We start from the raw sequence: 91,210 nt of genomic DNA on the forward strand, positions 1-91,210 counted from the left end.
ACGCCGCGCGAGGCGTATCTCGAGCATCGCAACATGCGGCTCGCAGCGTAGCTTTCAAGCACACGGCGGCTGTCCGGAAAACGCGTGGCCCCTCAAGCTGGCCCATTCCTTCGCTCAGCGCCCATGATGGCGGCGGTCTGCGCGCCAGCCGCTGCGGTGTCCAATTCCTGTTGGATGGTCATCCGGAGTACTGGGATGCTCCTGCTGTGACCACCACGACGAACAAAGTGCAGACCGAGGCCGGATGGGACGGCCCCTACTACCGTGCCCGCGCCGAAGGATTCGAGGCACTGTTCCTCCCGAGCCCTGATGAGGTACTCGATGAGGTCTGCAACGTGGATGTCGAGGTTCACCTCCCCGATGGCTCTCGCTGGAGTGCGACGATCTTCACCCTCGCCGAGGTGGACCGGCTGATGAGGAGATGGGAGGGGACCGGGGAGGCGGCAGGGGGTCGGTGCTTCTGGTGCTCGGACGGGCTGATCGTTCGAGGTCCTGGCATCCAGGGCATGGTGGACGTGATCGCCAAGCTGCTTGCGTCGGGCGAGTTCGACGGAGCCTTTCATCGCCTTTCCGCTCCGGAGTGAACTTCGGATTTCATGGCGCTGATGGTCCCCCGAGGACAGACATGTGGCAGGTGTGGTGGGTCCGGCGTCGCACTCGCGCCGCACTCCAACGACCTGGGTCACGACGTAGCGCCGAGTGAGCCAGTTGGTGACGATCGTGTTGAGCTCAACGCCGGTCGACGCCTTCAACATCTCCTCGATCGACAGCCAGACGCGGCGGTTTTGAAAGAGCGTGGTGGTGTCCTGATAGGCGACGTCATATGCCTCGCAGCAGCGTGCCCACCGTGCATCGAGATCCATAGTCATGCGGGGAGAGTAGGGGACTGTAACGGCCCGCGCGGGCAAACTTTGTTACCCAGGAAGCCAGTTGGGCTGCGCTGGGTACCCGATCGGCACATCAGGGTCGTCGTCACAGCTGGCGGCTGTACGACAGGCCGCTGACACCTCTAGGCCCGCCCTGGCCGATGGTCACGGCTCCGCCCAGGCTCGGCCCGGGTCGAGGTGATCATTCCGCATGAGGCAGTCCGCCACGAGCGTGCCGACCTGATTTGCCGCACGCGCACACCTGATTCGGGCCGTCCATGCCGCTCGGGCCCGCAGCATCCGATCCATCGCTCCCGCTCCGTGTGATGGTGGAGCCCGACGGCGATGTCGAGGCCGACGTCCGATGCTGCGCTTCTCACCCACTGGGGCAACGACCGGATCAGTACGCCGCGTTGTCGGTGACGGCAGTTACAGTACTCACGGCGATGCACAGGGGGCACGCGCATACCGTCAAGTCCTGGCACCAGGCGAATTAACGAGTGATCAACCAATCGACCAGTCAATCGACAGGCCGACCAGCCGATGCGGCTCGGGCGGCGCCAGGGCCTGGAGACCTCGCCGTCCGCAGTCTCGCAGAGCACCAACCGCTGACTGTGCACACCGAAGACTAGGGGGCTGAAATGGCTTTTGCCGTCATCCTTGGCACGCTGCTCGCGCTGATCGTGCTGGCGGCGGTGATCGAAGAGAAGATTCCGCCCGACTGGCGTCACAAGTCGCAACGCATTGTGCGCAGCAGAAGCGAACGCGGACTGCGGCGCGAAGTCAGACGGATCATACGAGCCCGGGGTTTCGAGAGACTCTTCCTCGTCGCCACTCCAGAGGGGGCAATCGGTCTGACCGCCGAGGGCAGCAGCCACTCACTCCGGCTTCGGACCGTTCGCCGCCGGGTCCTCGGCACCTGCAGCTACTGCGTCATAGAAGGGGTCATCGAGACGCTGCCCGTGCGATTCAAACCTGACGAGCCCGATCGCTTGGCCGTCATTCAGGAGTACCGCCAGCTGATGACCACGCAGCCCGGCCCCGTCCAGGCATGCGTGCACCACACCCGCTACGGTTGGTCTGCCGACGTGGCGCCGTTCGTCTCTTCCGCGCCGCTGCGGTACCGGGGCAGCTCCTGCACGGTACATGCGCATGTCACCCGGAAGTACTGAGCTCAGTCAGCAGGCGACAGCCGACGGCTCGACAGTGCCCGTAGCGCTCCAGAGGGTCTTCACTGGGTCTGAGCTGGGGATGTTGGTGGGACGTCAGCTGGCTCTGCGGTACTCGTTGATGAGGCCCGTGACGGCCTGGTGGCGTTCGATCCGGATCGGGGGCAACGGGACGATGGGATCGAACCGAGCCGCTGATGCCGACCGAGCCGGTCCGTGGGCGGCGGCGGGCCGACCACCGCCGGACGGTGAAGGGCCATTGCGTGGAAGCGTCGCACTATGGGGCGTTCAATACGAGGACCGTCACGCTGAAGAGTCCTGTCGTTTCAGGGCAGGGACGAGCCTCACCGCACTGAAGCTTCCGTGCCTTCACAGTGGTCTGCCCGACACCGATCGCGCTGTAGCGCATGGTGACCGTCCCGGGGCACGAGGTGATGCGGCACGATCCCGTCGTAGCGGGTCTGCAGCGACCCCTCCGGACGGAGAACCGCAGACGGGCCTGCCGACGGGACGTCGGACAGGCCATCAAACGGGAACACCCAATCAACCGCGGGGAGCGTCACCGCCACGATCTCCCCCACGTGTATGTCCACGGTCCGATTGTCGTCAGAGCTCGTCACCGTCACGTCTGCCGGCGGCGACAGGTGAGGTGGACCGGCGGCGTGCTGCCGGAGCAACCGGACGACACGAGACAGACAAGCAGGGTTATTGCCAACAGACGCACCGTACGTCGCATACCGCTCTGACGTCCTCGTGGGCGAACCGGTTCCCGCTTCACGGCGTCCGCGAGCTTCTCCTCAAATGCGCGCGGTGTCGGGTCTGCCCCGACACTGTTGACCAGCACGGTCAGCGATTCGCCAGAGGCGGCGTGCTCGGCGGTGATCCGGTCGGCGAGCGCGCACACCTGGTCGAGCGAGCCGAGGTCGGCGGGCAGGAACCGCGCGGGGTGTGCCGGATTCATCGCGTTGATCCGGTCGACCGCTTGGGTGCCCCGGTAGCCGTTGCGTCCGACCACGGTGACCCAACCGAAATGGCAGAACGGGCGTCAACTCACTTACCGCCCCCTGACAACACAGCTCACTCATTCCGAGCTACACACAACGTCGATTATTCGTAGTCGCTCAGCCAGTCGCCGTCGATCTGCTCACGGACGCCTTCCAGGGTTTCCGGGGTCCGGGCCCGCACGTGAAGGACGCCACCGACGTCTTCACGCAGAATTGCACCGGGCCCGGAGTACCAGCGGACCGACGGCTCGGCGGTCGGATAGTCGGGGAACGGAAGTCGGACATAGTGCTGTTCCAGTTCGGCGCGGCCCTGGTCGTCCAGGCCGCTGAGGAAGTCGCAGTTCTCCATCGGAGCGAGGACCGACTCCGACAGGACGATCTCCATGAAGGTGGTCGAAAGGCAGTTCAGCCACTGTTCCCAGCGCTCGGCCTGCTTGTCCGCGAGATCGAGCTTGATGACGACCGGGGGGTCGAGCTGGCCGAGGTCGGCGATGAGGACACCCCAGGCCGCGCAGCCCTGGTTCTCGTCCTGGAAGACCAGGGCTTGGCCGAGATCGTCGAGGTAGAGGTCTTGGGGGGCCAGGAGCACGTTGAAGTTGCTGGTCAGATCGTCTCGCCCGCCGAGCAGTCCGTACGCCTCGCGCAACGCCGCCGGGAGCTTGACGCCCAGCCGTGCCTCGGCCGCGTCCAGGTCCGACGCCGGCCAGCCGTCGCCGTCGGCGAGCGGCACCAGCCATTCCCTGGCGTATCCGCAGATGAAGTGCCAGGCCGCGGCGCGGTCTTCCAGGCCGGCAGCGAGAGCCCTGGCGAGATCGAACTCCTGTGTCATGGGGCGACGATAGCGCCTCCGCGCTTCCTCGAACTGACGCTGTCATGTTCGCCCCCGGGCGCGGCGTGGAGCACAACTGCGTCTTCTGGGGCACGTTCTAGCAGGTCCGCTGGTAGCCGAGGCCGGGGAGGTAGGAACTCCAGTCCTGGGCGGGCAGCCCGCCGCTCGCCCGGGTGCAGGCCAGCTCGTGGGCGTGGTTGCGCAACTCGTCGAGTTGGCCGAGGTCGTTGACGTTGACGATCTTGTCCTCGGCGCCGGACAGCAGGGTCTTCCCGTCCGGGGTGATCGCGACGGCGGTGATCGAGCCGGTCCGGGTGCTGGTGCCGCCGAGGTCCTGGGGCTGGACCGGGTTGGTCACGTCCCAGACGATCACCGTCCGGTCGTCGCTCCCGGAGACCAAGGTGCGGCCGTCCGGGCCGAAGGCCACCGTCCGCACCCCGCTGTTGTGGCCGGTCAGCGGCTGGCCGAGGCGGTGCGTCTCAGCCGGGTTACTGGTGTCCCAGAGCATGACGGTGGCGTCCAGGCTGCCGGTCGCGAGGGTGCGTCCGTCCGGGCTGAAGGCCAGCGCGACCACCCAGTTGGTGTGGCCGTCGAGTTGGCGCAGCTGCTGCGGGTGGGCGGGGTCGGCGGTGTTCCAGAGGATCACCGTCCCGTCCCAGCCGCCGGTGGCCAGCGTGTGCCCGTCCGGGGTGAAGGCCACGGCGGCGACGGCGTTGCGGTGGCCGGTGAGCGGCCGGCCGACGGGTCGGGGGTCGGCCGGGCCGGAGGTGTCCCAGAGCTGGGCGGTGCCATCGCCGCCAACGGTGGCGAGGAGGTGGCCCACCGGGGCGAAGGCCAGGCCCTGGACCCCGCCGGTGTTGGCGGTGAACTGCCTTAGCTGCCGGGGGTGGTGGGGATCAGTGGTGTCCCAGAGGATCACGGTGGTGTCGAGGCTGCCGGTAGCCAGCAGGTGTCCGTCCGGGCTGAAGGCCATGGCGTCCACCGAACCCGACTGCCCGGCCAGGGCGGGGGCGAGCTTGCTCGGCTCCTGCCGGTTGCCGAAGTCCCAGAGCACGGTGGAGCCTTCGCTCCCGCCGGTGGCCAGCGTGCGACCGTCCGGGCTGACCGCGAGGGAGGCCACCGCGTCGCTGCGGCCGCCGAGGCGGGCGAGCAGTGTGGTTTGGGCGCCGCTGCCCCTGGCGTCCCAGAGGATCACGGTGCCGTCGGCGCTGCCGGTGGCCAGCAGCTGGGCCTGATGGCCCTGGAGGTTCGGCTGGAAGCTGAAGGCGGCCGCAGGTGAGAAGTTGGTCCGGCCCAGGGTGGTGCCGCCGATCTGGCGGGGGTTGGCAGGGTCGGTGGTGTCCCAGGTGCTGGTGGTGTGGTCGCTCTCGGCGACGTCAACCCGGTCGGCGCCGACGATCAGGGCCAGCACCGCGGTGTTCCGGTCCGGGAGCTGACCGAGCAGGCTGGGGGCGGCCGGGTCGTTGACGTTCCACAGCAGCACCTCGCCCCAGCCGTCGCCGGTGGCCATCGTGTGCCCGTCGGGAGTGAAGCCGAGCGCCGTGACGTCGGCGGTGCGGCCCTTGAGCGGCCCGCCGAGTGCCCGTGGAGCGTTCGGATCGCCCACATCCCAGAGCAGGACGGCGGTGTCCGCCCCGCCGGCGGCCAGCACCCGGCTGTCAGGCCGGAAAGCGAGCGACTCGACCCGCCCGGTGTGCCCGGTCAGCTTGGCCAGCGGCTGCGGGCTGCCCGGGTGGCGCACGTCCCACCGCAGGACCTGGCCGTCCCCGCCACCGGCGGCCAGGGTGCGGCCGTCCGGTGCGAAGGCGAGGCAGGCGACGCCGTTCGGTCCGGCGAGCGGGTCACCCAGCGGCTGGGGGTGGTCGGGCGCGCTGACGTCCCACAGCAGGACCCGGCTGTCCGCCCCGCCCGCAGCCAGGGTGTGCCCGTCCGGGCTGAACGCGACCGCGTACACCCCGTTCGGGCTCACGGTCAGCGGCGCACCGAGCCGTTTCGGACGGTCCGGGGTGCCGGTGTCCCAGAGGGTCACTGTGCCGTCCTCGTCGGCGGCCGCCAGGAGCCGGCCGCCGGGTGCGAACGCCAGGCCGACGACCGTGCCGCGCGGGCCGGTCAAGGTGCTGGTGTAAGGAGTGAGAAGGGTGCTCAGCAGGTTGGCGGTGCTCTGCGGGGTGTGGTGCAGCGTGTCGGCGGCGATGCCCAGGCGCAGGGCCAGCTGCGGGGAGCTACCGCGGGCGGTGTCCGCCTGGCTGAGCAGGGCCAGCGCGGCGGCCTCGCGCTGGCGCCGCAGCGCCGTCTGCTGCCCCTGAAAGGCGAAGCCGGCGGCGATCAGCACGACCACCAGCAGCAGCGCCAGCGTGGCGGTGACGCCGGTGCGGGTACGCCGCCGCCGCTGCTCCGCGCGGATGCTCGCGGCCAGGAACTCGGCGGCGAGCTGCGTGCTGCCGCCGGCCGGCGCCGCCCTCTTGCCTGCTCGGGACGCCTTCCCGTGGTCAGCACCGCCGTGCAGCCGCTGGGCGAGTTCGAGGGTGGCCCCCCAGTAGAGCACGCCGGTGTCCCGCCCGGTGCGCTGCCACTCCTCTGCGGCCTCCAGCAGCTTCTGCCGGATCAGCAGGTCGGCCCGGCCGCCCTCGATCCAGCCGCGCAGCCGTCGCCACGCGCGCAGGAGCGCCTCGTGGGTGATCTGCGCGGTGTCCCCGTCCAGGGTGATGAGGCGGGCCCGGGCGAGGGCGTCGCGCGCGGTGGCGATCGCGGCGGCCTCGCCGGGCGGGCGCTCGGCCCGCAGCGCGGCGAGGTCGAGGACGCGCCGGGTGTCCTCGGTGGCCTCGCCGATCCGGACCATCCGCAGCAGTAGCAGCTCGGCCGCCCGCTGCGCGGCCGGGTCCAGCGCCTCGTAGGTGAGATCCGCGTGCCGGGTGACCGCCTCCCAGATGCCGCCGGTGGCGCTGTACCCCGCCAGGGTCAGAATCCGCCCCGCGCGGCGGCCCCAGGTGAGCCAGAGCGCGTACGCGAGGAGCGGCAGGGTGCCTCCGGTGAACTCGCTGCCGCTGGGGCTGCCGCCCGCTCGGAGGTCACGCAGCAGGGTGTCGGCCAGGCCCGGCTCCAGGGTGAGCCCGGCGAGCTCGGCGGGCTTCTCGATCGCCTCGCGTAGCTGCCCGGGCGTCATCGGCTCGACCGGGAGTTGGCGCTCCTTGAGCGCGTCGACCAGCTCGGGGTAGGTCATGCAGGCCGCGTAGAAGTCCGCGCGGATGCCGAGCACCACCAGCGCTGGGGGAGTGCCACCGGCGTCGGCGCCCGCCGCGCCGGGGAGGGGCTGGCCCGCCGCGCTGCACAGGGCCAGGATGAACGCGCGTCGCTCCGTCTCGTCCTGACAGGCCGTGAACAGTTCCTCGAACTGGTCCACCACCAGGAGCAGCCGTCCGCCCGGCACGTCATGCCCGCCGCCCAACCGCTGCAGGGCGCGGCTGACCAGTGCGGCCGCGCCGGCCGGATCGGCGCGCAGCCCGTCGAGCGCCGTGGCGCGTGGCAGGCCCGCCGGTTCCGCCAGCAGGCCGGCCAGTGCGTCCAGCGGGTGCTCGCCCGGGGTGAGGACGCGCTGCGGCCACGTCCCGGCCCCCGGGACGCGCAGTTCCCCGCGCTTGACGGCGGGCAGCAGGCCGGCCCGCAGCAGCGAGGACTTGCCCGCGCCGGACAGGCCCACCAGGGCGATCGGTCCGCCTGCGTTCGCCCAGCCCGCGAGCCGGCCGAGCAGTTCGCCGGTCAGCTCGCCGCGGCCGAAGAAGTACCGCGCGTCGTCCGCCGTGAATGGCTCCAACCCCGGGTAGGGGCAGACCGGTTCGTCGCCCGACGAGTCGTCGGGCGGCCGGACGGTCGGCGGCGCAACCGCTGCGGCCGGATTCGCGGCCAGCACCAAGTCCCCGGCCCGGCCGCTGAGCTGACGCTCCGGGGCGGGCAGGCCGAGCAGCGGCAGGACGCGGCGCAGGTGACGGTAGCCGGCCTCCAGGGTCAGCTCCGGCGGCCCGCCCGGCTCACCTTCGCGCAGGTAGCGCAGCAGCTCGCCGGTGAACGCCGTGTAGGGCTGCCCCTCGATGCTCAGCGCCTGCTCGTCCCGCGAGGCCGAGGCGAGCAGGTAGGTGCCGCTCAGCGCGGCGAGCGCGAACCCGTCGCTGGCCGCAGTGCCGAACGAGCCACGGGCGCGCCCGGCGAAGCAGCAGTCGAGCACCACAATGACCGACCCGGCCCGGCAGTTGCTGAACGCCTCCCGCAGGGCCTGGTAAGGGAGCGCCTTGAACGCCAACCCCTCGGCCACGTCGTCGGTGGCGGCGGTCGCCAGGTAGAGCTCGTTCCCAGGGCTGACCAGCCCGTGGCCCACGTAGTAGACCAGCAGCACGTCCTCGGCCTCGCGGGCCGCCGCCACCACGGCGTTGCCGAACTCGATGGGGTCGCGCGGGTCGATCAGCGGGGGGAGCAGGTTCTCCGGCCGCAGACCGCAGTCCTCCACCAAGGCCCGGGCGACCTCGCGGACGGTGGCGGCCACTGCGGGCACGTCCGGCAGCCGCGAACCCGGGGTGTGCCGCCCGGTGCCGACCAACAACGCCCGCGAGCCCGGTGAGGCGAGCGCGGTGGCCGACAGCGGGCCACCGACGGCGTCCGACGTCACCGCGTCTCCTGCTCGCCGTCGGGCCACTCGAGCGAACCGGACAGCTCGGCCGTCAACTCCCGCAGCCGGGCGGGCTCCAGGCCGCTGACGTGGGTGGCGCTCAACTCGGTCACTGTCCCGTCGGGCCGGGTCACCTTCACCGACACGCTGCCCCGCTGCCGCCGGATCCAGGAGATCAGCACGCTCGCGATCGCGGTCGCCACCCCGCCGGGCCCGAGCGCCACGGTCAGGGCGTCGACTACGGCGCCCAGCGCGCCCGGCGGCGGCGGGGTCTCGGCCAGCACCACCCGGCCGCGCAGTTCGTCCTCCGCCACCAGCCACTGCCGTAACGACCGCACGTCGTCCGCCGAGCCGCCGCCTTCGACCTGGACCAGTATCCGCTGCTCCACTGCTCCCCCAACTCCGTCCAGCCGCAGTGATATCGGCAATCCTGTCATGCACTCCACGGGCGGGAGGGGCGAATGGGAAGAGTGCCGGGCCGGCGGCAGTCTCAGCCGGCGGTGGCCGCCGCCAGGGCGGCTCAGCGCGCCTGGGGGCGGATGTCGCTGTGGGCGCCGCAGAAGGTGGACTGGTCGACGGCGATCACCGCGTCGCTGTGCAGACACTCGCCGAAGCGGGTGCCGGTCATCCACTCCTCGCACGCCTGCCTGATATACCCGTCAGCCCGGGCGATGAAGTTCCACTGCCACATCGCGGCCCACGAGGACAACGGCATGATGAGCTACATCGACGTCGTCTCCTGAGCACTGCCGGATCGACTGACCGACCGACTGACCGGCGCGGCCGGAGCAGGAGGGTCTCGCGCACGCACCACGCGCGCCCTCCCGCTCCGGCCGCGCGCCGTTGCGGGCGATCCGCAGGCCAGGCCGGTCAGGTCCACACGTTCGCCACCACTCCGTTACACGGCCGAGATTCGCGGCCGCCATAGTTGTTAGGCAAGCCTCTCCTACTCTATGTTCGAGGCGGTCAACACCGCTCCCACAGCGGAACGCGACCGGTCGGCCGGGCATCGCTGTGCCCAGCCGTCACACCCTCGGCTTCCGGGGCGGAGCCAGGGTCTCCGCGCCGTCGGATATTTGGAGATCGCATGGTGCTCGGACCCAAGAGGCCGGTGCTGTTCCTGACCGTCCTCTCACTCTCGGCCCTCGCCATGACCGCCTGCGGCAGCTCCGCCACCACCTCCACCGGAAGCAACGGAAGCAACGACGGCACCGGCAGCACCGCCAAGGCCGCGTCGGGCGACAAGCCGCTGGCCGGCCAGTCCCTGACGGTCTACAGCGGCCAGCACGAGCAGACCGTCAAGGCCCTGGCCACCGACTTCGAGTCCCGCACCGGGATCAAGATCCAGCTCCGCTCCGGCGACGAGGCCGAGCTGGCCAACCAGATCCTTCAGGAGGGCTCGGGCTCCCCCGCCGACGTCTTCTACGCCGAGAACCCGCCCGCGCTGACCGTCCTGGAGGAGCAGAACCTGCTCGCCCCGGTCACGCCCGCGACGCTCAAGGCCGTTGCAGCGGACGACAGTTCCCCCAAGGGCGACTGGATCGGCGTATCCGCCCGGACCGCCGCGTTCGTCGCCGCCACCGGCACCCCCGCCGACTCGGCCCCGCCCACCTCGGTACGCGACCTGGCGAACCCGTCCTGGAAGGGCCGCCTCGGCATCGCCCCGTCCGAGACCGACTTCGCGCCGGTCATCACCCGCATGATCAAGACCGACGGCGCCGACGCGGCCAAGAAGTGGCTCACCGCCCTGAAGGCCAACGCGAAGGTCTACAACAGCAACGAGGACCTGAGCGCCGCCGTGAACAGCGGTCAGGTCCAGGGCGGCGTCGTCGACCACTACTACTGGTACCGGCTGCGCGACGAGAAGACCGCCGCAGGCACCCACAGCGCGCTGCACTACTTCGCCAAGGGCGACCCGGGCGCCCTGGTCGACGTCTCCGGCGCCGCCGTCCTCGCCTCCAGCAAGCACCAGGCCGCCGCCCAGGCCTTCCTGGCCTACCTGACCAGCGCGCCCGCCCAGACCGTGATCGCGAACTCGGCCAGCTACGAGTACCCGCTGGTCGCGGGCGTCCAGGGCAAGAAGGACCTCACGCCGCTCGCCTCGATCGGCACCGTCGCCCCCGTCGCCGACCTCGGCGACGGCAAGGAGGCGCTGCAGCTGCTCCAGGACGCCGGCCTCCTGTGAGCACCGCCCCCGCGACGGCCGAGGACCCGTCACCGCTGCGGCGGTGGCGGGCTCCCCGCGTACTCCCGCTGCTGGCCGCCGCCGTCATCCTGCTGGTCACCTCGCCGCTGGTCTTCATCGTGCTGCGCGCCTCGGAGTCCACCGCCGCCCAGGCGCAGCGGCTGCTCGGCCGTCCGCTGATCGCCACCCTGCTCTGGAACACCGCGACCCTGACGGCCGCCGTCACGGTGGCGACCGCCGTGCTCGGCTTCGCCACCGCCTACCTGGTGGAGCGCACCGACCTGCCGGGACGCCGCGCGTGGACCATCGTGCTCGCGATGCCGCTGGCCGTGCCGGAGTTCGTCCACGGCTACTCCTGGGTCTCGCTGTTCCCCGCCGTGCACGGCTACTGGGGTGCCGTCCTGGTGATGACCTCCTCGCTGTACCCGCTGGTCTTCCTGCCCGTCGCCGCCACCCTGCGGCGCGGCGACGCCTCCGCCGAGGAGGTCTCGCGCAGCCTCGGCCGGGGTGCCTGGGCGACGCTGTGGCGCGTGACCCTGCCGCTGTCCCGGCCCGCGCTGGCCGGTGGCGCGCTGCTGGTGGCGCTGTACATGCTCGGCGAGTACGGCGCGTTCGCGATGCTGCGGTTCACCACCTTCGCCACCGCGATCTACACCCAGTACAAGCTGGGCTTCGACGCCGCCTCGGCCGCCATGCTCACGCTGGCCCTCTGCCTGCTCGCGCTGCTGCTGGTCACCCTGGAGGCCCGGGCCGGCCGGGGCGGGCGGGTGGTGCGCGAGGGCGCGACCGGCCGCCGGTGCGCCCCCCTCGGCCTCGGGCGCTGGACGGTACCGGCGCTGGCCGGACTCGGCGCGATGACCGGCCTGGCCCTCGGCGTGCCGGTGTACGCGCTGGTCTACTGGCTGGTTCAGGGCACCTCGACCACCCTGCCCCCGGCCTCCATCCTTTCCGCCGCGACCACCACGCTGGGCTACGCCCTGTCGGCGGCCGTCGTGGCGACCGCCGCCGCCGTCCCCGTGGCGCTGTACTCCTGGCGGCGCGGCACCCGGCTCGCCCGCACCGCCGAACGGGCCGCGTACCTGACCCGGGCGCTGCCCGGGATCGCCGTCGCCCTGTCGGTGGTGTTCTTCGCGATCCGGTACGCCCGGCCGCTCTACCAGCAGCCGCCGCTGCTGGTCGCCGCGTACGTGATCCTGTTCTTCCCGTTCGCCCTCACCGCCGTACGGGCGGCCCTCGCCCAGGTGCCGCCGGGCGTCGAGGAGGTCGCGCGCTCGCTCGGCACCCGTCCGGCCGCCGTCCTCGTCCGGGTGACACTGCCGCTGATCCTGCCCGGACTCGGCGCGGCCGTCGCTATGGTCGCGCTGACGGCCTCCACCGAGCTGACCGCGACCCTGCTGCTGCGCCCGACCGGGACACAGACGCTGGCCACCCAGTTCTGGCTGTACACCAGCGGCCTCGCGTACGGCGCCGCCGCACCGTACGCCGCGCTGATGGTCGCCCTGTCCGTCCCGCCCGTCCTGCTGCTCACCCGCCGCACCCTCGGCCCGAAGACCCTGGAGACATCGTGACCGGTCTGACCATCCAGGACCTGTACGCCTCCCACGGCCGCACCCAGGTGCTCAGCGGCGTCGACCTCACCGTCGAGAAGGGCTCGCTGGCCTGCGTCCTGGGCCCGTCGGGCTGCGGGAAGAGCACCCTGCTGCGCGTCATCGCCGGCTTCCACCCGGCCACCCGGGGGCAGGTCGCGCTCTCCGGCCGCCTGCTGGACGACGGCCGCAGCCGCCTCCCGGCGGAGCGGCGGCGGATCGGGTACGTCCCCCAGGACGGCGCGCTCTTCCCCCATCTGACCGTCGCCGCCAACATCGGCTTCGGACTCCCGCGCGCCCAACGCGCTGGCCGGGTCGCCGAACTGCTCGACCTGGTCGGCCTCGCCGGACTCGGCGGGCGCCACCCCCACCAGCTCTCCGGCGGCCAGCAGCAGCGCGTCGCGCTCGCCCGCGCCCTCGCGCCGCAGCCCGAACTGCTGCTGCTGGACGAGCCGTTCGCCGCGCTGGACGCGGCGCTGCGGTCCGACGTACGGGCCGAGGTCGCGGCGACCCTGCGGCGGGCCGGGGCGACGGCGATCCTGGTCACCCACGACCAGGACGAGGCGCTCTCGTTCGCCGACACCATCGCCGTCATGCGCGACGGGCGAATCGCCCAGACCGGCTCCCCGCAGGCGCTCTACCGCGAGCCCGCCGACGCCCGGACCGCCCGCTTCCTCGGCGAGGCCAACCTGCTCACCGCCGAGCTCGACGGCAGCACCGCCAGCACCGCGCTGGGCGTCCTGCCGCTCACCGAAGGCTCCCTCGGCACGGGCAGACAACTCGTCATGCTCCGCCCCCGCCAGCTCCAGCTGGCCTCGCTGCCGGGCGGCGACGCCGTCCGGGCCGAGGTCGTGCGCTGCCTGTTCCGTGGCCACGACTACCGCGTCGAACTCGCCCCGGAAACCGTCGGGGGCCTGCCGGAGCGCCTGGTCGCGTACACCGACAGCGCGCCGTTCGAGATCGGCGCGCAGGTGTACGTCCAGGTCAGCGGCGCCGCGCACCCCGTCGGCGACGCCGCCGCAGAGCCGGCAGCGGCGCGCCCGCCCGCGACACCGGTCCCCGCCCGGTAACGCCGCCGGCTCACCAGACGTGGAACCTCCCCACTCACCCGCCGCCGCCGACGGCGCGGTCTACTGCTGGCCCGCGCAGCTCCGAGACCCGCAGCAGACCGGTGTGGACCGCCAGGAACTCCTCGGCCGGAAAGCGGCCGCACTGACCGGCGTCACCGTGCGCGCCCGGCACGTCTACGTGGACAGTCACCTGTCCGCATGGTCCTCCGACCGCGCGCTGCCCGGCTGGGACGCCATGGTGGCGGCCGTCCGGGCGGGCGAGTTCGGCCACCTCTTCCTGCACCGCCCGGCCGACCTGCTGCGCCGCCCGCGCTTACTCGACGAGCTGCTGCGAGCGGCCGACCGGGCCGACCTGGTGCTGCACGGTGACGCCGACGGCCTCGACCTCGGCGATCCGGCCCAGCGCCGGATCTTCCAGGACCGGACCACCAAGGCCTGCCGCACCGCCGACCGGAGGTCCCGCAAGGCCAAGGACTCCCACCAACAGGCCGCCGCCGCCGGCCAACCGCACGGCGGCGGACGCCGCCGCTACGGCTACACGGCGGGAATGACCGACCTGATCGAGGCCGAGGCCGCGATCGTCCGGGAGATCTTCAGCCGCTTCCTGACCGGTGACCCGGCCCACACACCGTCACTGCGCGCCCTCACCCTCGACCTCAACCAGCGCGGCATCCCCACGGCCGGCGGCGGCCGGTGGACGGTGGGCGGCGTCGCCCGGATCATCGACGCACCCCGCTACGCCGGGCTGCGGATCGTACGCGGCAAGCCCGCCCGCAACGACGACGGCAGCTACGTCCTCGCCAACTGGCCGGCCGTCGTGAGCATCGCCGACTGGGAGAACGCACAGCTCAAGCGCGCCGAACTCGCCCAGGCGGCGTCAGCGGCCCGCCGCCCGGACGCCGAGTACCCGCTCACCGGCCTGGTCCGCTGCGCCCGCTGCGAACGGCACATGGTCGGCTCGGCCATCGCCGGCTTCCGCACCTACGCGTGCACCACCCCCAGCCGCCTCCAGCCGCAACCGTGCAGCCGCCGCATCGCGGCGCAGTCGCTGGAGACGCACATGGAACAGGAGGCCCTGCGGGTGCTGCGCACCCTCGAAGACGGCTTCGACCCCCAACTCGCCCTCGTCACAACCCCGGTCGCCACGCCGCACCCGGACGCCCCCCGGACCGTCCGCGCGGCCCACCAGACCGTCGTGGTCCGGGCGGCCGACGCACTCGACGGCGTCCCCACCGGGCCGGACGCCGAACGCACCTGGCACCAACTCTCACCAGCCCGCCGGACAGCGGTGGTTCGCTTCCTCTTCCCGACCATCCGCATCGAGGCCTCCAGCACCAGCCGCAGCGTCTTCGACCCCACCCGCGTCCACGCCACCCCGAACCCCGTCGGCGGGGGTGCGCCGGGCCGCTGACCGGGTGATGCCCGGGGCGTCGGGCGATCACGGCCCGGTAGGCGACGGGGTTGCCCGGTCTGGTGCGGATGTTCTGCCGGACGACCCGCGATTCGGCGATGGAGGCTTGTTCGTCCCGTGCACCGCCTGCTCACGAAGGGCCTGGATGAGAGTCGTGACGTGGGGCCGGTCGCCACGACTGATCGCGGCGACGCCGATGTACCGGATCGGCCCCGGCGGCTTGATCGGGACGGTGCACAGGCCGGGGATCTCCGGGGTGAGCGCGATGGAGGGGACCAGGGAGACTCCCAGGCCTGCGGCGACGAGGGAGCGGGCGAAGAAGTAGTCGGTGGTGGTGCCGCGCACTTCCGGGTCGAAGCCGGCCCGCTCGGCGTAGCGGCGCAGGTATTCCTCGGTCTTCAGGCAGCCGAGTACCCAGGGTTCGGCCGCCAGCTCGGCGAGGTCGAGCACGTCGTTTCCGGCGAGTCGATGCCCTTGGGGCAGGATGACGTGCAGGGGGTCTTCCAGGAGTGGGGTCCACTCCAGGTTGGAGGTGGGGCCCGGCCAGGCGGGTAGCGGGCCGTCGAAGTGGTAGGCGAGTGCGAGGTCCACGGCGCCCTGGCGGACGAGCGGCAGGGTGTTCTCGGGTTCGCCCTCCCTGACGTGGAGCACGGTCCGGGTATGTGCTGCCATGAGCCGGGCCAGGGCGCCGGGCAGCAGGAGCCTGCCGCCGCTGGTGAAGGTGGCGACGGTGAGCTGGGTCCGGCCGGTGCTGAGCCGGTCGACCTGCTGTTGTGCGTGTTCGAGCTCGGCGGCGACGGATTCGGCGGCGCCGACCATGATCTGGCCGGCTCGGGTGAGGCTGACGCCTCGGGTGCTGCGGGCGACGACCTGGGCGCCGAGGCTGCGCTCCAGGGCGGCCACGTGCTGGGAGACGGCCGAGGGGGTGAGACGGAGAGCCGTGGCCGCCCGGTTGAAGCTGCCGTGCTCCGCCACCGCCCGCAGGACGCGTAGCCGCTGCAAATCGATCAACAGTTTTCCTTAATGCGTATCCAGCAGGTCGGCACTTCTGCTGATGACGGTAGACGTCCACGATGGGGGCATGCAAAAGGTCTGCGTCATCGGCGGAAGCCGCTACTTCGGCAAGCTCCTGGTGGAGCGCCTACAGGCTGCGGGCCACCAGGTCACTGTGATCAACCGTGGATCCACGCCGCCGCCCGCCGGTGTCGAGCACCTCGTTGTCGACCGCGACGACGAGGCCGCCCTCACCGCCGCGCTCGGCCACCGCACCTTCGATGTGATCGTCGATCAGGTCTGCTACACCCCCGTGCAGGCCGCTGTCGCCGCCCGCGCCTTCGCCGGCCGCACCCGGCGTTACGTCATGACCTCCACGATCGAGGTCTACGACCCGGCGACCGCTGCGCTGCCGGCTGTCCCGCCGGGCACGCCGGTGCCGGAGGCGAGCGTGGACCCGGCCACCTGGCTGGCAGTCATGGACCTGCCTTGGCACGACGCGGCGTACCTGGAGGCACACTACGCCGAGGGCAAGCGCCAGGCCGAGGCCGTCTTCACCCGGAACGGCCGGTTCGCCTTCGCCAGTGTGCGCAGCGCGCACGTGCTCGGCGGCGGTGCGCAGGAGTTCACCGGCCGGCTCGCGCACTACGCCAGGCGCATCACCAGGGGCGAAGAGATCACCGTGCACGCGAAGCCGCTGCCCACGGTGTTCATCCACTATGCGGAGCTGGCGGATCTCCTGATGTGGGCGGCTGTCACCGGCGACTTCACCGGTCCGGTCAACGCCTGCTCCGACGGCCCGCTCGACGTACGCGACCTGGCTGCGATCGTCGCCGCGCAGACCGGCCGGGAGCCGGTGTACCGGACCGTCGCCGGCGGTGAGGAGGTTTCGGCGTTCTCCTTCGACCGCCACTACGCCATGAGCAACGCCCGCGCGAAGGACCTGGGCTTCTCCTTCTCCCGGGCCACCGACTGGCTGCCCGGCGCGGTCGCCGAAGTCCTCGACGCCTCCGCCACCCCCACCGCGTAAAGGAACGAAAGCCGTTATGCAGTACCGCACCATCGGAGACACCACCGTCAGCGCCGTCGGCCTGGGTGCCATGCCGCTGTCGATCGAGCACCGCCCGGACGAAGAGCGGGCCATCGCCACCATCCACGCCGCTCTCAACGCGGGCGTCACGCTCATCGACACCGCCGACAGCTACCACTGGCACGCCGGCGAGACCGGGCACAACGAGCTCCTGATCGCCCGCGCCCTGGCCCGCTACGGCGGCGACACCTCCGACATCCTGGTGGCCACCAAGGGCGGCCGAGGCCGCCCCGGCGACGGCAGCTGGACCGTCACCGCCACCCCCGCCCACCTCAAGCAAGCTGCCGAGGCCTCCGCCGGGCGCCTGGGCGTCGACGCGATCGGCCTGTACCAGCTGCACAAGCCGGACCCGGCCGTGCCGTGGGCCGACAGCGTCGGCGCCCTGCGCGAGCTGCTCGACGCGGGCACGATCCGCGCTGCGGGAATCTCCAACGTCACCACCGCCCAGATCCAGCAGGCGCATCAGATCCTCGGCGACGGGCTCGTCTCCGTGCAGAACCAGTACTCGCCCGCCGTCCGCGACAGCGAGCCCGAGCTGCGGCTGAGCACCCGGCTGGGTCTGGCCTTCCTGCCCTGGAGCCCGCTCGGTGGCATCTCCCGCAGCTCCCTCGATGGCCCCTCAGGCCCCACCTCCGTCGGCACCGCCTTCCACCACCTCGCAGCCGAGCGCGGCGTCAGCCCGCAGCAGATCGCCCTGGCTTGGCTGCTCGCCCGCTCCCCGGCAGTGATCACGCTACCGGGAGCCGGCCGCCCGACCTCCATCACCGACTCGGCCAAGGCCGCAGAGCTCACGCTGAGCACGGAGGAGCTGGCGCAGCTGGCGCAGCTTCCTGACGGGCTGAAAGCCGCTTGAGAACTGCCAGGTGTGCGGCCAGGGGTTGCGGACTCGGGGGTGACGGTCGGCGGCACGGACCCGGGGCAGCCCGAAGGGCCGTGGCTGGGAGCCACGGCCCTCGGGGTGGCGCGGGGTGGGATGTCAGGAGGCGTTGAGGGCGGTGTCGTCGATCACGAAGCTGGTCTGGGCCGAGGAGGAGTTCTCGGTGCCGGTGAACTTCAGGGTGACGGACTTTCCGGCGTAGCTGGAGAGGTCGATGGTCTGCTGGGTGTAGCCGTTGTTGGCGTTCAGGTTGGAGAAGGTCTTGAGCGTGGTGCCGTTGGCGGCGACGGTGAGCTTGTCGGACGCGCTGGTGGTGGTCTTGTTGGTGTCGATGTGCAGCCAGAAGGAGAAGCTGGCCTTGCAGCCGGCCGGGATGGTGACGGTCTGCGACAGGGTGTCGGTGTGGGCGGCGCCGTAGCCGTCCAGCCAGGCGTCCCAGTTGCCGGAGTGGGCGGGCTCACTGACGGTGTCGTTGTTGAGGACACCGGCGGTGGCCGTCCACGGGGAGGCGCTGCCCGTCTCGAAGCCCGGGTTGCCGAGCAGCTGGCCGGCGCCGGTGCAGCCGCCACCACCGGTGGAGACGGTCCAGCCGAACGAGGTGCTGCCCTTGGCGTTGGTGCCGTCGGTGGCGTTGACCGTCACGCTGTAGCTGCCCGCAGTGCTCGCGGTGCCGCTGATCAGGCCGGTCGAGGAGTTGACGGACAGGCCGGCGGGCAGGCCGGTGGCGCTGTAGGACAGGGTCTGGCCGCTCGCCGAGTCGGTCGCGTGGATCTGCAGGCTGACCGCGCCGCCGGTGGTGGTCGACTGGCTGCCGGGGTTGGTCACCGTGACGGTGTTGCCGCCCGTGCTACCACCATTGGTGAAGGCCGCCAGGCCGTTGGGGGTGCCGAGGCCGGTCGGGCCGTCGTAGCCGGGGCCCGCAGTGCAGAGGTAGGACGGGGAGCAGGTGCCGTTGTTGCCGGTGGTGACGTCGTTCAGCGCGGAGGTGTGCGCGTAGGGGTAGGACGCCGGGTAGTCGGCGGAGCCGGGGGTGCCGGCGTCGGCGTAGACCGAGGCGATGAGCGGGGACGAGGCGCTGGTGCCGCCGTACACGGCCCAGCCGGAGCCGCCGTAGGTCTGGTAGACCGCCACGCCGGTGGCCGGGTCGGCGACCGCCGAGACGTCGGCGATGGTGCGGTTGGCGCAGCCGCTGTCGGTCTGCCAGCTCGGCTTGGCGTCGTACGCCGAGCAGCCGGAGCCGGTGCCCTCGGTGCTGGAGGTGCTCCAGACCGACTCGCTCCAGCCACGGGCGCTGGAGTCGCGGGTGAGCGCGGTGCCGCCGACCGAGGTGACGTACTGGGAGGCGGCCGGGTACTGGGCGCCGTAGGCGGAGTCACCGGAGGAGACGGTGATGGCCACGCCGGGGTGGTTGAAGTAGCTGGTGTCCGAGGAGGTGTCGGTGCTGTCCTCGGGCCCGCCGTAGCTGTTGGAGACGTACTTGGCGCCCTGCGAGACGGCCTGGTTGACGGAGGTACCCAGGTCGCTCATGTTCGCCGAGGTGGCCTCGACCAGCAGGATGTGCGCGTTGGGGGCGGCCGCCGAGACCATGTCGAGGTCCAGCGAGATCTCGCCCGCCCAACCGGTGTCCGAGGTCGGGTAGTTGGTGCCGCCGTTCTGGTCGATCTTCTTGAAGCACCCGTTGGCCGTGGTGCAGGCCGGCAGGCCGTACTGGCTGCGGTAGGTGGCCAGGTCCGACTCCGCGTTGGGGTCGTCCTGGGCGTCCACGATCGCGACCGTGGCACCGGTGCCGCCGTTGGCCGGCAGGCCGTAGGCGCTCTGCAGGTCGGCGGGCCCGAAGCCGGACGGTGTGGCGTTCGGCGACACCGCGCTGATGCTGAACGCGTGCGGCTGGTGGACGTCGGTGCGGACGAGCGCGTTGCAGGCCATCATGTGCGGCGCGGCCGGAGCCGAGCAGACCCGCTTCGCCTGGGCGTGCGACGAGACGGTGGTGGTGGCGCCGGCGGTGGCACCCGCAGGGGCCGCCGCCATCAGACCGGCGGACACCAGAGCGGTGACCGATACGGATGCCGTGACGGCCCTGCCGAGGCCGCGCCGGAGCGCGGCTGAGGATGAGAACAACGAACAGCCCTCCCATGGGGGATGAGGCAGACGCGGGGATCGGTCCTGGTGGGGAGCGTCCTGGGGTCGCGCCGTGCCGGGGAACAGGATGGTCGCGCGTTTGCTGGGCTTCACTGCTCCTGGCTGCCTGTCCGCAGCGCGGATCAGGTGCCGGGGTTACCGGAGCAAGACGTGGGGGTGGGTATGACGGAGACCCAGATGTCATAGGCATGACATGGACTGAGCACCAGCCACCCCGTATTGGGGCGTGGTGTCCGGTGCGAGAAAGTTAGCGAAGCCTAAGCACAGCCCACAAGAGTGATGTGAACATGCGTTTTTCGCAGCCGCGCAGGTTCGCGTCCCGCAGAGCGGGCCGTCGGCGCCTTTGCGCAGATCAACCAACTCCCCTGCCACCGAAGGGCGGAGCAGGAAATCCGGGTAACGCTTTCGTAAAGCCTCGGGAAGATCGCGGGACGGAACGGACCACCCGCCCGCCGACAGCGCCCAGTTGGCCGTCAATCACCGCCATCTGGCGTCAACTCGTCCAGCGAGAACCACAGTTACAGAGTCAATGGTCCAAGCTGCGAGATTCCTGGGAACGCGACCCAGGTAGCGCCTTGCGGTGGCCGGGCCGCCGTCGGGATACTCGGCGAAATCGCTTTGGCATGAATGCGGCAATCGATTCCCGCAGCCGCCCCCACCCCGGCGCATGCCCCGGCGCACCTCTCCGGGTCCGAGCACCACTGGACCCAACCCCCACAGGAGGGACCTCAGTTGAAGACCCGACGCACCACTCTCATCGCCGCCGGAGCAACCGCTCTCGTCGCCGCGATCGGCGCCAGCATCGGCTGACCCCGCACGCTGCGGGTCCGCTGCCGCTGCCCCCGAAGCGGCAACGGACCTGGCCAACCCCCCTGAAGTGCGGCTCTCCCCCGGGCGGTCACCGCCGGCGGGGGCACGACCCCGACCGTCGCGGCCGCCGTCACCGGCCCGGCCGACGTGGGCGTCGCGGCCCTCGAGTACTCCGGCCTGTCGACGGCCGCCGGAACGGGAGCCGTCGGCGTACTGACCGTTGCCACCGGCACCACCGGGTCCACGGCGGTGGTGGTCGCCTCCGGCGCGACGGCGGCCACGGCCGGCGGCGGCGAACTGGCCCTCGGCTTCTACGCCGACTCCGGCTTCGGCGACACGCTGACGGCCGGCACCGGCTTCACCTCCCGGGTCGGCGTGTCGAACACCCCCGACATGGAACTCGCCGTCGAGGACCAGCTCACCACAGCGGGCGCCACCCCGAACGCGACCTTCGGCACGGGCGCCCAGACGGTCTGGCTCGCGGGGGTCGTCGTCTTCAAGCACGGCTGAGCGAAGCAGGGTTGAGCGGAAAGCCGAACGGCCCGGGCCCGACGGAGAGTTCTCCGTCGGGCCCGGGGCGGTCTGCCGGTCGGGCCGGCCTGCACGAGGTGCCGTCAGCCGACGAGCCGTCAGCCGAGGAGCGCGAGCGCCTCGTTGAGGGTCTTCGACGGACGCATCACGGCCGCCGCCTTGGCCACCACGGGCTGGTAGTAGCCACCGATGTCGACCGGCGAGCCCTGGACGGCGATCAGCTCGGCGACGATGGCCTGCTCCTGCTCGGCCAGCGTCTTGGCGAGCGGCGCGAACGCCTCGGCCAGCTGCTCGTCGGCGGTCTGGGTGGCGAGCTCCTGGGCCCAGTAGAGCGCCAGGTAGAAGTGGCTGCCACGGTTGTCGATACCACCCAGGCGGCGGCTCGGCGACTTGTCCTCCTCGAGGAAGGTACCGGTCGCCCGGTCGAGCGTGTCGGCGAGCACCTGGGCGCGCGCGTTGCCCCGGCTCTGCGCCAGGTGCTCGAAGCTGGCCGCGAGGGCGAAGAACTCGCCCAGGCTGTCCCAGCGCAGGTAGTTCTCCTTCAGCAGCTGCTGGACGTGCTTGGGGGCGGAGCCGCCGGCGCCCGTCTCGAACAGGCCGCCGCCGTTGATCAGCGGGACGACGGAGAGCATCTTGGCGCTCGTGCCGAGCTCCAGGATCGGGAACAGGTCGGTCAGGTAGTCGCGCAGCACGTTGCCGGTGACCGAGATGGTGTCCTCGCCACGGCGGATCCGCTCCAGCGAGAACGCGGTCGCCTGCTCCGGCGTCATGATCTCGATCTGCAGCCCGGTGGTGTCGTGCTCGGGCAGGTACGCGCGGACCTTGGCGATCAGGTTGGCGTCGTGCGCGCGGCTCTCGTCCAGCCAGAACACGGTCGGGTTGCCGGTGGCGCGGGCGCGGTTCACGGCGAGCTTGACCCAGTCGCGGACCGGGATGTCCTTGGTCTGGCACATCCGGAACACGTCACCGGCGGAGACCGGCTGCTCCAGCACGACGTCACCGGCGGCGGAGACGACCCGGACCGTACCGGCGGCCGGGATCTCGAAGGTCTTGTCGTGGCTGCCGTACTCCTCGGCCGCCTGCGCCATCAGGCCGACGTTCGGGACGGAGCCCATGGTCGCCGGGTCGAAGGCGCCGTGCGCGCGGCAGTCGTCGATGACGACCTGGTAGACACCGGCGTAGCTGCTGTCGGGGATGACGGCGAGGGTGTCACCCTCCTTGCCGTCCGGGCCCCACATGTGGCCGGAGGTGCGGATCATGGCCGGCATCGAGGCGTCGACGATGACGTCGCTCGGGACGTGCAGGTTGGTGATGCCACGGTCGGAGTCGACCATCGCCAGCGCCGGGCCGTCGGCCAGCTCGGCGTCGAAGGACGCCTTGATGTCGGCACCCTGCGGCAGCGCGTCCAGGCCACCCAGGATGCCGCCGAGACCGTTGTTCGGGTTCAGGCCGGCGGCGGCGAGCACCGCGCCGTACTGGGCGAAGGTCTTCGGGAAGAAGGCGCGCACGACGTGGCCGAAGATGATCGGGTCGGAGACCTTCATCATGGTGGCCTTGAGGTGCACCGAGAACAGCACGCCCTCGGTCTTGGCCCGGGCGATCTGAGCGGCGAAGAACGCCTCCAGCGCCGCCACGTGCATGACGGACGCGTCCACGATCTCGCCCGCGAGCACCGGGACGGACTCGCGCAGGACCGTGGTGGTGCCGTCGGCGGCCGCCAGCTCGATGCGCAGCGAACCGGCCTCGGTGATGACGGCGGACCGCTCGGTGGAGCGGAAGTCGTCGGCGCCCATGGTCGCGACGTTGGTCTTCGACTCCGGGGTCCAGGCGCCCATGCGGTGCGGGTGCGCCTTGGCGTAGTTCTTCACCGAGGCGGGGGCGCGGCGGTCGGAGTTGCCCTCGCGCAGCACCGGGTTGACGGCGCTGCCCTTGACCTTGTCGTAGCGCGCGCGGACGTCGCGGTCCTCGTCGGTCTGCGGCTCGTCCGGGTAGTCCGGCAGCGCGTAGCCCTGGGCCTGGAGCTCGGCGATCGCGGCCTTGAGCTGCGGGATCGAGGCCGAGATGTTCGGCAGCTTGATGATGTTGGCCTCGGGCGTCTTGGCCAGCTCACCGAGCTCGGCGAGCGCGTCGTGGATGCGCTGGCCCTCCTCCAGACGCTCCGGGAAGCTCGCGATGATGCGCCCGGCCAGCGAGATGTCGCGCGTCTCCACGTTGACGCCCGCAGTCGAGGCGTACGCCTGGACCACCGGCAGGAACGAGTACGTCGCCAGGGCCGGGGCCTCGTCGGTGTGCGTATAGATGATGGTCGAGTCAGTCACCGCATACTCCGCTTCACGTCTACAACGTCTTGATATCAAGATATCTCGTGATCGACCCTATGCGACACCGGCCCCGGCTTCCGGCCGCCCGGCGCAACCCGTACGGCGGGTCGGACCGACTCCGTCAGACTCCGGCGAACCCGGTCTCCAGGCCGTCCAGGGCGTGCGAACAGACGCAGTCCCGGGTGGCGGGGAGGCCCTCCAGCGCCTTGAACAGGACGGTGCGCAGCCGGTCCACGTTCCGGGCGAAGACCTCCAGCACCTCGGCGTGGGTGACTCCCTCGCCGCTCTCCACACCCGCGTCGAGGTCGGTGACCAGCGCCAACGACGTGTAGCAGAGCCCCAGTTCACGGGCGAGCACGGCCTCCGGGTGCCCGGTCATGCCGACCACCGACCAGCCGTTGCCGGTGAACCAGCGGGACTCCGCCCGGGTCGAGAAGCGCGGGCCCTCGATCACCACCAGGGTGCCACTGTCCACCGGCTCCCAGGCGCAGTCGCGGGCGGCGACGACGGCGGCGCGGCGGCCGTCCGGGCAGTACGGGTCCGCCATCGAGACGTGCACCACGTGCGGGAGGGTGCCGTCCGGCAGCGGCAGCCCGTCGTAGTAGGTCTGCGTCCGGCCGGAGGTGCGGTCCACGAACTGGTCCGGGACGACCAGCGTGCCGGGGCCGTACTCGGCGCGCAGGCCGCCGACCGCGCACGGGCCGAGCACCTGGCGGACACCGAGCGAACGCAGCGCCCAGAGGTTGGCGCGGTAGTTGATCTGGTGCGGTGGCAGGCTGTGCCCCCGGCCGTGCCGGGGCAGGAAGGCGACGCTGCGCCCGGCCACCTCACCGACGAAGAGCGAGTCGCTGGGCGGGCCGTACGGGGTCCGGACGGCGACCTCGGTCACGTCGTCCAGCAGGGCGTACAACCCGGAGCCCCCGATCACGCCCAGCTCGGCACGGGGGGTGGTACGGGAGGTGTCAGCCATGGTGGCCGCCTTTCGGTCGCGTCGTGTCCACCACCCTAGGAGCCGCCGGGGCCCGCTCCCGGAAACCTCGTCTTACGATTCCCGGACGTGCGGCAGCGGCCCGCACCGGGTCAGGCGTCGCGGCGGACCTTGAGGGCCCAGAGCACCAGCGGCACCTGCAGGGGCAGCCGCCCGTACGCGAACGCGCGCTCGGGGGCACTGCGGGTGCTCCAGTCGCGGGCCATCTTGACGTTGGCGGGGAAGACGGCGGCGAACAGCGCGGCGGCGGCGAGACCGCCCACCCGCCGGGTGGCGGGGACGGCGACGGCGGCCGCGCAGGCGAGTTCGGCGACGCCGCTCAGCTCCGTCCAGAGCCGGGCGTCACCGGGCAGCTGCTCGGGGACCAGCGGGTCGAAGAACTCCGGCTTCCGGAAGTGCATGACCCCGGCCAGGCCGAGCAGCGCGGCGAGTGCGAGGGGTGCGCGGTGGCGGGACACGTTCGCTCCGTCCTGGTAACGGTCGGTGACGCCTGCGACCTTACTCGTCGGTAGCCGACGGGTACAGGCTTTCGCACCTCAGGGGCACCCCCCGGCGGCGTACAGTGGCCGTCCGCAGCGGGACGGGCAGGCGTGGCGGCAGCGGGTGGCGGCAGAGGGTGGACACATGCGGCGGAGCAGGGCGAGAGTGACCGGCCATCAGGTACTGGAGTGGCGGGTACGGCCCGAGGCCCCGGTCGCCGCCGTCCTGGTGCTGCACGGCGGGCAGGAGAAGAGTGAGCGGGCGCCCGGGCCGGTGAACCTCCCCGGGCTGCGGATGTACGGGTTCGTCCGCGCGATCGCCCGGGAGACGGCCGGTGCCCGGGTCGCCGTCGGCGTGGTGCGGTACCGCTACCGGGGCTGGAACGGCAGCCGGGCGGACGCGGCCCGCGACACCGTCGCCGCCCTGAACGACCTCGCCGAGGAGCTCGGCCAGGTCCCGATCGTGCTGGTCGGGCACTCGATGGGCGGCCGCGCCGCGCTGCGGACCGCCGGGCACCCCGGCGTCACCGGCGTCATCGCGCTCGCCCCCTGGTGCCCGGACGGCGAGCCGTACGCGCAGCTGAAGGGCTCCACCCTGCTGACCCTGCACGGCGACCGCGACCAGGTCACCGACCCCGGGGCCACCCGGCACTTCGCGGCGCAGGCCCGGACGGCGGGCGCCCGGGTCGCCGGGTACACCGTGCGGGGCGACGGCCACGCACTGCTCCGGCGCTCCGGCGACTGGCACCGCGCGACCGCCCGGCTCACCGGCGGCCTGCTCGGGCTGCGCCCGCTGCCCACCGAGGTGGCGGCGGCACTGGCCCTCGGCAAGGCCGAGAACGGCGGGCTCGACCTCCGTCTGCCCGGGCGGCGCGAGAGCGATCCGGTCGGTCTCGCACTCTCGTCCACGGACTGACCGATCCGCGCCGCCCGCCGGTCCGACAGGTTCGTACAGGAACTGACAGACTGTCGATCACTGTGCAAGGCTGCTCCCCTGAACACCCGGTGTGCGGGGCCACCGCCCTGAAGCCGGAAGGCTCCAGGGGGAGAGCGGCATGGGGAGCAGCACCGGCCGGATACGCGGTCGTTCCACGTGGGTACGGCCCGTACTCGCCGGCCTCGCCGTGGCGGCACTGGCACTCGCCGCGCTCGCGCTGAGGACCGCGCCGGGCCCGGCCGCCTGGCTCTCGCAGGGCCCGCTGGCCCAGGACAGCGGGCTCGTCTGGCTGCTGGCCTTCGGCGGCGCCGTGGGCGGCGCGGCTGTCGCCGGGCGGCACCGGAAGGACGTCAAGGAGTACGGCACCCCGACCCCGGTGGCCGAACGCCTGGCCACCGTCGCCTCGTTCCTGCTGCCGCTTGCGGCCGGTCTCGCCCCGCTGATCATCTTTCTGCTGCCCGACTCACCCGGGCCACCACCCGCCGCCGAGCCGTCGGGCGACAACCCGCCACCGCCCCCGCCGCCGTACCACGACGGCGGTGCGCGGGGCGGCGCCTCGAACGCACTGCTGGCCGTTGCAATCGCCGTGCTGGTGCTCGCGGTGGTGGTCGCCCTGGTACTCCTGTGGCGCCGGTTCGGCCACCACCTCCGCAGGCGCGTGGCACTCCGGCCGGAGGCGGCCGGCACCGCTCCGATCAGGGCCCGGGCCCTGGCCGACGCCATCGACTCCGGCCTCCGGGCGCTGCACGGCGATGACGTCCGCGCGGCGGTGATCGCCTGTTACGCGGCCCTGGAGTCCTCCCTCGCGGACTCCGGGGTGATCCGCGAGGAGTCGGACAGCCCGGCGGACCTGCTGCGCCGGGCGGCCGTCGGCGGCGTACTCGCCGGACCGTACCCGCAGATCCTGGCCGCGCTCTTCCGCGAGGCCCGCTACTCGGGTCACCCGATGGACCACGACCACCTGCACCGGGCCCGCGCCGCCCTCGACGCCATCTCGGCCCAACTCGCGGAGCCCCAACACGCCGAGTCCCGACGCGCCGAGCCCCAGCACCCCGAGCCGACCCCGGCAGGCAGCCGATGAACCAGCCCGGCTCCAGCCTTCGTACCGTGGCCGTGCTCACCACCGTCGCCGTGGCCGCCGAGACCGGGCTCGCACTGGTCGGCGGGGCCGCCACGGCCGCCGAGGGTGCGGCGCTGATCACCGCCGTCGCCGTGCTCGCCGCCCGCTACGTGTCCGGCTTCGAATCGCAGGACGGCGGGGACCGCATTCCGCTGCGCATGATCGACGAACGCCGGGCCGGCCTGAGCGACTGGGAGTGGGTCGTCGGGGAGGCGCTCGCGGGCCGTGGCGACCGCGCCCGGCTGCTGCACCCGCGCCTGCAGCGCCTCTACGCCGCCCGTCTGACGGAGCGTCACGCCGTCTCGCTGTACGACCAGCCCGAAGCGGCCGCGGCCCTCGTCGGCCCCGAGGTCTGGCGGCTGATCGATCCGAGCCGCACCCCGCCAGCCCCGATCCCGCTCCCCGCACTGCGGGCCGCCGTGGACCGCCTGAACGAACTCTGACCCTCCGCACCCCCGGCCGGGGGCCCCGATCCCGTACCGAGGAGTACCGTGACCAGCACCCAGACCGCCGAATCCGGCCTGTCCAGCACCGATCTGACGCCGCGTCAGGCCGGTGAGCGGGCCCGGCGGGTCCTCGACGAGGTCGGTCGCGCGGTGGTCGGCAAGCCCGAGGCGCTCGAACTGGTGCTGCTCGGCGTGCTGGCCGGGGGCCACATCCTGATCGAGGACCTGCCCGGCCTCGGCAAGACCCTGCTGGCCCGGTCCTTCGCCACCGCGCTGGGCCTGGACTTCCGGCGGATCCAGTTCACCCCGGACCTACTGCCCTCCGACGTGTCCGGCGCGCCGTTCTACGACCAGCGCAGCGGCGAGATGGTCTTCCGCCCCGGACCGGTCTTCACCCACCTGCTGCTGGCCGACGAGGTCAACCGGACGCCGCCCAAGACCCAGGCCGCGCTGCTGGAGGCGATGGCCGAGGCCCAGGTCTCGGTGGACGGTGTCACCCGGCGCCTGCCGGACCCGTTCGTGGTGATCGCGACGGCCAACCCGATCGAGTACGAGGGCACGTACAGCCTGCCCGAGGCCCAGCTCGACCGGTTCCTGCTGCGCGTCCGGATGGGCTACCTGCCGGTGGCACAGGAGTCCGCGATGCTCCGCGCCCGCCTGGACCGGGCCACCCCGGAGGCCGCCCTGCGGGGGCTCACCGACCCGGCTGAGGTGGTGGCCATGCGGGCGGCGCTGGAGCGGGTCGAGGTGGACGACGACCTGGTCGACTACGTGGTCGCCCTGGTGGACGCGACCCGCTCGCACCCGGAGATCCAGGTCGGCGCCTCCCCACGCGGCGGCCTGGCCCTGATCCAACTGGCCCGCGCCCGGGCCCTCATGGACGGCCGCGACTACGTCGTCCCCGAGGACGTCAAGGCCCTGGCCGTCCCGGCGCTGGCGCACCGCGTCACGCTCCGGCCCGAGCTGTGGGTCCGTCAGATCAACGCCGACGACGTCATCTCGGCGCTGGTCGGGACGGTCCCGGCGCCGCAGACCGCACCGGCCCGCCCGTGACACCCTCGCAGGGCAGGCGCGGCGCCGCCCGGGCGCTGGGCACCGGCTCCGCCCCCGCCGCACTCGCCCTGACCCGGCCGCCCGCCGCACCGCCGACGATCTGGCGGGCGAGCGAACGCGCCCTACGGCTGCTGACGGTCGCCGCCGTCGCCGCCGCGGCCGCGCTGGTGACCGGGCACGCCTGGCTGCTGGCCTGCGCCGCAGGGCCGGTCGTACTGCTGGTGCTGGCCGCCGCCGGGCGCGGTCGCCCGACCCGGCTCACCGCCGAGGCCGAGATCGGCCCGCGCCGCTGCTTCGAGGGCGACACCGTCGACATCCGGATCGAGCTCTCCTTCGACGGCACGGCCGGCTGGATCGACCCCGCGCTGTACCTCGGGCCCGGCATGACGCTGGACGGCCTCACGGTGACCGGCCCCGTGGTGGAACTGCGGCTCACCGCCCACCGCTGGGGCCACTGGACGCTCGGCAGCGTCGATCTCGACCTGTACGACCTCGGCGGGCTGGCCCGGCGCACCGTCCGGGTCGAGTTGGGCGAGGTCCAGGTCTTCCCCTCCCCCGCACGGTCCTCGCTCACGCCCATTCCGGTACGGCTGCCGGAGCGGCTCGGCGAGCACACCGCCCGCCAGCGCGGCGAGGGCGTCGAGGTGACCGGGGTGCGTCCGCACGTCTGGGGGGAACGGCAGCGACGCATCCACTGGCCGTCCAGCACCCGGCGCGGGTCCATCCAGATCAACCAGTTCGCGGCCGAGCGCGCCGCCGACACGGTCGTACTGATCGACGCGCTCGTCGACTACGTGCACCCGGCCACCGGCGCCTCCAGCCTCGACGAGACGCTGCGCGCCGCCGCCGGGATCACCCGGGCGTACCTGCGCAGCCACGACCGGGTCGGCGTGGTGTCGATCGGCGGCACCACCCGCTGGCTGCGGCCCGGCAGCGCCGCCGGGCAGTTCTACCGCCTGGTGGAGACGGTGCTGGAGGTCCGCCGGGACCTCGGCTACCAGGTGCCGGACCTGGACGAGCTGCCCCGCCCGGTGCTCCCGCCGGACGCCCTGGTGTACGTGATCACGCCGCTCAACGACCAGCGGGTGCTGGACGTCCTGAGCGGTCTCGCAGCGCGCGGCAACCCCGTGGTGGTGGTCGAGGTCCCGATCGGCGACCCGGAGCCGGCCCGGGCCGGCGAGATCGGCGAGCTGGTGGTCCAGCTGTGGCGCGCGGACCGCGAGGCACTGCGGTTCGCGCTGCGCGGCCGGGGCATCCCGGTCGTCCGGCCGGAGCCGGGCGCGGGCCTGGACCTCGCGCTGGCGCCGCTGCTGCGCACCCGGATCAGAGGGAATGTGTGATGAGCACTCCGATCTCCACGCCGATCTCCACGACCCGAGCCGCGCGCAGCCTCGGCATCGCGCTCGCACTCGCGTCCGCCGATCCGGTCGCGCTCGCCCACGCGCCCCGGCTCACCCTGCTGGTGCCCGTCGCCGCCGTGGCAGCGGCGTGGTGGGCGAGCCCGGTGGTGGCCGACCGCCCGGTGCGGCACTCCTGGGCCTGGGGCGCTCAGCTGTCGCGACACCGCAACACGGTGTTCGCGGCGGGCTGCGTCCTGCTCGCGGCGGCGAGCTCACCACCGCTCTGGCTGGCGGCCTGCGTCACGGCGCTGCTGCTCGGGTACCTGCTGCTCGCCGACGCGGTCGCAGCCGGCCCGGCAGGCGCACGGCAGTGGCGCTCGCGCGCGGTCCCCGCCGCCGCGTACGGCGCGAGCGCCCTGGTACTGCTGGCGGCCTTCGCGCCGGTAGGCGGGGTCACCTGGGGACGCCTCGTCGCGGCGCTCGCGGTGGTCGGCTCGGCCGTGGTGGCCGGGCTGGCGCTCTGGTCGCGCGGGATCGACCCGCCATGAGCGCGGCGGGACCCGCCGGTTGCGCCGGTCGCCGACCGTACCGCGCTCTGCCAGTCTGAGAGCCCGGGAGCCTGAGAACTTGGGAGCCTGAGGCCGGACCTGCGGCAGGAGACCCGAGTGTGCTGGAGTGCCGAGGCCGACCTCATCGCGGGGACGGTGATCACCGGGCTCGGGGTGTGCTGCCTGGCGCGCGTCCGGCGGCTGCCGGACGTACCGCTGGCCGCCCTGCCGCTGGTACTCGGAGCGCATCAGCTGATCGAGGCGGCCGTCTGGTCGGGGGCCGAGGGCGGGCCGTCCGCCGGGGCGGCGCAGTGGGCCCGGGCCGCCTGGGCCGTGATCGCGCTGCCGCTGCTGCCGGTCCTGGTGCCGCTGGGCGTGTGGTGCAGCGCGCGCCCGCCCGGCCAGGGCCCGCGAGCGGCGTTGGCCCTGCTGGGCGTGGCCGTCGCCGTCCCGCTCGCGGTCGCCGTGGCAGCCCACCCCGTCACGGCCGAGATCCACGGCCACACCCTGCGGTACGGGGTGGGGCTCGCGTCCGCCCCGCTACTGCTGGCCTGCTACCTGCTCGTGACAGTCGGCTCGCTACTGCTGAGCGGCGACCGGCTGCTGCGGCTGCTGGGCACGCTCGTCGGCCTGGGGGCCGTCCTCTGCGGCGTGCTGTACGAGCTGGCCTTCGCCTCCACCTGGTGCGCCCTCGCCGCCCTGGCGAGCGTCGTCCTGCTCCGCTGGACGGGCCGGCCCGTCGCCGACCCGTCCGCACGCGGATCGGGTGGGTAACGGGGGTGGCTGGGGTGGCGGGGTCATCCCCGCCTCGTCGTGTCGTGCTCGGTGTCGGGCCGCTACGGCCGGATCAGCGTCTTGCCGAGGGGCCGGCCGGTGACCTGGTCGCGGAGGACTCCCGGGAGGTCGGCGAGCCGGATCTCCCGGGTGATCAACCGTTCCACGGGCAGGTCCTCGAACGGCCGCCCGGTCAGCGCGTCGACCGCCGCGACGAAGTCGGCGGGCGCGGTCCCGTAACTGCCGCCGACGCGGACCGCCTTGCCCTGCCAGGACGTCGAGACCGCGACCTCGGTGCGGCGGGTGGTGTCCAGGTCGCAGTCCAGTCCGGCCAACGTGTCGCCCGGGGCGGTGCCGCCGTAGAGCATCACCAACCCACCCGGGGCGACCAGGCGCAGTGCCTGCTCCAGAACTGCGGGCTGGACAAGGGTCGTCGCCACCACGGCCACGTCCAGGCCGCCTTCGGGCAGCGACTCCATCGGCCCGATCGGGACGTCGAGTACGCCGCTGTCGCGCAGGAACGAGGTGCGGTCGGCGCTGCGGTTGCCGAGCGCGACGTCGGCTCCCAGCGCGTCGGCGAGCCCTGCTATCAGGACTCCGGCCGTTCCCGCGCCGAGCACGCCGAGGCGCAGGCCGGGCAGTTCGGTGCCGAGGTGGCGGGCGATCGCGGCGAGGCAGTGCCGGGCGCAGGCCAGCGGCTCGGTGAACACCAGTCGGCGCGCCGCGACGCCGTGCGGCACCACCGGCAGGGCCGCCGCGAGGCAGTCCGCCGGGCCGGCCGCCCACATCCGGGTCGCGAAGCCCGTACCGCGCGTCACCGCCACGTTCGGGTCCAGGCTGACGCGCTGTCCCGCCGACAGCCCGGGCAGGGTGGACTCCTCGACCACGCCGACGAGTTCATGACCGAACTGGCTCACCCCGTGCCGGTCGCCGACGATCTCCTTGAGATCCGACCGGCACAGGCCGGCCACCTCGATCCGGACGCGCACCGCGTGCTCGCCCGGCGGGCGCTCGCACGGCGTCCGCTCAAGTGACGGACCGTCAACTCCCAGCACCACCCTCATCCGACGGGCTCCGGAGCCGACGGCGCCTCCAGGGCCTCACCGAAGCGGTCGGCGACCAGGTGGGCGTCCTGCGGGGTGAGGACCAGCGGCGGGCGCAGCTCGATGACGTTGCCCAGGCCGTGTTCGGACACCCGGGTGAGTACGCCGCGCCGCTGGAGCGCCCGCTGGTAGGCGTGGGCCTCCTCGACCGCCTTGCCGCCGTCGGGCTTGACGAGTTCGACGCCCAACATCAGCCCGAGCCCCCGGACTTCGCCGATGACCGGGTGGTCCTGTTGCAGGGCGCGCAGGCGGTCGGTCAGGACGTCTCCGGCCGCCCGGACGTTCTCCAGGAACCCGGGTCGCTGGATGATCTCCAGCGTTTTCACGGCGGCTGCGGCGGCGAGCGTGTGCGCGCCGTAGGTGAACCCGTGCAGCGAGCGGTCCCAGGGTGCCATCCGCTCCTCGGTGAGGATGGCCGCCAGCGGCAGGCCGCTGCCGGTCAGCCCCTTGGAGACGGTCATCATGTGCGGCTGCACGCCGAAGTGCTCGGCTGCGAACATCCGGCCGGTGCGGCCGAACGCGGTCTGGATCTCGTCGAAGATCAGCACGATCTCGCGGGCGTCGCAGAACGCCCTGAGCTCCTGGAGGTAGCCGGGCGGCGGGACGACGTTGCCGCCCACGCCGCTGATCGGCTCCATGATCACGCAGGCCACGCTGCCGGAGCTCGCGTACTCGATGAAGTCCTCGATGCGCTCGACGCACAGCATCCCGCAGACGTCCGGCGTCTGCCGGTAGAAGCACCGGAAGCAGTACGGCCCGGGTACGTGCAGCGCGCCGGGGAACCGGTGCGGGAAGGGTGCGCGCAGCCGGCTGCTGCCGTTGAGACCGGCCGCCGCCAGGGTCTGCCCGACGTGCCCCCGGAACGGCACGATCACGTCGCGCCGACCGGTGTGGTGCTGGGCCATCTTGATCGCGCCCTCGTTGGCGGTGGATCCGCCGGAACTGCGCAGGTTCACCCGGGTCAGGTTGTCCGGGCTGATCCTGACCAGCTCCTGCATCACCCGGTTGGTCGCCTCGGTCTGGAACGAGGAACTCGCGAACACCAGCTCCTCGGTCTGCGCCCGGACCGCCGCCATCACCTCGGGATGCTGGTACCCGAGCAGCAGGTTGAAGGTGCCCGAGACGCAGTCCAGGTACTCGCGCCCACGGCTGTCCCAGGCGCGGATGCCCTCGCCCCTGACCAGGACGGCGTCACCCAGCTGGTACTGCGCCGCCTGCTGCGGGTCGACCTGCTGGGGGTCGACCGCGAGGTCACTCATGGCGGGCCCGGTGGTCGGCGGCGAGACCGTCGAGCTGGGCGCGCACCCACGCCTCCAGCGTCCACGGCTCGGCCGCCCGGCGGCGGCGCTCGGCCGCTTCGGCTCGCGCGGCCGGGGGCGAGGTGAGCGCGTCCGTGATCGCCCGAGCCTGCTCGACCAGGTCGAACGGGTTGACGGTACGGCAGACCGGACCGAGCACCTCGGCCGCGCCGCACAGCTCGGAGAGGATCACCTCGGCGTCCCGCCCGTTGATCAGCGGGGCCTCGAAGGTGCTCAGATTCTGGCCGTCCACAGTGGAGTTGAACATCAACAGGTCGGCGCGGCGGAAGCAACCCAGGGTGTGCTCGACCTCGTTGTCGCAGTGCCAGCGCACCGTGTCAGCGCCCAGCCGGGCGTTCGCGTCGGCGACTGCGGCCTGCACCCGGCGTACGTAGTCGGCATTGGCCTCGACGTAGAGCCGGTTGGGGTTCATCCGCACCAGCATCCTGGCGTCGCACAGGCGTTCGTCGGACCTTATAGCCAACTCGAAAGCCCGCACCGCGCGTTCGGCGTTCTTCATCGGGTCGGTCCGGCCGCTGTGGACGACCAGGGGGCGCTCGCCCGCCCAGTCGGCGAAGCCGTCCGGCAGCCTGGGCTCGCGGCTGTGCAGGGTCAGCGGGCTGTAGCCGAGCGGCATGGTGCGTACGCTGGTCCGGTGGCCGCGCCGGTGGATGACGCCGGCGTCGCGGTCCACCACCGCGTCGGGGATCAGATCGGCCACGCAGTCGAGGAAGTTCCGCCGCCACCGGTCGGCGAAGAAGCCGATCGTGGTGGCCGGCAGCATGCCCTCCAGCAGACCGACCCGGACGGATTTCGGCAGCACCCGCCAGTAGTCGGGCGAGGGCCAGGGGATGTGCACGAAGAGCAGGATCGGCGCGTCGGGCCGCTGCTCGCGCAGCCTGGCGGGGACGGCGACCAGCTGGTAGTCGTGCACCAGGTACGCCGGGTCGGACGCGTCGGCCGAACTCTTCAGCAGCGCGTCGGCGAAATCGCCGGTGAACTCCGCGAAGGACTCCATCGCCCGGTAGGTCCCGGCGTCGAAGGTGGGCGAAGTCCAGGTGTCCCAGCCGTAGTTGTTGGCCGCCCAGAGGAGCTGCGCGGTCACCACGTGCTGCACCACCTCGAAGGTCCGGCGGTCGTGGCGCAGCAGCCGGATCCGGATCTCACGGCCGGACGGCAGCTCCAGGGTGAGGCCGTCGGGGTTCTCCCGGGCGGCCCGGTGGTCGTCGTCGGTGTCGGCGCTCGCGATCCACGTCACGTCGAGCACGCCGGCCTGCTCTGCCACCACGTTGCCGGTGCCGCCGGGCGCGAGCCAGGGGCGGAGCTCGCCGGTATCCGGGTCGGGCGCGTAGCTGACGGCGGCCCGCTTGCTGGCCAGGAACAGTTGGCGATCCGTCACGGCCGGTCCTCTCGTTGGGCGATTTCTCGGACGGTTCCTCGGACGATTCAAAGGGCGGTTCAAGGGCGGTTCAGAGGGTGCAAGGGCGGTTCAGAGAGCGATGAGCCTGGCGGTGGCCTCGAAGACGTCCATCGGGGCGAGGGTCGCGAGCTCGGGGAGGCTCCCGGCGCGCTCACTGTGCAGACAGGCGTTGCGCGGGCGGCAGGCGTAGCCGGTGCTCTGCTGGGGTGCGGGGCTCACCAGGGCCGGGTCCACTCCGTAGCTCTGCGCGATGTGCCGGGCCCAGGTCAGCCTGGTCAGCCGTCGTGGGCCGCCCAGGTGTACGACGCCGGTGTGCTCGGAGACCAGCAGTGCGCTGCTCCATGCGGCGACGTCGTCCACCAGCACGGGACTGTTCCAGTGGTCGTCGGGTACCGCTACGGGTTCGGCCGCGCTCAGCTTCAGTGCGCAGGTGGTGAAGAAGTTCGGCCGCAAACCGTCGCGGTCCCAACCGTAGACCAGGCTCACCCGCAACACGAGGACGTTGCCGCTCGCCAGCAGCGTGTCCTCGGCCGCGAGCTTGGCGCGGCCGTACGCGTTGGCGGGCTCGGTGGGCTGCGACTCGCCGCAGCTCGCCGCGCGGCCGGGGAAGACGTTGTCGGTGGAGATCAGCACCGCCCGGCGGCCGTCGAGCAGTTCGGCGAGGTGCCGGGCGCCGCCGTGGTGCGCGGCGGCCGCCTGCTCGGGGTTGGCCTCGCACCAGGTGATGTCGGAGGGCCCGTGCGCGATGACCAGCGCGTCCGGGCGGGCCGTTTCGAGGAGGGCCTGTACCGAGCCGCGCCGGACGATGTCGACCGGGAGCCAGGCCAGGCCCCTGGCTCCGGACCCGGTCGGCCGGTGCCGCGAACTGAGGGTGACGGCGTGACCGAGCCCGGCCAGTCGTCGGCCGATGTGGCCGGCCAGGTAGCCCGCGCCGATCACCAGCACGCGTAGGCGGGTGCCGTCGAGGTGACGCAGCGTCATGATCGGGTCTCCTCCCCCGTCGGGTCCGGGTCCGGGACCGGAACCGGCAGCAGCCGTACCGCGTGGGCACCCGTCACCACCAGTACCCCGCCCAGCGCCACCAAGCCCAGCGCCGTCGGCAGCCCGAGCCCGCCCGCCAGTACGCCCACCAGGGGCGGACTGGCCAGGAAGCCCGCGTACGCCACTGTCGTCACGGCCGAGATCGTCCTGGACCTCCGGTCCGGGCCGACCGCGCGGCCGACCGCGCCGAGCAGGCCCGGCACCACCGGCGCGAGCCCGATTCCCGCCAGCGCGTAGCCGGTCAGCGTCCACGGCACGTTCCAGCCCGCCGCCGCGACCGCGAGACCGATCCCACCCAGGGCTCCGCCGACCCGGACCAGCGTGCCGTCGTCGAACCGCTCGCCCTGCCACTGTGCGAGGATCCGGCCGACCGCCAGGCCGGTCATGTACACCGCCGGGCCGCAGGCCGCCAGGAACGGCCCCGCCGCGAGCTGCTGGGCGAGGTGGATCGCACCCCACTGCTCCACGCTGTTCTCCATCAGCAGGACGACCGCGCCGACGGCGCCGACCAGCACCAACGGCCGGGAGATCCGGCCGGGCGACCCGCCGTCCGGGACCGGTGCCGCGTCCTGCCAGGGGCGCCGGTCGATCGCGAGGACGGCGCTCAGCGCCACCAGCACCGCGATCACCGTGAGCAGCACGCGCGGCGACACGCCGAGGGAACGCGCCAGGCCGACGCCGGCCGCCGCGCCCACCATCGCCAGCGGGGTCGCCGCGTGCACCTTGTTGAACAGGCGGACGCCGTCCCTGGCCTCCCGTGCGGCGAGGGTCGCGTTCAGCGCCACCTCGATCCCACCGCTGGCCACACCGACCAGCAGCAGCGCGGCGGTGAACGTCCAGCGGGACGAGGCGAGCCCGACCAGCAGGCAGCCGACGGCGAAGGCCGCCGTCACGGCGGGCAGGGTGTGCTGGGCCAGCCGCTGGGCCAGCCGCCCGGTGAGCAGCATGGCCGGCACGGCTGCGATCGGTACGGCGAACAGCGCCAGCCCGAGCTGCTCGTCGGTCAGCGCCAGGTCCGACTTGACGGCGGGGATCAGGGCGGACCAGCCGCCCCAGAACAGCCCCCAGCTCACCGCGACGGCCAGCAGCCCGACGACTGCGCCGCTTCGGTCGTCTCCCCGCCGAACAGACACTCCGTCAGACACCCCGTCCGTGAGAACTGGCCTCAGAGCCTGCTGCCTGGCGGGTTCGACCGCCCTGCTCCGGTAGCGTAGCGCGCAATCGGTCGCACAGAGTAACGCGGAGGCGTCCCACGGTGAGGTACTGGGCTATCGACGCAGGTGGCAGCACCACCACTGCCCTGCTCGACGACGGGACACGGTGGCGCGCGGGTTCGGTGAACCCCGCGTCGGTCGGCGCACGTGCCGCCGACCGGGGCCTGCTGGACCTGCTCCGTGCCGTCGGCAGCCGACTGGACGGGCAACCGGCGGCCGGCTGGCTGGCCACCGCAGCGCTCGACGCCGACGCCCCGCAGCGCGAACTCGACCGCCTCACCCGGCCGGCGGGCACGGCCGGGCTCACCGGCACGCTGGTGGTCTCCCGGGACATCCTGCCGTTGCTGCTCGCTCCCCCACTGCGCGGCCGTGGGGTGGCCGTCGTGTGCGGGACGGGTTCGGGCTTCCTGGCGGGCGACGGCGTCCGCACGCCCCGCGCGATCGGCGGTTGCGAGTACCTCGGCAGCGACGAGGGCAGCGCGTTCGCCCTCGGGCTGGGCGGCCTGCGGGCCGCCGTACGGGGTGCCGACGGGCGGGGCGCGCCGACGGCGCTCGGCCCGGCCATCGCCGAACACGCGGACGTGTCGGCGCCGGAACTCGCCCGCCGGCTCGCCGGGCAGCCGTACCCCAAGGCCTCGGTGGCCGCGCTGTCCGTCGTCGTCTGCCGTTGCTGGCTGGCCGGCGACCCGGTGGCGGGCCAGGTCGTGGGCGCCGCGTTGGACGAACTGCTGCACGGCGTACGCACCGCACGCGACTCGATGGGGCTGACCGGGCAGTGGTCGGCGACGCTGGCCGGCGGCGTGTTCCGGGGCTGCCCCGAGTTCGCCGACGCGCTGCGGATGCGGATCACCGAGGAGCTGGGGGCCGACAGCCCACCGACGGTCGTCGACGATCCGGCGGCGGCGGTCCTGGCCGCCCTGCGTGAACACGCGGGCGGCCTGCCTGCGGCCGTGGCCGGGCGATGGGCCTGGACACACAGGTCGACGCACAATTCGACGCGCAAGTGGTCGCACGAATGGACGCACGAATGGGCGCACACCCGGGACGACGCCGGCCGTGAGCACGCCGCCCTGGCCGCCGCCGAGGAGCGTCCCGGATGACGCCGGGACCCGTCCGGCTGGGCCTGTGCCTGGCGGCCCTCGCACCTGGCGGCCTCGACGGTGCCCTGCGGGCCGCCGCGCGGGCCGGAGTCGAGGTGGTCGACCTGCCGGCGGACAGCTCGTTCGGGCTGGTCCCCGCAGATTGCTCCGAACACCCGGGCTACCACCGTGAGTTGCGTGAACTGCTCGCCGTGTTGGGGCTGGAGGTGGGCTGCGTGAGCAACAGCCGGGACACCCAGCTGCTGCTCGGGCCGCACGGGCCGCACACCGATCCGGTGCTGGCCGGTCCCGCCGAGGCGAAGCGTGCGTACGGACTGCGGGCCGCGCTCGCGACGGTCAGGCTGGCGGCCGCGCTCGGCGCCCCGCAGGCCCGGCTGATGCTCGGCGTGCCCGACCTCGGGCGTTGGCTCTCGTGGTGGGGCAGCGAGGTGAGCTGGCAGGACAACATCGACGCCTGGGTGCGGGCCGCCCGGCCGGTGCTGGACCTGGCGGACGAGCTGGGCGTGGCGGTCGTGGTGGAACCGCATCCCAAGCAGGTGGTCTACGACCCGGCCAGTACGAGGTCGCTGCTCGCCGCCGAGGACCGGGTGCGGCTCTGCCTGGACCCGGCGAACCTCGCTGCAGTGGGCCACGATCCGGTCGACGCCGTCCGGGGCTGGGGTCCGAAGCTCGTCGCCGTACACGCCAAGGACCTCCAGCGCCCGCGCGAACCGCAGGACCCGCACGGGGCCGGCTGGTCGCGCTACGGCCCCGGACCCGCGATCCGGTTCCGTGCGCTGGGCTCCGGCGAGCTCCCGTGGCCGGAGATCGTGGCCGGGCTGCTGGACGAGGACTACCGAGGAGTGATCTACGTGGAACACGAGGACGCCCTGCTGCCGACCGAGCAGGGCATGGCGAACTCGCTGGCGGTGCTGCGGCGCCTGCTCCCCGCAGCCACTGCGCAGGGGAGGACCTGGTGAGCCTGGACGGCGTGCGCGCCGGACTGCTGGCGGGAGGGCTCGGCGAACGGATGGGACCGCTGACCTCGCAGGTCTGCAAGCCGCTGGTCCCGTACGCGGCGTCCTGCCGGCTGGTCGACTTCAGCGTGGCGAACGCGGTCCGGTCCGGGGTGCCGGAGGTGGTGCTGCTCTCCCTCCATCGGGAGTCGGACCTGGTGCACCACCTGCTCACGCACTGGGACGACCGGCCGGGCACCAGGCTGCACTTCGGACCGCACGACCGGCTGTTGCGCACCGGCGACGTGCACCGCCCCGGCACCGTACTGCCGCCGCGTCCCGCCGAACGCGGCACCGCCGACGCGCTGTTGGCCAACGCCGAGTACCTCTTCGCGCCCGGCGCGAGCGATCTCCTGGTCCAACACGCCGACCACGTCTACCACTTCGACTACGGGCCGATGCTGGCCGCGCACCGCAGCTCGGGAGCCGACTGCACGATCGGCGTCCAGCCGGTCGAACCGCAGTACGTGAAGCTGTTCGGCATGGTCGAGGTGGACGCCGGGCTTCGCGTTCGGTCCCTGGTCGAGAAGCCGCAACACCCGACCTCGGACCTGGTGTTCACGGCGTTCTGCCTGTTCCGCATCGACGCCCTGCGGTCGGTGCTCACCGAGCTGGCGGCACGCGGCCCGGATGGCTGGCAGCACGACATCAGCCGGGACGTGCTGCCCGAGATGATCGCCCGGGGGCGCCGGGTGACGGCCTTTCCGGTCGAGGGGTACTGGGCGGACATCGGAACCGTGGAGCGCTACCACCGCGAGCAGCTCCGCCTGTTGGCACGGCCGCACGCGATCGCACCGGAGTCCCTGCCGCGCACGCTGGTCGGCGCAGCGCCGCGCTTCGCGCCCGACACGGGCAGCCTGCTGGGCGCGGAGGTGCCGGCCGGTGCGATGGTCGAGCAGAGCGTGCTGCATCCGGGCTGCCGTGTCGAGCCGGGCGCGAAGGTGCTGCGCTCGGTGGTACTTCCGGGTGCGACGGTGGCGGCAGGCGCGACCGTGCGGGACGGCATCGTGCTGGCCGGCGAGGTGCTGGCCGGTGACCGGTTCGGGATGCCGTAGGCCCTGCTGTTCTGGGCGGTTCAGGGCGGTTCAGGGCAGGGCATGGCATGGCATTTCAGGGCAGCTGACCGTCCAGCTCGTCGGCGGTGATGAAGGAGGTGTGCGTGCCCGCCGTGCGCACGGCGTGGGCTCCGGCCAGGGATCCCGCCCTCGCGCACTCCGCCCAACTTCTGCCGGAGAGCCAGGCGTAGAGGAAGGCCGCCACATAGCTGTCGCCCGCCCCGTTGGTGTCCACCACCTGCTCGGCGGGCAACACGACCGGGGGCACATGTCGCAGCGCCGCGCCCGGCAGCTTGAGGTAGCTCCCGTCGCCTCCGGCCATCGCGACCACCGCCCTGGCGCGGCCACGGGCCAGAATGTCCTCGGCCGTCTCCTCGATCCGGTCCCCCAGCGCGCCGGTGGAGAGGAAGACCAGATCGGCGCCGTAGGCGAAGTCCTGGCGGTACTCGTCCTTGCCGTCCCAGTTGTGCAGGTCGGTGGAGGTGGTCAGCCCGGCGTCGATCGCGTCCGCCAGTGCGTGGCGGGCCCAGTCGACCAGCGAGATGTGGACATGCCGGGTGCGAGCCAGCGGCTCGCGGTACAGGCCGGGATCCACCGTCATGCCCACCGGGTGGCGGCCGTCGTAGAGCGACTGCCTCCTGCCGTGCGGGTCGACCAGGTTGACGCTCCGTCGGGTGCCGCTGGGGTGGATCAGGTAGCCGAAGGACAGCCCGGTCTCCGCGTACCGGGCCCGCACCATGGCACCCTCCGGGTCGGCGCCGATCACGTCCGCGAAGTGCGTCCGCAGGCCGAGCCGGTGGCAGCCCAGGGCCACGCCGTTCCCGGTGTGGCCGACATACCGGTTGATGTGCGGGACGGCGATGGTCTCCTTGGGCGGCAGCGGCAGTTCGGGCACCCGGACGATGGTGTCCACCCCGACGCCGCCCACCACCAGCACATCGAGCTCAGTCATCGCTTCCTCCCGGAGGCAGCGCCGTCAGCGCGGCACGGATCTCGTCGTCCGTCACGTCATCGGCGATGACCGTCTCGCCCAGCTCCACCGGCAGGACGAAGCGGATCCGGCCGCCCCTGATCTTGCGGATCTGGCCCAGCGCGGTCACCGTGCCGTCCGGGTCCAGCGAGGCCGGCAGGTCGTCATGGGTGACGGGCAGTCCGACCTCGCGCAGCAAGCCGGTGAGCCGCCGCCGCAGCGTGGGGTCGAGCAGGCCCCGGCGTTCGGCGATCCGGGCGGCGCAGGCCATCCCGAAGGCGACCGCCTCGCCGTGCAGCACGTGCCCGTACCCGGCCACCGTCTCCACCGCGTGACCGATGGTGTGACCGAAGTTCAGCGGTCTTCGCAGATCGTGCTCGTACGGGTCGTCGGCGATCAGCCGGCACTTGATCAGGCTGGCCGCGTGCACCAACCGGGCGGTGACCGCCGGGTCTGCGGCCAGGATGTTACGGTGCCTCGACTCGATCAGCTCGAAGAGCTCCGGCGAGGCGATGACACCCTTCTTGATCGCCTCGGCGAGCCCGGCCCGCAGGTCCCGGTCGGCGAGCGTACTCAGATAGCCGACGTTCGAAACCACCGCCACAGGTTGGTAGAACGCACCGAGCAGGTTCTTGGCACTGGGGTGGTCGACGGCGACCTTGCCGCCCAGCGCCGCGTCGACATGGGCCAGCAGTGTGGTCGGCACGTTGATGTAGGGCACGCCGCGCATGTAGGTGCTCGACACCCAGCCCACGGTGTCGATCACGACACCGCCGCCGACCGCCAGCACGACGTCGCGACGGGCCAACTCGGTGCCCGCCAGCCAGTCCAGCAGCTCGGCCGCGGTACCGAGGTTCTTACTGGCCTCGCCGGCCGGGAAGGAGGTCATCGACACGTCCAACCCGACCCCGGCAAGCCGGTCCGCAAGCCGCTTTCCGTGCAGGACGCCGACCAGGTCGTCGGTGATGAGCGCGACCCGCCTGCCACCGATCTCGGCGCGGAGCAGCTCCACCGCCTTCGCCTCGTCCTGGCACACGTGGACCCTGTACTCGTCCTGCCGCTGGGCCGAACCCGTGATCGGGACATCCAGATCACGCGGCAGCGCGAGCCGTTCGGACACCCTCACATACTCTGCCATCAGTTCTCACCCCTGGTCATCCCACGAGGACTACCGGAAGTTGAGAGTAGCGCCAAGAGGGTCCGGTAGTTCGTAGGCGGCCTGGGCATTTTGAGCGCGGAGCGGCAGGGTTGGCCGGCTGACATGAACCCCCGCCGTGCCGACGCGCTGTCGATCCGCCGACTCGGCGTCAGTGATTCCTGAAGCTCGATCAGATAGGCCACAGATCCCAGAGGGAAAGAGCTTGCCCGGATCAGCGACGACACGCCGACCCGGATCCGGCGGTGGAGGTGTTCGACGAGCGGGGGTCACGAGGCCAGGTTGCGGAGGGCTGCGGTCTTGGCCTGGATGTGGCGGGAGTAGTGGATCGTGAAGGTCGCCGGGGCGACGAAGGCGGCGATCTGGACGACGGTGCGCGCGGTCGAGTCGTGGGCCACGGCCGCGAGGGTGACGGCGCCGATGACGAAGCTCGCCGTCCAGGCGGCGGTGATGACGACGTTGGTGCGGATGAAGAGCGGCTGGTCCCAGAACTCGCGCGGGGTGCTCTGCTTGGCGATGCCGAGGGTGAACGGGCGCCCGGCGGCCAGCGAGGCTCCGGCGATCAGCGCCAGCGCGGCGGACGAGAGCGCCGGGGCATAGGGGTGCAGCGCGGTGTGCGGGTCCGCGAAGGCGAGCACGGTGATCGCGGCGAAGAAGACAGCGGAGCCGATCTCGATGATCTGTGCGTCCAAGGTCCGGCCTGCGCGCGCCTGTTGGGCAACGACCAGAAGCGAGACCAGCAGGGCGGCCAGCGCGCCCCAGCTCCAGCTCGCCGAGGGGATGACGGCATAGACGATCCACGGGGCGAAGGTGCGCAGGTACGACATGACGTACTCCTTGAGGCTCCTAGCAAGACTCCTGTCTTGACATGTCAAAGTGCGCCCCGCATGCCGCACGACGTGGGTGTTGGCGACGCCGGCTGTCAGGTCGTGGTTGCCGTGGTCGTCGTACGGGCGGGCGCCGCGCGTGAAGGCGGCTGTCCGGACCCAGCGGTTGCGGTAGGACACGGCCCTGCCGCCCTCCAGGCGCACGCCGTGGACCATGCCGTCGCCCAGGAACCAGTGCGCGGAGGCGGCTTCGCGCGGGTTGGGCCCGTTGCGCAGGTACCAGCCGGTCAGCTCGGGCGGTATGGAACCGGTGATGGGCAGTTCGGTGACGGTGAGCTCGTCGGGGACAGGGGCGAAGTTGCCCAGCAGATGGGGGGCGGCGGCGGTCATGACGACTCCTGGGGGGATTGAAGGACCTTGCATATTCCAAGCTTGATCTGTCAAAACTAGAATGTCGTTATTCGACCTGTCAATAGAGGAAGGTAGGATGGCCGCATGAGCCTCCGCCACGCAGTCCTCGGCCTCCTCGTCGACCAGCCCGCCAGCGGCTACGACCTGATGAAGCGCTTCAACACCTCGCTGGCCAACGTCTGGCCCGCGACCCAGAGCCAGGTCTACGGGGAACTGGCCCGCCTCGCCGACAACGGCCTGATCGACGTCGCCGCAGAGGGTCCACGCGGGCGCAAGGAGTACACACTCACCGATACGGGCCTGGCCGAGCTTCAACGCTGGCTGATCGAGGACAAGCCGGAGCCTCGGCGCAGCAGCGCGCTGCTCCGCGTCTTCTTCATAGGTGTACTCACCCCGGAGCAGGCGGCGGACTACCTGGCCAGGGCGGCCGAGCAGGCCGCAGCGGACCAGGCCGCGCTACGACAACTGCAGGACTCCCTCGATTGGACCGAGCCGGGCCAGCTGACCGTCAACGGCCGACTGGCGCTCGAGTACGGCCTGCGCCTGTACGCGATGCAGGAGGAGTGGGCGCACTGGGCCGCCGGCCAGCTCACCTCCGCCACCGACTGACGTCCGCACCGAACCACATCAACTCGCGCTGGGCGCCCGCACCACCGCAGCGGAACGTCCGTCAGGCGACGCTGCGGATGCGGTGGACCAGCAGGCCGGCCAGCAGGGTGACCAGAGCGGTGGCGGTGTAGAGGCCGCCGTAGCCGCCGAGGTGGGCGACGATCGGGGCGGCGAGGGCCGGGGCGAGCACCTGGGGGCCGGAGTTGGCGATGTTGATCACGCCGAGGTCCTTGGCCCGGTCGGCGGCGGCGGGGAGCACCTGGGTCACCAGGGCCTGGTCGACGGCGAGGTAGATCCCGTAACCCGCGCCGAGCACCGCAGCGGCCAGCACGGTGGCCGGCCAGGTGTGCACGGCTGCCAGCAGCAGGGCGGCCAGCGCCATCACCACGCAGGAGACGGCGACCAACGCCTTGCGGCGCCCGGTGCGGTCGGAGACCACGCCGCTGGGGATCGCGGTGAGCAGGGCGGCGAGGGTGTAGACGGCGGTGAGGACGAGGACGCCGTTGTCGGGGGACGGGTAGTGCACGGCGTCGGTGAGGTAGTAGAGCAGGTAGAGGGTGCCGATCGCGTTGCCCAGATTGATCAGAAAACGGGTGAGCCAAGCCCAGCCGAAGTCGGGGTACCGGCGCGGGCTGACCCAGTAACCGGCCAGCAGCGTACGGAGGTTGAAGGAGGCCCGGGCTTCCGGCGCGAGTACCGCGTCGGGGCAGAACAGGACGAACGGCAGCGCGAGGGCGACCGTGACCGCAGCGGTCAGCGCGTAGCCGGGGAGGACGCCGCTCACCACCACCGTCACCAGCAGCGCCCCGACCACCAGCCCCAGCGACTGGCTGATCCCGGTCCACCCCGACACCACGGCCCGCTGCGCGAGCGGCACCTGGTCGGCGACGGGCGCGGTCACCCCGGCCAGCATGATGTTCAGACCCGCCTGGGCGAGCGCCCAGCCGGCGACGATGCCGGCCAGCCCGTGCTGCCCGGCCGTGCAGAGCAGGCCGGCGGCACCGATCAGCGCGCCGGCCAGGATCCACGGGCGGCGACGGCCGAACCGGCTGGTCGTCCGGTCCGAGACCGCTCCGGCCAGCGGGTTGACCAGCATCGCGACCAGGGCACCCACTCCCGTCACCCAGGAGAGCAGCCCGGCCTTGTGGGCGGCGTCGAGGTGTTCGAGCTGCAACGGGAGCAGGATCTGGATCGGGGTGAAGAAGCCCAGGAAGACCGCGAGGTTCGCCAGGCTGAGCGAGGCCGTCCAGCGTGCCGTCACGCGGGTGGTGGGCTCGTCGAGGGCGGTGCGGTCCATGGTCCACCCCATCCGGCCGAACATGAGAGACCCTCATGTCCGGCTGAGTGTAGGGGTGGGGCGGGCGTACGGCTAGGCCCGGCGCACGGCGATCAGGTCGCCCGTCCGCGCGGAATCGACTGCCGGGAAGTCACGGCCGGACGGCCCTGGCAGCACAGGTGTCGAGCGGCACAGGCCGCGTCAAGTCCCCCCGGCCGGGCGACACCGGATTCCCACTCCGGCATGGCCGGAATGGAACGGCGGCCGACCCGCAAACTGCCCGCCCCCGGACTGCTTGCCTGGTCCAGACGCTGAAACACGCATTACTCCTGCGGAGACGATCGGGCATTGACACCTCCGGCGACATGATCAATCATCAGGCGAGACGTTAGATCGGAACGGCAACCAACCTTCTCCCTATTCAGACAGTCGGCCGTTGACTGCCTGTCCTGCCGGGGAAATGAGCACGCGGTGGGTGAGATGGTGGCTTCAAACCGTGCGGACAGTCCGCTCCGCCGAGGGGCACGTACGGAAGGCGGCCGTTCCGGCGGCGCCGGGCGTACACAGTCATCGTTCATCGCCAGACACTGAGTCCGCCTGCCACTGAGTCCCCGGACACCGAGTCCGCCTGAACGGGGAACACCCCGGTGCCCCATCGCGGGGGCACCGCCGAGAACCACACCAGGTGCCTGCGGTCGCAGCAGTGCACCCGTCGAGTAGTCACCGTCCCTCCCGCCCGCCCGCCGGGCCGGTGAGTCGACCCCGCACGCCTCCCCAACTGTCCTCCGCTCCGAGGAAAGAGCTGGCTTTGCCGACGATACGCACCTCCCCCACGACGACGACCAGCAGCCACCGCGACGTACCAGGACCTGATGCCGACGAGTCGGCAGCAGGCGCGCGGACCGAACCGCAGCCGCTCTCCTTCGCGCAGCAACGGCTCTGGACGCTGGCTCAACTGACGGGCGCCGGTGAGGCCTACAACGAGTCGGTCGTGCACCGGCTGCGCGGGCCGCTGGACCGTGGGGTGCTGGCCCGGGCGCTGGACGCGATCGTCGTCCGGCACGAGGTGCTGCGTACCCGCCTTGTCCCCGCAGGCGGCGAGGTGCACCAGTGGATCGACCGGTCGGACATCGGCTACCCCCTCCTGACGGACGACCTGACCGGTGTCCCCGATCCCGAAGCCCGGCTGGCCGCGCTGCAACGTGCGGAGGCCACCGCGCCCTTCGATCTGGGCAGCGGCCCGCTGGCCCGTGGCCGCCTGGTCACCCTGGCCCCGGACCACCACGCGCTGCTGCTCACGATGCATCACACGGTCTTCGACGGATCGTCGATGGACGTCATGATGCGCGAACTCACCGCGCTCTACTCGGCGTTCCTCCGTGGTGACGACGACCCGCTGCCGCCGTTGCCCCTCCAGTACGCCGACTACGCCCGTCGGCAGCGCGAGTGGATGGACGGTACGGAGCAGACCGCGCAGGCGGATTACTGGCAGCAGAACCTGGCCGGCGCCCCGCCCCTGCTCGAGCTCCCGACCGACCGGCCCCGACCACCCGAGCAGGACCACCACGGCGGCCGGGTGGCGATCAACCTTGACGAGGAGCTGACGGCCGGCCTGCGCACGCTCGCGCGGCAGCACGGCGGCACCCTTTTCGTCGCCGCGCTGACCGGCTGGTCCCTGATGCTGTCACGACTGGCCGGGGAGACCGACCTCGTGGTCGGCGTACCGACGGCGAACCGCCGCAGCCGCGATCTCGCCGGACTCATCGGCTTCTTCGTCAACTCCCTTGCCGTACGCGTCGATCTGTCCGACGCGCCGACGGTCTCCACCGCACTGGGCCGGACGCGCGCCGCCGTCCGTGGGGCGTTGGACCACCAGGACCTGCCGTTCGAGCGGGTGGTGGAGTTGGTCAACCCGCCGCGCAGCAACGCCCATTCACCGCTGTTCCAGACCATGTTCGCCTGGCAGCCGTCGCGCAGCGGCCTGTTGGACCTGCCGGGTATTGAGGCTGATCCCCTCGAAATCCCGTTCGCCGCCGCCAAGTTCGACCTCGCGCTGTCGCTGGCCGAGGAGGACGGCCGGCTGGTCGGCCATCTCGACTACGCCACCGCCCTGTTCGACCACGAGAGCGCCGAACGCTACGCGGGGTACCTGCGACGGGTGTTGGCCCAGATGGTGGCCGAACCTGACCGGCAGGTCGCGGAGCTCACGCTGATGGCCCCGGACGAGCGCCACCGACTGCTCACGGACTGGGACGCGACCCAGGGCGCCGAGGCCGTGCCGCCCTCCGGGCTCGGCGGCCTGATCGAACGCTTCGAGGCGCGGGTACGGGCCCACCCGGACGGCCCGGCGCTCGTCTGTGCCGATGGGCGGACCGACTACGCCGTACTCGAGCGGCGCGCCAACCGGTTGGCGCACGCGCTCATCGCGCGCGGGATCGGCCCCGACCAGGTGGTCGGCCTGCACGCCGGACGGTCCACGGAGCTGGTCGTGGGTGTCCTCGGCATCCTCAAGGCGGGCGCCGCCTTCCTCCCGCTCGACCCCGGCCAGCCCATCGAGCGGCTGACCGCCATGGTGACGGACGCCGCGCCGGCCCTGGTACTGAGCACCACGGACGACTGGCAGGACCTGCGCTCGGTCGAGGCGGAGGGTGTACGTGACGACGCCCCCGCAGTCGCGGTCGGCCCGTCGCAGCTGGCCTACGTGCTCTACACTTCGGGCTCCACCGGCCGCCCCAAGGGCGTCGCGGTGACGCACGGCAGTGTGCTCAACCTCCTCGACACCTGGCTCGCCCGGTTCGGCCCGACACCCGGTGAGGCCAGCTCCGCGTGGTCCAGCATCAGCTTCGACGCGACGATCCACGAGCTCTTGCTGCCGCTCACCACGGGTGCCGTACTGCACCTCGTCCCCGACGACCTGCGCGCCGACCCCGAGGCGCTGCTGGACTGGATGCGCCGACACCGCATCGTCCAGGCGTTCCTGCCCCCGGCGTACGTCCGGTGGATCGACGAGGCGCCCGAGGAGCGGCTCGCCGGACTCGCGCTGCGCCAGCTGCTGACCGGAGTGGAGTCCCTCCCGGAGATCGCGCTCCACCGCATGACGCAGGTGCTGCCCGGCCTGCGGATCTGCTACGGCTACGGCCCCACCGAGAGCACCGTCTACTGCACCTTCTACACCGACCCGCAGCCCCTCGACCGGCCCTGCCCGATCGGCCGGCCGCTCGGCAACACCCGCCTCTACCTGCTCGACGAACGGCTCCAGCCGGTGCCCACCGGGGTCACGGGAGAGGTCTGGACCGGTGGCGCCGGACTCGCCGCAGGCTACCTGAACCGCCCGGACCTGACGGACGAACGGTTCCTCCCCGACCCCTTCGTACCGGGCGAGCGCATCTACCGCACCGGCGACCTCGCCCGCCGACTCCCCGACGGCAACGCCGAGTTCCTCGGCCGCCGGGACGACCAGGTCAAGCTGCGCGGCTTCCGGATCGAACCCCGCGAGGTGGAGGCGGCGCTGCTGGCGGTGTCCGGTGTACGCGAGGCGGCTGTCCTCGCCGACCGCGACGACGCCGGCGAACTACGCCTGGTGGCCGCCATCGGCCGAGGCGACACCGAGCCGAGGCAGCCGCACGAGTGGCGCGCCGCGCTGGCCGAGCGGCTGCCGGACTACATGATTCCCGCGCTCTTCGTCGAACTGCCCGCGCTACCGCTGAACCGCAGCGGCAAGCTCGACCGCGCCGAGCTGCTGCGGCAGGCCCGGACGGCCGCTCCTCAGCAGGTCAACACGGCCACCCCGCGCGACCACGTCGAGCTGGCCCTCCACCGCATCTGGACACGGGTGCTGGTTCACCCCGCGATCAGCATCACCGACAACTTCTTCGAGATCGGCGGCACTTCGATCTCCGCCATCAAGGTGGCGGCCGCCGTCCGCGAGGAGTTCGGCGACAGCCTGCCCATCCGTGACGTCATCTCGCACCCGACGATCGAGACCCTCGCCGAGCGCCTGCGCACCGGCACGGCCCGGCAGTTGAGCGGAAACCTGATCGAGTTCCGCAAGGGCGACGGACGCCGCCGGGTGGTCTGCGTCCACCCGGCGGGCGGCACCGCCTTCTGCTACCTGTCGCTCGCCGCCGCGCTACCGGAGGAGATCGGCGTGTACGGCATCCAGTCGCCCGGCCTGGACCCGGGCGAGACGCCGCTGCCCACCGTCGAGGCCATGGCGCGGGAGTACCTGAGGCTGGTCGAGCCGCGCGCGGACGAGTCGCTGGTGCTGTGCGGGCTGTCCTACGGCGGCCTGGTCGCGCACGAGATGGGCCGGCTGCTGGCCGAGGCCGGACACCCCCGGTTCAGCGTGGTCCTGCTCGACAGCCGTAGCACCGACGACCCGCAGGAGCGGGCCGCGATCGAGCCCGTCGAGGCGGCGGACTTCCGCGAGAAGCTGGTCAGGTTCAACGGGATGTACCCGGGCATCGAGGACGCGCAGATCGACCGGTACTTCCGGATCTACAACCACAACCGGATGTCCGCCCGCGCCTACCTCGTGCCGCCGTCACCGGCCCGGCTGGTGTTCGTCCAGGCGTCCGGGGAGGACGAGGACGTGGAGCACGAAGCCCGCGCGTTCTGGCAACGACGGGCCGGTGACCGCCTGTTGGTGGAACCGGTGGGCTGCGGCCACTGGGACATGCTGGAGAGCGACGCGGTGCCGCAGATCGCGAAGCTGATCGTGGCGGAGCTGGTGCGGGTACCGGCTCAGCCCGCCTCCGCCGGGCCGTCCGACCTGCACACCGTGCGGGAGGCGTGATGCGACTCGGCACCGAACCCATCACGGGCCTCGCCCAGGGCGTGCACGCCCGGGCACTGCAAACCCCCGGCGCGCTCGCGCTGGTCGACGGCGACCAGCGGCTCGACTACGCCGCCCTGGACGCGGCCGGCGCGGCGGTGGCCGACGGGCTGCGCCGCAGCGGAGTCCAGGCCGGCCAGGCGGTGGCGGTCCACCTCCCCCGTTCCTGGCAGTTGGTCTGCGCGATGCTCGGCATCCTCCGGGTCGGCGCCAGGGTCGTGCCACTCGACGCGCAGAGCCCGCCGGAGCGCCGTCATCACATCCTGACCGACTCCGCCGCCGTGGCGCTGATCCACGCGGACACCGCGCCCGAGAACCTGCCGGACGGCGTACGGGCTCTCCCGGTGACCGCCCTGCTCGCCCACCGTGCCGCATCCGAGGCCCCGTTCACCGGAGCGCCGGTCTCCTTCCTCTTCTACACCTCCGGAACCACCGGCCTCCCCAAGGGAGTTGAGGTGACGGAGCGCGGTGTCCTGCGGCTGGCCCGCCCGGGGTACCTCGAGCTGGAGCAGGGTGCGCGCTACGCCTGCATGTCCAACCCCGCGTTCGACGCGCTGAACTTCGAGGTCTGGGCGCCGCTGCTGACCGGCGGCTGCTGCGTGATCATGGACGACTCGGACGTCCAGACCCCGGACCGGCTGGCGGCGGCACTGCTACGCGAACGGATCGACACCCTCTTCGTCACCGTGGCACTCTTCAACGCCGTGGTGGACGCCGTCCCCGACTGTTTCGCCGGCGTCGGGCAGGTGCTGGTGGGCGGCGAGCAGCTCAACTCCCGGCTGATACACCGCTGGTACCGTCACAACGCGGACAGCCCCACCCGGCTGCACAACGTCTACGGCCCGACCGAGACCACCACCTTCGCACTCTGCCACCCCATCCCCCGGGACTTCGCCGCCGACGTCGTCCCGATCGGACGCCCGCTGCCCGACACCTTGGCGGTCCTCGTCGTACCGGGCACCGACCGGGAGGCCGCACCCGGCGAGGTCGCCGAACTCCACCTGGCCGGAGCCGGGCTGGCGGCCGGCTACCGCAATCTGCCCGAGGAGACCGAGCGGCGGTTCGTCCGGCTGCCCTGGTACGACGACGGCCGCGACCTCTACTACCGGACCGGCGACCTGGTCCGCGCCGACGGCGACGGCGTCGTGGAGTACGTCGGACGCGCCGACCGGCAGGTGAAGGTACGCGGCTTCCGGATCGAACCCGGCGAGCTGGAGCGGCAGATCGTCAAGCACCCGGCCGTGCGGCAGGCATACGTCTGCACCCGCCGCGACGGCGAGTACGGCCCGAACGAGCTGCTCGCCTACCTCGTGCCCGACGGCGAGCTGACCTTCGGGGAGTTCGACCGCCACCTGGCGAACGGGCTGCCCGCCTACATGCGTCCCCACCACCTCTACCTCCTCGACGCGCTGCCGCTGAACGCCAACGGCAAGGTCGACCAGGCCGCGCTGCTGGCCCGCGACACCCCGGCCTGGCGGCGGACGAACGGAACCGGCCCCGCCGCCACCGCCTGGGAGCGTGAGGTGCTGGAGCTGGTGGCCGAGGTGCTGGGGATGCCCGACCCCCGGCTCGACGACAGCTGGACCGCCATCGGCGGCGACTCACTGAAGGCGCTGCGACTGCGCTTCGAGGTCAGACGCCGCTGGGGCTGCGACCTGCCACAATCCGCAGTCCTGCGAGGGGACTTCACCTCGCTCGCCGAGGCCGTCGCCACCGCCCGCGCCGCCGGAAAGGCGCACTATCCCGTACCGGCCGGGCCCACCGAGGCCCGCACCGCACCGGCCACCAGCGAGCAGCAGCGACTGTGGCTCTTCCAGCAGCGCTCGCCGCGATCCCGCGCCTACGACGTGACCACCGCCGTGCGGATCGACGGTCCGGTCGACGCCACGGCACTGAGGCGGTCGCTGCGACGCCTGGTGGACCAACACCCGGCGCTGCGCACCGGGTTCGAGGCGACGCCCGAGGGCCTGCGCCAGGTGGTCGGCGAGCCGTACGACCCCTGGACCGACCCCGGCACCGCCACTCCCCAGGACGAGAACGGCCAACGGGCCTTCGCCGAGGCGTTCTTCGCGCTCCCCTTCGACCTGGCCCTGCCCCGGATGCTGCGGACCTGCTGGCTGCCGCAGCACGGGGGCGGCGTCCTGCTGCTCCACCTGCACCACATCGCCGTCGACGGCTGGTCGCTCAACGTACTCTTCCGCGACCTGTCGGCGGGGTACCAGCAGCACCCATCGTACCCGGCGCAGCCCGCGCTCACGCCGCTGGACTTCGCACACTGGCAGGCCGATTGGTCCGCCCACCCGGGGTACCGCGCGCAACGCGCCGAACTACGGGACCACTACGCCGGTTTGGCCGAGGTCGCCGAGCCGCTGCAGCCGAGCGGCACCCGCCCGATGGCAGAAGGACGACTGCTGCACACCACGCTGGACGTCGTGCGCCGCGCCCACGTCGACCGGCTCTGCGCCGAACTTGGCCTGACCCGCTTCCAGTTGCTGCTGGGCGTCTTCGCCTGGAGCCTGTACGCCGTGACCGGCCGGACCCGGCTGAGGGTCGCCACTCCGGTGGCGAACCGGCCGGTGCAGGAGTTCGAGGCGAGCGTCGGCATGTTCGCCAACACCGTGCTGCTGCCGCTGTCCCTCACACCCGGTGAGGAACTGCGTGATCAGCTAAGGGACTTGGGCGCCGGGGTGCGCGAGGTGCTGGACCGGCAGGACGTCACGCTCTCCGACGTGCTGGCTGACCTGGGCCCGGGGGCCGGGCAATCGCCGTTCGACATCCTCTTCGTCCAGGAGAACACCGACTTCGGGGCACTGGCCCTGCCGTCCTGCGCCGCCCGCCCGCTGTGGTGGGCGCCGGCCGAGGCGAAGTGCCCGATGACCCTGTTCGTGGCCGAGCACGCCGGCGACCTGGACTGCGTGTGGGAGTACGCCGCCGACCACTTCGACGCCGCGCAGGTCGAGGCGATGGCCGGGCTGTTCCGGCGGGGCCTGGACCTGCTCGCCGCCGGCGAACCTGTCACCGTGGCCGAGTTGGCCGCTCCCTACCGCGACAGCCTGCCGCAGCACGGCGACGGCCCGGCCACGGAGTTGACGTACACGACCGTGGCCGACGGCTTCGCCCGGCAGGTCGCCAGGACCCCGGACGCGGCCGCCCTGAACGACGGTCTGCGCACGCTGAGTTACGCCGAACTCGACGCCCACGCGGCCGCGCTCGCCACCGAACTGCGGTCGGCCTACCCGGTACCGGACGAGGACGACCGCCCGCGCCGTGTCGCGCTGTACTTCGAGCCGTGCGTCGAGCACGTGGTGGCGCTGCTGGCGCTGGCCCGGCTGAACCTGACGATCGTGCCGCTCGACCCGTCCTACCCGCCGCACCTGCTCCGGCTGATCCTGCAACAGGCGGACCCGCTGTGCGTCCTGCTGCCGCCGGGCGGCGCAGCGGCGTTCGACGCGCTCGACGCGGGCGATGTGGACAGGCTGACGCGACACACCGTCACGCTGGCGCCCGTATGCCCGCCCGCGCCTGTGCTTCCTCTGCACCACGGCGTCCGGCCGCTCTACACCCTCTTCACCTCGGGCTCCACCGGGACTCCCAAGGGCGTCCAGGTGTCGGACCGGACCCTGTGCAACCTGCTCCAGTGGCAGGCGGAGGCGGGCGGCCTCGGAGCGCCCGCCGTGACCCAGCAGTTCTCCATGCTGTCCTTCGACGTCTCCTTCCAGGAGATCTTCGGCACGCTCTGCGGCGGCGGCCGCCTGCACCTGGTCCGGCCCGGCTGGCGGCAGGACGGGCCCGCCCTGCTGACGCAGCTGGAGTCGGCGGGGGTGGAGCGCGTCTTCATGCCCTACGTGGCCCTGCAACTCCTTGCCGAGCACGCCGTCCACCTCGGCCGTTACCCTGCCGAGCTGCGCGAAGTGGTCACCGCAGGTGAGCAGTTGGTCTGCACCGACGCCATCCGCCGCTGGTTCGCCGGCCTGCCGGGCGCCCGGCTGTTCAACCACTACGGCCCCACCGAGACGCACGTGGTGAGCAGCCTGTGCCTCGATGGCGACCCCGCCCACTGGCCGGACCGCCCCGCCATCGGCCGACCGGTCGGCGGCGCCGTGCTGCGCGTGGTGGACGAGGCCGGCCAACCGGTCCCGGCCGGCTGCCCCGGCGACCTGCTCATCGGTGGCACGATGGCCGAGCGCTGCTACCTCGGCGAGGGCGAGGACGGTCCGAACGACGAGCGCTTCGTCGAACTGCCGGGCCTGGGCCTGTTCTACCGCAGCGGCGACCGGGCCCGCTTCGACCGGGAGGGCCTGCTGCACTACCTGGGCCGCGACGACCAGCAGATCAAACTGAGCGGTCACCGGCTGGAGTTGGGATCGATCGAGGTGGCCCTGCTGCGGCACCCGGAGATCGTCAACGCCGTGGTGGCACGCGACGGCGAGCTCCTGACGGCCTGCTTCCAGGATCGCGGACGGACACCCACAGCCGAGGAACTCACAGCTCACCTGGCCGCGTTGCTGCCCGCCTACGTACGGATCGACCGCTTCCGGCGGCTGGAGACCCTGCCCTGCACCCCCAGCGGCAAACTCGACCGCGCGGGGGCCCTGCGCTCACCGGGCGAGGAGCTGCGCGGAGGCGCGAGCGGCGGGCCCGTACTGTCGGAGTTCGAAGCCCGGCTGGCCGAGGCGTTCGAGGCGGTGACCGGCGCGGCTATCGGCCCCGACCGGTCCTTCTTCGAGGCGGGCGCGTCCAGCCTGACGCTGATGCGCTACCACCTGCGCTGCACAACCGAGTTGGGTCTACGATTCACGGTCGCCGAGCTGTTCGAGCACGTCACCGTACGGCGGCTGGCCCGGTTCCTCGACGGGCCTGAAAGCACGACCAGCACGACGGGCACGACCGACACCACGGGCGCTCGGGCCGAGGCCGTGACGGCCGACGAACCGATCGCCATCATCGGCATGGCCGTGCGCCTCCCCGGCGCCCCTGACCTGGCCTCCTTCTGGGAGCTGGTGACCACCGCCGGCCGGGGCATCGAGCACTTCGACGCGGCGGACGGCCTGGTCGGGGCGCGCAGTCAGCTGGACGGACCGCTGGCCTTCGACCCCGACCACTTCGGCATCAGCCGTTACGACGCCCGGCTGATGGACCCTCAGCAACGCCACCTGCTGATGGCCTGCACGCAGGCGCTGGCCCATGCCGGAATCCAGGATCCGTCGTCCGGTCCGCGCGTCGGCCTGATCGCCGGGGCGGGCGAGAACACGTACTTCCAGGCCATGCTGCGGGAGGCCGACCCTGGTTGGCTGCCCGACGGCTTCCGGATGGCCCTGCATCACGAGAAGGACTTCCTCGCGACGAAGGCCGCCTACCATCTCGGGCTGACCGGCCCGGCCTTCACCGCCCAGGCGGCCTGCGCGAGTTCGCTGGTCGCCGTCCATCTCGCCGCGAGCCTGCTCCGCCAGGGCGACGCCGAGGTGATGCTGGCCGGCGGCGTGCTCGTCGACCCGACCCTGACCGGCGGCTACCGCTACCAGCCCCAGCACATCTTCTCCGTGGACGGCCACTGCCGGCCCTTCAGCGGCGACGCGAGCGGCACGATCGGCGCCAGCGGCATCGGCGTGGTGGTACTCAAACCACTGCGGCTCGCCCGGCGCGACGGCGACACCGTCTACGCGGTGATCACCGGCTCCGCTCTCAACAACGACGGTTCCGAGAAGCTCAGTTACAGCGCGCCCTCACTCGCGGGCCAACGTGAGGTGATCCGCGCCGCCCTGCGCCGCAGCGGTCGCACCGGCGCGGACCTCGCCTACGTCGAGGCCCACGGCACCGGCACCCGCCTGGGCGACCCGGTCGAGGTCGACGCCCTGCGGCAGGCGTTCGGCGTCGCCGAGTCCGGTCGGTGCGCCCTGACCTCGGTCAAGAGCCAGATCGGCCACCTGGGTGCCGCCGCCGGTGTCGTCGGACTGATCCGCGCCGCCTTGAGTGTCCACCACGGCGTCATCCCGCCCAACGTCGACTTCCGAGCCCTCAACCCGCACATAACCGCCGACCCGACTCCCTTCTACATCCCCACCACCGCCCGCAGTTGGCCCGCCGACCGTCCCCGGGTGGCGGCGGTCAGCAGCTTCGGCATCGGCGGCACCAACGCCCATGTGGTGCTGGAGGCGGTCCCGCCGACGGATCCCGGCGCTCCGGCGGCCGCCCCGGACACCTGCCTCGTACTGTCCGCCACCAGTGCGGCCGCCCTGCGTACCGATGCCACCCGCATCGCCGACTACCTGGCCGCCCACCCGGAGGCCTACGGCGAGGTGCTGCGGCACCTCCAGGCCGGCCGACCGGCCCGGCAGTGGCGTCTGGCGGCAGTCTGCCCCGACGCGTCCGCTGCGGTGGACTGGCTGCGCACGGCCGTACCGGTCGCGCCGATGAAGCCGGACGCGACGCCCGTTCCCACCACCGGTCGTCCTGCGGACGAGCCGGCGGACGCCTGGGCGGACGGGTACGACCTCGACTGGCCGCAGGGCCCGGCGCAGGCGCCGTGGGACTTCCCCCCGCCGGCCTTCGAGCTGGCGGACTACGACTTCGAGCGTACGGCAGTCCACCCCGCACCCGCCGTCCCCGAGGGTCCGCAACGGCTCGCGGAGACCGACTGGCTCAGCCAGCCGCACTGGGTGCGGCTGCGCCGAGCGAGTACCGGCAGCAGCAGCGACACCAACAGTGGCCTCCGCGAGTCCGCCGTACTGGTGGTGGTCACGGACGGCCCGGCGCCCGCTGCGGCGCTCCGGGTGTTCGAGGCGGCGTACGCCCGGGTCGTGCAGGTGAGCGCGGCCGACGCCTTCGCCCGGCACGGGGACGACGTCTTCGAGGTCGATGCGACCGACCCCGCTTCGTTGCGCCGGCTGCTCGACGCGGTGACCGCACAGGCGGGGCAGCAGAGGATCGACTGGCTGCACGCACTGCCCCTGGGCGTCGCGGGCCCGGTCGGCCGGCGCTCCCTGGAGCAGGCCCGCTGGGCGTGCGTCGATGCGCCCGCCGCCCTCGTCCAGGCACTCGCCGGGATGTCAGGAGCGCCCCGACCGCGCCTGTGGTGGCTGTCGTACCGAGCCCGACCCGTCGAAGGAGCCGTCGAGCGACCGGAGTTGGGTCTGCTCGCCGGGATCAGCGAGGTCGCTCCGCAGGAGATCCCTGTGGACGGCCGCTGGGTGGACCTGCCAAGCGCCGCCCTGACCGACTGGGCGGCGCCGCTGGCCGCCCTGCTCACCGGGGACGGCGCCGGGCACACCAGGCAGCTGGCCCTGCGGCAGGGTTACTGGTGGCAGCAGGCCATCTCTCCGGTGGCAGAGGCCACCGCGCCGATGATCCCACCGGGGGACGGCGTCCACCTGGTGCTGGGCGGTACCGGCGGTATCGGCGCGAGCGTGGCGGCCTGGCTGCTGGAGCAGACCGAGGGCCGGGTCCTGCTGCTGGCCAGACGGCCCCAGCTGCCCGCCCAACTGGCGCGCTGGGCCTCCCGGGTGGACCTGATCGAAGGAGATCTGGCCCAGGACGCCGGGGTGGAGGAGATCCTGCGGCGCGTGGGCGGCCGTACCGCGCGGCTCGACAGCGTGACGCACGCGGCCGGTGTCGGGTCGGGCGGCCTGATCGTCCGGCGCGACGCCGTAGCGGCGAGCCAGGCGGCCAAGCTGGGCGGCGCCCTGCTGGTCGAGCGGCTGATCGAGCGGTACGCACCGGCGCTCGCGGTCTACTGCTCCTCCATGTCGGCCCTGCTGGGCGGGGTCGGCCAGCTCGACTACGCCGCCGCCAACGGTCTGCTCGACGGCTTCGCCCACCATCGACCCGGCGGCACCGGGACGGACCCGCAGGCCACTGTGCGGCTCGGCATCGACTGGGACGTGTGGCGGGAGACGGGCATGGCGCTGCGGGTGCCGTCCACCGACGCCCGGCACCAAGCCCATCTGGCAACCGGCCTGACGATCGAGGAGGGGAAGCGGGTGTTCGCCCGGGCCATGGCGCTCCAGCTGCCCCAACTCCTGGTCTCCACCACGGATATCGAGGAGTCCCGGGTGTTCTACACCGCCTCGGCTCCGGCCGCCGCGCCCGCCGGCACGGCCGAGGAGGCCCTCTCCCCGGCCGACCACCTCACCGACCGGCTCTGCGAATGGCTGGGCGTCGACCGGATCGACCCGGACGACGCCCTGTACGACCTGGGCGCCGATTCGCTGACCATGCTCGACCTGATCGGCTCGGTCAAACAGCACTTCGGAGTCGAACTCGAACTGTCCCGGCTGAGCCATCAGGTCTCCGTCAACGAGATCCTGGCCCGACTCGAGGAGGCCATCCCCCGCGACTCGGACGACGTGGTGCTGGAGATCTGGCAGGAGGGTACCGGGCGCGACGTACTGTGCCTGGTGCACCCGGTCGGTGGCGACATCCAGGCCTACCGGTCCCTGGTGTCCGCGATCGACCGGCGGCTGACCGTCTGCCTCATCGCCGACCCAGCCCTGCGCCGAACCGGCCTGCCGGAGTCCGGTCCGCCGGAAACAGGACTGCCGGAATCAGGACTGCCCGAATCAGGTGCGCCCGGATGGCCGCTGGCCGAACGCGCCCGCCGCTACCACGCCGCCCTGCACGGCCACTTCGCCGACCGCACGCGGCGCCTGTACCTGGCAGGCTGGTCCTTCGGCGCCTGGGCGGCGATGGGAATGGCGGCCGAGGCGGAGGCGGCCGGCCGCCCGGCCCAGGGGCTCTACCTGCTCGACCCGCCGGCGCCCGGCTCGGGCTCGCTGTTCCAGGGCTACGACGAGGCGCAGCTCGAAGCCGTGTTCGCCCATGAACTCGGCGACGGTGGCCCATCGTTCACCGGTGAGGCGAAGGCGTACGCCGAACGGCTCGCGCAGTGCTGCCGGGCCAATCTGGCGAGCATGGCCGACCACGAGCTGCCGCAACTGTCCGCCACCCCGGGCCAGTTGTGGCTGGCGGAGCAGCCGGTGGCGGGACTGCCCCGGCAGGGCACGCCGGACGAGCAACTGACCCTGTGGGAACGGTACTTCCCGGCCTCGGGCAGCCGGCACCGGCTCGCCACCACCCACTACGGCGTCGTCCGGCCGCCGTACGTGCACACGGTGACGGCCGCGATCAACGCGGCTCTGGACGAGTGACGCCCCACCCCACCGCCTGCACCTGCCCCCGACCGGCCGCCACCGGCCACCCCACCATCGGAGACGCACTGCCGTGAGCCCCGCAAACCCCTACCAGGCACTGCCGGTTCGCTCCTTCTGGCGCCCGGCCGTGGCCGAGCCCGACCCGCTCGCCATCGACGGCCTCTGGACACCGAAGTTCGCCCTCGGTCAGGACGACCCCGTCCTGACCGCCGGCTCCTGCTTCGCCGCCCACATCGGCCGCGCCCTACTGGAGCGCGGCATGAACTGGTACGACACCGAACCAGCCCCTCCCGGGCTGACCGGCGAGCAGCGGCGGAACCGCCACTACGGCCTGTTCTCGTTCCGCACCGGCAACATCTACACCCCCGCCGTCCTGCACCAGTGGCTGTCCTGGGCCTTCGGCCACACCGCCGCGCCCAGCACGTCCTGGCTGGAGGAGGGCAGGTACCACGACCCCTACCGCCCGGCCGTCGAACCGGACGGCTACGCGTCCGCCGAGGAGATGCTGGACGCCAGGGAGTTGACCCTCGCCGCGATCCGCCGTGGCATCACCACAGCGAGCTGCCTGGTCTTCACCCTGGGGCTGACCGAGGCCTGGCGGGACAGCGCCGACGGCACCACGTACCCGGTCTGCCCCGGCACGGTACGCGGCACCTTCGACGCCGAGCGGCACGTCTTCCGGCACGCCGGCTTCGACGAGGTGCACCGCGACCTGCTCGCGGCCATCGCCATGGCCCGCGCGGCCAATCCGGAGCTGCGGATCCTGCTCACCGTCTCGCCGGTGCCGCTCACCGCGACCGCCACCGGCGAGCACGTGCTGAGCGCCAACAGCTACTCCAAGTCCGTCCTGCGCGCGGTCGCCGGGCAGTTGGCGCGGGACCACGCACACGTCGACTACTTCCCGTCGTACGAACTCGTCACCGGAGCCCCCTTCAAGGGCGCCTGGTACGAGCCGAATCTGCGGACCGTCACACCCGAGGGCGTCGCCTTCGTCCTGCGCCACTTCCTGGGCGCGTTCGGCGCGCCCGGACCCGAACCGCGTCCGTCCCTGACCCACGCATCCCTGACCCCCACCGCAGGACCGGGAGGAGACCCCTGTGAAGATGCCGTCCTCGACTACTACCGCCCCCGCTAGGTTCCTGCTGCTCGGCGACTCGCACGCCGGCCCGATCGGGCGGGCCGCTCGCGCGGCGGGTCTGCCCTTCGAGGGCGGACCGCTCGGCGCCGGACGGGAGTTCACCGACGACTTCTTCGAACCACGGGACGCGGACGTCGTGTTCCGCGCGCCCGAGGCGGAGCAGCACTACCGTGGCTTCCTGTCCGGGCTGCAGGTGGCAGAGCTCGGAGCGGTCGCGGTGCCGGTGGTCTCGACCCTCGGGCTCAGCGTCCACTTCGTCGCCACCGCCGACAACTGGCAGCTCTACCGGGACCCGAACGGTCTGCGGCCCGGCTTCCTGCCCGGCTTCCTGTCCAGTGCGCTGTTCGCCGACATCGTCCGTGCCTCGGTCCGCGCCGCGCTGGCCTTCTACGGCCACGCGCTGGGCCTCGGCCTGCGGGTGCTGGCCGTGCTGCCACCGCAACGCGTACCGTCGCACGCCGACCCGCTGGTCTTCATGGCGGCCCAGGACGTCGTCCGCGACGCACTGACCGGCCTCGGCGTCGAGATGGTCGACCTGCGGGCCCGGACGACCGACGAACAGGGCTTCCAGCGGCCCGAGTTGTGTGAACCCGACGACGCGATCCACGGCAATCTCGCCTTCGGCCGCCTGATCCTGGCCGAACTGCTGGAGCGCGGCCTGTAGTTCTGCCGTCCCCGACCCGAATCCCCCTCACCCCACTCAGGAGGAACATATGGAGCAGTACGAGCTCGACGCCGTCAAGCAGCTCACCACGAGGCCCGCGCGGAAGTACCGGACGATCGAGGTCCGGTCCATCACCCCGGTCATCGGCGCCGAGGTGACCGGGATCGACCTCTCGAAGGAGCTGCCGGACGACCAACTGGCCGAGCTCAAGGCCGCGTTCCTGGACCACCACGTGCTGGTCCTGCGCGACCAGATCATCACGCCCGAGGACCACAAGCGCCTCGCCGCCCACTTCGGCGAGCTCCGCCCCGTCAACCCGCCCCCGGTGGACGCCGATCCGTACATCCTGGAGATCAGCACCTCCCCGGAGGCGGAGAACGTGGCCGGCAACGGCTGGCACGCCGACGGCACCGCCGACGCCGAGCCCTCCCTCGGGTCGATGCTCTACATCACCCGCACCCCGGAGGGCGGCAGCGGCGGCGACACCCTGTTCGCCAACATGCACCTGGCCTACGAGATGCTGTCGCCGACCATGCGGGGGCTGCTGGACGGCCTGAGCGCCGTGCACGACGGCCGGATCGCCTTCCAGGGCTACACCCCGCCGGCCGACTACGTCATCCCCAAGAGCGAACACCCGCTGGTGGTGCGCCATCCGGAGACCGACCGCAAGATCCTCTACGTCAACCGCGCCTACACCGGCCGCATCCCGCAGCTGTCGGCCGACGAGAGCCGGGCCCTGGTCGACCTGCTCTGCGACGTCATAGCCGAGCGCCCCCTGCTGCACTGCCGCGTCCGCTGGACCCCCAACACGCTGGTCTTCTGGGACAACCGCTGCGTCCAGCACCACGCGACGTACGACTACTACCCCCTCACGCGCTACGGCCAGCGCGTGGCGATCAACGGCGGCCCGCTGAAGGGCTGAGGTTCCCAGGCTCTCAAGCTGCCGCGACCCGGGCCAGGCTGTCGGCGAGGCCGTCGGCCAGCCGCGCGCCGACCTCCCCCGCCGTCGTCCGGTCCTGCTCCGCGTAGGCCCGGACGACGGCCCGGACCCGCGCGGCCGGGTACGTGGCCGCGTAGGCCGCCGGGTCGGCAGCCGCCAACGCGCGCGCCACGGCAGGTGCGTTGGCGATGGCGTTCGCGTCGGCGTGCGCCCGCGCGTTGGCCTCGGTATTCAGCTCGGCGTAGCTCGCGCCGTACGCAGCGGCGTCGGCCTCGCTCCAACCCTGAGCCGTCGCGTACGCGCCCGCCGCCGAGGCGGCCGCAGCGTAGGCGTCGGCATAGGCGTAGGCCTGCCCGTACATCTCCCGCAGCGCGGGCTGGAGCGCGGCGGTCCAGGCCGCCTCGCCGATCCGCTCGCCGTCCGACGCCCGCTCGTGCAGGGCGGCCACCGCCTGGTGCCGGGCGGCGACCCCGCCGCGCCGCGCGCTCGCCTCGGCCAGGACCGGCTGCACGCTGCGGTGGTGCCAGTCGTGCACGACGGTGAAGGGTGCCTCCCCGTCCAGCCGCGCCAGCTCACCATGCATCCGGCGCGCCCAGTCGCGCGCCGCGTCGGCCTCCATCGCCTCGAAGAGCGCCTCCCCCACGCTCCTGAGCCACTCGGGCCCGGCCGCACGTCCGTCGCCACCGAGTGCGGAGCGGAAGGCTCTGAACGTCGCTGGTTCCGTGGTGGCTTCAGGCATGGTCATGGCGCGACTCCTGGGCTGGGGATCCCCGGGCCGACCCGGCACGCACTGAGCCGTGGTCAAATCCGGAGGAGGGTGGCGGCTGGTGATCACCCTACGAGCAGCGCCGGGATTTGGGGAGCCCCCGCCGCCCACTCCGACCCACAGACGCACCGACGCGCGGACGCACCGACGTCCGAGGCGTGGACATGACCCGGTGGTCTCCCCTCCCGGCCGTTCGCTCCGCTGTGACAGGCCTGTTGCCGAAAGCATGACCCGCATCACAGCCATCGCGGCCCGTTCCTGATCAACTCGGTGAATGCGCGGCTACCTTCTCACTCTTCCCGTCGCCCTGGCCGGTGCCCTGCTGCTCACCGGCTGCGGATCGCAACAGGCCGGCTCGCAGAGCGGCGGCCGGCCGCCGGCATCCGGCGCTCGGCCCGGCGAGGTCTCCTGCGGAGCGCAACCCTCCGACGCTCAGTCAGCGACCGGTACCCGGGCCTTGCCCGGGGATTCGTCCGGCCCGGCGAAGGACGGAGTCCGGATCACGGCCTCCAGCGGTGCCTGCGCCGAGTTCGAGGTCACCAACAGCGAACCCGAACCCTTCACCTACTCGGTCACCTTCGAGTTCCGTTCGGGTTCCGGCGAGGCGCTGGCGACCGCGAAGCAGACCGTGGCGTCCGTCGGGCCCGGTCGAACGGTGAAAAGCAGCGTCAACGGCGGACCCCTGCCGAACGCCGGAGGCAAGCCGCAGGTGCGGATCGCCGAGGTACGGAGCGTCCCCAGCAGCGAAGCATCCGCCGAGGCGGGCCCCTGCCCGCAATCGGGGGTACGGGTGTACGCCGATGACGCCGACGCCGCCATGGGGCTCCGCGCGCTGAGCCTCCACCTGGAGAACTGCGGCACTGCGACCAGCCGGCTCAACGGCTACCCGCAGCTCCAACTCCTCGACGAACGGCACGCAGCCGTCGACACCGTGAAAATCCTCCAGGGCGGTAGCACCATCGCCACCGGCACCGGAGCCGACGGCACGCCCGAACCGCTGGTCCTGAAGCCCGGCGAGCGCGCCTACGCCGTACTGGTCTGGCGCAACACCGTGGAAGCCGGCGCGGGCAGCCCCGTGGACGCCCCCTACCTGAGAGTGCGGGCGAAGCCGGGCTCCGACCCGGTCATGGTGATCCCGGAACTCGACCTGGGCACCACGGGCCAACTCGGGGTCGGCCCGTGGAAAAAGGACGAAACCCAAGGCCGGCCGGCCACCGGTGCCACCACCGGCACGCAGCCGCCCGCCCAGCGCCGGTAGCGCTCAGGCCGCTCACTCACCACGCGGATCACGACCCCGGCCCGTGAGGCGAACAGCCCCGCCATCACGCGATCAAGCTCCGTAGCGATGGCACGAAGCCGCGAGGATCAGCAGCAGGAGCACGAGCGCCGCCAGTTGGAGGCAACCATGGCCTCCGTTCGGATTCCTTCGGGTGACTTCGACATGGCCGCCGGGGGGAATGCCGGGGTGCTTCCTGGCGTAGTGCTCGATCTGCTGCTGCCCGCCCTGGGCCTCGCTGAGCCAGGGCGTCTTGAAACTGCACTCACCGCACCAGTAGCGGTATCCCACGTCGACTCCTCCTGTGTCGCCATGCGGGGGTTTCGAAGTGGTCGGAGCCACATTGAGCGACACGTTCGTGATGAAGCGCCGGTCCTGCGGCCTGCCGCAGTCCGCTCGGTCGCTCCGCCACTGATCGTGGGGTTCGCGCTGCTCAGCGAACAGGACAAGGCACCGGCCAGATATGACCGGCCGTCACGGTAGGCTCACCGGCAGTCGTACCGGCGAGTAGAGAGGCCCCCAGTGACAGATCGGCTCGGCACGCTGCTACGTCAGTTGCGCAATCGGGCGGGGCTGACGCAGGAGCAGCTGGCGGAACGGTCCGGGGTGAGCGTTCGCACCATCCGCCGACTGGAGACCGGCAAATCCACCGATCACCGGCTGGGGACGGTGAACCTGCTGGCGGACGCCCTCGAGGTCGGGCCCGAGGACCGCGGGCGGCTGGCGGCCACGCTCGCGGGAGCTCAGGACGAGGCGGTCTCCGGGGTGCCTGAACCAGCTCCCGTGCTGCCCGAACCGATGGCCGGTCCGCTTGAACGGGTCGACGGGCCACTCCCCCTTCCCGCGCCGCTCCCCCTTCCCGAGCCGCTCTCCCTTCCGGTTCCCGCGCCGCTACCGGCCCGCGGTGCACTCGCCGAGGCCGCGCAGGAGTTGGCGAGGGAGGTCAGGCGTCGCTGGCGGCGCGAGGAGGAACAGCGCCGGGTCCACGACCCGTTCCCGTTGCCGGTCCGCTGGCAGCAGACGCCCGCAGGCCTGACGGACCACTGGGAGAACATCCAGCGTCTCGGGCCGGGGGCCGTGCCGCGCCAGGTGGACCTGAGCGGTGACCTACGGAGTGTGGCGGAGGTCTACCGACGGATCTCCTCCGGACGGTTGGTGATTCTCGGCCGGGCCGGCTCGGGCAAGTCGATCCTGACGATCAGATTCGTCCTGGACTTCCTCGAGGCCCAGGCCGTTCCCGACCGGGTACCGGTCATCTTCAGTCTCGGCTCCTGGGACCCGACGACCACCGCGCTGCGCGACTGGCTGATCGACCGGCTGCTGCGCGACCACCCGCATCTGGCCCGCCGGAGCCCCAGCAGGTCGACCCTGGCCGCAGCGCTGGTCGACGCCGACCTCGTCCTCCCGGTCCTCGACGGGTTCGACGAGATAGCGGAAGGCCTCCGGCGCGAGGCACTCGAGGCGCTCAACGCCACCTCGCTGCCGCTCGTCCTCACCAGCCGACGCGGCGAGTACGCCGAGGCCGTCCAGGCGGCGCACGCACCGCTGGTCTGGGCAGCCGGCATCGAACTCACCGACCTCACCCTCGACAACCTCATAACCTACCTGCCCCGCACCGCTCGAACGGTCACGCATGGCGACGGCGACGGGACAGGGCCCGGGGCGGGGGCGGTGTGGGACGTCGTCCTCGACGAACTGCGTACCGGGGCGACCCGGGCGAGCGCGAACCTCGCCGGGGTGCTGACCACCCCGCTCATGGTCATTCTGGCGCGCACCATGTACAGCGAGGCCCCCGACCGGGATCCGGCCGAACTGCTGGACACCGCACGGTTCCCCACCGCGAAGTCCCTCGAAGAACACCTGCTGGCGGGCTTCGTGCCGGCCGTCTACCGGCGCCGCGTCCCCGAGCAGGTGGGCGGCGGCCACCAGCGCCGGCAGCGGAGCCGGGACCCGGAGCGCGCCCAGCACTGGCTCGGCTACCTCGCCCACCACCTGGTCCGGCTCGACCACGAACAGCAGGACCTGGCCTGGTGGCAGATCAGCAACTCGCTGCGACGCTCGACCCGCGTCATGGCCGTCGTGCTGGCGACCACGCTGTGCATCACCCTGTCCGACTGGCTCCTCTGCCCGCTCGTCACCCCGACCGGGATCGGCGAGGTCGTCCTGCAGGGGAGCCTCATGGGGCCGTGTGCCGGCCTCGCTTTCGGATCCGTGTACGCGGCCATGACCGCGTTCGGCGGCGGGGTGGTGTTCGAACCGGCCCGCGTACGGTTGCGGCTGCCAGGCACCCACACCAGCATCGGCCGCCGGCCGATCCGCACGTTCACCGCCCGTTTCGGGAGCGGTCTGCTCGGCGGATTCGTCATGGGTGTGGGAAGCGCGTGCGCCCTCACCCTCGAGCGCGCGCTGTACCAGGGGAGCCCGATCACCAACCCTTACGTGATCGAAGGCACCCTGATCAACATGCTCTGCTTCGGGCTGATCTTCGGCTCGGCCGCCGGGCTGGTCTTCGGGCTCATGGCCGCACTCGAAGCGCCGGTGGACGTCACCTCGGCAGCCACCCCGGTCAGCCTGCTGTCCTCGAACCGCGCGACGGTAGGCCGGCAGATCCTCGTCCTGGTGCCGCTGTTCACCCTCGCGATCGCCCTCGGCGGACGCCTGATCGTCGACCTGCTCCAGGGCCTGCTCGGGCCGCTGAACTGGAAGCTGTCGGACGGGCTCTTCATCGGTGCGGTCGGGGGGCTCGGCGGTGCGTTCTCCTACGCCCTCGCCTTCACCGCCTGGGGACAGTGGGTCCTGCTGTCCCGCGTCTGGCTGCCACTGACCGGCAAGCTGCCCTGGGACGCGGTCGCCTTCCTGGACGACGCCTACCAGCGCGGAGTGCTGCGCCAGACCGGCGCGGTGTACCAGTTCCGCCACATCCGGCTGCAACACCACCTCGGCCACACGTTCCGCCAACGGCAGGCCAACTACCTGCCGGCCAGCTTCCCGTCCGCACAGACCAGATCGTCGTGACGGCAACAGTCACGGCAACGGTGACGGCGAGGGTGTCGGCGATCGTGACGGCGATCGTGACGGCGATGGCACCGGCCACAGTCTGACCTCGGCCAGGCCCGCGAGACCACGGACCACCACCATGACGGCCGGTCATATCTGGCCGGTGCCTTGGCCTGTCCGCCGAGCTGCCGGAACACCAACATCAGAGGTGCCCGGAACGCACCGCCAGGGTTCGAAGTGACGAGCACGGAAGCGCAGGCGCCGCCCACGGTGCGTGGGGGCCGCCGCCGCATGACGGCTTGCCGACCGGGCGGATCGCGTCCGCAGTCGCCCGTCGGCCCGCCCGCTCACCCTCCTGCGCGACGTCAACTCACCCCGGTGCCACGAACACCCGTAGCTGAAGGAGTCCGATGAAGTCCCTACGTCTGACCGCTGTCGCCGCGACGCTGGCACTCGCCGCCCTGACCGGTGTCGGCCCCGCGAACGCCGACACGCCGACCGCGGCCGGCCTGCTCCAGGCCGGGGCCCGGCAGGGGGTCGCCGACGGATACCCGGGCGTGATCGGCCTGGTACGCCAGGGCGACACCACCCAGTACGTGCACGCAGGTGTCGGCGACCGCAACAGCCAGGCGCCCGCCGACCCCAAGGCGCAGTTCCGGATCGGCAGCAACAGCAAGGCCCTCACCGCCGCCATCCTGCTCCAACTGGAGAGCGAGCAGCGGCTCTCGCTCGACGACACCGTCGCCACGTGGCTGCCGGGAGCGGTCAACGCCAACGGGTACGACGGAACGAAGATCACGATCCGCGAGCTGCTCAACCACACCTCCGGCCTGCCGGACTACGCCAAGGACTACGGGTTCTCGCTCTCCTACGCCCTGGACACCCAGCCCTACCAGGCCTGGTCGCCGCAGACCCTGGTGAACCTCGCCCTCACACAGCACCAGCCCACCTCCGCGCCGGGCCGGCAGTGGAGCTACGCCAACACCAACTACGTCCTGGCGGGCATGGTGATCAAGGCCGTCACCGGCAACGACGCGGCCACCGAGATCCAGCACCGCATCATCGAACCGCTCGGCCTGCACGACACCACCTTCCCCACCGCCGATCCGACCCTGCACGGCAACTACCTGCACGGGTACGAGTATCCGGGGGGCTTCAGCTTCGCGATCATGGACGTCACGGTCTCGGACGTCCAGGCCTACGGGTCCGCCGGAGCGATCGTGTCGACCCTGGACGACCTGGCCACCTTCTCCCGGGCGCTGCTCGCCGGGAAGCTCCTGCCACCCGCACAGGAGGCCGAACTCAAGACCACCGTCCCGACCGGCGAGGGCACCAGCGGCTACGGCCTGGGCATCGACCACATGCAACTGCCCTGCGGGCAGTGGGCCTGGACCCACGACGGTGCCGTGCTCGGCTACTACAGCGACTGGTTCGGCAGCGACGACGGCACCAAGCAGGTGGTGCGGGCCAACAACGAGTACCACATGCTGACCCCGACACGGGGCCTGACGGACACCGTCGGCGCGACGGTCAACGCCTACTGCGCGCTCCAGCCCTGACCGGACCACGGCCCTTCCGCCGACCCGCACGAGCAAGATCCTCCTCTGCACCGCACCTGCCACCCACGTTCCGAGAGGACCACCGATGACATCACTTCCACCCACCTGGCGACTGCACGCGAAAGCAGCCGTCGTGGCCGCAGCCATGACCCTGACCACGCTCCTCGCGACGACGACGGCAACGGCAACGGCAACCACGACGGCAGCCGCGCCCGCACACGCGGACGCCGCCGTCCCTCCGACGCTCACCAACGGGTTCGGCCTGACCCAGGTCGGCGCCCCAGAGGTGCACTCGAGCACCGACTTCACGGTCACCGTGACCACCGGACAGCTGTCCGGCCCGCACAAGATCCGCATCTTCCTGCCCAGTGGCTACGCGGCAGACCCCGGCAAGCGCTGGCCGGTGACGTACTTCCTGCACGGCGGAGGCGGCACGGTGGACGACGCCGCAGCCGCCCCCGCGCTGCATTCGAACGCGATGATCACTGTCGTGCCGGACGGCGGCCTGAAGGGCTGGTACGCCGACTGGGCCATGCAGAACACCGCCGTGGGCGCGGCGAACTGGGAGACCTTCCACACCGACCAGGTCGTCCCCTTCATCGACGCCAACCTGCGCACCATCGCGGACAAGTCCCACCGGGCCGTCGTCGGCCTGTCGATGGGCGGCTACGGCGCGCTGCGTTACGCCGAAGCCCGTCCCGACCTGTTCGGCCACACCGCCTCACTGTCCGGCGGCATCGACTTCGGCCTGGCGCCGGTCCGCGCGGCGGTCCTGGCCACCGAACTCAACCTCACGGGTGCCTGGTGCGCCGTGAGTACCTCCAGCCCCGCCGGCACGGGCCGGTGCACCGGTTACGGGCCCTACGTCGACAGCGACGCGATCTTCGGCTCGCCGTACCCGTTCTTCAACGCGGATCACCTCTGGAACGAGGTCAACCCCGCCGCCACCACCAACCTGGCCAAACTCGCCGGAGCCGACATCACGCTCTACACCGGCAACCAGGGACCCATCGACCACTTCACCGAGATCGCCAGCAACACCGTCAAGACCCGCCTGGACCAGCTCGGCCTCCCCAGCCGCCTCGTCGACTACGGCAACGGATCGTCGCTGTCCCCCACCTGCGACGGCGGCCACGACTACAGCTGCTGGGCCCCCGCCCTCGCCGACTACATCCCCCGGCTCGCGACCTCGTTCGCCACCACGAGCTGAACCCGCGCCCGCTGCCGGGCCCGCGCCCTCCCGTCCCGCGATCACGCAACCGGACGAAGGGCGGGCCCGACAGCGGGCGGGCCGGGACCGTGACCCTGAGCCCGTCGCCGCCCGTTCGGGGGGTGGACGGGTTCAGGCGGTTCCGTCGCTCGCGTACGCCAACGTCTTGACCGCCCTTGGGGATTCGGTGGTAGCTGGGCGCTGCCACGAAGGTGCGCTGCGGTCAGCCCTCGGCCGGGATCTGGTAGACATGGTCCGGGGTGACGATGGAGGTGATCGCGTTGGCGAAGAGGGTGCTCGGTTCGGAACCGGCGTGCAGGACATCGGTGTTGAGCAGGATGACCATCGTGGCGTCCTGCTCCGGCAGGTACATCGTCACGCTCTCGTAGCCGGGCAGCGAGCCGTTGTGTCCGATCCACCCGTGGGTGTTGAACAGGCCCAGGCCGTACCCGTCACCGTCGAAATCGGGCACGGTGACGAACTTCTCCCGCTCAGCCTGGGTGGCCGGGGAGAGCAGGGTGCCGGTGGCGACGTCCTTGGCCCAGTGCTTGAGGTCGTGCAGGTCGGAGACCATCGCGCCGGCCGCCCAGCCCCAGCTCGGGTTCCAGTGGGTCGTGTCGGCGATCGCACCCGACAGCGTCTGGTTGGTGTAGCCGTGCGCGTGCGGCTTCGGGAACTCGGCGCCCTGCGGGAACAGCGTGTGGTCCAGGCGGGACGGCCCGGTGACGCGTTGGTGGATGAAGTCGGCGAGCGGCATCCTGCCGAGCTTCTCCACCAGCAGGCCCAGCAGGATGTAGCTGGTGTTGGAGTACTGGAACTGCGTAGAGCGCGAGCAGGGCGGGGGCACGGCGCATGGCGGGATGTCTCTTCCAGGAGTGAGCTGACCTTGCACGGCCAAGGTCACCATCCGCCCCGGCTGCGGGCTCCGCGCCCACCGACACCCCCCCCCCGGCGAGTCCACCCGTACGGCCCCGGCAGGCGGGGCGAACCGTCGCTGAAGGGTCATCACGCCTGCCAACGGGTCCGTCCCGCATCCGGGCAGGCGGGACGCAGCCGGGACTACCGGGTGGTGGCCTGCCGGCGGAGAAGCCTCTTGTCGGGTTTGCCGGCGTCGGTGAGCGGGAGTGCGGAACGGAAGGTGAGGTGGGCCGGCTCGTGGAGGGGACTCCGGCGGGTGCGGACCAGGTTGCGGAGCTCGTCCGCGTCGAGCCGGGCGCCCGGGACGGGCACGACGACGGCGTGGATGCGTTCCACCTGGTCGGCGTCGGGGATGCCGAAGACCGCGCTCTGGCGGACCAGCGGATGGGAGTTCAGCAGGTCCTCGACCTCGGAGGTGTACACGTGGCCGCCACCGGTGTTGATCAGGTCCTTGAGCCGGTCGACGATGTAGAGGTAGCCCTCGTCGTCCAGGTAACCGACATCACCGGTGTGCAGCCGGCCGTCCCTGAGGACGGCGGCGGTCAACTCGGGCTGCTTCCAGTAGCCCTGCATCAGGCTGTCCGAGCTGACGCAGACCTCGCCGGGCACGCCGGCGGGCACGACCCGGCCCGACTCGTCGCGGATCTCCACCTGGTACCCGGGCGCGATCCGGCCCACCGAGCGCAGTCGGTCCGGACGGCTCGGATCGTGGTCCTCGGCGTCGAGGACGCTGACGATGCCCGCCTCGTGCTGCCCGTAGAGCTGCACCAGCACCGGGCCGAAACGGCGGATCGCGTCGGTGAGCCGGGCCGGTGAGACCTGGCAGCCGCCATAGGTGATCCGGCGCACGCTGCTGGTGTCGGTGTACTCGGACTGCGGATGGTCCAGCAGTTGGTAGAGCAGCGGTGGCATCAGGAACACATCGGTGATGCGTTCCCGTTCGATCGCCGCCAGGACGGCGCCCGCGTCGAAGTCGTCCAGCAGCACCACACTGCCGCCGACCCGCAGCACCTTGTCGGTCAGCTGTCCGGCCGCGTGGGCGATGGTGGTGCAGACCAGCAGCCGCGGCGGGTGCGACGGGTCACCGGACAGGTCGGGGCCGAACGGGCGGACCTGCCCGTAGCTGATGCAGATCCCCTTGGAGTGGCCCGTGGTACCGCCGGAGTGGCGGATGGTCCGTACGTCCTGCGGCCGGGCCCGGCTCGGGAACGGGTCGGTCGGCTCGGCGGCGGCGAGTGCCAGCAGGTCCGGCCCCGCCGCGCCGGGGCCGAGCACCAGCACGGTCCCGACCGGAGCTCGCCCGGTGATCTCGGCAGCCCGGTCCGCGTGGCGGGGATCGACGATCAGCGCGTGCGTCTCGACGTCCCGGACCATGACGGCCTGCGTCTCGGCCGGCAGCTTGGTGTAGAGCTGGTTGACCCGGCAGCCGACCAGGTTGGCGGCGTACCGTGCGGCGATCGCCTCCGGCAGATTGCCGCTCAGCAGCGTGACCGTGTGGTGGCGGTCGATGCCCCGGGCGCGCATCGCCCGGGCCAGACGGTGGGTAAGGTCGCGGAGTTGTCCGGCGGTGGTGGGTCGTCCCTGGTGGACCAGCGCCTCGCGGTCGGGGGCGTCCCCCAACACGTCCAGGATCCGGGTGACTTCGGTGCGGAAAGGCGGAGTGACTGGCATCTGCGGTTCCTTGCGCCTCGGTTCAGTGGTGGGCGAGCAGCTGGACGTTCTCGGCCTGCTGCCCCTCGGTCAGCAGGGAGTGGGCCAGCACGCTGTAGAGCGTGTCGTTGGGCCCGTCGGCGATGCGCAGGCCACGGATGTCGCGCAGGCGCTTCTCCATCGGGGTCTGCCTGGTGTAGCCCTCGCTGCCGTGCAGTTGCAGCGCGAGGTCGACGGCACGGTAGGCCGCGTCGGTGGCCAGGGCCTTGGCGGCGGAGCAGCCGGCGACGTCGGTCTCACCCTGGTCGATCCGCTCCAGCAGCGCGAAGCACCAGGCGGTGGCGGCCTCGACCTCGGCGGCGGCGGCGCCCAGGCGGGCGGCGACGGAGGGGATGCCGGCCAGCGGCATCCGGCCGACGGTACGGGCTCGGGTGCGAGCGGCGGACTCCTGGATCGCCGCTGCGGCGGCGCCCAGGCAGACCAGGGACATCATCAACCGCCAGGCGGAGAAGTGCGCGTCGAAGATCCGCCGGCCGTCTCCGGGTGCACCGAGCAGGAAGTCCTTGTCCAGCCGGGTGTCGACGAAGTGCAGGTAGCCGAAGCTCCATCCGCGCATGCCCAGCGGCTCGGTGGTCTCGGTGAGCACGCCGGCGGCGTCCATCGGAACCCAGACTGCGGACAGCGGCACGGCCCGCAGGTCGACCCGGCCGACCTCCTGACGGTCGATCATCTTACAGAAGACGACGAAGCCGTAGGCTTCCTCGACCCGGCTGAGCAGGCCCTTGGACCCGGACAGCGTGAAGTGGTCGCCGTGGTCGACCAGGACGGTGCGAAAGCCCTGCAGGTCCGAGCCCGAGTGCGGCTCGCTGGCTGCGATGCCCACCAACTTCCCTGCCGAGACGACCTGTTCACGGGTGTGCCGGACGAGCGCGGGCGAACCGTGGCGCAGCGGCATCGCGGCGTGTCCGGTACTGAAGATCTCCCGGGCGTCGCAATCCCGTTGCCCGGCAAGGAACATGGCCAGACCCTGGGCCACCCGTCCGGTCACACCCGGCTCGCCGGGGGACGCGACGTCGATGCCGGTGAGCCCGGCGGCGGCGGCCTGTGCCCGCAGGGCGAGCCAGTCGGGCCGGGCGTCGCTCTCACAGACCGGCGTGGGCAGGTGGCGGTCCAGAAATTCCGTCAACTGGGCTTTGAGATCCCCGAGTTCGGGGTGACGGACCAGAAGAGGGTGGATGCCGGTGACAGGCATGGGTGAGGATTCCTTGGGAGTCGTAGAAGGGGACGGCGTGACGGGCGGCGCCCGGGGTCAGAGGATGACCGGCGGCTGAGTACGCACGGCGTCGTTGAGCTTGGCCTTGTCGTGCCGCTCGCCCTTCTTGAGGTGCTTGATCACCAGCAGACAGGGCAGGCCGTACGTGCCGCCGGCGAACTCACGCGGACGGCTCGCGGGAACGGCGACCGTCCACGGCGGCACCTCGCCACGGCCGAGCTCCTCGCCGGTGGCCGCGTCGATCACGGGAATCGTGTCGGTCAGCAGGGCCCCCGCACCCACCAGTGCGCCCTCGCCGACCCGGGCCCCGCTGTAGATCATCGAACGGGCACCGATGAACGCGTCATCCCCGATCACCACCGGCTTGGCCATGGGGGGCTCGATCATGCCGCCCAGCCCGACCCCACCGGACAGGTGGACGTTCCGGCCGATCTGGGCGCACGAGCCGATGCCGACCCAGGAGTCCACCAGGGTGCCCTCACCGACGTACGAGCCGATACCGATATGACTCGGCATCACCACGACGCCGGGCTCCTGGTAGCTGCCCCGGCGGATCACCGCGCCCGGCGACACCTGGACGCCGGACCCGGCGATCCCGGTCTTCAGCGGGATCTTGTCGGCGGTCTGGAAGGGCCCGAACTGCGAAGTCTGCGGCGCGGCCTGCTTGTAGAGCAGGAGGATCGCGTTCTTCAGCCAGTCGTGCACCACGACCCCGCCGTCCAGCGGCTCGGCCACCCGCGCGCGACCGGTGTCCAGCAGGTCGATCGCCACGTCGACAGCCGCCACCGCCTCAGCGGACTGCAGCGAGACCTCGTCCCGCCGCTCCCAGAGGTCCTCGAGCTCGCTGCGCAAGCTCGCCACATCGACACCACGATTCCGCATCGCACACCCACACATTCCAGATCTGATGGACGGCCCTTCCGGCGAACGCCGGAGCCGGTGGCCGGACGGCTCGCACGCACTGCCCCCATGTGCGGTCCCCGGCTGTCGTGCGACGCCCCAATGACTCCCCCGGGGCGTCCGCACGAGAACGGCACGGCGAGTTACCCATTGGTAACGGCGCGCCAGGAACAGCCTGGCATACCTGTGATTCCTAGATCAAATCGGACTTCTGGCACGGATGTTAAGGTTGAAAAGTAAATTTTTGCCCCTATCAAAGGGATTCTTATCCACTCAGCGCGACGGCGCGTCAAGGGCACAATCGATCCCGCCCCCGGCCGCGCCGCGCAGTGAGAAGGACGAGACCCAGCAACGGCCGGCCACCGGTAGCGCCGACGGCTGCGTCTTCCGCCGCCACGGACCTTGCCGGCCGCGCGACCTCCGCTGTCCGATCGCCCAGTCACGGGCGCTTCGCGATGTGCCGCACACCGGTAGCCCCCGTGCCCGGGCCGGGAGTTCAATCGGGTCCGACCTCGATCAGCCCGACACTGAGGATGCGGCATGAATCTCCACACATCGACGAAGCAGACAGCGGACGCCCCGTCCCGGCGGCGTGTCGCCGCAGGGAAGGCGCTGGCCATCGGCGCCCTCCTGGTCCTGGCGGCGCCGGGCGCCGCGTACGCCAACACCGTGAGCGTCACGGTGCAGACCCCTGGGGCCACCCTCGGCCCCACCGCCATCGACTCCTCGGTCTCGGCCGGCGCCCACTGCACCAGCGGGCTCGTCTCCGGCGGCGGGATCGACCAGGCCGTCGGGACGGGTACGGGGGTGAACGGCAACCACGTGCTGGGCACCGAGCCCAGCTCCGACGGCAGCACCGAGTACACCGGCACGACCGGGGTCGTCGGCACCGACGTGGCGTACTGGATCGCGAAGGGCGGCAGCGGAGGCCAGCTCAACTCCTCGTTCTCCACCACCCCTTACGCGATGTGCCTGACCAGCAACCTGATCAACCACACCCAGGTCGTGATGAACAAGGCCAACACGCCCACCACCGCGACGACGGTGGGCCTGGTGACGGCGACCTGCCCGGCCAACACCGCCCTGCTCGGCGGCGGCGCCCTCGTCACACCGGGCAACACCGGCAACTTCAAGGCGATCGCCGGCTTCCCCACCTTCAACAACTCCGCCCACGACTTCGGCCAGAAAGCCGCTGCGGATGGTGAGACCAACCCCGACTCCTGGACCGCCGTGGGCTGGGACAACAGCACCAACGCCGCCAACGAGACCTACGCCTACGCGATCTGCAGCGGCAGCGGCATCAACGTCAGCGGCGTCACCGTGAAGGTCCGGTTCAGCGAGGCGAGCGGCCCGAACACCGGGAGCACCGGCCAGAACACCACCGTCAGCTGCGGCAGCGGGGACGGGAACCTGGTCAGCGGGGGCGCCGCCGTCAGCGGGGGCGGTGTGACCACCACCGACTTCACCGGACCGGGCTCGGCCGGCGACCACCTCAACGGGAGCTTCCCCAGCGACTCCAGCGGCAATCCCGTCAGCAACGGGACCACCACGGCGGCCTCCTGGACGGCTTACACGCACACCGGCGGGACGGGCTCGACGACCACCCACTCCGATGTCTGGGCGCTCTGCGCCAACGACGGCGTCTGAGCCCGCCCCACCCACCGATCCATCAGAAAGGCAGCAGTCGATGACGAAGAGGTTCCTTCGGGCCGCCACCCTGGGGAAGGTGCTCGTCCCGGGCGCCCTGCTCGTCCTGGCAGTGCCGTCACTCGCGTACGCCAACACCGCGACCGTCACCGTCACGTCCCCCGGACCCACGATGGGCCCCGCAACCCCGTTCACCGGTGTCTCGTCCCACGCGGACTGCGCGCACGGTCTCGTCTCCGGCGGCGGGGTCGACCAGGCCACCGGCGACGAGCGGTCCGGGAACGGCAACCACGTGATGGGCATCGCGCCCAGCGCGGACGGCGTCACCGAGTTCACCGACTCCCCCGGGGTCGTCGGACAGGACGTCACGCACTGGCTCGCGTTCGGCGGGAGCGGCAGCAATTCCAACACCGTCTTCTCCACCACGCCCTACGCCATTTGTCTCTCCAGCCACCGGATCAGGCACACCCAGGTCGTCATGAACAAGATCACCGGCCCCTCCGCCTCGCTGTCGGCGAAGCTCGTCGTGGCCACCTGCCCGGAGGGCACGCTCCTGATCGGCGGCGGCGCCCGCACCACCCCCGCCAGCGTCGGCAGCCTCAAGCCGATCGCCAGCTACCCCACCTTCGACGACGCCGCCCACGACTTCGGCCAGAAGGCCGCCGCCGACGGTGAGACCAACCCCGACTCCTGGACCGCCGTCGGCGGCATCGGCGGCGGACGCAACAGCGGCAACACCACCTACGCCTACGCGATCTGCACCGGAGACGACGTCAACGTCGAGGGCCTCACCACGAAGGTCAGCTTCAGCGAGGCGAGCGGCCCGACGACGGCCGGCACGCACCAGACGGCCACGGCCGGCTGCGACTCCCCTGCCGAGGACCGCCGCCACGGGAACGGGCGCGACGCCTGGCAACTGGTCAGCGGAGGCGCCGCCGCCAGCGGAGGCAACGTGACGACGACCGACTTCACCAAGGCCGGGTCCGGCGGAACCCACCTCACCGGCAGCTTCCCCAGCGACACCGCCGGCATACCGCTCGCTGACGGAACCACCGCGCCCGCCTCCTGGACGGCCTCCATCCACGCCGGGGGGTCCCCCTCCCCGAACACCTACACCGACGTCTGGGCCCTCTGCCTGAACACCCGTCACGGGAACGGCTAGCGCTAGTCACAACTACGCCGCTTCCCGTGCCGTGCTGGTGATCCGAACCATCACGGCACGGGGAAGCGGCGCTTCAGACCCCGGCCCCACCTCCCGCGCGCTGCCGGGTCTCGAAGTCGACCGGCATCAGGCCGAGTTGCCGGGTGCAGCCCTCGGCCCGTCGCACACCGAGTCATCGCATCCGACCTCTTCTCGGCCCTGTCACCGACACGGCTGGTGCCGGCCTGGGGCAGCGCGGTCGCGCCCACGGCCTCGAAGGACGACATCTGGACCGCCACCGTGGGGGTGACGCTGCCGTAGCGCCCGGGCCACCAGAACCTGGCAGATGCGACACTCGACAAGCCTTCGGCCCATGCACACCACACGCGCCAAGCGCAGAAACGCCTGGTCGGCCACGGCATCCTCCGCCGAGACCGACCAGGTTTGCTCATCCAGCCCCGCCCGCAGCCAGGAGCGGGGGCCTGCGACCAACCGGCCTCCGCCCGGGCCCGGTGGCCTGGCGACGTATCAGGGCTTCGTATCAGGGCTTCGTCGCCGTGTAGTACGGCCGGTTCTGCGCGGCGACGATCGGCGACTGGTACGACCACACACCGACCGGATGCACATCCTTGGTCAGCGCCAGCAGGTCCGCGCCGATGCCGGACCTGGGGTCCTCGACCGTAAGGCTGACGCGCTCGCGCCCTCGGCCGTCCAACGCATAGTGCTGATAGGCCTGGTAGACGTTCAGCGGCGCGGCCAGGGTGCGCTGCTTCGGGTCCGTGCCGTACTCGGTGAAGGGCGCGATGCTCACGGGGGCGGGGAGCAGCCCGGCGAGGTCGACCCGGAAGGAGAAGAGCGGTTTGTCGTGCTTGATGATGTCGTTGCCGTCCGGGGTGAGCGAGGCGTCCAGGCACTCGACCTTCCAGACCGCGTCCGGATCGGCGTTCGGCGAGGGCATGGTGGTCTTGAACCAGGCCGGGAACTTCGGTTCGTTGAACAGCATCTTGCCCGCCCTGATGGCGATCGGGGCATCACAGGCCACCTGGATGCGCCAGTTGCCGCGCAGTTTGGTCTGGTCCTCGCCCTGCGCGAACTGACTGTACGTCAGATCGGGCAGCAGGCTGGAGGAGGCGGTCGGGAAGGCGATGATGTTGAGCTCGATCTCCTGCGTCACGCTCGGTCCGAAGTCGAACTGGGCGAAGTACAGCTGGTAGTTGAACGAGACGCAGGCCTTTCCGTCCAGCAGGCCGGCCGAGAGGCCGGTGCCGGCGAGGTGGCCGTTGACCCGCTCGGGCGGGACGAGGTAGTCGACACCGACGTTGTGCAACGCCCCGTAGTAGAACGGCAGCCGGAAGCCCTCCGGGAGCGGGGGAAGCGGGGGTGCGATCTCGTTCATGGCGAAAGGTCTCCTCAGGTGGTGGGTGGTCAGGACAGAGCGGCCAGCAGGGCTGCCGCGCCGACGCCGGCGTCGAGTTCGGCCGCTGCTGCGGTCAGTTCCGCCCGGGTGATCTCGAAGGTGGCGCTGGCGTGGACGCCACGGGCGGCCTTGGCCGGGTCCGGATGCGGATTGGCGTACAACTGCCAGGCCAGGTCGCGGAGTTCAAGCATCACCGGGACGGCGGCCTGAAGCTGCTTGGGCTCGCCGTTGAAGGACCGGTCCAGCAGCAGGAGCAGCCGGGCGTAGACCAGGTTGAACTGCTCCGCCGCAGCGCGGACTTGGCTGCCCTTCGGGTAGTCGGAGACCTTGGCCTCGGGGTCGATCCGGTAGGCCGCCGCCCAGTCGACGGGCATGGCCGGACCGGTCGGCCCGGAGGCCGGGGTGTCGAGCGGGCCGTACCGGCGCTCCTCGTAGATCTCCATGAACCGGAAGTAGTGGGCCACTTCGCGGGCTTGACCGAAGAGCCGCTCGTCCGGGTTGTAGATGGACCCGGGGACGCCCTCGCCCTGCTCGGCGATGACCTCGATCGCCTTGAGTGCCGAAGCCAGGTCGGTCACCGGGAAGGCCATGCCGCCGGAGTTGTAGAAGTCCTCCGGGCCGATCTGGTGCGCGAGGTCTCCACTGAACAGGTCCGGATGCCGCTCGGCCAGCCGGACCAGGCCCTCTCGGATGGTGGCGTAGAACTGGCCGATGGACGTCCAGCCCCGTGGGTCCGGCTCCTCACCCGTGCCGGGCAGGTCCTCCATCCGCTCGGGCCGCTCGATCCACAGACCCGTCTTGACCGCCTCCCGCCCGAAGTTGCGCAGCGCGATCGGCACCCGCTCCCTGGCGTACGGAAGCTTGGCGGGGTAGTCCGTGACGAATTCGGGGTCGGCCACCACGGGTTTGCCGCCGACCGCGTTGAGCATGTTGGCGACCAGGGTCATGTGGAGCATCTCCTCCATCACGACCGCGCGGAGCGCGTACCAGGCCTCCCGGTTGGCCTCGGGTCTGATGGTGTACATCGCGGTGAGGTACGGCGGGATGGTGAGGAACTCCAGGGCCAGCGCCGCCTGGAGGAAGTGGCGGAGCTTCGGGACGGTCCTCGGGATCTCGAACGGCGGCTGCTCGAGCTCGGCGAGCGGCGCCTCGATGTCGGTGAATCCGGTGAGCCCGGTGAGCAGGTCGCGGGTAGTCACGGTCAGGCCTCCCTCGGTTGGGCGTAGCCGGGGACCGGCGTCGGTCGCAGGACGAGCGGCCGGTGCAGGTCCATCAGGTCGTGATGGATCTTCTCGACGCTGCGCAGAGCGAGCGCGGCCATCGTGAGCGAGGGGTTGGAGGTGCCGATCGAGGGCATGCTGCCGCAGCCGACCAGGTAGAGGTTGGCGTGGTCCCAGGACCGCTGCCACTGGTCGACCACGGAGTTGTGCCGGTGGTCGCCCATGACATGGGTGCCGCAGCCGTGCCCGGCGCCCTGGAAGGTGTACCCCGCGCCGTCGTACTGGAAGTAGCTGGGCGCGTCCGACGGGTAGGCGGTGCGCTCGTCGGCGCCGAGCAGCTGGAAGATCTGGTGGGAGACGTCCAGGGCCGCCCGCATGCCCTTCTTGACGTGATCGGACAGGTCGTAGTTGAGGATGGGCCGGCAGTTGCCCAGCGCGTCGCGGTAGCGCGGGTCGATGGTGACGCGGTTGCCGGGCTGGGCATCCTGTTCCAGTTCGAACTGGAACGCGACCTGACGGCCGATCCGGTCACCGAGGCGCTCGCGCAACTGGTTGCCGTACACGGCCTTCCCGCGCGGCTTGAACGGGGAGTCGGGAATGCCCAGCAGGTCGGCGACGTCGCTGCCGGGCGAGCCGGCGGCCCAGGTCCAGCCCCAGTTCGCGATCACCAGCCGCCAGGGGGCGTGCTTCTTCCGACTGTCGCCCATCCGGAACTTCTCGAAGCCCGAGGTGGAGCCCGGTCCTCGGAAGGGGCCGATCTGGCCCGGCATCAGGCCCCAGGTCAGCATCACCGGATGGTCCATCAGGTTGCGCCCGACCTGGTCGCTGCTGTTGGCGACCTCGGAGGCGAGCAGCAGCCGGGCGGTCTCGATCGCGTGGGCGGCCACCACCACGATGTCGGCCTCGACGGTGTGCGTGGTGGCGACCGGCGTGCCCGGGTCGTCGTACGCCTGGTACTCGACGCCGGTGATCCGGCCGTTGTCGGCGACCAGCACCCGGCTCACCACGGCGCGGTCGACCAGGGTGACCTTCCTGTTCCACCGCTCCTGGGTCTTCAGCGGGTTGTACTTCGCCTGGACCGGGCAGATCGGCGTGCAGGAGGAGTTGCCGACGCAGCGTTCACCGTAGTTGGGCAGCCCGGCGGCGCTCTCCGGCCGGAAGCCGCGACCGCCGTCGTACGCCTGGTTGGGGGTGGAGTTGCGTCCGTGCGGGGTGTTGACGACCTGGAGCTCCACCTGCTGCTGGGTGTAGCGGTCGAGGACGCTCTTTCCGTCCAACTCGCGGGCCAGCACCCGGTCGAGGTAGCTGCTGGGGATCTCGTGCATCGGGAAGACGTAGCCCTCGGGGAACGGCAGCCCGATGGCCTCGGCCTGTTCGGCGGTGTCGCCCGCGACGCCGATCTCGCGTTCGGCCTCGCAGTAGTAGTGCTGGAGGTCGTCGTAGCCGATCGGCCAGTCGCGGCCGTAACCGAACTCCGTCCTGACCTTGAAGTCCTGCGGGAGCATCCGTGGCGTCAGGCCGAGCCAGTGCATGCCCGTGCCGCCGTCGGCCCGCAGGTAGTCGGTGCCGTACGGCAGCGGGCCGTCCTGGACGAGGTAGCCGACGGACCGGTAGCCATGGCCGTCCTTGGCCGGCAGGGTGTCCAGGACGGATGGCGAGGGCGCGGCGGTGTTGGCGCGGTAGGGGGCGTTCGGCACCTTGATCAGCGAGGAGTAGAAGGTGTTCATCGCGTCGAGGTGGCCGGGCCAGGTGTTGAGCGTCTTGGTACCGGCTTCCAGGACCAGGACGCGCCAGCCCTGGTCGCCGAGCCGCTTGGCGACCAGCGTGCCGGCCATCCCGGCGCCGACCACGATCACGTCGTAGCGGTGGCCGTCGACCTCACGTGCACGGGTCATCGTCCGTCTCCTGCCTGCCGGCGGTGCCGGCCCGGTGGTGGGAGCTCCGGTGCGCCCGGCGGTGGGGCCGCCCAGGTGCCGAAGCCGGGTGCCTTGGCACCCTGCGGGTGGCCGTGGAAGGCCGACCACACCAGGCCCTGGACGTACGCCTCGGGCGAGGCCGTGAACCCGGTGTTGGCGACCTGGCGGCGCAGCTCCGCGTGGACGGTCGCCGAGAGCGGCGGCCACACCCCCAGGTACCAGAGGTGGGCGATGGCCCGGGCGAGGTCCTGGGCCACCTCCCCCTGGAGCTTCTCGGGGTCGAGCCCGGCCTGCTCCAGGGCCGTCTCGAAGTCGTGGTACGGCTGGTCGCCGATCTGGTCGAGGACGGTGCGCAGGTAGAACCGGGCCATCCCGGTGCCGTGGAGGTCGAAGGCGTCAAAGCCGGTGAGCGCGACGGACAGCTCGACGAAGCGCTCGACGTCGCGGTCGGGCAGGGCGGGCGGCGGCGCCTCGGGCATCGCTGCGCTCGCCAGCGCGGTGGGGGTCAGCGGGACTCCGGTGGTCATCGGGCGGCCTCCTTCGGCAGGCGGTCGGCCAGCCACAGCCCGAGGGCGACGGCGGTCAGAGTCGGATTCCACGAGCCGCTGCTGGGGAAGATCGCCGCACCCGCGACGTGCACCCCTTGGACGCCGTGCGGGCGGCCGAGGTGGTCGGTGACCGAGTCCTCCGGGCCCTCCCCCATCCAGAGCGTTCCGGACTCGTGGACCAGCAGTTTCTTCTCGCGGCCGGGCGGGATGCGGTCGGTCCATTTCTGCTGGTCGGCGTCCCAGTACTGCGGGGTGTGCCCACGGGCGAGCAGGCCGACCAGGGCCCGGGCGGACTCGTCCATGGCCTCGGCCAGCGCCTTGTCGGCCTTGTTCGGGTCGATCCTGACCTGGGGGACGCCCTCGGGGTTGACGCTGACGTGGGAGGCGGCGTGCACGGACCGTTCGCCGCGCCACTCGCCGAGGCAGTGCACCAGGAAACCGACGTGGTCCGGCGTGCTGAGCTGGGCCAGGAAGTCCTGGTCGAAGGAGTCGGGGATCAGCCGGTACAGGTCGGCGACGGAGTCGTCGGGGCGCGGGTTGGACGCGCCCATGAGGTGGATGTGGAAGTCGCGGGTGTCGGCCGGGGAGCCGTTCGGACGGTGGGTGCCTTCCAGGTAGGTGCAGGAGATCTGCAGCCGGTCGGGCAGGTCGCGGTAGGCGTCGCGGGGCACCCGCATGGTGAACCAGTCGGCGACGTGGCCGCCGAGGTTCTTGCCGGCCAGCTCGCTCAGCGCGTCGCCGAAGGAGTACATCAGCAGACCGGTCGGCTCGATCACGCCGTTCGCCAGGACCAGCGGCACGCCCTTCAGGTCGTAGGCGCCCTGGGAGGTCACCAGGCCGGTCGCGACCCGTCCGCCGTCACGCCCGGCCTTGTGTTCGATGCGCTCCACCAGGCAGTCGGGGACGACCGAGAGCCGGGCCGAGCCGTTGCGGGAGGTGTAGGAGTACCGGCGGGCGTCCGCCAGGACCACCGGCGCGGGGCTGAACTTGCGGTAGCCCAGGGTGGAGCGGGTGGCCCGGGAGGCGAGCGGCTGCTCGAGGTCCCGCAGGCGCGAGTAGTCGATGAACCCGGGGAGATCGGGCAGACCGTCGAACAGCTCGCGCACCAGATGGGGGTGGAAGGTGTCGAACTCGGGCCCCATGTCGGACGGTTCGACCGAGCCGAGGAACTCGTGGGCGGGCCGCCAGTAGGGCCGGAGCGCGTCGAACACGTCCTGCGGCCAGTCGGGCATCTGCTCACGGGTGGGCTGCGGGATCCAGGTGCTCCAGAACAGTGCGCGCCCGCCGACGTACGGGATCTGCGGCGCCAGCCCGTACCCGTCCTTGGGGACGATGTCCCACGGGGTGGCCACCGCCCGGTTCATCAGTGGCTGGTAGACCGGATCGATGTTCTGGACGTGCTCCGGCAGCAGGAAGGGGCCCTTCTCCAGCAGCAGCACCCGGAAGCCGCGCTCCAGCAGCCGGTGAACCACAGTGCTGCCGACGGCGCCCGCGCCGACCACCACAGCGTCGTACTGCTTACCACGGCACTGGTCGAGGGTGGTGAAGTACTCCTGCGCGATCGGGCCGGCGAGCTCGCTCGGTGGCGCCCCCGGGGGCTGAACGATCGTCGCCTCCAGGTCGAGCAGAGTCCGCCCGAGGGCCTTGCCGGTGTCTGTCATCCACTGCCACCTCACACTCGTGCCTGATCGCTCGCGATCTGAGATTCGCATACGAATGGCCACCCGGCGGGGGCGACGGGACCCACGGCAAGGGGTGGTTCACCCGGACGGCGCCACGCGATGCGCGAGGTGCGAGGTGCGAGGTGCGAGGCGCGAGGCGCGAGGCGCGAGGCGCGATTGCTGTGTGACGGCCTGGAAACCGCCGGCCTGGAGGTGCTGCGGCCGAAATGCCGCCCTCCCTGCATCCGGCGTTCAGATCGTCGCTGAAGCCTTCGAAGGCGGCCTGGACAGTATCGGCGAGCAGCGGTTCGGACGGGTGGTTCGCCAGGTCGGCATGCAGAGCTCGGCACCTGATCAGCTGTGCCGGCGCGGCGGTGTGAACCTCACCGGCGCCGCTTCACCGCAGGGCTCAACTACCTTGCCTGGCAGGCTCGGTGGGCGGCAATCAGGTCGCGGCACCAGGCGTACGACGCCTTCGGGGTGCGCCGCTGGGTCTCGGAGTCGACGTGGACCAGGCCGAAGCGCTGGCTGAAGCCCTCAGCCGGTCGAACACCCTGTCATCCTACCTAGGAGTCGATTCTCCAACATCAATCACTCTACCTGTTAGCACAGTTGGGGCCGACGAAGGCCATCGCATCTCGGTCCCGGAGTGGCCTCGGGCTCTGACTGAAGGCACCGCGGTCTCTGCCGCTCGCCGCCTGGATCCGCACGAGGCGCTACGACAGGCCGCCGGCCAGGGTTGGGCACTCGCGACCTGAACGGCAAGTCGTTCGGATGCGACCGCCGTACCGAGACCACCACGAGCGTGACGGGGCGGACGCGGGCCGGCCAGGGGGTGGTGTGCTGGGTCCGGGCTCAGCGGGTGATCGAGATCGCGAAGGGGACGAATCCGCTGGAGCGGATCACGTGGGGTACGAACAGGATCGCAGCCTCCGTGGCGCGGGCGGTCCGGATCCCGCCGAGGTCGGTGATCCACTCCTTGCGCCAGCCGAGGTCGGTGAGGAGTTCGCGGACGGTCTGCTTGGCCCTGGGGTCCTCGCCGGAGACGAACACCGTGGGCGTCTGGGTGAGCGTGGCCGGCGCGGTCATCACCGGGAAGAGCATGGTGTTGAGCGTCTTGACGACGTGTGTTTCGGGGAGCGCTTCCTGGAGTTGCTCGGCGAGGCTCGAGCCGGGGTAGATCAGGTCGGCGGGCAGTCCGTCCGGTCCGTCGACGGTGGCGTTGGAGACGTCGACGAGGATCTTGTCGCGCAGTTCGTCGCGCAGGGCGGCGAGCCGGTCCAGGGAGCCGGCGCCCGGGGTGGCATTGATGACGATCCGGGCTGTTCGGGCGGCGTCGGCGGCGGCGCCCGGCGCGCGGTCCGCCACGGTCACCTCATGTCCGGCCCGGGTGAGGGCGGTGGCCAGGTTGCCGCCGACGCGGCCGTTTCCGAGAACGGCGATCGTGGTCATGATGATCTGGTCCTTCCGTGTGTGCGGGTTGTGGTGCAGAGTCAGCGTGAAAGCGTGGCGACGGCCTCGGCGTGGACGCCGGGCGCGGCGGCCAGGAAGCTTTCGCTCTGCGGGGTCCAGGGGCGGCCCTTGGCGTCGGAGATCCGTCCGCCGGCCTCGGTGACGAGGAGCGCGCCGGGCAGCAGGTCCGCTCGGGCGCCGGCGAACTGCCAGAAGGCGTCGAGCCGGCCAGCGGCCACGTTCAGCAGGTGCAGGGTCGCGGGTACGGCGACGCGGACGACGAGCGCGTCGAAGAGCATCGCGGTGATCGAGGAGCCGACGCGCCGCACGACCTTCTCGTCCTCATCCGGCCGGGCCTGGCTGGTGGCCACGATGCTCAGGCCGAGGTCCGCGGTCCGGGAGACGTTCAGCGGCCGGCCGTCGAGGTGGGCGCCCGCGCCGGTGAGCGCGGTGTAGGTCTCGCCGGTCAACGGCAGGTGGACCACGGTGAGGACCGGCTGGTTGTCGCGCACGAGGGTGGCGGTCACCGCCCACTCCGGCAGGGCGTGCAGGTGGTTGACGTTGCCTTCGGCCGGATCCACGACCCACCACTCGCCGGGCGGCAGCGCCCCGCCGTCCAGCTCGTCCTCCACCCAGCCGGCGTCCGGGCGCAGGCTCGTGAGGCGGGGACGCAGGATGCCGAGGGCCGTGTCGTCGTTGGCGGCGAGCGCGCTCATCAGGTCTTCGCGGGTCCGGTAGGGGACCACCTCGCCGTACCGCTCGCGCAGTGCCGAACCGGCCTCACGCACGGCGGCCGCGGTCCGGTCGAGCAGGCCGGCGTCGGAGCCGGTGACGTCAGTGGCCCGAAGCGTTTCGGACATGGTGGAACTCCCGTCTGAGAAAGGGGCGTTGAAGAGGATTTCGGGCCAGGACTCGCGTTCCGTCCTGCGCCCTGGTGACGACGCTATCCACCCCCTCCATTAACATCAAATGCATGTCAAGCACGGCTGGGATTACTCCCATGCAATTGGATTTGAATCTGCTCACCGCGCTCGACGCGCTGCTCGAGGAGGGCAGCGTGGCCGGGGCGGCCGCACGACTGCACGTCACCGCCCCCGCGATGAGCCGGAGTCTGGGCCGGATCCGGCGTACGACCGGGGACCAGATCCTGGTGCGCACCGGCCGCACCATGACCCCGACGCCCTATGCGATCGCCGTCCGGGAGCAGGTGCACGAACTGCTGCACCAGGTCCGGGGCGTGCTGGCCCCGAGCCGTGAACTCGATCCGGCAACGCTGGAACGCACCTTCACGCTCCGCTGGCACGATTCCCTGGTCGCCATGAGTGGCCCCACGCTGCTCGCGGCCGTACGCAGACAGGCGCCGGGCGTGCGATTGCGCTTCGTCGCGGAATCGAGCGTCGACACCCCCGAGTTGCGGCGTGGTGAGGTCGATCTGGAGGCGAACGCCAACCGTCCGAGCGCACCCGACATCCGCGCCGAGAAGGTGGGCGAGACCCGCCTCGTCGCCGTCGTGAGGCAGGGGCACCCCCTCACCCGCGCCCGAACCGTCACCACAGAGCGGTACGCCGCCGCCGAACACGTCACCATCTCGCGACGTGGAAACCTCAGCAACGCCGTCGACGACGCCCTGGCTCGGCTCGGCCTCACCCGCCGGGTGGTGGCGGCCGCGCCCACGGAAGCGGCCGCGCTGGAGTTCGCGCGCGGCTCCGATCTCCTGATCAGCGTCCCCGAAATCACCACACGCACCGCGGCCGCCGGCCTCGGTCTGGTCGTGCTCCCCCTGCCGCTGGAACTCCCCTCGGCGCCGGTGTACCTGTCGTGGCATCAGCGCTACGACACCGACCGCGCCCACACCTGGCTGCGCGCACTGGCGCGAACCGCACTGGCCACCTGCGGAGCGTCGTAGCCGACGCCGTACGGCCGCTTCACCGACGGCGAGACCGCCCCGGTGGCACGCATAGGAGGCCTTCGGCGTGCGCACCTGGGTCTCGAAGTCGACGTGGACCAGGCCGAAGCGCTGGTGGTACCCCTCGGCCCGTCGAACAGGGTGTCACCTTACGGCCACATCTCCGGTACCGCCGGACGGGCCGCCGATGCTCGAAACGGCCCAGCTCGGTTGCCACGAACACCTCGGGCCCCGGCAACGTGATCCACGTGGTGTGAGGACAGCTCGACCAAATCCGGGCCGGCGCCGTCCCCGCGGATAGAGCTCGAGCCGCAGGCGGGCCGGCTTCGTCGCCCATCCGGCTGGGCAGCCCGCGCGCCGCGCGTCCACCCCGCCGCTCAGCGGATGTAATGGTGTGGCCGACGAGGAGGATCGCCCGTGCCCGCAGCCACCCGAGTGCGCTTGGCCGTGATCGCCGCGGCATCTATGGCCGTGATCGCCACCGGCTGCGCCGGCGACACCGGCACGGGCGGGGGCGGGGGCATCGTACGGGCGACATGGGCGGACCCGCAGAACCCGCTGGAACCAGCGAACACCAACGAGGTCAATGGCGTCGCCGCCCTCAACATGATCTTCACCGGCCTGGTGGCGTACGACCCGAAGACCGCCCAGGCCCGCAATGCGATGGCCGAGTCGATCACCTCCCCGGACCAGCAGAACTGGACCGTCAAACTCAAACCGGGCTGGACCTTCAGCGACGGCACTCCCGTGACGGCTGGCTCGTACGTGGACGCCTGGAACTACGGAGCGCTCGCCACCAACAAGCAGGTCAACAGCAGCTTCTACTCCTACATCCAGGGCTACGGCAACGTCGCCCCCACCTCCGGTACGCCCACAGCCCAGAGCATGTCCGGCCTCAAGGTCGTCGACGGCACCACATTCACCGTCGCCCTGACCCAGAGGTTCTCCACCTGGCCGCAGACCCTCGGCTATGTCGCCTACTACCCGCTGCCCAGAGCCTTCTTCGCCAACCACGCCGCCTACCTGGACAAGCCGATCGGCAACGGCCCGTACGTCATCGACAGTTGGCAACGCACCAAGCAGATGCGGCTTCGGCCCAACACCGGCTACAACGGCACCGACAAGCCCAGGAACGGCGGCGTGGACCTCAAGGTCTACACCGACCCCAACGCCGCCTACGCCGACCTGCAAGCCGCCAACCTCGACGTCGACAACAACCTGCCCACCAGCGCGCTGAAGACCGCCGCAAGCGACCTCGACGGCCGCTACCTCAACCAGCCCGCCGGCATCATCGACACCCTCAACTTCCCCCTCTACCGCCCGGAGTGGAACACCGACGCGGCCAAACTGGTCCGCCAGGGCATCTCCATGGCCATCGACCGGCCCACCATCACCAAGGCCATCTTCCACAACACCCGAACCCCCGCCACCGACTTCACCTCTCCTGTCCTCGGCTCCGCCGGCGGCTATCAGACCGGCCTGTGCGGCGACGTCTGTCTGCTCAACGCGGACAAGGCCCGCTCGCTCATCCAGCAAGGCGGTGGCATCCCCGGCGGCCAACTGACCATCAGCTACAACGCCGACCAGCCCAACAAACCGTGGGTCGACGCCGTCTGCAACAGCATCAACAACACCCTCGGTTCCACCAGCGCGTGCACCGGCAGTCCGGTCGGCACCTTCGCCGAGTACCTGGACCAGATCACCGGCCAGCAGGCCACCGGAGCGTTCATCGCCTTCTGGCAGATGGACTACCCACTCATCCAGGACTTCCTCCAGCCCCTGTACACCGTCGGGGGCTCCGCGAACATCTCCCACTACAGCAACGCGAACTTCGACACCCAGGTCGACAAGGCCAATGCCGACGCCGACCCGAAGAGGGCCGTCGCCGACTTCCAGAACGCCGAGAAGCTCCTCGTCACCGACCTGCCCGCCATCCCCCTGTGGTACCGAAACGGCACCGTCGGCTGGTCCACCAAGGTCTCCAACGTCCTGCTCAACGCCTTCAGCGTCCCGGTGTACACCGAGATCACGGCCAAACGGTAGGGACCCGGTAGCGTCTGCCCTGCCCAACACGCCAGCCCGGACAGGGCTACGCCCAACGCCGACGGGCACACCCCACCGATGCGCGACATCACGGTACCGTTGCCCGATATCGGGCCACGTGAGATCATCAGGGCTTTTGAGCAGTCCGCCGAGGTCCGCGAATGGCAGGTACCGTTTGATGCGCGCAACAGAGCCGGCAGAAGCCTGCATCGAGGATGCGGGCAACCTCTTGGTCGCGCCTGCGATGTTGCAGGGCAACGACCTGCTCAGGGACTTCTTCGGGTCCGTGATCACGCCGGAGGACCTTGCTTCCGGCTCGCCCGACCTCGCCAGGAAGACCGTCTACCTGTGCGGCGACACATCAGGGATCACCAGCCGCCAAGTGCAGGCGGCTGCCCGGGTGTTCGTCGTCCGGGAGCTGTCACACGGTCACCGCGAGAACGCCGACCGGCCTTGGACCCTCGTCGACCTCGGCCGAGTGCCCGTCCGCGTGCACGGCGCCGGCGTGTACTACCGCCGCTTCTTCGGGCTCGACACCGATCACTTCGGGCGTATCCGTGCGGAGCACGCGTTCCAGTCCCTGACGGAGTCCACCAAGCCTGGCACGGCTCATCGCAGCGGAATCTATCTGACGCCCGTCACACGGAACGACGACGAATTGCATTTCCGCCTGCTCCGGTGCTCCACGAACCTCTCGGGGCCGACCGAGGGCTTCCGCCCGACCGACACGCACATCGTCGACGCCCTGAACCGCGAGGCCGCCACCGTCTTCCGGAACCAGGCGCCCCTCAATCACGTCCTCGCCCAGATCTACCACAACACCCTTGCCACGCCCGAACGCAAGCAGTCCAAGGCCAGGATCTCAGCCCATGCTGACAAGACCAAGGACATGCCCGCAAACGGCATCATGGCCTTCTGCACCTTCTACGACCGGCTCGACAGACTGCAGCCCCTGGCCGAGGACGCCTTCGACTACGGCGTGAAGAGTGCCAGCGGGCTGACCAAGCTCCACTTCCGCCTCAAGGAGCCGGTCGAAGAACGCGACGGCGTTGTGCTCCCCCCGCAGTTCACCGTGACTCTCTACCCCGGCTCCGTGTTCTTCATGCCGCTCTCCACCAACCGCCTGTACTCCCACGAGATCCGGCCGTCGGTGCTGCGGAACCCGTCAAGAGGATCAGGGCAGGTGAGTGTGGCTAAGACCGACCGGCAATAGGCGGCTGCCGCTGAGCGATGGGGTGGGGTGGATGCAGTGCGGGCACGGGTCCGCGTGATCATGGAGTTCTCTACGCT

Annotated in this window: 66 protein-coding genes and 2 pseudogenes; 35 read left to right on the top strand and 33 right to left on the bottom strand. The window is 71.6% G+C overall.

Annotation, left to right across the window (positions count from 1 at the left end):
* The first annotated feature begins 206 nt into the window (after positions 1–206).
* Together P3T29_RS23900 and P3T29_RS23905 are read left to right on the top strand one after the other, a co-directional pair.
* Positions 207–584 (top strand): hypothetical protein, encoded by a 378-nt coding sequence (locus P3T29_RS23900; RefSeq protein ID WP_280718658.1) that lies wholly within the window; start codon positions 207–209, stop codon positions 582–584.
* A gap of 923 nt (positions 585–1,507) precedes the next feature.
* Complete coding sequence (locus P3T29_RS23905) at positions 1,508–2,038, top strand: hypothetical protein (protein WP_280718659.1); 531 nt, start codon at positions 1,508–1,510, stop codon at positions 2,036–2,038.
* A 619-nt stretch (positions 2,039–2,657) separates the two neighbouring features.
* On the opposite strand, the gene P3T29_RS23910 is transcribed toward P3T29_RS23905, so the two are convergent.
* The 4 genes from P3T29_RS23910 to P3T29_RS23925 all read right to left on the bottom strand — a co-directional run bounded on the left by P3T29_RS23910 (position 2,658) and on the right by P3T29_RS23925 (position 8,914).
* Positions 2,658–3,050 carry a hypothetical protein gene (locus P3T29_RS23910; protein ID WP_280718660.1) on the bottom strand — a complete coding sequence of 131 codons (393 nt, stop codon included), beginning with the start codon at positions 3,048–3,050 and terminating at the stop codon, positions 2,658–2,660.
* Positions 3,051–3,142: 92 nt separating this feature from the next.
* Positions 3,143–3,868, bottom strand: a complete 726-nt coding sequence (locus P3T29_RS23915) for an SMI1/KNR4 family protein (RefSeq protein WP_280718661.1) — start codon at positions 3,866–3,868, stop codon at positions 3,143–3,145.
* Between the two features lie 97 nt (positions 3,869–3,965).
* A complete protein-coding gene (locus P3T29_RS23920; protein WP_280718662.1) occupies positions 3,966–8,525 on the bottom strand; it encodes a caspase family protein in 4,560 nt (1,519 codons plus the stop codon).
* The gene (locus P3T29_RS23925) at positions 8,522–8,914 is read right to left on the bottom strand and encodes a hypothetical protein (protein ID WP_280718663.1); all 393 of its coding nucleotides are present in this window, start codon (positions 8,912–8,914) and stop codon (positions 8,522–8,524) included. The genes P3T29_RS23920 and P3T29_RS23925 overlap by 4 nt, the downstream gene beginning before the upstream one ends.
* A 72-nt stretch (positions 8,915–8,986) precedes the next feature.
* Here P3T29_RS23925 and P3T29_RS23930 point away from each other — a divergent pair, with 72 nt between their 5' ends.
* The 5 genes from P3T29_RS23930 (at position 8,987) to P3T29_RS23950 (ending at position 14,777) form a co-directional block, all read left to right on the top strand.
* A complete protein-coding gene (locus tag P3T29_RS23930; protein ID WP_280718664.1) occupies positions 8,987–9,268 on the top strand; it encodes a hypothetical protein in 282 nt (93 codons plus the stop codon).
* A gap of 344 nt (positions 9,269–9,612) precedes the next feature.
* Positions 9,613–10,710, top strand: coding sequence for an iron ABC transporter substrate-binding protein (locus tag P3T29_RS23935; RefSeq protein WP_280718665.1), 1,098 nt, complete (start codon positions 9,613–9,615; stop codon positions 10,708–10,710).
* Positions 10,707–12,278 carry an iron ABC transporter permease gene (locus P3T29_RS23940; RefSeq protein ID WP_280718666.1) on the top strand — a complete coding sequence of 524 codons (1,572 nt, stop codon included), beginning with the start codon at positions 10,707–10,709 and terminating at the stop codon, positions 12,276–12,278. Before P3T29_RS23935 ends, P3T29_RS23940 begins: the two co-directional genes overlap by 4 nt.
* The gene (locus P3T29_RS23945) at positions 12,275–13,366 is read left to right on the top strand and encodes an ABC transporter ATP-binding protein (protein WP_280718667.1); all 1,092 of its coding nucleotides are present in this window, start codon (positions 12,275–12,277) and stop codon (positions 13,364–13,366) included. The genes P3T29_RS23940 and P3T29_RS23945 overlap by 4 nt, the downstream gene beginning before the upstream one ends.
* A gap of 19 nt (positions 13,367–13,385) precedes the next feature.
* Positions 13,386–14,777, top strand: a complete 1,392-nt coding sequence (locus P3T29_RS23950) for a recombinase family protein (protein WP_280718668.1) — start codon at positions 13,386–13,388, stop codon at positions 14,775–14,777.
* 27 nt (positions 14,778–14,804) lie between these two features.
* Here P3T29_RS23950 and P3T29_RS23955 read toward each other — a convergent pair whose 3' ends face one another.
* Entirely contained in the window at positions 14,805–15,788 is a 984-nt protein-coding gene (locus P3T29_RS23955; protein ID WP_280718669.1) for a LysR family transcriptional regulator, read from the bottom strand.
* Positions 15,789–15,858: 70 nt separating this feature from the next.
* Here P3T29_RS23955 and P3T29_RS23960 point away from each other — a divergent pair, with 70 nt between their 5' ends.
* Positions 15,859–16,800 (top strand): NAD-dependent epimerase/dehydratase family protein, encoded by a 942-nt coding sequence (locus P3T29_RS23960; protein WP_280718670.1) that lies wholly within the window; start codon positions 15,859–15,861, stop codon positions 16,798–16,800.
* 16 nt (positions 16,801–16,816) lie between these two features.
* Positions 16,817–17,713, top strand: coding sequence for an aldo/keto reductase (locus P3T29_RS23965; protein WP_280718671.1), 897 nt, complete (start codon positions 16,817–16,819; stop codon positions 17,711–17,713).
* A 123-nt stretch (positions 17,714–17,836) separates the two neighbouring features.
* On the opposite strand, the gene P3T29_RS23970 is transcribed toward P3T29_RS23965, so the two are convergent.
* A complete protein-coding gene (locus tag P3T29_RS23970) occupies positions 17,837–19,765 on the bottom strand; it encodes a putative Ig domain-containing protein (RefSeq protein WP_280718723.1) in 1,929 nt (642 codons plus the stop codon).
* A 1,068-nt stretch (positions 19,766–20,833) separates the two neighbouring features.
* Between P3T29_RS23970 and P3T29_RS23975 the strand changes: the two genes are divergently transcribed.
* Complete coding sequence (locus tag P3T29_RS23975) at positions 20,834–21,196, top strand: hypothetical protein (protein ID WP_280718672.1); 363 nt, start codon at positions 20,834–20,836, stop codon at positions 21,194–21,196.
* 119 nt (positions 21,197–21,315) lie between these two features.
* On the opposite strand, the gene P3T29_RS23980 is transcribed toward P3T29_RS23975, so the two are convergent.
* The 3 genes from P3T29_RS23980 to P3T29_RS23990 form a co-directional block, all read right to left on the bottom strand.
* Positions 21,316–23,535, bottom strand: a complete 2,220-nt coding sequence (locus P3T29_RS23980) for an NADP-dependent isocitrate dehydrogenase (RefSeq protein WP_280718673.1) — start codon at positions 23,533–23,535, stop codon at positions 21,316–21,318.
* A 124-nt stretch (positions 23,536–23,659) separates the two neighbouring features.
* Positions 23,660–24,508 carry an S-methyl-5'-thioadenosine phosphorylase gene (locus P3T29_RS23985; RefSeq protein WP_280718674.1) on the bottom strand — a complete coding sequence of 283 codons (849 nt, stop codon included), beginning with the start codon at positions 24,506–24,508 and terminating at the stop codon, positions 23,660–23,662.
* A gap of 110 nt (positions 24,509–24,618) precedes the next feature.
* Positions 24,619–24,984, bottom strand: a complete 366-nt coding sequence (locus tag P3T29_RS23990) for a hypothetical protein (RefSeq protein WP_280718675.1) — start codon at positions 24,982–24,984, stop codon at positions 24,619–24,621.
* 187 nt (positions 24,985–25,171) lie between these two features.
* Between P3T29_RS23990 and P3T29_RS23995 the strand changes: the two genes are divergently transcribed.
* The 7 genes from P3T29_RS23995 to P3T29_RS24025 all read left to right on the top strand — a co-directional run bounded on the left by P3T29_RS23995 (position 25,172) and on the right by P3T29_RS24025 (position 31,223).
* Positions 25,172–25,921, top strand: coding sequence for an alpha/beta fold hydrolase (locus P3T29_RS23995; RefSeq protein WP_280718676.1), 750 nt, complete (start codon positions 25,172–25,174; stop codon positions 25,919–25,921).
* Between the two features lie 139 nt (positions 25,922–26,060).
* Complete coding sequence (locus P3T29_RS24000) at positions 26,061–27,023, top strand: DUF4129 domain-containing protein (RefSeq protein ID WP_280718677.1); 963 nt, start codon at positions 26,061–26,063, stop codon at positions 27,021–27,023.
* Between the two features lie 26 nt (positions 27,024–27,049).
* A complete protein-coding gene (locus P3T29_RS24005) occupies positions 27,050–27,505 on the top strand; it encodes a hypothetical protein (protein WP_280718678.1) in 456 nt (151 codons plus the stop codon).
* Positions 27,506–27,553: 48 nt separating this feature from the next.
* Positions 27,554–28,561 (top strand): MoxR family ATPase, encoded by a 1,008-nt coding sequence (locus P3T29_RS24010; protein WP_280718679.1) that lies wholly within the window; start codon positions 27,554–27,556, stop codon positions 28,559–28,561.
* A complete protein-coding gene (locus P3T29_RS24015) occupies positions 28,558–29,901 on the top strand; it encodes a DUF58 domain-containing protein (RefSeq protein ID WP_280718680.1) in 1,344 nt (447 codons plus the stop codon). Before P3T29_RS24010 ends, P3T29_RS24015 begins: the two co-directional genes overlap by 4 nt.
* A complete protein-coding gene (locus P3T29_RS24020; RefSeq protein ID WP_280718681.1) occupies positions 29,901–30,449 on the top strand; it encodes a hypothetical protein in 549 nt (182 codons plus the stop codon). The genes P3T29_RS24015 and P3T29_RS24020 overlap by 1 nt, the downstream gene beginning before the upstream one ends.
* 117 nt (positions 30,450–30,566) lie before the next feature.
* A complete protein-coding gene (locus P3T29_RS24025; RefSeq protein WP_280718682.1) occupies positions 30,567–31,223 on the top strand; it encodes a DUF6629 family protein in 657 nt (218 codons plus the stop codon).
* A gap of 62 nt (positions 31,224–31,285) precedes the next feature.
* On the opposite strand, the gene P3T29_RS24030 is transcribed toward P3T29_RS24025, so the two are convergent.
* From P3T29_RS24030 to P3T29_RS24050, 5 genes are all read right to left on the bottom strand, one after another.
* On the bottom strand, positions 31,286–32,287 hold the full coding sequence (locus P3T29_RS24030) for an alcohol dehydrogenase catalytic domain-containing protein (RefSeq protein ID WP_280718683.1): 1,002 nt from the start codon (positions 32,285–32,287) through the stop codon (positions 31,286–31,288).
* Positions 32,284–33,585, bottom strand: coding sequence for an aspartate aminotransferase family protein (locus tag P3T29_RS24035; RefSeq protein WP_280718684.1), 1,302 nt, complete (start codon positions 33,583–33,585; stop codon positions 32,284–32,286). Before P3T29_RS24035 ends, P3T29_RS24030 begins: the two co-directional genes overlap by 4 nt.
* Entirely contained in the window at positions 33,578–35,023 is a 1,446-nt protein-coding gene (locus tag P3T29_RS24040; protein WP_280718685.1) for a trehalose-6-phosphate synthase, read from the bottom strand. Before P3T29_RS24040 ends, P3T29_RS24035 begins: the two co-directional genes overlap by 8 nt.
* Positions 35,024–35,113: 90 nt before the next feature.
* On the bottom strand, positions 35,114–36,025 hold the full coding sequence (locus P3T29_RS24045) for a sugar nucleotide-binding protein (RefSeq protein WP_280718686.1): 912 nt from the start codon (positions 36,023–36,025) through the stop codon (positions 35,114–35,116).
* The gene (locus P3T29_RS24050; RefSeq protein ID WP_280718687.1) at positions 36,022–37,218 is read right to left on the bottom strand and encodes an MFS transporter; all 1,197 of its coding nucleotides are present in this window, start codon (positions 37,216–37,218) and stop codon (positions 36,022–36,024) included. Before P3T29_RS24050 ends, P3T29_RS24045 begins: the two co-directional genes overlap by 4 nt.
* A gap of 122 nt (positions 37,219–37,340) precedes the next feature.
* Here P3T29_RS24050 and P3T29_RS24055 point away from each other — a divergent pair, with 122 nt between their 5' ends.
* Genes P3T29_RS24055 through P3T29_RS24065 form a run of 3 tightly spaced genes read left to right on the top strand, consistent with a single transcriptional unit; the run spans position 37,341 to position 40,449 of the window.
* Entirely contained in the window at positions 37,341–38,399 is a 1,059-nt protein-coding gene (locus tag P3T29_RS24055; RefSeq protein WP_280718688.1) for a BadF/BadG/BcrA/BcrD ATPase family protein, read from the top strand.
* A complete protein-coding gene (locus P3T29_RS24060) occupies positions 38,396–39,358 on the top strand; it encodes a sugar phosphate isomerase/epimerase family protein (RefSeq protein WP_280718689.1) in 963 nt (320 codons plus the stop codon). The genes P3T29_RS24055 and P3T29_RS24060 overlap by 4 nt, the downstream gene beginning before the upstream one ends.
* Complete coding sequence (locus tag P3T29_RS24065) at positions 39,355–40,449, top strand: sugar phosphate nucleotidyltransferase (protein ID WP_280718690.1); 1,095 nt, start codon at positions 39,355–39,357, stop codon at positions 40,447–40,449. The genes P3T29_RS24060 and P3T29_RS24065 overlap by 4 nt, the downstream gene beginning before the upstream one ends.
* A 55-nt stretch (positions 40,450–40,504) precedes the next feature.
* Here P3T29_RS24065 and P3T29_RS24070 read toward each other — a convergent pair whose 3' ends face one another.
* The 3 genes from P3T29_RS24070 to P3T29_RS24080 all read right to left on the bottom strand — a co-directional run bounded on the left by P3T29_RS24070 (position 40,505) and on the right by P3T29_RS24080 (position 43,792).
* The gene (locus P3T29_RS24070) at positions 40,505–41,401 is read right to left on the bottom strand and encodes a carbohydrate kinase family protein (protein ID WP_280718691.1); all 897 of its coding nucleotides are present in this window, start codon (positions 41,399–41,401) and stop codon (positions 40,505–40,507) included.
* Entirely contained in the window at positions 41,394–42,557 is a 1,164-nt protein-coding gene (gene aroB, locus P3T29_RS24075) for a 3-dehydroquinate synthase (RefSeq protein WP_280718692.1), read from the bottom strand. Before aroB ends, P3T29_RS24070 begins: the two co-directional genes overlap by 8 nt.
* Positions 42,558–42,844: 287 nt before the next feature.
* On the bottom strand, positions 42,845–43,792 hold the full coding sequence (locus P3T29_RS24080) for a carotenoid oxygenase family protein (RefSeq protein ID WP_280718693.1): 948 nt from the start codon (positions 43,790–43,792) through the stop codon (positions 42,845–42,847).
* A 105-nt stretch (positions 43,793–43,897) separates the two neighbouring features.
* Here P3T29_RS24080 and P3T29_RS24085 point away from each other — a divergent pair, with 105 nt between their 5' ends.
* On the top strand, positions 43,898–44,422 hold the full coding sequence (locus tag P3T29_RS24085; protein WP_280718694.1) for a PadR family transcriptional regulator: 525 nt from the start codon (positions 43,898–43,900) through the stop codon (positions 44,420–44,422).
* Positions 44,423–44,483: 61 nt separating this feature from the next.
* Here P3T29_RS24085 and P3T29_RS24090 read toward each other — a convergent pair whose 3' ends face one another.
* On the bottom strand, positions 44,484–45,719 hold the full coding sequence (locus tag P3T29_RS24090; RefSeq protein ID WP_280718695.1) for an MFS transporter: 1,236 nt from the start codon (positions 45,717–45,719) through the stop codon (positions 44,484–44,486).
* Between the two features lie 787 nt (positions 45,720–46,506).
* Between P3T29_RS24090 and P3T29_RS24095 the strand changes: the two genes are divergently transcribed.
* The 5 genes from P3T29_RS24095 to P3T29_RS24115 all read left to right on the top strand — a co-directional run bounded on the left by P3T29_RS24095 (position 46,507) and on the right by P3T29_RS24115 (position 62,402).
* Positions 46,507–50,493: an amino acid adenylation domain-containing protein gene (locus tag P3T29_RS24095; RefSeq protein ID WP_280718696.1), complete on the top strand. Its 3,987-nt coding sequence runs from the start codon at positions 46,507–46,509 to the stop codon at positions 50,491–50,493.
* The gene (locus tag P3T29_RS24100) at positions 50,493–59,675 is read left to right on the top strand and encodes a non-ribosomal peptide synthetase (RefSeq protein ID WP_280718697.1); all 9,183 of its coding nucleotides are present in this window, start codon (positions 50,493–50,495) and stop codon (positions 59,673–59,675) included. The genes P3T29_RS24095 and P3T29_RS24100 overlap by 1 nt, the downstream gene beginning before the upstream one ends.
* Before the next feature lie 73 nt (positions 59,676–59,748).
* On the top strand, positions 59,749–60,813 hold the full coding sequence (locus tag P3T29_RS24105; RefSeq protein ID WP_280718698.1) for a GSCFA domain-containing protein: 1,065 nt from the start codon (positions 59,749–59,751) through the stop codon (positions 60,811–60,813).
* Complete coding sequence (locus tag P3T29_RS24110; protein WP_280718699.1) at positions 60,776–61,480, top strand: hypothetical protein; 705 nt, start codon at positions 60,776–60,778, stop codon at positions 61,478–61,480. Before P3T29_RS24105 ends, P3T29_RS24110 begins: the two co-directional genes overlap by 38 nt.
* Positions 61,481–61,529: 49 nt before the next feature.
* Positions 61,530–62,402, top strand: coding sequence for a TauD/TfdA family dioxygenase (locus P3T29_RS24115; RefSeq protein ID WP_280718700.1), 873 nt, complete (start codon positions 61,530–61,532; stop codon positions 62,400–62,402).
* A gap of 13 nt (positions 62,403–62,415) precedes the next feature.
* On the opposite strand, the gene P3T29_RS24120 is transcribed toward P3T29_RS24115, so the two are convergent.
* Positions 62,416–63,165 (bottom strand): SpcZ, encoded by a 750-nt coding sequence (locus P3T29_RS24120; RefSeq protein WP_280718701.1) that lies wholly within the window; start codon positions 63,163–63,165, stop codon positions 62,416–62,418.
* 295 nt (positions 63,166–63,460) lie between these two features.
* Between P3T29_RS24120 and P3T29_RS24125 the strand changes: the two genes are divergently transcribed.
* Positions 63,461–64,444: a DUF4232 domain-containing protein gene (locus tag P3T29_RS24125; protein WP_280718702.1), complete on the top strand. Its 984-nt coding sequence runs from the start codon at positions 63,461–63,463 to the stop codon at positions 64,442–64,444.
* 72 nt (positions 64,445–64,516) lie between these two features.
* Here the strand turns inward: P3T29_RS24125 and P3T29_RS24130 are convergent, their stop codons facing one another.
* Entirely contained in the window at positions 64,517–64,753 is a 237-nt protein-coding gene (locus tag P3T29_RS24130) for a hypothetical protein (RefSeq protein WP_280718703.1), read from the bottom strand.
* Between the two features lie 231 nt (positions 64,754–64,984).
* Between P3T29_RS24130 and P3T29_RS24135 the strand changes: the two genes are divergently transcribed.
* From P3T29_RS24135 to P3T29_RS24145, 3 genes are all read left to right on the top strand, one after another.
* Positions 64,985–67,477 (top strand): helix-turn-helix transcriptional regulator, encoded by a 2,493-nt coding sequence (locus tag P3T29_RS24135; protein ID WP_280718704.1) that lies wholly within the window; start codon positions 64,985–64,987, stop codon positions 67,475–67,477.
* A gap of 392 nt (positions 67,478–67,869) precedes the next feature.
* On the top strand, positions 67,870–69,018 hold the full coding sequence (locus P3T29_RS24140; protein ID WP_280718705.1) for a serine hydrolase domain-containing protein: 1,149 nt from the start codon (positions 67,870–67,872) through the stop codon (positions 69,016–69,018).
* 85 nt (positions 69,019–69,103) lie between these two features.
* Entirely contained in the window at positions 69,104–70,228 is a 1,125-nt protein-coding gene (locus tag P3T29_RS24145) for an alpha/beta hydrolase-fold protein (RefSeq protein WP_280718706.1), read from the top strand.
* Between the two features lie 223 nt (positions 70,229–70,451).
* Here the strand turns inward: P3T29_RS24145 and P3T29_RS24150 are convergent, their stop codons facing one another.
* From P3T29_RS24150 to P3T29_RS24165, 4 genes are read right to left on the bottom strand one after another with little or no spacing between them, the layout of a single operon-like run.
* On the bottom strand, positions 70,452–71,234 hold the full coding sequence (locus tag P3T29_RS24150) for a serine hydrolase domain-containing protein (RefSeq protein WP_348532857.1): 783 nt from the start codon (positions 71,232–71,234) through the stop codon (positions 70,452–70,454).
* A gap of 53 nt (positions 71,235–71,287) precedes the next feature.
* Entirely contained in the window at positions 71,288–72,817 is a 1,530-nt protein-coding gene (locus tag P3T29_RS24155; protein WP_280718708.1) for an AMP-binding protein, read from the bottom strand.
* A gap of 22 nt (positions 72,818–72,839) precedes the next feature.
* Entirely contained in the window at positions 72,840–74,048 is a 1,209-nt protein-coding gene (locus P3T29_RS24160; RefSeq protein ID WP_280718709.1) for an acyl-CoA dehydrogenase, read from the bottom strand.
* A 57-nt stretch (positions 74,049–74,105) separates the two neighbouring features.
* On the bottom strand, positions 74,106–74,921 hold the full coding sequence (locus P3T29_RS24165; protein ID WP_280718710.1) for a 2,3,4,5-tetrahydropyridine-2,6-dicarboxylate N-succinyltransferase: 816 nt from the start codon (positions 74,919–74,921) through the stop codon (positions 74,106–74,108).
* A 588-nt stretch (positions 74,922–75,509) separates the two neighbouring features.
* Between P3T29_RS24165 and P3T29_RS24170 the strand changes: the two genes are divergently transcribed.
* The gene (locus P3T29_RS24170; protein ID WP_280718711.1) at positions 75,510–76,616 is read left to right on the top strand and encodes a hypothetical protein; all 1,107 of its coding nucleotides are present in this window, start codon (positions 75,510–75,512) and stop codon (positions 76,614–76,616) included.
* A gap of 40 nt (positions 76,617–76,656) precedes the next feature.
* Positions 76,657–77,778 (top strand): hypothetical protein, encoded by a 1,122-nt coding sequence (locus tag P3T29_RS24175; RefSeq protein WP_280718712.1) that lies wholly within the window; start codon positions 76,657–76,659, stop codon positions 77,776–77,778.
* Between the two features lie 520 nt (positions 77,779–78,298).
* Here the strand turns inward: P3T29_RS24175 and P3T29_RS24180 are convergent.
* From P3T29_RS24180 to P3T29_RS24215, 8 genes and pseudogenes are all read right to left on the bottom strand, one after another.
* Positions 78,299–79,153 carry a hypothetical protein gene (locus P3T29_RS24180; protein ID WP_280718713.1) on the bottom strand — a complete coding sequence of 285 codons (855 nt, stop codon included), beginning with the start codon at positions 79,151–79,153 and terminating at the stop codon, positions 78,299–78,301.
* 29 nt (positions 79,154–79,182) lie between these two features.
* Positions 79,183–80,373 carry a ferritin-like protein gene (locus tag P3T29_RS24185; RefSeq protein WP_280718714.1) on the bottom strand — a complete coding sequence of 397 codons (1,191 nt, stop codon included), beginning with the start codon at positions 80,371–80,373 and terminating at the stop codon, positions 79,183–79,185.
* A gap of 2 nt (positions 80,374–80,375) precedes the next feature.
* Entirely contained in the window at positions 80,376–82,289 is a 1,914-nt protein-coding gene (locus P3T29_RS24190) for a GMC family oxidoreductase (protein ID WP_280718715.1), read from the bottom strand.
* Positions 82,286–82,837, bottom strand: coding sequence for a hypothetical protein (locus P3T29_RS24195; RefSeq protein ID WP_280718716.1), 552 nt, complete (start codon positions 82,835–82,837; stop codon positions 82,286–82,288). Before P3T29_RS24195 ends, P3T29_RS24190 begins: the two co-directional genes overlap by 4 nt.
* Positions 82,834–84,519 (bottom strand): GMC oxidoreductase, encoded by a 1,686-nt coding sequence (locus tag P3T29_RS24200; RefSeq protein ID WP_280718717.1) that lies wholly within the window; start codon positions 84,517–84,519, stop codon positions 82,834–82,836. The genes P3T29_RS24195 and P3T29_RS24200 overlap by 4 nt, the downstream gene beginning before the upstream one ends.
* A 413-nt stretch (positions 84,520–84,932) precedes the next feature.
* Positions 84,933–85,061 (bottom strand): annotated as a pseudogene (locus P3T29_RS24205) (family 1 glycosylhydrolase); the annotation flags it as partial.
* 313 nt (positions 85,062–85,374) lie between these two features.
* A complete protein-coding gene (locus tag P3T29_RS24210) occupies positions 85,375–85,971 on the bottom strand; it encodes an NAD(P)-binding domain-containing protein (protein WP_280718718.1) in 597 nt (198 codons plus the stop codon).
* Positions 85,972–86,012: 41 nt separating this feature from the next.
* Positions 86,013–86,831 (bottom strand): 3'(2'),5'-bisphosphate nucleotidase CysQ, encoded by an 819-nt coding sequence (locus P3T29_RS24215; protein WP_280718719.1) that lies wholly within the window; start codon positions 86,829–86,831, stop codon positions 86,013–86,015.
* 140 nt (positions 86,832–86,971) lie between these two features.
* On the opposite strand from P3T29_RS24215, the gene P3T29_RS24220 reads away from it, so the two are divergent.
* Positions 86,972–87,877, top strand: a complete 906-nt coding sequence (locus P3T29_RS24220) for a LysR family transcriptional regulator (RefSeq protein ID WP_280718720.1) — start codon at positions 86,972–86,974, stop codon at positions 87,875–87,877.
* A gap of 39 nt (positions 87,878–87,916) precedes the next feature.
* Here the strand turns inward: P3T29_RS24220 and P3T29_RS24225 are convergent.
* Positions 87,917–88,006 (bottom strand): annotated as a pseudogene (locus P3T29_RS24225) (family 1 glycosylhydrolase); the annotation flags it as partial.
* Positions 88,007–88,342: 336 nt separating this feature from the next.
* On the opposite strand from P3T29_RS24225, the gene P3T29_RS24230 reads away from it, so the two are divergent.
* Positions 88,343–89,920 (top strand): ABC transporter substrate-binding protein, encoded by a 1,578-nt coding sequence (locus P3T29_RS24230; RefSeq protein WP_280718721.1) that lies wholly within the window; start codon positions 88,343–88,345, stop codon positions 89,918–89,920.
* A 178-nt stretch (positions 89,921–90,098) separates the two neighbouring features.
* Complete coding sequence (locus P3T29_RS24235) at positions 90,099–91,133, top strand: hypothetical protein (RefSeq protein ID WP_280718722.1); 1,035 nt, start codon at positions 90,099–90,101, stop codon at positions 91,131–91,133.
* Positions 91,134–91,210: the final 77 nt, after the last annotated feature.

Origin of the sequence: Kitasatospora sp. MAP5-34 (genome assembly GCF_029894335.1) — a bacterium.
Lineage (GTDB): Bacteria > Actinomycetota > Actinomycetes > Streptomycetales > Streptomycetaceae > Kitasatospora.

What these genes read in the sequence shown, in the direction of transcription:
- P3T29_RS23905 (WP_280718659.1), top strand. Translation starts at nt 1,508, where the DNA reads ATGGCTTTTGCCGTCATCCTTGGCACGCTGCTCGCGCTGATCGTGCTG.
- P3T29_RS23915 (WP_280718661.1), bottom strand. Translation starts at nt 3,868, where the DNA reads ATGACACAGGAGTTCGATCTCGCCAGGGCTCTCGCTGCCGGCCTGGAA.
- P3T29_RS23930 (WP_280718664.1), top strand. Translation starts at nt 8,987, where the DNA reads ATGGGAAGAGTGCCGGGCCGGCGGCAGTCTCAGCCGGCGGTGGCCGCC.
- P3T29_RS23935 (WP_280718665.1), top strand. Translation starts at nt 9,613, where the DNA reads ATGGTGCTCGGACCCAAGAGGCCGGTGCTGTTCCTGACCGTCCTCTCA.
- P3T29_RS23960 (WP_280718670.1), top strand. Translation starts at nt 15,859, where the DNA reads ATGCAAAAGGTCTGCGTCATCGGCGGAAGCCGCTACTTCGGCAAGCTC.
- P3T29_RS23965 (WP_280718671.1), top strand. Translation starts at nt 16,817, where the DNA reads ATGCAGTACCGCACCATCGGAGACACCACCGTCAGCGCCGTCGGCCTG.
- P3T29_RS23970 (WP_280718723.1), bottom strand. Translation starts at nt 19,765, where the DNA reads ATGGCGGCGGCCCCTGCGGGTGCCACCGCCGGCGCCACCACCACCGTC.
- P3T29_RS23985 (WP_280718674.1), bottom strand. Translation starts at nt 24,508, where the DNA reads ATGGCTGACACCTCCCGTACCACCCCCCGTGCCGAGCTGGGCGTGATC.
- P3T29_RS24000 (WP_280718677.1), top strand. Translation starts at nt 26,061, where the DNA reads ATGGGGAGCAGCACCGGCCGGATACGCGGTCGTTCCACGTGGGTACGG.
- P3T29_RS24020 (WP_280718681.1), top strand. Translation starts at nt 29,901, where the DNA reads ATGAGCACTCCGATCTCCACGCCGATCTCCACGACCCGAGCCGCGCGC.
- P3T29_RS24030 (WP_280718683.1), bottom strand. Translation starts at nt 32,287, where the DNA reads ATGAGGGTGGTGCTGGGAGTTGACGGTCCGTCACTTGAGCGGACGCCG.
- P3T29_RS24035 (WP_280718684.1), bottom strand. Translation starts at nt 33,585, where the DNA reads ATGAGTGACCTCGCGGTCGACCCCCAGCAGGTCGACCCGCAGCAGGCG.
- P3T29_RS24045 (WP_280718686.1), bottom strand. Translation starts at nt 36,025, where the DNA reads ATGACGCTGCGTCACCTCGACGGCACCCGCCTACGCGTGCTGGTGATC.
- P3T29_RS24060 (WP_280718689.1), top strand. Translation starts at nt 38,396, where the DNA reads ATGACGCCGGGACCCGTCCGGCTGGGCCTGTGCCTGGCGGCCCTCGCA.
- P3T29_RS24070 (WP_280718691.1), bottom strand. Translation starts at nt 41,401, where the DNA reads ATGACTGAGCTCGATGTGCTGGTGGTGGGCGGCGTCGGGGTGGACACC.
- aroB (WP_280718692.1), bottom strand. Translation starts at nt 42,557, where the DNA reads ATGGCAGAGTATGTGAGGGTGTCCGAACGGCTCGCGCTGCCGCGTGAT.
- P3T29_RS24080 (WP_280718693.1), bottom strand. Translation starts at nt 43,792, where the DNA reads ATGACCGCCGCCGCCCCCCATCTGCTGGGCAACTTCGCCCCTGTCCCC.
- P3T29_RS24085 (WP_280718694.1), top strand. Translation starts at nt 43,898, where the DNA reads ATGAGCCTCCGCCACGCAGTCCTCGGCCTCCTCGTCGACCAGCCCGCC.
- P3T29_RS24090 (WP_280718695.1), bottom strand. Translation starts at nt 45,719, where the DNA reads ATGGACCGCACCGCCCTCGACGAGCCCACCACCCGCGTGACGGCACGC.
- P3T29_RS24100 (WP_280718697.1), top strand. Translation starts at nt 50,493, where the DNA reads ATGCGACTCGGCACCGAACCCATCACGGGCCTCGCCCAGGGCGTGCAC.
- P3T29_RS24115 (WP_280718700.1), top strand. Translation starts at nt 61,530, where the DNA reads ATGGAGCAGTACGAGCTCGACGCCGTCAAGCAGCTCACCACGAGGCCC.
- P3T29_RS24120 (WP_280718701.1), bottom strand. Translation starts at nt 63,165, where the DNA reads ATGACCATGCCTGAAGCCACCACGGAACCAGCGACGTTCAGAGCCTTC.
- P3T29_RS24125 (WP_280718702.1), top strand. Translation starts at nt 63,461, where the DNA reads ATGCGCGGCTACCTTCTCACTCTTCCCGTCGCCCTGGCCGGTGCCCTG.
- P3T29_RS24140 (WP_280718705.1), top strand. Translation starts at nt 67,870, where the DNA reads ATGAAGTCCCTACGTCTGACCGCTGTCGCCGCGACGCTGGCACTCGCC.
- P3T29_RS24145 (WP_280718706.1), top strand. Translation starts at nt 69,104, where the DNA reads ATGACATCACTTCCACCCACCTGGCGACTGCACGCGAAAGCAGCCGTC.
- P3T29_RS24150 (WP_348532857.1), bottom strand. Translation starts at nt 71,234, where the DNA reads ATGACCCTTCAGCGACGGTTCGCCCCGCCTGCCGGGGCCGTACGGGTG.
- P3T29_RS24155 (WP_280718708.1), bottom strand. Translation starts at nt 72,817, where the DNA reads ATGCCAGTCACTCCGCCTTTCCGCACCGAAGTCACCCGGATCCTGGAC.
- P3T29_RS24160 (WP_280718709.1), bottom strand. Translation starts at nt 74,048, where the DNA reads ATGCCTGTCACCGGCATCCACCCTCTTCTGGTCCGTCACCCCGAACTC.
- P3T29_RS24170 (WP_280718711.1), top strand. Translation starts at nt 75,510, where the DNA reads ATGAATCTCCACACATCGACGAAGCAGACAGCGGACGCCCCGTCCCGG.
- P3T29_RS24175 (WP_280718712.1), top strand. Translation starts at nt 76,657, where the DNA reads ATGACGAAGAGGTTCCTTCGGGCCGCCACCCTGGGGAAGGTGCTCGTC.
- P3T29_RS24180 (WP_280718713.1), bottom strand. Translation starts at nt 79,153, where the DNA reads ATGAACGAGATCGCACCCCCGCTTCCCCCGCTCCCGGAGGGCTTCCGG.
- P3T29_RS24190 (WP_280718715.1), bottom strand. Translation starts at nt 82,289, where the DNA reads ATGACCCGTGCACGTGAGGTCGACGGCCACCGCTACGACGTGATCGTG.
- P3T29_RS24195 (WP_280718716.1), bottom strand. Translation starts at nt 82,837, where the DNA reads ATGACCACCGGAGTCCCGCTGACCCCCACCGCGCTGGCGAGCGCAGCG.
- P3T29_RS24200 (WP_280718717.1), bottom strand. Translation starts at nt 84,519, where the DNA reads ATGACAGACACCGGCAAGGCCCTCGGGCGGACTCTGCTCGACCTGGAG.
- P3T29_RS24210 (WP_280718718.1), bottom strand. Translation starts at nt 85,971, where the DNA reads ATGACCACGATCGCCGTTCTCGGAAACGGCCGCGTCGGCGGCAACCTG.
- P3T29_RS24215 (WP_280718719.1), bottom strand. Translation starts at nt 86,831, where the DNA reads ATGTCCGAAACGCTTCGGGCCACTGACGTCACCGGCTCCGACGCCGGC.
- P3T29_RS24220 (WP_280718720.1), top strand. Translation starts at nt 86,972, where the DNA reads ATGCAATTGGATTTGAATCTGCTCACCGCGCTCGACGCGCTGCTCGAG.
- P3T29_RS24230 (WP_280718721.1), top strand. Translation starts at nt 88,343, where the DNA reads ATGGCCGTGATCGCCACCGGCTGCGCCGGCGACACCGGCACGGGCGGG.
- P3T29_RS24235 (WP_280718722.1), top strand. Translation starts at nt 90,099, where the DNA reads ATGCGCGCAACAGAGCCGGCAGAAGCCTGCATCGAGGATGCGGGCAAC.